At 54.6% G+C, this 112,666-nt stretch carries 113 protein-coding genes and 1 pseudogene; 91 read left to right on the forward strand and 23 right to left on the reverse strand.

The features are described from left to right. Positions 1–47: 47 nt before the first annotated feature. The 3 genes from K1558_RS27325 to K1558_RS27335 form a co-directional block, all read right to left on the reverse strand. Positions 48–803, reverse strand: a complete 756-nt coding sequence (locus K1558_RS27325; protein ID WP_238655136.1) for a hypothetical protein — start codon at positions 801–803, stop codon at positions 48–50. Positions 804–978: 175 nt separating this feature from the next. Next, on the reverse strand, positions 979–1,458 hold the full coding sequence (locus K1558_RS27330; RefSeq protein WP_238655137.1) for a hypothetical protein: 480 nt from the start codon (positions 1,456–1,458) through the stop codon (positions 979–981). A 104-nt stretch (positions 1,459–1,562) separates the two neighbouring features. Next, a complete protein-coding gene (locus K1558_RS27335; protein ID WP_238655138.1) occupies positions 1,563–2,483 on the reverse strand; it encodes a sulfurtransferase in 921 nt (306 codons plus the stop codon). Between the two features lie 164 nt (positions 2,484–2,647). Here K1558_RS27335 and K1558_RS27340 point away from each other — a divergent pair, with 164 nt between their 5' ends. Next, the gene (locus tag K1558_RS27340) at positions 2,648–3,586 is read left to right on the forward strand and encodes a phosphotransferase (RefSeq protein WP_238655139.1); all 939 of its coding nucleotides are present in this window, start codon (positions 2,648–2,650) and stop codon (positions 3,584–3,586) included. Between the two features lie 27 nt (positions 3,587–3,613). Here K1558_RS27340 and K1558_RS27345 read toward each other — a convergent pair whose 3' ends face one another. Together K1558_RS27345 and K1558_RS27350 are read right to left on the reverse strand one after the other, a co-directional pair. Beyond that, positions 3,614–4,552 (reverse strand): aminoglycoside phosphotransferase family protein, encoded by a 939-nt coding sequence (locus K1558_RS27345; protein ID WP_238655140.1) that lies wholly within the window; start codon positions 4,550–4,552, stop codon positions 3,614–3,616. Between the two features lie 356 nt (positions 4,553–4,908). Next, a complete protein-coding gene (locus K1558_RS27350) occupies positions 4,909–5,283 on the reverse strand; it encodes a hypothetical protein (protein WP_238655141.1) in 375 nt (124 codons plus the stop codon). Positions 5,284–5,518: 235 nt separating this feature from the next. On the opposite strand from K1558_RS27350, the gene K1558_RS27355 reads away from it, so the two are divergent. The 5 genes from K1558_RS27355 to K1558_RS27375 are packed head-to-tail and all read left to right on the forward strand — an operon-like array spanning position 5,519 to position 9,050. Continuing rightward, positions 5,519–6,493, forward strand: a complete 975-nt coding sequence (locus K1558_RS27355) for an ABC transporter ATP-binding protein (protein ID WP_238655142.1) — start codon at positions 5,519–5,521, stop codon at positions 6,491–6,493. Then, positions 6,486–7,232 (forward strand): ABC transporter permease, encoded by a 747-nt coding sequence (locus K1558_RS27360; RefSeq protein ID WP_238655143.1) that lies wholly within the window; start codon positions 6,486–6,488, stop codon positions 7,230–7,232. Before K1558_RS27355 ends, K1558_RS27360 begins: the two co-directional genes overlap by 8 nt. Further along, entirely contained in the window at positions 7,232–7,606 is a 375-nt protein-coding gene (locus tag K1558_RS27365) for a GntR family transcriptional regulator (RefSeq protein WP_238655144.1), read from the forward strand. The genes K1558_RS27360 and K1558_RS27365 overlap by 1 nt, the downstream gene beginning before the upstream one ends. Before the next feature lie 14 nt (positions 7,607–7,620). Beyond that, a complete protein-coding gene (locus K1558_RS27370) occupies positions 7,621–8,322 on the forward strand; it encodes an ABC transporter ATP-binding protein (protein ID WP_238655145.1) in 702 nt (233 codons plus the stop codon). After that, a complete protein-coding gene (locus K1558_RS27375; protein ID WP_238655146.1) occupies positions 8,316–9,050 on the forward strand; it encodes a hypothetical protein in 735 nt (244 codons plus the stop codon). The genes K1558_RS27370 and K1558_RS27375 overlap by 7 nt, the downstream gene beginning before the upstream one ends. Positions 9,051–9,119: 69 nt before the next feature. Here K1558_RS27375 and K1558_RS27380 read toward each other — a convergent pair whose 3' ends face one another. Then, positions 9,120–9,503 (reverse strand): PilZ domain-containing protein, encoded by a 384-nt coding sequence (locus tag K1558_RS27380; protein WP_238655147.1) that lies wholly within the window; start codon positions 9,501–9,503, stop codon positions 9,120–9,122. 96 nt (positions 9,504–9,599) lie between these two features. Between K1558_RS27380 and K1558_RS27385 the strand changes: the two genes are divergently transcribed. After that, a complete protein-coding gene (locus tag K1558_RS27385) occupies positions 9,600–10,205 on the forward strand; it encodes a pentapeptide repeat-containing protein (RefSeq protein WP_238655148.1) in 606 nt (201 codons plus the stop codon). Between the two features lie 116 nt (positions 10,206–10,321). Then, positions 10,322–11,953: a sensor domain-containing diguanylate cyclase gene (locus tag K1558_RS27390; protein ID WP_238655149.1), complete on the forward strand. Its 1,632-nt coding sequence runs from the start codon at positions 10,322–10,324 to the stop codon at positions 11,951–11,953. A gap of 115 nt (positions 11,954–12,068) precedes the next feature. Here K1558_RS27390 and K1558_RS32910 read toward each other — a convergent pair whose 3' ends face one another. Further along, positions 12,069–12,194, reverse strand: coding sequence for a hypothetical protein (locus K1558_RS32910; protein WP_274528984.1), 126 nt, complete (start codon positions 12,192–12,194; stop codon positions 12,069–12,071). Between the two features lie 183 nt (positions 12,195–12,377). Between K1558_RS32910 and K1558_RS27395 the strand changes: the two genes are divergently transcribed. The 4 genes from K1558_RS27395 (at position 12,378) to K1558_RS32915 (ending at position 14,294) form a co-directional block, all read left to right on the forward strand. Then, positions 12,378–13,181 (forward strand): glucosaminidase domain-containing protein, encoded by an 804-nt coding sequence (locus K1558_RS27395; protein ID WP_238655150.1) that lies wholly within the window; start codon positions 12,378–12,380, stop codon positions 13,179–13,181. A gap of 20 nt (positions 13,182–13,201) precedes the next feature. Beyond that, entirely contained in the window at positions 13,202–13,468 is a 267-nt protein-coding gene (locus K1558_RS27400) for a holin (protein ID WP_238655239.1), read from the forward strand. A gap of 111 nt (positions 13,469–13,579) precedes the next feature. Then, complete coding sequence (locus K1558_RS27405) at positions 13,580–14,002, forward strand: hypothetical protein (RefSeq protein ID WP_238655151.1); 423 nt, start codon at positions 13,580–13,582, stop codon at positions 14,000–14,002. A 157-nt stretch (positions 14,003–14,159) separates the two neighbouring features. Then, positions 14,160–14,294: a hypothetical protein gene (locus tag K1558_RS32915; protein WP_268748465.1), complete on the forward strand. Its 135-nt coding sequence runs from the start codon at positions 14,160–14,162 to the stop codon at positions 14,292–14,294. Between the two features lie 147 nt (positions 14,295–14,441). On the opposite strand, the gene K1558_RS27410 is transcribed toward K1558_RS32915, so the two are convergent. Then, positions 14,442–15,017: a hypothetical protein gene (locus K1558_RS27410; protein WP_238655152.1), complete on the reverse strand. Its 576-nt coding sequence runs from the start codon at positions 15,015–15,017 to the stop codon at positions 14,442–14,444. A 161-nt stretch (positions 15,018–15,178) separates the two neighbouring features. On the opposite strand from K1558_RS27410, the gene K1558_RS27415 reads away from it, so the two are divergent. The 4 genes from K1558_RS27415 to coaD all read left to right on the forward strand — a co-directional run bounded on the left by K1558_RS27415 (position 15,179) and on the right by coaD (position 17,500). Beyond that, positions 15,179–15,604, forward strand: a complete 426-nt coding sequence (locus K1558_RS27415) for a hypothetical protein (RefSeq protein ID WP_238655153.1) — start codon at positions 15,179–15,181, stop codon at positions 15,602–15,604. Positions 15,605–15,666: 62 nt separating this feature from the next. Then, positions 15,667–16,026 carry a hypothetical protein gene (locus tag K1558_RS27420; protein WP_238655154.1) on the forward strand — a complete coding sequence of 120 codons (360 nt, stop codon included), beginning with the start codon at positions 15,667–15,669 and terminating at the stop codon, positions 16,024–16,026. Between the two features lie 363 nt (positions 16,027–16,389). After that, positions 16,390–16,998, forward strand: a complete 609-nt coding sequence (rsmD, locus tag K1558_RS27425; protein WP_238655155.1) for a 16S rRNA (guanine(966)-N(2))-methyltransferase RsmD — start codon at positions 16,390–16,392, stop codon at positions 16,996–16,998. Next, positions 16,979–17,500, forward strand: coding sequence for a pantetheine-phosphate adenylyltransferase (gene coaD, locus K1558_RS27430; protein WP_420800474.1), 522 nt, complete (start codon positions 16,979–16,981; stop codon positions 17,498–17,500). Before rsmD ends, coaD begins: the two co-directional genes overlap by 20 nt. On the opposite strand, the gene K1558_RS27435 is transcribed toward coaD, so the two are convergent. Continuing rightward, a complete protein-coding gene (locus tag K1558_RS27435; protein ID WP_238655157.1) occupies positions 17,472–18,710 on the reverse strand; it encodes a nucleoside recognition domain-containing protein in 1,239 nt (412 codons plus the stop codon). The two genes, coaD and K1558_RS27435, sit on opposite strands and share 29 nt — an antisense overlap. Before the next feature lie 158 nt (positions 18,711–18,868). Between K1558_RS27435 and K1558_RS27440 the strand changes: the two genes are divergently transcribed. Further along, positions 18,869–19,909: a YlbL family protein gene (locus tag K1558_RS27440; RefSeq protein ID WP_238655158.1), complete on the forward strand. Its 1,041-nt coding sequence runs from the start codon at positions 18,869–18,871 to the stop codon at positions 19,907–19,909. Here the strand turns inward: K1558_RS27440 and K1558_RS27445 are convergent. Continuing rightward, on the reverse strand, positions 19,899–21,137 hold the full coding sequence (locus K1558_RS27445; protein WP_238655159.1) for a tRNA(Met) cytidine acetate ligase: 1,239 nt from the start codon (positions 21,135–21,137) through the stop codon (positions 19,899–19,901). The genes K1558_RS27440 and K1558_RS27445 overlap by 11 nt on opposite strands. A 163-nt stretch (positions 21,138–21,300) precedes the next feature. Between K1558_RS27445 and K1558_RS27450 the strand changes: the two genes are divergently transcribed. The 22 genes from K1558_RS27450 to K1558_RS27555 all read left to right on the forward strand — a co-directional run bounded on the left by K1558_RS27450 (position 21,301) and on the right by K1558_RS27555 (position 45,765). Then, a complete protein-coding gene (locus tag K1558_RS27450) occupies positions 21,301–21,822 on the forward strand; it encodes a YceD family protein (RefSeq protein ID WP_238655160.1) in 522 nt (173 codons plus the stop codon). A gap of 51 nt (positions 21,823–21,873) precedes the next feature. After that, on the forward strand, positions 21,874–22,047 hold the full coding sequence (gene rpmF, locus K1558_RS27455; protein WP_019911234.1) for a 50S ribosomal protein L32: 174 nt from the start codon (positions 21,874–21,876) through the stop codon (positions 22,045–22,047). Positions 22,048–22,360: 313 nt separating this feature from the next. After that, the gene (gene fapR / locus K1558_RS27460; protein WP_238655240.1) at positions 22,361–22,957 is read left to right on the forward strand and encodes a transcription factor FapR; all 597 of its coding nucleotides are present in this window, start codon (positions 22,361–22,363) and stop codon (positions 22,955–22,957) included. Then, entirely contained in the window at positions 22,941–23,930 is a 990-nt protein-coding gene (plsX, locus tag K1558_RS27465) for a phosphate acyltransferase PlsX (protein WP_238655161.1), read from the forward strand. Before fapR ends, plsX begins: the two co-directional genes overlap by 17 nt. An 8-nt stretch (positions 23,931–23,938) precedes the next feature. Beyond that, entirely contained in the window at positions 23,939–24,928 is a 990-nt protein-coding gene (locus tag K1558_RS27470) for a beta-ketoacyl-ACP synthase III (RefSeq protein WP_238655162.1), read from the forward strand. Between the two features lie 25 nt (positions 24,929–24,953). Continuing rightward, complete coding sequence (gene fabD, locus K1558_RS27475) at positions 24,954–25,877, forward strand: ACP S-malonyltransferase (protein WP_238655163.1); 924 nt, start codon at positions 24,954–24,956, stop codon at positions 25,875–25,877. Positions 25,878–25,927: 50 nt separating this feature from the next. Further along, positions 25,928–26,677, forward strand: coding sequence for a 3-oxoacyl-[acyl-carrier-protein] reductase (fabG, locus tag K1558_RS27480; RefSeq protein ID WP_238655164.1), 750 nt, complete (start codon positions 25,928–25,930; stop codon positions 26,675–26,677). A gap of 123 nt (positions 26,678–26,800) precedes the next feature. Further along, a complete protein-coding gene (locus K1558_RS27485; RefSeq protein WP_238655165.1) occupies positions 26,801–27,034 on the forward strand; it encodes an acyl carrier protein in 234 nt (77 codons plus the stop codon). A 219-nt stretch (positions 27,035–27,253) separates the two neighbouring features. Next, positions 27,254–28,492, forward strand: coding sequence for a beta-ketoacyl-ACP synthase II (gene fabF / locus K1558_RS27490; protein ID WP_238655166.1), 1,239 nt, complete (start codon positions 27,254–27,256; stop codon positions 28,490–28,492). A 14-nt stretch (positions 28,493–28,506) separates the two neighbouring features. After that, entirely contained in the window at positions 28,507–29,211 is a 705-nt protein-coding gene (gene rnc / locus K1558_RS27495) for a ribonuclease III (protein WP_238655167.1), read from the forward strand. 170 nt (positions 29,212–29,381) lie between these two features. Next, positions 29,382–32,951, forward strand: a complete 3,570-nt coding sequence (gene smc / locus K1558_RS27500; RefSeq protein WP_238655168.1) for a chromosome segregation protein SMC — start codon at positions 29,382–29,384, stop codon at positions 32,949–32,951. A gap of 44 nt (positions 32,952–32,995) precedes the next feature. After that, complete coding sequence (gene ftsY, locus K1558_RS27505; RefSeq protein ID WP_238655169.1) at positions 32,996–34,000, forward strand: signal recognition particle-docking protein FtsY; 1,005 nt, start codon at positions 32,996–32,998, stop codon at positions 33,998–34,000. 555 nt (positions 34,001–34,555) lie between these two features. After that, entirely contained in the window at positions 34,556–36,019 is a 1,464-nt protein-coding gene (locus K1558_RS27510) for a circularly permuted type 2 ATP-grasp protein (protein WP_238655170.1), read from the forward strand. Positions 36,020–36,058: 39 nt separating this feature from the next. Continuing rightward, the gene (locus K1558_RS27515; RefSeq protein ID WP_338019742.1) at positions 36,059–37,015 is read left to right on the forward strand and encodes an alpha-E domain-containing protein; all 957 of its coding nucleotides are present in this window, start codon (positions 36,059–36,061) and stop codon (positions 37,013–37,015) included. Then, positions 37,012–37,878 (forward strand): transglutaminase family protein, encoded by an 867-nt coding sequence (locus tag K1558_RS27520; RefSeq protein WP_238655171.1) that lies wholly within the window; start codon positions 37,012–37,014, stop codon positions 37,876–37,878. Before K1558_RS27515 ends, K1558_RS27520 begins: the two co-directional genes overlap by 4 nt. A 133-nt stretch (positions 37,879–38,011) precedes the next feature. After that, the gene (locus K1558_RS27525; protein ID WP_238655172.1) at positions 38,012–38,821 is read left to right on the forward strand and encodes an SDR family oxidoreductase; all 810 of its coding nucleotides are present in this window, start codon (positions 38,012–38,014) and stop codon (positions 38,819–38,821) included. 208 nt (positions 38,822–39,029) lie between these two features. Continuing rightward, positions 39,030–39,815 (forward strand): DUF2087 domain-containing protein, encoded by a 786-nt coding sequence (locus tag K1558_RS27530; RefSeq protein ID WP_238655173.1) that lies wholly within the window; start codon positions 39,030–39,032, stop codon positions 39,813–39,815. 33 nt (positions 39,816–39,848) lie between these two features. Beyond that, positions 39,849–40,271, forward strand: coding sequence for a GIY-YIG nuclease family protein (locus K1558_RS27535; protein WP_238655174.1), 423 nt, complete (start codon positions 39,849–39,851; stop codon positions 40,269–40,271). Positions 40,272–40,409: 138 nt separating this feature from the next. Beyond that, complete coding sequence (locus K1558_RS27540; protein WP_238655175.1) at positions 40,410–40,811, forward strand: DnaJ family domain-containing protein; 402 nt, start codon at positions 40,410–40,412, stop codon at positions 40,809–40,811. A 606-nt stretch (positions 40,812–41,417) separates the two neighbouring features. Beyond that, on the forward strand, positions 41,418–43,910 hold the full coding sequence (hrpB, locus tag K1558_RS27545; protein ID WP_238655176.1) for an ATP-dependent helicase HrpB: 2,493 nt from the start codon (positions 41,418–41,420) through the stop codon (positions 43,908–43,910). Between the two features lie 120 nt (positions 43,911–44,030). Further along, the gene (locus K1558_RS27550; RefSeq protein WP_238655177.1) at positions 44,031–44,630 is read left to right on the forward strand and encodes a general stress protein; all 600 of its coding nucleotides are present in this window, start codon (positions 44,031–44,033) and stop codon (positions 44,628–44,630) included. 775 nt (positions 44,631–45,405) lie between these two features. Next, positions 45,406–45,765 carry a replication termination protein gene (locus tag K1558_RS27555; RefSeq protein ID WP_238655178.1) on the forward strand — a complete coding sequence of 120 codons (360 nt, stop codon included), beginning with the start codon at positions 45,406–45,408 and terminating at the stop codon, positions 45,763–45,765. Between the two features lie 38 nt (positions 45,766–45,803). Here the strand turns inward: K1558_RS27555 and K1558_RS27560 are convergent, their stop codons facing one another. Continuing rightward, the gene (locus tag K1558_RS27560; RefSeq protein WP_238655179.1) at positions 45,804–46,337 is read right to left on the reverse strand and encodes a TraR/DksA C4-type zinc finger protein; all 534 of its coding nucleotides are present in this window, start codon (positions 46,335–46,337) and stop codon (positions 45,804–45,806) included. A gap of 188 nt (positions 46,338–46,525) precedes the next feature. Here K1558_RS27560 and K1558_RS27565 point away from each other — a divergent pair, with 188 nt between their 5' ends. The 6 genes from K1558_RS27565 (at position 46,526) to K1558_RS27590 (ending at position 53,250) form a co-directional block, all read left to right on the forward strand. Continuing rightward, positions 46,526–46,915 (forward strand): DivIVA domain-containing protein, encoded by a 390-nt coding sequence (locus K1558_RS27565; RefSeq protein WP_238655180.1) that lies wholly within the window; start codon positions 46,526–46,528, stop codon positions 46,913–46,915. A 76-nt stretch (positions 46,916–46,991) separates the two neighbouring features. Then, positions 46,992–49,724, forward strand: coding sequence for a CHASE3 domain-containing protein (locus tag K1558_RS27570; RefSeq protein ID WP_238655181.1), 2,733 nt, complete (start codon positions 46,992–46,994; stop codon positions 49,722–49,724). Positions 49,725–49,893: 169 nt separating this feature from the next. Continuing rightward, positions 49,894–50,760 carry a PRD domain-containing protein gene (locus K1558_RS27575; RefSeq protein WP_238655182.1) on the forward strand — a complete coding sequence of 289 codons (867 nt, stop codon included), beginning with the start codon at positions 49,894–49,896 and terminating at the stop codon, positions 50,758–50,760. Between the two features lie 20 nt (positions 50,761–50,780). Then, complete coding sequence (locus K1558_RS27580; protein WP_238655183.1) at positions 50,781–51,290, forward strand: PTS sugar transporter subunit IIA; 510 nt, start codon at positions 50,781–50,783, stop codon at positions 51,288–51,290. Between the two features lie 42 nt (positions 51,291–51,332). Then, positions 51,333–52,787 (forward strand): N-acetylglucosamine-specific PTS transporter subunit IIBC, encoded by a 1,455-nt coding sequence (gene nagE / locus K1558_RS27585; protein ID WP_238655184.1) that lies wholly within the window; start codon positions 51,333–51,335, stop codon positions 52,785–52,787. 148 nt (positions 52,788–52,935) lie between these two features. After that, the gene (locus K1558_RS27590) at positions 52,936–53,250 is read left to right on the forward strand and encodes a hypothetical protein (protein ID WP_238655185.1); all 315 of its coding nucleotides are present in this window, start codon (positions 52,936–52,938) and stop codon (positions 53,248–53,250) included. Positions 53,251–53,403: 153 nt separating this feature from the next. Here the strand turns inward: K1558_RS27590 and K1558_RS27595 are convergent, their stop codons facing one another. Further along, positions 53,404–53,616: a hypothetical protein gene (locus K1558_RS27595; RefSeq protein WP_238655186.1), complete on the reverse strand. Its 213-nt coding sequence runs from the start codon at positions 53,614–53,616 to the stop codon at positions 53,404–53,406. Between the two features lie 267 nt (positions 53,617–53,883). Here K1558_RS27595 and K1558_RS27600 point away from each other — a divergent pair, with 267 nt between their 5' ends. Then, positions 53,884–55,164 (forward strand): stalk domain-containing protein, encoded by a 1,281-nt coding sequence (locus K1558_RS27600; protein ID WP_238655187.1) that lies wholly within the window; start codon positions 53,884–53,886, stop codon positions 55,162–55,164. Between the two features lie 90 nt (positions 55,165–55,254). Here K1558_RS27600 and K1558_RS27605 read toward each other — a convergent pair whose 3' ends face one another. Continuing rightward, positions 55,255–55,956 (reverse strand): NAD(P)-dependent oxidoreductase, encoded by a 702-nt coding sequence (locus K1558_RS27605; protein ID WP_238655188.1) that lies wholly within the window; start codon positions 55,954–55,956, stop codon positions 55,255–55,257. A 203-nt stretch (positions 55,957–56,159) separates the two neighbouring features. On the opposite strand from K1558_RS27605, the gene K1558_RS27610 reads away from it, so the two are divergent. The 5 genes from K1558_RS27610 (at position 56,160) to K1558_RS27630 (ending at position 60,300) form a co-directional block, all read left to right on the forward strand. Beyond that, entirely contained in the window at positions 56,160–56,723 is a 564-nt protein-coding gene (locus K1558_RS27610) for a TetR/AcrR family transcriptional regulator (RefSeq protein WP_238655189.1), read from the forward strand. A gap of 61 nt (positions 56,724–56,784) precedes the next feature. Then, on the forward strand, positions 56,785–57,300 hold the full coding sequence (locus tag K1558_RS27615; protein WP_238655190.1) for a sigma-70 family RNA polymerase sigma factor: 516 nt from the start codon (positions 56,785–56,787) through the stop codon (positions 57,298–57,300). Positions 57,301–57,323: 23 nt separating this feature from the next. Further along, positions 57,324–58,442 (forward strand): hypothetical protein, encoded by a 1,119-nt coding sequence (locus K1558_RS27620; protein WP_238655191.1) that lies wholly within the window; start codon positions 57,324–57,326, stop codon positions 58,440–58,442. Next, positions 58,439–59,422 carry an ABC transporter ATP-binding protein gene (locus K1558_RS27625; RefSeq protein WP_238655192.1) on the forward strand — a complete coding sequence of 328 codons (984 nt, stop codon included), beginning with the start codon at positions 58,439–58,441 and terminating at the stop codon, positions 59,420–59,422. Before K1558_RS27620 ends, K1558_RS27625 begins: the two co-directional genes overlap by 4 nt. Then, on the forward strand, positions 59,419–60,300 hold the full coding sequence (locus K1558_RS27630; RefSeq protein ID WP_238655193.1) for an ABC transporter permease: 882 nt from the start codon (positions 59,419–59,421) through the stop codon (positions 60,298–60,300). Before K1558_RS27625 ends, K1558_RS27630 begins: the two co-directional genes overlap by 4 nt. A 92-nt stretch (positions 60,301–60,392) precedes the next feature. Here K1558_RS27630 and K1558_RS27635 read toward each other — a convergent pair whose 3' ends face one another. Further along, positions 60,393–60,719 carry a winged helix-turn-helix transcriptional regulator gene (locus K1558_RS27635; protein ID WP_238655194.1) on the reverse strand — a complete coding sequence of 109 codons (327 nt, stop codon included), beginning with the start codon at positions 60,717–60,719 and terminating at the stop codon, positions 60,393–60,395. 174 nt (positions 60,720–60,893) lie between these two features. Between K1558_RS27635 and K1558_RS27640 the strand changes: the two genes are divergently transcribed. The 7 genes from K1558_RS27640 (at position 60,894) to K1558_RS27670 (ending at position 67,533) form a co-directional block, all read left to right on the forward strand. Beyond that, positions 60,894–61,676, forward strand: a complete 783-nt coding sequence (locus K1558_RS27640; protein ID WP_238655195.1) for a GTP cyclohydrolase II — start codon at positions 60,894–60,896, stop codon at positions 61,674–61,676. 109 nt (positions 61,677–61,785) lie between these two features. Beyond that, positions 61,786–62,841 (forward strand): ABC transporter ATP-binding protein, encoded by a 1,056-nt coding sequence (locus tag K1558_RS27645; RefSeq protein WP_238655196.1) that lies wholly within the window; start codon positions 61,786–61,788, stop codon positions 62,839–62,841. Between the two features lie 70 nt (positions 62,842–62,911). Beyond that, on the forward strand, positions 62,912–63,706 hold the full coding sequence (locus K1558_RS27650; protein ID WP_238655242.1) for an ABC transporter permease: 795 nt from the start codon (positions 62,912–62,914) through the stop codon (positions 63,704–63,706). Between the two features lie 7 nt (positions 63,707–63,713). Then, positions 63,714–64,499, forward strand: coding sequence for an ABC transporter permease (locus K1558_RS27655; RefSeq protein ID WP_238655197.1), 786 nt, complete (start codon positions 63,714–63,716; stop codon positions 64,497–64,499). A 209-nt stretch (positions 64,500–64,708) separates the two neighbouring features. Continuing rightward, the gene (locus K1558_RS27660) at positions 64,709–65,692 is read left to right on the forward strand and encodes an ROK family protein (RefSeq protein ID WP_238655198.1); all 984 of its coding nucleotides are present in this window, start codon (positions 64,709–64,711) and stop codon (positions 65,690–65,692) included. Between the two features lie 185 nt (positions 65,693–65,877). Next, positions 65,878–66,885 carry an NAD-dependent epimerase/dehydratase family protein gene (locus tag K1558_RS27665; RefSeq protein ID WP_238655199.1) on the forward strand — a complete coding sequence of 336 codons (1,008 nt, stop codon included), beginning with the start codon at positions 65,878–65,880 and terminating at the stop codon, positions 66,883–66,885. 102 nt (positions 66,886–66,987) lie between these two features. Next, on the forward strand, positions 66,988–67,533 hold the full coding sequence (locus K1558_RS27670; protein ID WP_238655200.1) for a hypothetical protein: 546 nt from the start codon (positions 66,988–66,990) through the stop codon (positions 67,531–67,533). Positions 67,534–67,571: 38 nt separating this feature from the next. Here K1558_RS27670 and K1558_RS27675 read toward each other — a convergent pair whose 3' ends face one another. After that, positions 67,572–68,015, reverse strand: a complete 444-nt coding sequence (locus tag K1558_RS27675) for a DUF4395 domain-containing protein (protein WP_238655201.1) — start codon at positions 68,013–68,015, stop codon at positions 67,572–67,574. A 193-nt stretch (positions 68,016–68,208) separates the two neighbouring features. On the opposite strand from K1558_RS27675, the gene K1558_RS27680 reads away from it, so the two are divergent. The 8 genes from K1558_RS27680 to K1558_RS27715 all read left to right on the forward strand — a co-directional run bounded on the left by K1558_RS27680 (position 68,209) and on the right by K1558_RS27715 (position 76,173). Then, positions 68,209–68,778 (forward strand): TetR/AcrR family transcriptional regulator, encoded by a 570-nt coding sequence (locus K1558_RS27680; protein WP_238655202.1) that lies wholly within the window; start codon positions 68,209–68,211, stop codon positions 68,776–68,778. Positions 68,779–68,871: 93 nt separating this feature from the next. Beyond that, positions 68,872–70,326, forward strand: coding sequence for a DHA2 family efflux MFS transporter permease subunit (locus tag K1558_RS27685; RefSeq protein WP_238655243.1), 1,455 nt, complete (start codon positions 68,872–68,874; stop codon positions 70,324–70,326). Between the two features lie 146 nt (positions 70,327–70,472). Continuing rightward, positions 70,473–70,805, forward strand: a complete 333-nt coding sequence (locus K1558_RS27690; protein ID WP_238655203.1) for a PadR family transcriptional regulator — start codon at positions 70,473–70,475, stop codon at positions 70,803–70,805. Further along, a complete protein-coding gene (locus K1558_RS27695; protein WP_238655204.1) occupies positions 70,805–72,130 on the forward strand; it encodes an FtsW/RodA/SpoVE family cell cycle protein in 1,326 nt (441 codons plus the stop codon). The genes K1558_RS27690 and K1558_RS27695 overlap by 1 nt, the downstream gene beginning before the upstream one ends. Before the next feature lie 73 nt (positions 72,131–72,203). Then, positions 72,204–72,971 carry a M15 family metallopeptidase gene (locus tag K1558_RS27700; RefSeq protein WP_238655205.1) on the forward strand — a complete coding sequence of 256 codons (768 nt, stop codon included), beginning with the start codon at positions 72,204–72,206 and terminating at the stop codon, positions 72,969–72,971. 98 nt (positions 72,972–73,069) lie between these two features. Further along, positions 73,070–73,843 (forward strand): stalk domain-containing protein, encoded by a 774-nt coding sequence (locus K1558_RS27705; RefSeq protein WP_238655206.1) that lies wholly within the window; start codon positions 73,070–73,072, stop codon positions 73,841–73,843. 179 nt (positions 73,844–74,022) lie between these two features. Next, positions 74,023–74,646: a TetR/AcrR family transcriptional regulator gene (locus K1558_RS27710; protein WP_238655207.1), complete on the forward strand. Its 624-nt coding sequence runs from the start codon at positions 74,023–74,025 to the stop codon at positions 74,644–74,646. A 30-nt stretch (positions 74,647–74,676) separates the two neighbouring features. Continuing rightward, positions 74,677–76,173 carry an MDR family MFS transporter gene (locus K1558_RS27715; RefSeq protein ID WP_238655208.1) on the forward strand — a complete coding sequence of 499 codons (1,497 nt, stop codon included), beginning with the start codon at positions 74,677–74,679 and terminating at the stop codon, positions 76,171–76,173. 303 nt (positions 76,174–76,476) lie between these two features. Here K1558_RS27715 and K1558_RS27720 read toward each other — a convergent pair whose 3' ends face one another. Continuing rightward, positions 76,477–77,373, reverse strand: a complete 897-nt coding sequence (locus K1558_RS27720; RefSeq protein ID WP_238655209.1) for a DMT family transporter — start codon at positions 77,371–77,373, stop codon at positions 76,477–76,479. A gap of 122 nt (positions 77,374–77,495) precedes the next feature. Here K1558_RS27720 and K1558_RS27725 point away from each other — a divergent pair, with 122 nt between their 5' ends. Then, positions 77,496–78,377 (forward strand): LysR family transcriptional regulator, encoded by an 882-nt coding sequence (locus tag K1558_RS27725; RefSeq protein WP_238655210.1) that lies wholly within the window; start codon positions 77,496–77,498, stop codon positions 78,375–78,377. Positions 78,378–78,451: 74 nt separating this feature from the next. On the opposite strand, the gene K1558_RS27730 is transcribed toward K1558_RS27725, so the two are convergent. Then, complete coding sequence (locus K1558_RS27730; RefSeq protein WP_238655211.1) at positions 78,452–79,765, reverse strand: helix-turn-helix domain-containing protein; 1,314 nt, start codon at positions 79,763–79,765, stop codon at positions 78,452–78,454. A gap of 223 nt (positions 79,766–79,988) precedes the next feature. Here K1558_RS27730 and K1558_RS27735 point away from each other — a divergent pair, with 223 nt between their 5' ends. The 5 genes from K1558_RS27735 to K1558_RS27755 all read left to right on the forward strand — a co-directional run bounded on the left by K1558_RS27735 (position 79,989) and on the right by K1558_RS27755 (position 85,491). After that, positions 79,989–81,215 (forward strand): M20 metallopeptidase family protein, encoded by a 1,227-nt coding sequence (locus K1558_RS27735; RefSeq protein ID WP_238655244.1) that lies wholly within the window; start codon positions 79,989–79,991, stop codon positions 81,213–81,215. A 29-nt stretch (positions 81,216–81,244) separates the two neighbouring features. Further along, the gene (locus tag K1558_RS27740) at positions 81,245–82,084 is read left to right on the forward strand and encodes an enoyl-CoA hydratase/isomerase family protein (protein ID WP_238655212.1); all 840 of its coding nucleotides are present in this window, start codon (positions 81,245–81,247) and stop codon (positions 82,082–82,084) included. Beyond that, entirely contained in the window at positions 82,074–82,910 is an 837-nt protein-coding gene (locus tag K1558_RS27745) for an enoyl-CoA hydratase/isomerase family protein (protein WP_238655213.1), read from the forward strand. The genes K1558_RS27740 and K1558_RS27745 overlap by 11 nt, the downstream gene beginning before the upstream one ends. Before the next feature lie 17 nt (positions 82,911–82,927). Continuing rightward, positions 82,928–84,136, forward strand: coding sequence for an L-serine ammonia-lyase, iron-sulfur-dependent, subunit alpha (locus K1558_RS27750; RefSeq protein ID WP_238655214.1), 1,209 nt, complete (start codon positions 82,928–82,930; stop codon positions 84,134–84,136). Between the two features lie 194 nt (positions 84,137–84,330). Further along, positions 84,331–85,491: a Gfo/Idh/MocA family protein gene (locus K1558_RS27755; protein WP_238655215.1), complete on the forward strand. Its 1,161-nt coding sequence runs from the start codon at positions 84,331–84,333 to the stop codon at positions 85,489–85,491. 58 nt (positions 85,492–85,549) lie between these two features. Here K1558_RS27755 and K1558_RS27760 read toward each other — a convergent pair whose 3' ends face one another. Next, the gene (locus K1558_RS27760) at positions 85,550–86,443 is read right to left on the reverse strand and encodes a helix-turn-helix domain-containing protein (RefSeq protein ID WP_238655216.1); all 894 of its coding nucleotides are present in this window, start codon (positions 86,441–86,443) and stop codon (positions 85,550–85,552) included. Between the two features lie 124 nt (positions 86,444–86,567). On the opposite strand from K1558_RS27760, the gene K1558_RS27765 reads away from it, so the two are divergent. The 3 genes from K1558_RS27765 (at position 86,568) to K1558_RS27775 (ending at position 89,443) form a co-directional block, all read left to right on the forward strand. Continuing rightward, positions 86,568–87,455 carry a sugar phosphate isomerase/epimerase family protein gene (locus tag K1558_RS27765; protein ID WP_238655217.1) on the forward strand — a complete coding sequence of 296 codons (888 nt, stop codon included), beginning with the start codon at positions 86,568–86,570 and terminating at the stop codon, positions 87,453–87,455. 17 nt (positions 87,456–87,472) lie between these two features. Continuing rightward, complete coding sequence (locus tag K1558_RS27770; RefSeq protein WP_238655218.1) at positions 87,473–88,525, forward strand: Gfo/Idh/MocA family protein; 1,053 nt, start codon at positions 87,473–87,475, stop codon at positions 88,523–88,525. A 363-nt stretch (positions 88,526–88,888) separates the two neighbouring features. Beyond that, positions 88,889–89,443 (forward strand): class I SAM-dependent methyltransferase, encoded by a 555-nt coding sequence (locus tag K1558_RS27775; protein WP_238655219.1) that lies wholly within the window; start codon positions 88,889–88,891, stop codon positions 89,441–89,443. A 59-nt stretch (positions 89,444–89,502) separates the two neighbouring features. Here K1558_RS27775 and K1558_RS27780 read toward each other — a convergent pair whose 3' ends face one another. Next, entirely contained in the window at positions 89,503–89,709 is a 207-nt protein-coding gene (locus tag K1558_RS27780) for a DUF1657 domain-containing protein (protein ID WP_036728736.1), read from the reverse strand. Between the two features lie 165 nt (positions 89,710–89,874). Here K1558_RS27780 and K1558_RS27785 point away from each other — a divergent pair, with 165 nt between their 5' ends. From K1558_RS27785 to K1558_RS27815, 7 genes are all read left to right on the forward strand, one after another. Then, positions 89,875–90,735 (forward strand): DUF421 domain-containing protein, encoded by an 861-nt coding sequence (locus tag K1558_RS27785; protein WP_238655220.1) that lies wholly within the window; start codon positions 89,875–89,877, stop codon positions 90,733–90,735. Between the two features lie 89 nt (positions 90,736–90,824). Next, positions 90,825–91,802 carry an aldo/keto reductase gene (locus tag K1558_RS27790; protein ID WP_238655221.1) on the forward strand — a complete coding sequence of 326 codons (978 nt, stop codon included), beginning with the start codon at positions 90,825–90,827 and terminating at the stop codon, positions 91,800–91,802. 163 nt (positions 91,803–91,965) lie between these two features. Next, on the forward strand, positions 91,966–92,943 hold the full coding sequence (locus K1558_RS27795; RefSeq protein ID WP_238655222.1) for an AAA family ATPase: 978 nt from the start codon (positions 91,966–91,968) through the stop codon (positions 92,941–92,943). Between the two features lie 3 nt (positions 92,944–92,946). Then, a complete protein-coding gene (locus K1558_RS27800; protein ID WP_238655223.1) occupies positions 92,947–94,035 on the forward strand; it encodes a DUF58 domain-containing protein in 1,089 nt (362 codons plus the stop codon). Then, a complete protein-coding gene (locus K1558_RS27805; RefSeq protein WP_238655224.1) occupies positions 94,032–95,363 on the forward strand; it encodes a hypothetical protein in 1,332 nt (443 codons plus the stop codon). The genes K1558_RS27800 and K1558_RS27805 overlap by 4 nt, the downstream gene beginning before the upstream one ends. A 16-nt stretch (positions 95,364–95,379) precedes the next feature. Then, entirely contained in the window at positions 95,380–95,841 is a 462-nt protein-coding gene (locus K1558_RS27810; RefSeq protein WP_238655225.1) for a MerR family transcriptional regulator, read from the forward strand. 110 nt (positions 95,842–95,951) lie between these two features. Next, positions 95,952–96,932 (forward strand): alpha/beta hydrolase, encoded by a 981-nt coding sequence (locus K1558_RS27815; protein ID WP_238655226.1) that lies wholly within the window; start codon positions 95,952–95,954, stop codon positions 96,930–96,932. A gap of 25 nt (positions 96,933–96,957) precedes the next feature. Here the strand turns inward: K1558_RS27815 and K1558_RS27820 are convergent, their stop codons facing one another. From K1558_RS27820 to K1558_RS27830, 3 genes are all read right to left on the reverse strand, one after another. Beyond that, complete coding sequence (locus K1558_RS27820; protein WP_238655227.1) at positions 96,958–97,284, reverse strand: AzlD domain-containing protein; 327 nt, start codon at positions 97,282–97,284, stop codon at positions 96,958–96,960. Beyond that, on the reverse strand, positions 97,275–98,009 hold the full coding sequence (locus K1558_RS27825; RefSeq protein WP_420800475.1) for an AzlC family ABC transporter permease: 735 nt from the start codon (positions 98,007–98,009) through the stop codon (positions 97,275–97,277). Before K1558_RS27825 ends, K1558_RS27820 begins: the two co-directional genes overlap by 10 nt. Before the next feature lie 505 nt (positions 98,010–98,514). Beyond that, positions 98,515–100,578, reverse strand: coding sequence for a beta-galactosidase (locus K1558_RS27830; RefSeq protein ID WP_238655229.1), 2,064 nt, complete (start codon positions 100,576–100,578; stop codon positions 98,515–98,517). Between the two features lie 153 nt (positions 100,579–100,731). Here K1558_RS27830 and K1558_RS27835 point away from each other — a divergent pair, with 153 nt between their 5' ends. The 5 genes and pseudogenes from K1558_RS27835 to K1558_RS27855 all read left to right on the forward strand — a co-directional run bounded on the left by K1558_RS27835 (position 100,732) and on the right by K1558_RS27855 (position 107,861). Beyond that, positions 100,732–101,565, forward strand: a complete 834-nt coding sequence (locus K1558_RS27835; RefSeq protein WP_238655230.1) for a helix-turn-helix transcriptional regulator — start codon at positions 100,732–100,734, stop codon at positions 101,563–101,565. A gap of 185 nt (positions 101,566–101,750) precedes the next feature. Beyond that, positions 101,751–104,351, forward strand: coding sequence for a hypothetical protein (locus tag K1558_RS27840; RefSeq protein ID WP_238655231.1), 2,601 nt, complete (start codon positions 101,751–101,753; stop codon positions 104,349–104,351). Positions 104,352–104,397: 46 nt separating this feature from the next. After that, positions 104,398–105,099: pseudogene (locus K1558_RS27845) on the forward strand (ABC transporter ATP-binding protein); the annotation flags it as partial. Positions 105,100–105,344: 245 nt separating this feature from the next. Continuing rightward, positions 105,345–106,733 carry an ABC transporter permease gene (locus tag K1558_RS27850; RefSeq protein ID WP_238655232.1) on the forward strand — a complete coding sequence of 463 codons (1,389 nt, stop codon included), beginning with the start codon at positions 105,345–105,347 and terminating at the stop codon, positions 106,731–106,733. 24 nt (positions 106,734–106,757) lie between these two features. Further along, the gene (locus K1558_RS27855; RefSeq protein WP_238655233.1) at positions 106,758–107,861 is read left to right on the forward strand and encodes an efflux RND transporter periplasmic adaptor subunit; all 1,104 of its coding nucleotides are present in this window, start codon (positions 106,758–106,760) and stop codon (positions 107,859–107,861) included. A gap of 67 nt (positions 107,862–107,928) precedes the next feature. Here the strand turns inward: K1558_RS27855 and nagZ are convergent, their stop codons facing one another. Continuing rightward, entirely contained in the window at positions 107,929–109,302 is a 1,374-nt protein-coding gene (gene nagZ, locus K1558_RS27860) for a beta-N-acetylhexosaminidase (protein ID WP_238655234.1), read from the reverse strand. Positions 109,303–109,419: 117 nt separating this feature from the next. Here nagZ and K1558_RS27865 point away from each other — a divergent pair, with 117 nt between their 5' ends. From K1558_RS27865 to K1558_RS27880, 4 genes are all read left to right on the forward strand, one after another. Further along, positions 109,420–109,923, forward strand: coding sequence for a ferritin (locus tag K1558_RS27865; protein WP_238655235.1), 504 nt, complete (start codon positions 109,420–109,422; stop codon positions 109,921–109,923). Between the two features lie 242 nt (positions 109,924–110,165). Next, the gene (locus K1558_RS27870; RefSeq protein ID WP_238655236.1) at positions 110,166–111,029 is read left to right on the forward strand and encodes a cation diffusion facilitator family transporter; all 864 of its coding nucleotides are present in this window, start codon (positions 110,166–110,168) and stop codon (positions 111,027–111,029) included. An 84-nt stretch (positions 111,030–111,113) separates the two neighbouring features. Continuing rightward, a complete protein-coding gene (locus K1558_RS27875; RefSeq protein WP_238655237.1) occupies positions 111,114–112,019 on the forward strand; it encodes an NUDIX hydrolase in 906 nt (301 codons plus the stop codon). 121 nt (positions 112,020–112,140) lie between these two features. After that, positions 112,141–112,554 carry a bacteriohemerythrin gene (locus tag K1558_RS27880; protein WP_238655238.1) on the forward strand — a complete coding sequence of 138 codons (414 nt, stop codon included), beginning with the start codon at positions 112,141–112,143 and terminating at the stop codon, positions 112,552–112,554. The last annotated feature ends 112 nt before the right edge of the window (positions 112,555–112,666 follow it).

Here is a 112,666-nt window from a genome sequence, read left to right on the forward strand (position 1 = left end):
GCTTTTAGGTTATACTCTTTTATTCGACGGTGTGGAAATGAATTCCTTTAGTTCAACTTATATAGTAACATATTCATCTGGCTCATATCTTGATGTGCAAGTACGCGCGGCAGCTGTTGAAGCGAGTCTACTGTTGAATCAATGTTTTCGAGGATCTTTTTATACCAAGTCCATGTACTTTGCTCATTTTCTGTAGATATGCGGCTTGCATATGCCTCAATATTAGGAGCATACATGCGGCTTGCAGTCGTCCATGACTTGAGCCAAGCTCTGCATATCCACTCATGATTCGGAACCGTTCTTATCCCTTTAAGATAGGCTCCATTACAACGGCCTAATTGTTGAGCTATGTAAGAAAATTGCTCGATTGTATTTGCGTATTCTCCTTTTACATATTCCATCCAAATCCAAATGGTACCATCTTGTTGTTCATCAACCAAATAGCTTTCTATAGCGTAAATGGAATCAGGAAGCTCTCTCAAAACCCCAGACTTAAATACAAGCGCCTCACGTCGCCAGTAGTTGTGATGTTCGATGTTATCTTTCTCGGCTGTGTCTGGTTTAATGATTTTTAGAATAACGCACCACGGCTGCAATTTGTTATGTAGCTTTACAAGACCATGCAAACGGAATATACCAGAGGTTGTGAAGTTTGGAGTTTTATAACTGATATCGTCACATGTTATTGATACAAGTTCAACAGCTGCATTCCCATGAATAGATTGAATACAAGTGTTGATCTGATCAATTTTATTCTCTAGAGGTATTTTGGTATTATTTTTCACAATAATTTCTGAGTGCATTTAATATCCCCCTTGTTGAACTAGTAGCCCGCAAGCTTAGTACCTTGTCCGTCTGGCATGAGCATCATAGGGGATACATGAGCTCTATACACACCGCCAAGCTTCAAGTCCTTTCTCACTAATACGCAGGAACAGATCGGCCTGCCTGTGATACAAGTCGGGTTGAACCGGGGGTTCAATAATCTGCGGCTGCATATCCGGCAGGATCCAGCAATATAGGGGCAGGCCGGTTCCAATCCACACCATGAATAAGAACCAATTCCTGTCCGCGTTCCGCAAAAGCAAGCGGATAGGTGGATACGTTGAAATGATAGCTTCCCCGGCTTAATTCCAGCAGCGTATGGCCGGTTGTCAGAGAGACCACGGTGGCATGACGCCCGAACCGGTTGCTTACAGCGGCCGTTTGTCCGCAGGGGCTAATGACTAGCTGAACCGGATGCTCCGGATGAAAGTCGGGCAGATGAAGTTCTGCTATAGCGGTGGTGCCGCCGGATAGGAGATCAATCTGCCATAGCTGCAGGTGCTCGTTCAGAGCGATTAATTGAGGCTGTGCGTTCGCCCGGATGCTTGACGGCTGCGGCAGTTCACGGATCACAAGCAGTTTGCCGGGATCGGGTTGGAGGGGAGGAAAGTTACAGCGCTGAATCTCCATCATCTAGCTCCTTTACATACTAAAAATATACTGTATGGCAGAGACTGCCGCCCAGGTCCAGCATTTCGTGCTGCACCGGGCAGGCAGGCGGTCACCGAGCCTTAGATTTATTGCTCCGTCGCCACCGCATTCTCCTCATAACTAATCCAGTCACTCCAGCTCCCCGCATACAACCGCACATTCTTGAAGCCCGCCTTCTCCAGCGCCAGAATATTCGGGCAGGCGGTTACGCCGGAGCCGCAGTAGACAATGATCTCGCGGTCTTTGTCCAGTCCGGCAAAATGTGCCTGAAGCTCCTCAGCGCTCTTCCAGCTGCCCTCTGCGTTCTGCGTGTCCTTCCAGAAATAGTTCACCGCGCCGGGGATATGTCCCGCCTTAGGGTACATGGTCTCATTCATGCCCCGGAAGCGATCATTGGAGCGGGAATCAATCAGGACCGGTAGGGTAGGGGAGGCTGCATTCGTGCTCAACACCGCTCCAGCTCCGGCCTCGGCACTATCGCCAGTGCGCTCACCAGCCCGCGCCTGAACCAGCTTCGCCGATATCTGGCGTACTTCGTCTATATCAGCCAGCATCTGCGGCTGAACATTGGCCGTAAACGAACTCGGCACACGAACCGGCTGGTGATCCGTCACCGGGTACTTCTCTGCCTTCCACTGGCTGAAGCCGCCTTCCAGAATGAACACCTGCTCATGCCCCAGGTAGCGCAGCATCCACCACAGCCGGGCAGCATTCATGCCGTCCTCATCATCGTAGGCGACGATCCGGGTATCATTACTAATGCCGAGCTTCGACAGGCGTGCCGCGAATACCTGCGGATCAGGCAGCGGATGGCGTCCGCCGTGTTCGGCTTCCGGTGCGGACAGATCTAGTTTCAGATCGAGATAGACCGCGCCCGGGATGTGCCCGGCTTCATACAGCGCTCTGCCCTCACCGGGGTCATTCAGGTTGAAGCGGCAGTCTACGATCGTCTGCTCCGGTTCATAGAGTCTGGCAAGCAGCCAGCGTTTGGTTACGGTAGAGTCCATGGATACCATCCTTTGCTAGTGAGATATGGAGTCTATTATAGCGGATAATGTTATCCCCGTATAACCGTGTTTCAGTGAGAGCATTTGACACTGGCCTGAACTGATTCTACAATGGCTGGATACATACCTATTTTGGAAAGGGGCATACGCCTACGGAAGCTTTGGTGAGTCAGGCCTGGCCTGCATGGAGAGGAACGCTGCGCAAACGGAGCGGAGGCTGGAATAATACAACCTATTTCGTAGAGAGCGGGGAACGCCGCGCGGTGCTGCGAATCTATGATACCCATAAGGACAGGAACAAAATAGAGTTCGAGCACGTGGTGCTGCAAAAGCTACAAGCACTTAACCTGCCCTTCAGCACACCGGTTCCAATTCTGACCGCAGCGGGAGAGACGATCGCGCAGCTTGGGGACGGCAGCGGGAAATTCGCCTGCTTGTTTGCCTATATCGAAGGGGAATCCCCGTCTGTGGATAATTCCGGTTATTATGAATCCTTCGGGGAAGCGGCAGGGACGTTGTCTGCTGCGCTGGCTGAGGTAGAGCCGGGAATACCTGCGGTGTACCGTCCCTACTATGAGTTGCGGACCTCATATCCGCTGTGCACACCGGAAGCGGTCCATGGCCTTGTACGGGACACCCCCGAGCCTTTGCAAGAGCTGCTGCCGCAGCTGCAAATACTGGTTCAAGCCTATGATAATGTGGCTGATTCGCTGGGAGACCTGGAGCGTCTGCCGCATCAGCTGGTGCACGGTGATCTGAACGCCTCTAATCTGCTGGTGGATGGAGCGGATGCCACCCGGGTGACGGCGCTGCTGGATTTTGAATTCTGTACCCGGGATGTTCGGGTGATGGACGCTGCTGTGATTCTCTCGGCCTTACAAGGGCTAGAGGACTCGGAGCGGATTATCCGTGACTTCTGGCGGGGGTACAACCGCAAGGTTACGCTGACTCCCGGGGAGCTGGCGGCGATTCCGGTGCTGATGCTGCTGCGCAAAATCGACGTATTCCTGCATTTTGTCACCCGCTACTGGGAAGGGACCGATGAAGTGAATGTGCTGCAGCACCAGGTCCTTGAGCTGGCGGCCGAGGTCGCTGCAATGTAGAAGAGGAGACCGCCGTCTCCTCCAGGCTCAATCCGTAATCAGCTGATGATCATATATTTTCTGCAAAAGCTCTCTGCCGTACCGGACGACTTCAGGTGCATTATGCTGGTTCCCCCAACAGATATCGCCGACGGCCATTTTGATGCAGCAGATTTGAATCTCCATAGATCTGTGCTGAAGCACCTCCGGTCCATAGCCTTGGAAGAAGGCCCTTCCGGCAGAGGGGTTCCCACTGAAGTACCTGGAGAACAGGATAGAGAAGTTGTCCACATCGATGCCCCACAGCATATTCTCGAAATCAATCATCCCTGTCAGAACACCCTGCACATCCACGAGCCAATTCCCCGGCGTCGAATCCCAGCTGACCGGCACAGGCTTAGCCCCTGCGAAGACTTGCACATTCTGTAATGCCCAATGTACCAGCTCCTGCTCTGAAGCCTCCAGCAATCTATTCTCAGTACACAGCACATTCATCCCCCGGATGGAATCCGTAACATATTGCACCGGGTCCACATATGGGGTTAGCTCGATCGGGTTGCCGTGGATGTCAGGCCGGCCGAACCACCTGCCGGTCTGCGAGCGGTGTAAGAGATTTGTTAATTCACCTGCTCTACAGTAAGCAGCCTCAACTGCCCCGGAGTCCAGCACGGTCTCTCTCATAATAGTTCCTTCGATAGAAGTAATTAGAATGGCCTGACAATCGCTGCTCTCGTAAGTGGCGGTACACTCAGGAACATAAGGCTTCAAGACAGGTACCCAGTGCTGGTAAGCGTAGACTTCGGGATGCCATCTTTCTTTTCGGCTATAGGTTTTTATGTAAAAGAATTTCGCGTCACGATAAGCCCGCAGCTTCCAGACTCCGGTCCTCATACTGTTCGGCCTGTAATTGGCGAGCACTTCAAACGGGCCAATCCGGGACTCAGCCCAGCTGTACAATTCAAACGGATGCATCTCCGGTTGGTTCATAGACTGCTGCTCCTCCTTTGCTGCTACCCTCCACGGGAATTTTACAGATATATCCTATCACAGAGCATTCTCTATTCCATTGACAAACTTAACAGAGCACCTTCGGCAATGCCGGAAGGTGCTCTGTTGCTGCTATTTCCGCTATACAAATTGAACTTAAAAAAGACAGACAGGGAAAGGGACGGAGGGGAATTTTGGAGCTGTAGGAGCGTTAGCGTCCGCCTTTGCCACCGGATTTCTACCGCGAACAGCGGTTTAAAGAGAGAAATCTGGGGGCAACAGCGGCCGAAAGCCCAAACATTCTCTGGAGTCACGGTTATCCCATACTGAAACCTTGCAGGTTCAATTTATATAGATTACCCGATAATCCGGTAGCCGGGAGGAAGATCTCCGCTGCTGCGGATTCTGCGGATCTGGGCCAGCGTCAGGCGCTGGTTGGAAGAGATAATCGATTCGACATCGTTCCCGGAGATGTAGTCGTCCAGATCACGGATGCTGTGATTGCCGCGCAGTACGCGGAAGCTGCCTCTGAAGCGGGTTCTGCTGAACAGAACAAGTGTAGCATCGCTGCTGGTGGAGAAGAAGCGGAGACTCTCGATGCCATCCAGAATGTTGTCGGTATCGCGGATACCAAGGTTGCCCCTGTAAATTCTGCTGCGTCCCCGGAAGTTTTCATCGCTGTACACCGTGAGCCGCGGATACGTCTGAGAGATATGCACCTCTTTGTTCATGTGTAGTCCTCCTCATAAGCAAGATTAGCAATGCAGTGAGAGACTGCTGGTTGCACTACTATTCTATGTCTGCGGTGAGAGAGTGGTTTGGTTGAACCCCCTGAAGCGATCGCCTGTTTACAGGCAGTCCTCGGGATTTTTTTCACAAGCAGGCTTTACAAAGGGATTTCCCTAGTGTACTATTTAACTAACACACCAGTACAATGTTGGCAATAAGGTGCACAAGGAGGCTGTCATGAATTCAAACACACCCCATTCACAAGGGCTGTCCGGCCCGGAGCATGAACCCGCAGTACTTGAGATGCAGTCGGTCAGCAAAGTCATCAAGGGCAAGGCGATTGTAGATAAACTGAGCTTCGATATCCGCAAAGGAGAAATCGTGGGGCTGCTAGGTCCGAACGGTGCCGGCAAAACGACCACCATCCGCATGATGACCGGACTCATCCGTATGAGCGGAGGGAAAATCTTGGTCCAAGGACACAGCATCCAGAGTAATTTCAAGCAGGCCATCGCTCACATCGGGGCGATCATCGAGAATCCGGAGTTCTACCCCCATATGACCGGTTATGACAATCTGCTGCAGTACCTGCGGATGAGTGATGGGGCTGCGGCCTCACGGATTGATGAGGTAGTGGAGCTGGTCGGGCTGCAGGAGGCGATGAACAAGAAGGTTAAGGCTTATTCGCTGGGGATGCGCCAGCGGCTGGGGATTGCCCAGGCTCTGCTGCATTCGCCGAAGCTGCTCATTCTGGATGAGCCAACCAACGGACTCGACCCTGCCGGTATCCGTGAGATGCGCGATTACATGCGGAAGATTGCCGAGGTGGAGGGGATTGCTATTCTGATCTCCAGTCACATGCTGGCCGAGATTGAACAGATCTGCCACCGGGCGGTGGTCATTCAGAACGGCAGGCTTGTCACCGTTACGCAGATCGCTGAAGCTCCGGAAGCACGTAGTGAAGTGTCGCTTGCGATCCGCGTAGATCAGATTGAGGCTGCGCAGATGGTCGCTGAGAGGCATCAGCAGGTGAAGGTGACCGGTACGGATGAGGCTCATTCCGAGCTGCATGTCCATCTGCCGGATGAAGCCGTCCCCGGACTGGTGGCTGCACTGAGCGATGCCAAGATCGGAGTCTACCGCATTATCGAGAACAGACAGAGTCTGGAAGAAGATTTCCTGAAATGGACAGGGGGCAACCGCATTGCGTAAATTTAATCTGCTTGTTCTGAATGAGTGGCTCAAAATTGTGAAGAAACGCAGCTGCATCATTTCTTATCTGATGGTGCTGGTGCTAGCGTTGGCCGTTGGCTATATTACGCATACCTTTGCTGCAGATATGTTTGCTTCAGCGGCAGACTTCACTGCCGTGATGCTGCTTCCAACCGGCATCGGGCAGGTTCTGGCTATTCTGGTCATCATCGGGACCGCGGGTATTGTGCCGAAGGAATATAGCCAGGGAACCATTAAGTTTCTGCTGATCCGTGCCCGCAGCCGTACAGCCATTCTGGCCTCCAAGTATGTAACCGTCCTGCTCTACACCTTGAGCATGGTTCTGGCAGCTCTGGTAGCTGTGTATCTGTCGGGCAGCATGTTCTTCGGCGTAAACGGAGGGACAGCAGGAACCAGCGAAATTCTGACCTCGCTGCTGTATTGCACTGTCTACTGTACGGTCTACGCTACGATTGGCTTCATGCTAGGAATTCTGACCAAATCCACAGGTATTACGATCGGGGCAACGATTTTTGCTACAACTATAGATAAAATGATCATCTCCCGCGAGTTCTACAAATATGTGCTCTTCCCGAACCTTAACCTTGCCGCCTACCGGGATGGCGGTGCGCCGATGCAGGGAATGACCCTGAGCTTCTCCGTTATGGTGTTATGCGTATACATGGCGGTGTTCCTCTTCGCAGGGTTTGCCGTCTTCAGACGCCGGGATGTGGCTTGATGGTTATCGAATTCGATAACAACCAGCCGATCTATCTCCAGATCATGAACTACATCAAGGGGGAGATTGTTACCGGCAAGCTGAAGCCCGGCGACAAAATCCCCTCTGTCCGGGAACTGGCTGCTGAATTGCAGATTAATCCGAACACCGTACAACGAACCTTTCAGGAACTGGAGCGTGAGACCATTGTGGAGACACGGCGCGGTATGGGGAGATATGTAACCGGAAGCGAGGAGACGATTATGACGATCAAGAGAGAGATGGCCCGTGAGGTGCTGGAGCGCTTCATCCGCGGGATGGAGGAGCTGGGTTTCCAGGGGGAAGATATAGTAGCGGCAGTGGCGGAGAACCTTCAGCGGCGGGAACAAGAATAGGGGGACGGACAAGAGTGGATGATTTACTGGAACTACAGAATGTTAGCAAGCGGTTCGGCCACAAGCAGGCACTGAATCAGATCTCCTTCAAGCTGGGGGAGGGCTCCATCACCGGTCTGCTTGGCAGCAACGGCAGCGGCAAAAGCACCCTGATGAAGCTTATCGCCGGACTCGCCTGGCCGGATTCAGGGCGGATATCGGTCCTTGGGGTTCCCGTTGGCCTGAAGAGCAAAGAGCTGGTGTCCTTCATGCCGGACCGGCCGCTGACGGAATCGTGGATGAGTGTAGGAGATGCGCTGAGGTTCCAGCAGGATTTCTTCCCGGGATTCGATCAGGCCAAAGCGCTGCGGATGCTGGATTTCATGAAGCTGAGAACAGAGGATAAGGTTCAGACCTTGTCCAAGGGCATGAGTGAACGTCTGCAGCTTACCCTTGCACTGTCCCGCAGGGCCAGATTATACATGCTGGATGAGCCGATTGGAGGCGTCGATCCTGTGGCCCGGACCAAGATCCTGAATGCGCTGATGGAATTCTATGAGGAAGACAGCAGTATCCTGGTTTCAACCCATCTGGTGACGGATATTGAACGGATCTTCGATGCGGTGATCTTCCTGAAGGAAGGGGAGATTGTACTGCACCGGCCGGTGGATGAGCTTAGAGCAGAGCGCGGTAAAAGTATGGATGAACTGTTCAGAGAGGTGTTTGCCGAATGTTGAAGCTGCTGAAATATGATCTTAGGCGCAGAAGGGAACGGATTCTCGTCTTCAGCGCTATTGCCATCCTGATTCAGCCGGCCTTGTGGATATCCAATCCCAGGGTGGATATGAAGCTCCTGACGCTGAATCTTACGGTCTATATGGTGCTCGCTGTGGCCTTCCTGCTGGTAGCAGCATTCAGTTATATACGCAATCTGAGGTCATACCAGCGCAGGCTGCTGCCGGTCAGTGCACTGCAGACGGTTTTGTCGCCGCTGCTCCTGGCATTGTTCCTGCTGGTGATTGTAGTTGCTCTTATTGTGATTCATTTGGGGATTTACCGGCTGTTCGATCCGCTGGAGTTCCTGCCGGATGATCTATGGTCTGCGGGTGTAAGCATGGCCGTGCAGTTTACCTGGTCTGCGGGGATCATGATGATTATGAGCATGTTCTCTATTACCGCCGCACTCAGCTTGCACTCCAAGTGGAGGATATGGATCGGGGTGGCCATCCTTTTTATCCTGCAGAATGGGGTGGCCTTTGTGGAGAATACGATGTTTGACATCTATTTTGTGGGTGTGGACCGGACCTTCAATTTCGAGATGTATAACTACCAGATGCGGCCGGACAGCGGACTCACCATCCGGTATATGTCGGATAATCCGGGACCGCTGCTGTTTGAGACCGCCATAGCTTGTCTTCTAGTCTATGGTATGGTTCAGATGGTGAAGCAAAGAATAGAATTGTAAAAGATATATCACGCAAGCAAGGCCTGGCAGCCTTGCTTGCGTTTGTGTGTATAATGGGGCAGATGCTCACTACAATCCTTGGGCGCTTTTGCCGCTTGTCCAGAGCTCCAGCTCCCGCAGAAGCTGTGCTTCCTCGTCCTCCTGCAGATCCAGTCTTACTCCATACTGGTATTGTCCTAAGCCGTACATCCAGCCCCAACGCACACTGCCTTCATACTGAAGCTTCTCTTCCGCCAGCTGGAAGTGGATAATCAGCTTGGTGTCTCCTGCGGTGAAGCGGAGGTTCAGCGGGGTGCGGACCTTGCAGCCGGAGCGGCTAAGGTCAAGCAGGACGCCTTCAGTTAATTTTCCGGCGCCCGGCCCGGAATTACCTGCAGGGACTTCAAGCCAGCAATCGATGGGCTGGTTCATCACATAACGGAACGGTTCTTTTCTGCTGGAATCATCCATCATTTACCTCCGCGATTTTATTTGCTATTATATCGGAACGGTTATGCTTGGACAATCTCCAAAAGTAGTATTTTTCAAAAAATAAAAGGGGTGCAGACCATGTACCAATATGACAATGAAACGTTCTTACAGCACAATTTCGATTATGCGTCGCTGCAGGACGGTGAAATTAACGGCTGTGTCTTTGAGAAATGCTCGTTCCGGGGGGCTTCAATGGAAGAGATGACCTCCAGCGGCTGCCGCTTCGTGGACTGCGATTTCAGCGGCGCGCTGCTCAATGCCTCCATACATAGTAACGGGGCCTTCACCAACTGCCGGTTCACTGGAGCCAATCTGTTCGTAGCCAAATTTGAGCACTGCAAAATGGTCGGCTCGGATTTCGCCAATGCCTACATGGACGGCATTACCTTAACTGGAGGTGACTGGGCGTATACGAATCTGCGTCATCTGAATCTCAGCCGGCAGGATCTGCGGGGCATCCGGTTCGCAGAAGCGGACATGCTGGGCTGCAATCTGCAGAAGGCGGATCTTCGCGGGGCGGATCTGAGCCGGGTCCAGCTCAGCCAGTGCAAGCTGGCGGGAGCCGATCTGCGCGATGCGAAGCTGGAAGGCGTAGACCTGAAGAGCCTGGATCTCGCCGGGGTCCGCCTGGATGTAGAGCAGGCTGTACTGCTGGCCCGGTCGATGGGAGCGAAGATAGGTTAACGGCTGGCAGCTCCGTTCAAGGAGGATGGAGGAAAAGGCGGATTCTGCCGGAGTTTATATTATAATTCCGCCGTTCTCTTCCGATAAATAGGTATCGACCCTTGAGGAGAATGTATATGTCATTAAGTCTTCGCACTCTGCTATCTACTGCATTCGCAGTGATTATCATTCTATTAACGGCGCTGCTAAGCTATGTCATCGGCAACCGCACGATTACGACCACCCAGGTCAGTATCGGAAGCTCCCTGGCGGCAGAAGCCAGCCAGATGTCTGAGAAGCTCGATCATTTCATGTGGTCGCGATCCGGGGAGATTGAGGTATTAAGCAAGCTGAATGCATTTCAGGAGCCGGTTGCCCCGCAAGAAGCCGGAAGGCTGCTGGATCAGTTGAAGACGAGCCTGCCGGTGTTCACCTGGGTAGGCTTCCTTGATAGCCAGGGGAATGTTCTGGCAGCCACGGATCGTATCCTGCAAGGGAAGAACATCAGCCAGCGCCCGGTATTTCAGGAAGGTCTGAAGGGGACCTTCATCGGCGACGTGCATGATGCCGTACTGCTCTCCAAGCTGCTGCCGAATCCTACCGGGGAAGCGCTGCAGTTCGTGGATGTGAGCGTGCCGGTTAAGAACGAGCAAGGCAAGACCACCGGTGTACTCGCCGCTCATCTTAGCTGGGAATGGTCGCGCGAGGTGGAAGCCTCCATCGTCAATCCGCTGAAGGAACGCCTCAATGGTGTAGAGGTATTTGTGGTCAGCAAGCAGGATAACACCATCCTGCTTGGTCCCCCGGCTCTGCTCGGCAGAACGATGACGGGTGAATCCTTGTCGAAGGCCCGCAGCGGTACAAGCTCATGGATAATCGAGCAGGAGCCCAGCAAGGATGCCTATTTGACAGGCTATGCTTACGGAGACGGTTATCAGAATTATCCGGGGCTGGGCTGGACCGTTATCATCCGCCAGCCTGCGGCCATAGCGTTCGCCTCGGTGTATCAGCTGGAACGGTTCATTCTTGTCAGCGGGCTGCTGACAGCCCTGGTCTTCGCCGTCATCGGCTGGCTGCTGGCCGGATGGATTACCCGGCCGCTGCGGAATATTACCCGCACTGCCGATCTGCTCTGCTCAGGGGCAGATGTGGAGATTCCGTCCTCCGCCCGGTTCAGAGATGTAGCGATTCTGTCCGCTTCCCTGCGCAATCTGGTCAGCAATCTGACCAAGACAGAGACGAAGCTAAGCTATATGTCTGATATGGCGCTGCATGACAAGCTTACGGGCTTGCCCAACCGTGCGGCACTGGACGACTTCCTGGCTCATGCGGTCAGCAAGGCGAAGCAGAAGCGGACAACACTCAGCTTCTTGTATATGGATCTCGACGGCTTCAAAAAAGTCAATGACACCTACGGTCATGCGGTCGGGGATGCCCTGCTGCAGGAGGTAGCCTTCCGGCTGATGGAGTGCACGCGGGACAACGAGATCGTGGCCCGGCTGGGCGGGGATGAATTCGTTATTATCCTCAATACCTCAGCGGGCAAGCCGATGAAGGAAGCGGAGGTTGTGGCATCGCGGATTATCAGCCGGATTAATCAGCCGGTGATGATTAAGGGGGAGGAGCTTCGTGTGGGCTGCAGTGTCGGGGCGGCAGTCTGGACTCCTGAGGGGGGCGATACAGTGGAGACCCTGCGGCTGGCGGATGAGGCGCTATACATCTCTAAGCGGAGCGGAAAGAACCGGATTACATTCGAGGCGGCATCTTAAAGGCAATTAAATGTATTAATCCATAAATGCTTAACACAAACAACCTTTAGTCTGTGCAAGCGGGGTCTCCCTGCTTCCGGGCTAAAGGTTGTTTGTCTATATTTATTTCTGGTCCTCAGCGTAACCGCTTGCGCGGCTTGGACCACCATTTGACCCATAGATAACCTTCGTCATCCCGAAAGAACTTAATGCCGATCAGCTTCAGTGGTGTCCAGAATTCCTTGAAATAATATGAAGGCATAGTTCGTAAGACCCTCCGTTATAGTTAATTATTACTAGTTTACGCCACTGTGGAAGATTTTACAATACGTATACAAGGATTCATGTACTGGATTCTGCAGGTTTCCATATACATCATAGCAGGGATAAGCACAGGCCATTTGACTGGAGGCGCATTTAATATAGTAGGAAAGGAAGTGATGACATGACGGAAGCCGAGTTTATTGCAAGAATAGTCCCTTACGCTGTAGCGGACATGCAGCAGAGCCATATCGCCGCTTCGCTGACCATAGCCCAGGCGGCTCTGGAATCCGGCTGGGGCAACAGCGGGTTGACAGCCAAGGCTAACAATTTGTTCGGAATCAAAGGTAAAGGTCCTGCCGGCAGCTTGCCCTTCCGCACAACGGAGTACAGAAACGGGCAGCCCGTGCAGGTCTTGGCGGAGTTTCGTGCTTATCATAACTGGGGCGAATCCGTGGAGGATCACTCCGAGCTGATTACCGGGGGAGTCTCCTGGAACAAGGAGCTGTACAACAAGGCGATTGGAGTGGACGGCAAGACGGCTGCCCGCGAGATTGCCGCTGCGGGATACGCTACTGACCCGGGTTATGCAGCCAAGCTGATTCAGATTATGGATGCCTATCGTTTATATCAATATGATGAGGTGAAGGAGGATGAGGAGATGTCTGCTGAGGATAAACAAAAGCTTGCCGAGCTGGAGAAGGAGCTGCAGGCGCTGCGGACTTTGCTGGCAGAACTGAAGGCCAGCAGAGATACGCTGAAGACCGGTGTGCAGGAACAGGGGCAGACGATTAAAGGCGTAGCGGAGCGGCTGGCTGTCATTGAAAGCCGTACAGTGATGAACGTGCCAGCTTGGGCAGAGCCTGCTGTGCGGGCTGCTGAAGCTGCCGGGCTGCTGGATACACCCTCCGGCGGAAGTTATGATTTCTACCGCATGTTGACAGTGCTTAACCGTGCGGGCTTGCTGGTTACCGGCAAGGGGGTATAACCTTGACGGATTATGATGCCTTGAACAATGTACTTGCGTTTGCTTCCGTTCTGGCTGTGTTCGTCATGGCACTGGTCCAGCTGGTGAAGAACAGCGTGAACCTCCCGCGCAATATTGTGCCTGCAGTCGGGCTTGTGATCGGGCTGCTGGTTGGTGCAGTAGCGTATCCTTTTACAGATATGAATCTCATTCTCCGCCTGTGGGCGGGAGGGCTGGCCGGGCTGTCGGCGACAGGGCTGTTCGAGCTGGCCTTCAATAAGCGGAGCGGCTCGACCAGAGATGATTGACAAAAGGTAATTCAAAAAAATTACAAATATAGTGAATATGCATTGGGGATATCATCCAATCATGAATGGAATGCTATTAATATACTATTAACAAGAAAGGAGATGATTGATATGGGAACTTATGTAGATGGAAGAACCTCGCAGAATGCCAGTTTTGCTAACTCTATTGCAATACCGATCCTGGTAATTGATACTCCGCAGCTCTTCGGGCAGATTGGGCTGATCACTGCAGGGGTTGGCGCGAACCCTCGCGTAATCCTGAAAGGAACCATTTCGCTGCAGCTTCCGCTTGCGCTGGTGGGAATCACTGTAACGATTGTCAGAGGAACATTAGCTACAGATCCATTAGTCTATTCCGCAACTTCTACTTTTAATTTAAGTGTTCTGGCGCCGCAGGTAATCACATTTTCTGCAGATGATTTCACTCCGCCGATTACGGATCAGCTGACGTACACTGCGTTTGTCTCGTCGAACCTTCTCGGAACGATCCGTGTCGGTCCGGAGAGCTTTGACGGCATCCTGGTCTCCGACTAATCTCTTGTTTGCGGGGACATTCTGTTCTGTTCTGTGACAACAGGCGGGCAGGATGCCCTTGTACATACGTCATGAATTTTTGTCCGTTTCGCCCAATCGGTGAAGGCACCCGGCTCATATTCTGTGGTGTAGTCAACATTATGAAGGAGGTAATCTCATGGGTGCAGATTGCGGATACGGTGGCAATGTAGGCGGCGTGAATACTTGTGGAGTAGGTCCTTGGACATCGACAGGCGCGATTCTGGTTCTCTATATCCTGCTCGTTATTATTCTGAGTGCCTGCTTCTATTAATCAGCGAATTCGGCCTGTGCAGTCCCGGCGAGAGCCGGGCTGCGCTTATTTGACAGACGAAACCTCCCGTTCATGCTTGTCTAAGGACAGGCGTACTGCGGGAGGTTCTTCGTGATGCTGAGGATGAAGGCAGGCTCCAGGAACAGCTTATTTGCCTCTTAGCTGCTCAAGGGTCTGGTCCATCCGTGTATGATTCGATTGTACGGCCGCACTGTCTGCGGTATCCTCACCGCTGAAGACCAGCCTGGAATTCTTGCTGAAGTCCGCGGCAAATGTTCTGATTGCCTCATTCTCCGGGTGTTTCTGAATGATGACAGCGGCTTTAAACAGATTCACCAGCATATATTCGGCATCCTCAGGATGGGCCAGGTAATTCCCTGCTGTATATTCCTCCACGATCTGGGATTCGAAATCCTTCAGCTCCTCGGCAGACGGATTGTACGACTTCGCCATGACTTCGATCGCATCCGCCTTCTGAGCTGGCGGTGTATCGGTCCCGGCAATCTGCTTGATGGCAGATTCCCAAGTGGCGGATGCCGGATCAGGGCTGGCTTCAGACGGCGGCACGGAAGTTGGGGCAAGCGCAGTCGGCTCAGCTCCTGCTGTAGCAGTTGGAACGGCCTGTTCACCCGGATCACTGCAGCCTGCGGAGAGTCCGATCATACCTATGGCGGCCAGAACGATGGCCAGAGATTTCCATTTTGTATACATGGGCTTGTTCATAAGAGTTCCTCCTGAATCGATTGAAAAAGACTGTATTATACATTAACCCTGCGGGAGCCGATTGAACATACATATGAACAATCTGTGAGACTATAGAACTATGCCGTTTGAGCTGATATAATTGGTAAAAAATAGAACGAGGACGAGGTGCATTAGCGTTTATGATGCGGAGACTGGTTAAGCTCGTGTTGGTGATGATGTTTGCCCTGCTCATTAGCTCACAGCCATTATCGGCGGCAGGCAAGATTCAGAAGGTGAAGGTTACTTTTGTAAGTGCAGAGCTGGTAGAGAACAATCATGTCGGCAATGAATGGTGGTGGGGCGGATTCGTCAACGGTGAGGAGCTTGAAGAAGGGGATTCAGTAACCATTGATGCCAGTACCTCTGGAACCATCAAGCTCCGCGCGGAAGCCCAGGAGCAGGACAAGATCCCGGAGGAGGGCTCAGCCAGCGCCTCATTGAAAGTATCTTCCTTAAAAGCCTCCCAGACCAAATCGCTGACCGTCAAGGTTATCGAAAACCGCGGACGTTACTCCGGCAACTCCGCCACCTGGAAGTTTGTGTTCAAGATCGAGAAGGTGAAATGATCTAGAATAATAAATTTGATTCTGATACAATCCAATGTACCACGTTTGAAGGAGCGGAGCGGATGGGTAACGAACTAGTAGAAGTATTGCGGACGGTCTTTCGGGAAGAAATGGGACCGGTTAATGAACGGCTTGAAGGTATGGAAGGGCGCCTCGAAGGTATGGAAGAGCAACTCGGGGGTATGGAAGACCGGCTGGATGGTATAGAAACGGAGCAGCGGGAAATCAAGCAGAATCTGAGCCAAGTTGCAGATAATCAGCAAAAGCTATCCGTAGATATGGAAATGGTTAAACGCGTAGTACTCGAAACGAATGAACGTGTGATCAACATCGAATCCTTATTAGAGAATCAGCATACAATTATTGAACTGCTGTCGGCCCGCTCCATTGAGCAGGAGGCCAAGCTTAAGCGGATCAAATAAAGCATATTGCGTCTGGTGCCTTGAGGCATCGGATTTTTTGTCTGCTCGAGCTTTCTTACATATAAAAAATCGGAGCCCTATTTCTAGGGCTCCTTTCATGGGAGAGGAGAAACCGGACGAAGAGCTTATGGGGAAACGTAAGCTTGCTCCGCGGTTGTCTACGACATTTTGCGATGTCGATAATTACAGGATGAGCCGATTGAAGGAATTTTATACATCAGGACTGTAAAAATTTGCGGATTGCGCATTGTGACAAAGTCGGACAATCTTTTTATTTCATGGAATAATTGTGGTACTATAGGCTTGGACTTATGCCGGATTCGGCATATTGTATAGAGACATTTAGAAGCAGGTGGATGATGGGTGAGAGTCGTATCGGGAAGTGCAAAAGGCAGGCCGCTCAAAAGTGTTCCAGGCAATGGCACACGGCCTACTACCGATAAAGTGAAGGAAGCTTTATTCAGTATGATCGGTCCCTATTTCGATGGAGGGACGGCACTGGATTTATTTGCAGGCACCGGCGGCCTCGGGATTGAGGCACTGAGCAGAGGGATGGAAGCGGCCGTATTCGTTGATATGGAACAGAAGGCTATCGATACGGTCCGTGCAAATCTGAAGGCGGCAAGACTGGAGGCCCAGGCTGAGGTCTACCGCAACGATGCCGGAAGAGCGCTGGGGGCGCTGGAGAAGCGGGGAAGAGCATTCGATCTGGTGTTCCTGGACCCGCCTTACCGCATGAAACATGGACATGAGCTAATGGCGGCATTAGCGGCCAGGCAATTGCTGAAGCCTGAAGCCATAGTGGTGATGGAGCATGAATCCGGGTATGCCTATCCGGAGGACATTCCGGGGTTCAGCCGGATGAAGCAGTCCGTGTATGGTGAGGTAACGATCTCTATCTATCAGTATGAAGCTGCTCTTCCGGAAGTTGATGCGGGCGGCCAGGAGGTTAATGATGAGTCAGCAAATTAGAAAAGAGCGTGTCGCCATCTACCCGGGGACCTTTGATCCGGTGACGCTGGGGCATATGGATATTATCCAACGGGCAGCCAAGCAGTTCGACCGGCTGATTGTGACTGTGCTGAATAACTTAAGCAAGAATCCGCTGTTCTCGGTGGAGGAGCGCACAGAGCTGCTGCGCCAGGCCACAGCGGACATTCCGAATGTTGAGGTGGACAGCTTCCGCGACCTGCTGGTGAATTATGTCCGGCAGAAGGACGCCCAGGTGATTGTCCGGGGGATCCGGACGGTTACGGATTTCGAATATGAGCTGCAGAATGCATCGATTAATCATAATCTGGACCCGGAAGCGGAAACGATATTTATGATGACCAATCCGAAGTACTCCTATCTTAGCTCCAGTGTGGTGAAGGAGATTGCCCATTTCGGCGGGAAGGTCTCGGATTTCGTAACAGCTGAAGTGGAGCAGGCGATGAAGCTTAAGTTCAGCCGGCTGGACGGTCTTTCGAAGTAAGAAGTCTTAGCGCAGCCGATAGAGCCAGCAGCAGCAGAATGAGCAGGCATTGCAGTGCCAGCAGCTGCGGGATGAAGCTCCATAGGCCATGCACCGGGCTTGAGCCAAGCGCTGCAATGCCGGGAGTGAGATTTGCGTTAACCGGCAGGACCGCAGTGCGGAGGTTCAGCAGCGGTGTCCAGAGCAGCAGGGTCAGCCCGCAAGCAATACCGCTATGCAGCAGCCGGACGGCGGCGAACGGAAGGAACCGGACTTTCGCTGCTTTCAGGACGGTGAGCGCCTGAAGCTGGGCACAGATGCCGCTCCAGGCGGCTGCGGCAGACAGCAGTGCCGGACCCAGCGGGTTGCTTAAGAGGGAGGCCTCAGCTCCCGCTGCTGAGGTTATGGCGCGGGCGCCGAGATGAATCTCCAGCAGGCCTGCCGTCAGAAGCGGTGTAAGCTGCGGGAACAGTCTGCCTGCTATATTAATGACCACGGCGAACATAATGATGTAACCGCCTACGATCATCAGATTCTGTACGGCGGAGGATACCGATTCGCCCAGTACCTTGCCGAAGCCCCGTCCGTCCCTCTCGCGGGCTTCGGCTGTGGCCTGCCGGATCCGGCCGGGCAAGGACGTCTTGGTGCCTTGCGGAGAAGCGTCAACAGGGACTGAGCCGGACTTCCGTATCCCGGAGCGGTCCAGGCGGGAGGCGATGCAGCCCGCTGCCAGGCCCGAGATCCAGTGCAGGGCAAGCAGGGCGTACCCGGCGGCCGGACTGTGCAGGAAGGCGGTTCCGATCACAATCAGGAGGGTGACCGGACTGGCGTAATGGACCAGAGAAGCCAGCCTTCCTGCCTCCTTGTCCGTAAGATCCCCTTGCCGGTGCAGCTGCATGACACCCTCCGCCCCGGCCGGGAAGCCGGCGGTAAGGCCAAGGACCAGAGTCCAGCCGCCTGCACCGGGAAGCCGGAACAGCCGCTTCATCAGCGGCTCCATCAGCACGCCGATGCCATGTACGAAGCCTGACGCGGTCAGCATCTCCGACAGGATCAGGAAGGGCAGCAGCGCCGGGAAGACGATGGTCCACCAGAGCTTGAGCCCGGCGAGGGAGGCCTTGAACGAGGACTCGGGGGCAAAGACAATGGCGGCGGCAAGCAGAATGGCTGCTGCGCCTGCCGCAAAGGGAGCCGTTCCCCGAAGCAAACGGCGTATGCTGAAGTTTATCATTAGAAGCGTCACCTCTTCATAGCTTAGGACATAGGCATAGCTTGTTAACAATCTATGCGGAGGAGACAACCATCATGCCACGGCCGGAGAGAAGCCCCCGGCCGTGGCATCATATTCCATTGCCGGGGCCGCGGGCCGCGGGAAAGAAGGGGAACAGCTTGAGGCAGCAGAAACGCCGGGTGGGCATCCGTGCTACAGCCTATTTATTTTCATTCGTGGTCATTCTCTATGTTGTTGTCTTCATGAATACGCCTTATATCGTCTATCAGCCGGGAAGCGCCTCAGAGGTCGCACCAATGATCAAGGTGGAGAATGCGGATCCGCAGGAGCAGGGGACCTTCATGATGACCACTGTCTCGGCAAGTTACGCCAATGTGGCCCTTCTGATCTCCTCCTTGTTCAACTCCAATTCAGAGGTTGTGCTCAAAGAGACCCGTCTGCAGGATAAGACGGAGCAGGAGTACGCGGCTGAACAGGTCTTCTATATGAACAGCTCCCAGTCTTATGCCGTTCAGGCCGCTTATCATGCCGCCGGTATTCCGTATGAGGATGTTGTGGATTATCTGTATGTGTTCTCTGTGCCGGAGGCGGCCAGCCAGGGCCAGTTCAAGCCGGGGGACAAAATCATCAGTGTGGAAGGCCAGCAGGCCGCTGACCCTGAAGGCCTGTCCAAGTTACTGTCCGTCCACGCGATCGGCGACACCGTAAATGTAGTGCTGGAGCGCGGCGGCAAGGAAATGAAGGAGCAGGTCAAGCTGGTAGGGGTCAAGAACCCGGAGACCTCGGCGCTGCGGCCCGGCTTCGGTGTTGTTATCGGTGCGGTGCAGAAGGTGGAGCCTAAGGAAGCAGGCAAAGGCGTCAGCTTCGTGGATACGAAGGTGGGCGGCCCGTCTGCGGGACTGATGTTCACCATGGAAATTTATAACCGGCTCACGCCGGGCGACCTGACCCGGGGCCACCGGGTTGCGGGAACAGGGACAATCGATGCAGAGGGCAAGGTGGGGCCCATCGGCGGGGTGAAGCACAAGATTGTGGCAGCTGACCGCAAGGGTGCTGAAATCTTCTTCGTGCCGAAGGACAATTATGCGGAAGCCAAGGCGAAGGCGGACCAGATCGGTACTAAGATGAAGCTGGTCTCTGTGTCCACCCTGTCGGATGCCTTGAAATACATGGAGGAGCTGCCGGAGGTCAAATCCTGACCGGCGGCTCCAGATAGTCGCTGTACAGATCGCTGCGCAGCGGATTCTTATAGGCACCTGCGAATACGGCAGCAGCCTGAAGGTCGCGCTCCAGCATGGGATGATCGAAGCGGGCGGGGCTTGTTACCACAGGGAGCGAGGCCCGTTGCTTCATGGCCTTAAGCAGCTCCCGGCCGCTCTCACGGAAGCCCAGGACGCGGATATAGCCCGGCCCCCGGGAGAGGGCGGACGGAGACTGCTCTGCCTTGCTGTGGTTCAGCAGGGTGTGAAGCAGCAGGCGCTGCAGCCGGGTATGGGTGTACCGCTTGCTCTTCAGCTCCTGGAGCAGTCCGCCGACCGTGAACTGTTCGAGCCGGGGCAGAATGCGCAGCAGCCGGTGCTCCAGACCCTCGTTCATGTCCTGCACCACATGCAGCTCCGCGGCGGTGCAGGTGGTTAGCACGTGGCGCAGCGGGATGCGGAAGTCCTCCAGGCCGACCGGGCCGCGGCCTGCAGCGATCTCCCGCTCCAGGATGAAGCGGCTGTACTCCGGCATGTACGCCGCTGGAGAACCGCCCTCGTGCAGCAGCCTGCGGATGGCTGTTGCACTGGCAATGGCCGACCCGCCGGTTAGCGGGTCGTGGAAGCCCGCACCGGTGCGCGGCACGGTCAAGGGCGTGATCGCGCTGCCCAGCCGGCGCAGCGCAATCAGGTAGTGCAGGCCGAGGCTGTTGTTGGGCTGCCGCAATATATGTTCGACATCGGCCGGTTTCTCCTCTCCCATGAAAGAGGCCTCCCAGGCCGCCGCCGCCGCTGCGCTGAACGCGGCGGGGAATCCCGCGCCCTGCGCCAGGCGGGCGCGGATCTCCTCCTTAAGCGAGCTGCTCTCCTCGGCCAGGAATCCGGCCAGGGGCATCAGCGCGCTTAAGGTGCCGGCTTCGGAGCCGAAGCACAGCAGGTCCGCGACGCCGGTCGCTTCCAGCAGGGAGACCGCTCCGAAGGCGAACCACTCTGCCGGCTGGACCGCATACGCCACCGGCAGCTCAATCACCAGATCGGCGCCCATATGCAGCGCCATCTCGGTGCGGGCGCGCTTGCTCACCGCCGCCGGCTCGCCGCGCTGCGTGAACGGGCCGCTCATGATAACGATGGCACGGTCCGCGCCCGATATTCTTTTGGCCTCATTGAAATGATGGACATGCCCGTTATGTAAAGGGTTATATTCGGCTATAATACCTACAGTTCTCACAGTTGCTTCACACCCTATTCTGGAATCTCTGAGCCGTTAATTAGCGCATCAATATATGTATATCATAATTTGTTAAGCCCCCTGAAACAATATCAAGGGAAAATGGTTGACAAACTCAGGGAATAATAGGTATAATAAATTTTGTTTGTTTGGAGTGATAGAGATGAACATTCACTTTCGCAAATTAGCGAATGCCGACGAACCTGCCGTGCTCCATGAAGTTGTGGATGTACGCGAGTTTGTCAAAGGACGCAAGGATATTCTTGCGGTAGCCCCACTCTCAGTTGACCTTAAAGCGCTGCCCGCGGGAACCGATAGTGTGAACGTGGTGGGAACACTGAAGGGCGAGGTGGATATGTTATGTTCACGTTGTCTGAGCGAGGTCACCAGCAGGCTGAACATTCCTTTCGCTGAGACTTTCAAGTGGCTGAAACAGCCCATTCTTCCCGAAGACGAAGATGAGGAAATCATCTACATCCAGGATGAGATGGTGGATCTGATCCCGTTCGTGGAAGAAACTTTCGTACTGCACTTGCCGGATTCGGTATTGTGCAAGGCAGACTGTCTTGGTCTTTGTCAGAAATGCGGACAGAACTTGAACGAAGGCACCTGCAGTTGCGACAACACAGTGATCGATCCAAGACTCGCTGGGTTGAAAGGATTCTTTACCAAGCAAGATAACTAAGAACAAATCCCAAGTTCATTGGGTCACAACACATTCGGGGGGTGTAACACAATGGCAGTACCTCAACGCAGAACGTCCAAGACTCGCCGTGACAAGCGTCGTACTCACTTCAAACTGGTAGTTCCAGGTATGGTGAAATGCGAACAATGCGGCGAATTGAAGCTGGCTCACCATGTATGCAAAGTTTGCGGAACATACAAGGCTAGAGAAATCATCAAACAATAGTTTGCACAGAAGAGTGGCACTTCATCTGCGGGTGAAGTGCTATTTTTATGCAAATATAAGAACTTAGATGTTTCACACGACAACTTATCCTTCTATTTCCCGCTGAAACGGTACGCAGAAAGGCCTTGCGGGATACGGGTTTGCAGTGCTTTTCAAGCCAAAGCTTTATTTTTGCAGCTTCATGCTTTATACTACATATTAGTACCTGGTTCTAATTGTTAATGAATGACAGAGCTTATGGCTCTGGCGGCCACTCTTGCGGGCCGATGCTACACATCAGGCCTGTGACGGGAGGTGAGCCGCTATGGAGCGGATGTCCAAGAAAGAACGCCAGCAGAAGCTGCTGTCTATAATTGAAGGGAACCCTTTTGTAACCGACCGGGAGTTAACCCGCCAGCTGAAGGTGAGTATCCAGACCATCCGGCTGGACCGGATGGAGCTTGGGATACCGGAGCTGCGCGAGCGCATGAAGCAGATGGCAGAGCATTCCTACGATCAGGTGCGTTCCCTGCCGGCGGATGAGGTGGTCGGTGACATTGTCGATCTGCAGCTGGACCGGAGCGGGATCTCGATCTTCGAGATCCGCGGAGAGCATGTCTTCTCCAGGAACGGGATTGCCCGGGGCCATTACGTCTTCGGCCAGGCGAATTCGCTCGCCGTTGCTGTCATTAATGATGAGATTGCCTTAACGGCTTCGGCAGAGGTGCGGTTTGTACGCATGGTCCGGCTGGGGGAGAAATGCATTGCCAAGGCGCAGGTGCGCTCCCAGGCGGGCCGGGCCGGCAAAGCTGAAGTGGACGTGTTTACATATGTCGGGGAAGAACTGGTATTTCAAGGCCATTTTATAGTGTATCGTTCAGCGGTTGAAGAGTACAGCGAAGGGGGAAACCGGAGTGCGGATCGCCATTGATGCCATGGGCGGGGACAATGCTCCAGAATGTAATGTAGAGGGGGCGCTGGCAGCGGCTGCGGAATGGAGTGATCTCCAGATTGTGCTGGTTGGTGATGAAGCCAGACTTGCACCGCTGCTGAAGAACAGGCCTTCCAATGTGACAGTGCGCCATGCAGGTGATGTAATCGGAGCGGAGGATGAGCCGGTGAAGGCTGTCCGCCGCAAGAAGGACTCATCTATGGTTGTTGCCGGCCGGATGGTCCGAGAGGGTGAAGCGGATGCCATGATCTCCTCGGGCAATACGGGAGCGCTGATGACAACCGGGCTGCTCGTGGTCGGACGGATGGAGGGGATTGAGCGGCCAGCGCTGGCTCCTATGATTCCTACCCTGGATGAGGTCGGTGTCCTCGCTCTGGACCTGGGGGCCAATATGGACGCCAAGCCGCAGCATCTGGCCCAATACGCCCTGATCGGCAGCGTCTACCGGAAGAAAGTTCACGGCATTGCGAAGCCCCGGGTGGGCTTGCTGAATGTAGGGACTGAGCCGGGTAAGGGAAATGAGCTGACGAAGGAAGCTTATCCTCTGCTGGAGAGTCTTCAGGGCATTCATTTTGTCGGTAATGTGGAAGCGCGCGATGTGCTCACCGGAGCATGTGATGTGCTGGTCTGCGACGGCTTTGCCGGCAATATTCTGCTGAAATCGCTGGAGGGAACAGCCGGTGCCATGTTCTCGCTGCTGAAGGAGCAGTTCAGTAAGTCGCTTAAGACGAAGCTTGGAGCAGCGATTCTGATGCCGGAGCTGAGAAGCCTGAAGGGCAAGATGGATTATAAAGAGCACGGCGGAGCACCGCTGCTGGGGCTGAGCGGCCTGGTGGTGAAGGGGCATGGCTCTTCAGATGGCAATGCGGTGAAGAATGCAGTAAGACAGGCCCGGCTTGCACTGCAGGCCGATCTGGTGTCCAGTATATCTAAGGAAATTAGCGGGAAGTGAGTGACAACATGAGACAATTACGTCCGGTAGGCATCATCGGGACAGGGAAATATGTACCTGAGCGAATATTGACCAACAGCGATCTTGAGAAGATGGTTGAGACCAACGATGAATGGATCGTCAGCCGAACAGGCATCAAGGAACGGCATATTGCCGCTCCAGGCCAGGCAACTTCGGATCTGGCTTACGAAGCGGCGCTGAAGGCGCTGGAATCTGCAGGGATGAAGGCGGAAGAGCTGGATCTCATTATTGTGGCGACGGTAACACCGGACAGCGCATTTCCGTCTACAGCCTGTATTCTGCAGGATAAGCTGGGAGCCAAGGGCGCAGCCGCATTCGACCTGTCGGCAGCCTGCTCCGGCTTCGTCTACAGTCTGGCGACAGCCACCGGCTTTATCCAGAACGGCATGTACAACAATGCGCTTGTTATCGGAGCAGACACCTTGTCAAGCATCACGGATTATACAGACCGCAATACCTGCGTGCTGTTCGGCGACGGTGCCGGCGCAGTAATTGTCGGTGAGGTTCCGGAAGGCCGCGGCTTCCAGTCCTTCGACCTGGGGGCTGAGGGCTCGGGCGGCAGTCTGCTTAATCTGGAAGCAGGCGGCTCTCGTCTGCCGGCTTCCCATCAGACGGTTGATGACAAGAAACACTTCATCTATATGAACGGCCGTGAGGTCTTCAAGTTCGCGGTGCGTGTGATGGGATCGGCAACGGAGCGTGTGCTGACCAAGGCGGGGCTGACCAAGGAGAACATTGACCTGTTCGTTCCGCATCAGGCGAACATCCGGATTATCCAGTCGGCGATGCAGCGCCTGGAGCTGCCGCCGGAGAAAGTTGTCGTCAATGTTGATAAATATGCGAATACCTCCGCAGCCTCGATTCCGCTTGCGCTTGTGGAAGCGGCGGAGGAAGGCCGCATGAAGGAAGGCGACGCTGTACTGATGGTCGGCTTCGGCGGCGGATTAACCTGGGGCGCTTCGGTGCTGATCTGGTAATACACGGGAGGGAGCAGAATACCTAATGACTAAAATCGCATTTGTCTTTCCCGGTCAGGGTGCACAGGCTGTTGGTATGGGTAAGGATGTATATGAAGCGTTACCTCAGAGCCGTGCGGTCTTTGAGAAGGGTGACGAAGTGCTCGGCTTTGCGCTGAGCAGACTTGTATTTGAAGGGCCCGAGAGCGAGCTTAAGCAGACGGTGAACACCCAGCCGGCACTGGTTACAGCAAGTATTGCCTATCTGGAGGCGCTGCGCGGCAGCGGGATTACACCGGATTATGTGGCAGGCCATAGCCTGGGGGAATACAGTGCACTGGTAGCCGCCGGCGTCCTTGCTTATGAAGACGCGGTCAGACTGGTTCGCCTGCGCGGCCAGTTCATGGAAGAGGCTGTGCCCGGCGGGCAGGGCGCTATGGCTGCTATGCTTGGCGCTGACCGCGCCGCACTGTCGGAACTGTGCCGCAGTATCTCAGCAGCGGGGCATGCCGTGGAGCTGGCGAACGTGAACTGTCCGGGCCAGATTGTGGTCTCCGGAACAGCTGCAGGTGTCGCTGAAGCTTCAGAGCGTGTGAAGGAGGCCGGGGGCAAGCGGGCCATTCCGCTGGAGGTCAGCGGCCCGTTCCACTCCTCTCTAATGAAGGGTGCCGCTGAGCGGCTGGCTGCTGAGCTGCAGAAGGTGCAGTTAAATACGCCTCTGGTCCCGGTGATCGCCAATGTTACGGCTGCGCCGGTGACGGACCCTGAAGTGATCCGCAGTCTGCTGGTTGAGCAGGTATATTCGCCTGTACTCTGGCAGGACAGCGTGGAGTGGCTAATTGCTGAAGGCGTGGATACTTTTGTCGAGATCGGCTCCGGGAGCGTGTTGTCAGGGCTGATCCGCAAAATTGACCGGAATGTCAAAGTTGTTACGGTCAACAGCCTGGAGAGCGCCGGCTCGGGCTTGTAAGCAGCTTCTCAAGGCCTGGCGGATTGATTATTGAAGGAGGACAACTGAACATGTTTGCAGCACTTAAAGGTCAGACCGCCCTGGTGACCGGAGGTTCCCGGGGGATCGGCCGCAGCATTGCCCTGGCACTCGCTGCCCAGGGAGTCAAGGTGGCGGTTAACTATTCAGGCAGCGTTCAGGCGGCTGAAGAGACCGTAGCACGGATTCACGAACTGGGCTCCGAAGGCATTGCCCTGCAGGGCAATGTCGGCAGCAGCGCAGATGCCGAGAGCCTCGTGAAGTCGGTAATCGACACCTGGGGCAAAATCGATATTCTGGTCAATAATGCCGGTATTACCCGGGACAACCTGATTATGCGCATGAAAGAGGAAGAATTCGACCAGGTAATTGAGACGAACCTGAAGGGCGTCTTCAACTGCCTCAAGGCAGCGACCCGTCCGATGATGAAACAGCGCTACGGCCGGATCATCAACATCTCCTCTGTGGTAGGCGTGACCGGAAATCCCGGCCAGGTGAATTATACTGCAGCTAAGGCGGGTGTCATCGGGATGACGAAGTCGGCGGCCCGTGAGCTGTCGGCGCGCGGGATTACAGTGAACTGTATCGCTCCGGGCTTTATTGATACCGATATGACCCGTGAGCTGTCCGATGAGGTCCGTAGCGAGCTGGTCAAGGGGATTCCCCTGGCGAAGCTCGGACGGGCGGAGGACATTGCGAATGCGGCGGTATTCCTGGCCTCGGAAGGGGCAGCCTACATGACAGGCCAGACGCTTCATGTGGACGGCGGCATGTACATGTAAGGGTCCGCCAGCTTCAGATTCGTACGGGGGAATGAGCAAAAAGGCTGCCGGAAAGCGTTTTTAGTGCTCTATGGTATTTTGACTTCATATCTCGTATAATACCAAAAGAGGAGGTGAACCGGAATGTCCGATGTATTGGAGCGTGTAAAACGCATTGTCATCGACCGCTTAGGTGCCGATGAAGCTGAGGTAACATTAGAAGCGTCTTTCAAAGATGATTTAGGTGCTGATTCTCTAGATGTTGTAGAATTGGTTATGGAATTGGAAGATGAATTCGATATGGAAATCTCTGATGAAGATGCAGAGAGAATTACGACCGTGGGTGAAGTTGTGAAGTACATACAATCTCATACCTAGAGTCATATGATTGAGGGTCCCGTTCCTGCCAGGGCGGGACTTCTCCTCATTTTGAGGCGATTCTCAAGAGCAGATCGATCGGTGCGTCCAGCATCATCATAAAGATAATTAGGGAACCGCAGGAATGATTCTGCGGCCATTGCAGTATATAGACTTCGGGCGTGGATACCTTTACAAGCAGTCGTAGAAGTACACAGCCTACAGATGGGGTGATTGTGTTTGAAGCATAGAGTAGTTGTGACAGGCATGGGAGTAATAACATCACTGGGAAATGATCTTGAGACGTTCTGGGACAGCCTGATGAGCGGTAAGTCGGGGGTCTCCCTGGTCGATAGTTTTGATGTCAGCGAGTATCCGACCCGGATTGCTTCTTCGGTTAAGGATTTCGACCCGGAAGCCCGGTTCGGACGCAAGGAAGCGCGCAAGATGGACCGGTTCGTCCAATTTGCGGTGGCTGCCGGTGAAGATGCGCTGAAGGACAGCGGACTGACCATAGGTGAGGATATCGATGCAGAGCGGATCGGCGTGTCGGTCGGCTCAGGTATCGGCGGCTTGGGAACCTGGGAAGACAATCACAATCTCCTCCTGGAGAAGGGTCCGAAGCGTGTCAGCCCGTTCTTCATTCCGATGATGATCGCCAACATGGGCTCCGGCCAGCTGTCGATCAATCTCGGTGCCAAAGGACCGAATACGACGACTGTAACCGCTTGTGCCACAGGCAGCCACTCCATCGGGGAATCCTTCCGGCTGATTCAGCGCGGCGATGCCGATGCAATGATCTGCGGCGGAGCCGAGGCAACGATCCGTCCTACAGGGATGGCTGGCTTCTGTGCCATGAGAGCGATGTCTACCCGCAATGACGAACCGCAGAAGGCCAGCCGGCCGTTCGACATTGACCGCGACGGCTTCGTGATGGGGGAAGGTGCCGGGATTCTTATTCTTGAATCACTGGAGCACGCCGAGAAGCGCGGCGCCAAGATCTATGCTGAAGTGATCGGATACGGCCTGAGCGCTGATGCCCACCATATGACGGAGCCTGATCCGGATGGTGCGGCACGCTGTATGAAGATGGCGATCCGCGATGCCGGTATTGATCCTGAGGCGATCGACTACATTAATGCGCACGGCACCTCCACTCCGGTTGGGGATAAGTCGGAGACGGCAGCGGTGAAGAAGGCGCTGGGCGAGCATGCCTACAAGGTAGCCGTCAGCTCCACCAAATCGATGACCGGCCACCTGCTTGGTGCTGCCGGCGGTGTGGAAGCGATCATCTGCGGACTTTCGCTGCAGAAGGGCATGATTGCGCCTACGATCAATCTGGACAACCCTGACCCGGAATGCGATCTGGACTATGTTCCGAACGTACCCCGCAAGGCGGAGCTGAATATTGCCATGTCCAATTCCTTCGGCTTCGGAGGACATAACGCAACCGTAATTCTCCAAAAATATAATAAGTAAGGGGAGACAGTGCAGTGAAAGGAGACCTGAAGCAGTTACAAAGCCAACTTCAAATCCAATTTCACGATCCTGTACTTCTGAAGCAGGCTTTTACCCATGCCTCTTATGTGAATGAACACCGCTTCAGTCAGCATCAGGACAATGAGCGCCTGGAATTCCTGGGTGATGCGGTGCTGGAGCTTACGGTGTCCGAGTATTTGTACAATCTGCTCCCGGACAGGCCGGAAGGGGAATTGACCAAGCTGCGGGCAGCGATTGTGTGCGAGCCGTCGCTGGTCCGTTTTGCCGAGACGCTTGGCTTCGGCCGGTTCGTGCTGCTGGGCAAAGGGGAAGAGCTGACGGGCGGGCGCACCCGCCCGGCGCTCCTCGCCGATGTGTTCGAAGCCTTCGTGGGGGCGCTTTATCTGGATCAGGGGTTGGAGACAGCCCGCAGATTTCTGGATAATCACGTATTCCCGCTGGTGGAGACCGAAGGGAAGCTGCAAATGCAGATGAGCGATTTCAAGACAGAGCTGCAGGAGCTGATCCAGCATCACGGCATGGGTACACTGGAATACCGGATTATTGAAGAACGCGGACCCGCGCATGAGCGTGAATTCGTCTCGGAAGTATACATGGGCAGCCGTTCCCTCGGCCGCGGCAGCGGCCGCTCCAAGAAGGAAGCGGAGCAGCAGGCCGCAGCGGCCGCGCTGATGCTTCTGAAGGAAGACGGTGCCTGAAGATCCACAGGATGGGATAAGCGGAGTAGAGCAGCAATGGTCTGAATACCGGCGTGCAGGCGGAGGTCAGACCTTTGCTGCTCTTTTTCGGAAGTCAGGTGCATCACATTGTGAAGTTGTTTTGGCAAGGAAACACTATGGTATAATGGGTCAGAGGTGATTGGCGAGTTATGTTTCTGAAACGGATTGAATTAGCGGGCTTCAAATCTTTTGCCGACAAGACGGAAATGGAGTTTGTACGCGGTATTACAGCCGTAGTCGGACCGAACGGAAGCGGCAAAAGCAATATCTCCGACGGCATCCGCTGGGTGCTGGGGGAGCAGAGTGCCAAATCACTGCGCGGCGGCAAGATGGAGGATATCATTTTTGCCGGAAGCGATGCCCGCAAGGCGGTCAATTACGGTGAAGTCTCGCTGACGCTGGACAATGAGGATCATACGCTGCCGCTGGATTTCAGCGAGGTGACGGTGACCCGGCGCGTCCACCGCAGCGGAGACAGTGAATATCTGATTAACAAGCAGGCCTGCCGGCTGAAGGACATCACCGAGCTGTTCATGGATACCGGTATCGGCCGTGAAGCTTATTCGATTATCGGACAAGGCCGGATTGAAGAGATTCTGAGTACCCGTTCTGAAGACCGGCGGGGGATCTTTGAAGAGGCTTCAGGCATCGTTAAATATAAGTCACGCAAAAAGGACGCCGGCCGCAAGCTCGACGAAACCGAGCAGAATCTGTTGCGGATTCACGATCTGATCAGCGAGCTTGAGGACCAGGTGGGGCCGCTGAAGGACCAGTCTGAGAAGGCGATACGCTATAAAGAGCTGCGCGAGCAGCTGAAGCATCTGGAGATTTCGGTCTATGTGCATCAGATTGAAGGCATACATACAGCCTGGCAGGAGGGCAATGACCGGCTGGAGGTGCTGAAGAAGGAACAGCTGGAGCTGTCCACTATCGTCTCTGCCCATGATGCCAAGCTGGAGAGCGGCCGGGCCGAGCTGCGCCGTCTGGAGCAGGAAGTCGAGCAGCTGCAAGAGCAGCTGCTGCGCTTCAGTGAGGCTAATGAGAAGAGCGAAGGCTATGGTGAGCTGCTGAAGGAACGCCGCAGGAACCTGGAGAAGAACCGGGAGCAGCTGCTGCAGACGCTCGGTTCTGTGGGCGAACGCTCTGAAGGAAGACAGCGTGAGCTGGCGGAGCTGGAGCATAAGCTGCTGCAGTCCAGGCAGGCGCTTGAGGAGCTGCGCGCGCAGATTGAAGAAGAGGAGTCCAGGCTTCAGGGGGTAGCCGGGGGCATCAGCCAGAGCAGGGAAGAGCAGCTCAAGAGCTCGCTGCTGGAGCTGATGAACCTGATGGCCCAGGCGCGCAACGAGATCCGTTATGCGGACCAGCAGAAGGAGAGCCTGGAGCGGCGGATGAGCCGCAGCCAGGAAGAGAGCGGTAAATGGACTGCCCGGCTGGCAGAGCTGACCTCTGCACAGAGCGGTCTTAAGAATAAGATTGCTGAACTCGGCAAGGAAATCAGTCTTTTGCGCGGCGCTTATATTACGGAGAGCGAGCAGACCAGCAAGCGCCAGAAGCTCCTGGAGGAGACGCAGGCCGGGCTGCGCAAATGGGAGCAGAAGCGCGAAGCGCAGGTCTCCCGGCATGAGACGATGAAGGAAATGCAGGACGATTTCGACGGCTTCATGCTCGGGGTCAAAGAGGTGCTGAAGGGTGCGCGCAAAGGACAGCTAAGCGGTGTGCACGGTGCAGTGGCCGAGCTGATCTCCGTTCCCGAGAAGCTGGAAATGGCGGTTGAGACCGCGATGGGTGCTTCCTTGCAGCATGTGGTTATGGAGAATGAGGCGGTATCCCGTCAGGCGATTGCCTTCCTGAAGCAGCGTCAGCTGGGCCGGGCCACCTTCCTCCCGCTGGATGTTATCCGTCCCCGCCAGATTACCGGCAGTGACCGCAGGCTGGTAGAGGACGCGGAGGGCTTTGTCGGAATCGGGTCTGAACTGGTTGGCTATGATGATAAATACGCCAGCATCATCGGCAGCCTGCTGGGTAACGTCGTCATTGCGGAGCGTCTGGAGCAGGCGAACAAGATTGCGGCCAGATGCCAGTACCGCTACAGAGTCGTTACGCTTGAAGGAGACGTCGTAAATGCCGGCGGTTCCATGACAGGCGGCAGCCAGCACAAGAAGAACAATAGTCTGCTCAGCCGCAAGCGGCAGCTGGACCAGCTGTCCGGCGAGATCACGGAGAGCGATGAGCAGATTGCCAAGCTGAAGCAGGGGATCAGCCGCCTGCGGGCGGAACAGGACAAGGCGGCACAGAAGCTGGAAGAGCTGCGGCATGACGGGGACGAGAAGCGCCTCGAAGAGCAGCGGGTGTCCGGTGATCTGAAGCAGCTGGAGCAGGAGCTGCGCCATGTGCAGGAGCAGGTGGAGGGCGCAGGCGCCGAGCGCAGCGGCTTCGAGAGTGAGCTGCGTGCGCAAGAAGAGAGCCGTAAGCAGGCGGAGGCTGAGCTTGCCCGGCTCGAGAAGGAAGAGGCGGAGGCCCATGCGGCCATCCGCAGCGCCGAATCGGACCGCAAGGCCAGCGAGACGGCCAAGGAAGAACTTCAGGGCAAGCTCACCGGGATGAAGGTCACGGAGGGCAAGCTTGACCAGGAGATTTTCTCCCTGGAAGAGCAGCTGAAGCGTATGCGGCAGGATGCCGGCTCCCAGGAGAAGGAGCTGCGCCAGAGCCGCAGCCTGCTGATGACCATTGAGCAGGATCTGGAAGAGAACGGGCGCGAGGCGGTCAAGCAGAGGGAAGAGCTTAACAGCCTGCGGCTGAATAAGGAAGAGACCTCTGCCAAGCTTGACCTGGCCCGCGCGGACCGCGCAGCGGTCTCGCGCAAGCTGGAGCTGGCCGAAGGGGAGACGAAGGACCAGCGGCAGGCGCTCCGGGCGGTGGAGGACAAGCTCCGGTCCACCGAAGTCGCCGTCGGGCGGCTGGATGTGGAGCTGGACAACATCCTGCGCAAGCTGAGCGATGATTACGAGCTGAGCTATGAGCTGGCGAAGCAGCGGTATCCGGTGCCGGAGGATGTGCCGGCGGCGCAGCTTGAGGTGCAGCGCCTGAAGCGCAGCATCTCCGGGCTGGGCGAGGTCAATCTGGGTGCGATTGAGGAGTATCAGCGGGTACACGAACGCTATACCTTCCTCAGTGGACAAAAGGATGATCTGGTCGAAGCCAAAACCACTCTCTATCATGTCATCCGCGAGATGGAGGAGGAGATGTCGAAGCGCTTCAAGATGACCTTCGATGCGATCCGCCGGGAGTTCGGCACAGTGTTCACCAAGCTGTTCGGCGGCGGCAGGGCAGATCTTCAGCTCCTGGACCCTGATCATATGCTTGATACAGGGATTGATATCGTGGCCCAGCCGCCGGGCAAAAAGCTGCAGAACCTGCAGCTGCTCTCCGGCGGCGAACGCGCGCTGACCGCAATGGCGCTGCTGTTCGCCATTCTGCAGGTGAAGCCGGTGCCGTTCTGCGTGCTGGATGAGGTCGAAGCGGCGCTTGATGAAGCCAACGTGGTGCGCTTCGCCCAATATCTGCGCGAGTTCTCGGAGCAGACCCAGTTCATTGTAGTCACGCACCGCAAGGGAACAATGGAGGAGGCCGACGTACTCTATGGTGTAACCATGGAGGAAGGCGGCGTGTCTAAGCTCGTCTCGGTGCGGCTGGAGGATGAAGAGGCGGAGATTGCCTGAACCTGAACCATGAAGTAACCTTTATCTCATTTAGGAGGAACCATATGAGCTTTTTCAAGAAACTGAAGGACAGCATCTCCGGCAAAACGGAAAGCGTAACGAAGCAATTCCGCGACGGCCTGGAGAAGACGCGCAAAGGCTTCGTTGAGAAGGTTGCTGACCTGATCATCCGCCGCAAAAAAATAGACGAAGAATTCTATGAAGAGCTGGAAGAGATTCTGATCGGCGCCGATGTCGGCGTGAACACGGTCATGACTCTGGTGGAGGAGCTGCGCGCCGAGGTAAGGCAGCAGCGGATTGAGGATGCGGCGGAGCTGCAGCCGATTCTGTCCCGCAAGCTGATGGAGCTGCTGCGGGGCGATGACGACAACAGCCTGCGGGAGAATCCGGACGGCATCACCGTCATTCTGTTCGTAGGCGTTAACGGAGTAGGCAAGACGACGACCATCGGCAAGCTGGCACACCGCTACAAGCAGGAGGGCAAAAAGGTCCTGCTGGCGGCAGGGGATACGTTCCGTGCCGGGGCCATTGAGCAGCTTGAGGTCTGGGGCCAGCGCGCCGGTGTGGAGGTGATCAAGCAGCAGGCGGGCTCTGACCCGGCTGCGGTGATGTTCGATGCGGTGCAAGCCGCCAAGCAGCGGAATGTCGATGTGCTGATCTGCGATACTGCGGGCCGGCTGCAGAACAAGACCAATCTGATGGAAGAGCTGAATAAGATCTTCCGGGTGATCCAGCGCGAGATTCCGAGCGCCCCGCATGAGGTGCTGATGGTGCTGGATGCAACCACCGGGCAGAATGCGCTCAGTCAGGCCAAGCTGTTCGGCGAGAAGAGCGGGGTCACTGGCCTCGTGCTGACCAAGCTGGACGGCACGGCGAAGGGCGGAATTGTCGTCGCGCTCCGCCAGGAGATGAACCTGCCGGTGAAGCTGGTCGGGCTGGGTGAGAAGATCGGCGACCTTCAGCCGTTTGACTCCGACCAGTTCGTCCATGCCTTGTTCGCAGGCATGATCTCGGAAGAGGAAGAGGAAGATGAAGACACTGGGAACTAACAATTCTATATTAGTTTGATGCAACCTCCCCTGGAGCCGGGCTCCAGGGGAGGTTTTTTTCGGTTCAGGTAACCGAACATGTGATAGTGCGGGAGAGCGCGGACGTAATGTAATCGGAAAACCGACTACATTATACTGATAGTGGCCGATCATTACACTAAAAATTCAATATATGAAAAATTCGAAATAGAAGCAACAGAAAATTTGTAAGCACGCCTTGGACAAGTTAATTGCTCCGGTAATGCTTGTCAGCACACCGGCATACAATTGGAGTGGAATCTCAGCCGGTGCGGCGGAAATACACATGATAGAGAATCTCTTCGCTCCATAGAACCGGTCTCCATCGTTATAGATAAAGGAAGCGAATTCAATGTGACAGATTGGTTCGCAAACTCCTTTTTGTTGTTATATATATTGACATGATTAATGGGATTTACGTATTATGAAAGTAGTTATTCATATTTTCGTGATATTTTCTCAAAATTACAGCTTGTTATGTTAGTTTAATTATCATTAAGTTTCCCACATTATACTGATCCGAGAGGAGTCGGGCTCATGTCCAAACTAGATCCTTTGCCTGGACTCGCTCCCTATCCCCTGCAGCATTTCTATGATGAGATGTATGCGGATGAGCGGAGTGTCCGGCCTCACTACAAGCATGTGAACCGCATGTTTACCGGGATGAGCACCGAAGAGCTGCAGAGCAAGCAGAAGCTGATGCAGCGCCGGATGATGGAGGAGGGAATCACCTTCACGCTGTACAATCCGGCACAGGATCAGCCGATGGAGCGGACCATTCCCTTCGATATGATTCCGCGCATTATCCCGAAGGGGGAATGGGAACGGCTGGAGGCGGGAATTGTCCAGCGCATTACCGCACTGAACCTGTTCATCCATGATATCTACCATGAGCAGTATATTGTGAAGGACGGGATCGTGCCGCGGCGGATGATTCTCTCCAACTGTTATTTCCGGCCGGAGATGAGCGGTCTGCGTGTTCCCGGCGGGGCGTACATCACCACTTCAGGCATTGACCTGATCCGGCATCACGACGGGGAATATTATGTGCTGGAGGACAATCTGCGCACACCCTCAGGCTTCTCTTATCTGTTCAAGGGCAGATCGCTGATGAACCAGCTGTTTCCTGAAATGTCGTTTGCCCGTTCGATCCGCGATGTGGATCATAGCCTCAACCGTTTCCTGTCTGTCCTGCGCAGCCTGTCTCCGTCCCGGGTGAAGGACCCGGTCATCGCACTGCTGACTCCGGGTGAATACAACTCGGCTTATTATGAACATGCTTTTCTGGCACAGCAGATGGGCATTCATCTCGTGGAGGGACGCGATCTGGTGGCCCAGGACCACAAAATCTACCTGAAGGAGATGCACGGACTGCGCCGGGTCGATGTGCTGTACCGCAGGCTGGATGATGACTTTATTGATCCGCTGGCTTTTCAGCCCAGCTCGCTGCTTGGCGTGGCCGGCCTGATGAATGCCTACCGGGCAGGCAATATCGCTATTGCTAACGCGCCCGGAACCGGGGTAGCCGATGACAAAGCGATGTATGTGTATGTTCCTGATATGATCCGCTATTATCTGAATGAAGAGCCGATTCTCGGCAATGTGCCGACCTACCTGCTCTCCCGTCCTCAGGAGCGCCAGTATGTGCTGGATCATCTTAGTGAGATGGTGGTGAAGGAGACCTCGCTCTCCGGAGGGTACGGGATGCTGATCGGCTGTGAGGCTACGAAGGAGGAGTTAGCCGATTTCCGGCTCAAAATCCTGACGGAACCGGAGCGCTATATCGCTCAGCCGATTATGTCGCTGTCCCGTGCCCCGGTGCTGTCGGGAGAGCAGATGGTTCCCCGGCATATTGATCTCCGGGCGTTCGTGCTGATGGGAGCCGACCGTAAGCCGCATGTCATTCCCGGCGGGCTGACCCGGGTGGCTATGCAGGAGGGGTCATTGGTTGTGAACTCCTCCCAGGGAGGCGGAGTGAAGGACACCTGGGTAATGGCCTGATAACTGATGAGCAGTAGACTAACCGAAGAGAGGGTGGGGATGATGCTGAACCGCAATGCAGAGGCTTTGTTCTGGATCGGCCGTTATATGGAGCGGGCTGAGAATCACGCCCGGCTGATTGATGTACATTATCATATCCAGCAGGAGGAGGACTATCAGGCAGAGGGGCACAAGTGGTCGCGGCTGATCGATGCGCTGGGTGTCCGTGAGGTGTATCTGCGGCAATTCGAGAGCTTCAGCGAAGAGGATGTTCTGGCCTTCATCACGCTGGATCTTGGCAATGCAAATTCATTGTTCTCCTGCGTGCACCACGCGAGGAATAATCTGCGCACCCTGCGGCAGCATCTGCCCAGCGAGCTGTGGGATATTGTGAATGCCTTCAACCTGTGGCTCGGAGCGCAGTCGGTTGCCGATATCATGAGCGGGCCCCATCAGTTCTATCAGCAGATCAAGGAGCGGACGGCCATGTTCCTCGGCGCTGAACAATCGGTCATGCTGCGCGGCAACGAATGGCGGTTCATCGAGAGCGGGCGCTTCCTGGAACGGGCGGAGAATACGACACGGATTCTGCAGGCAGTTACCGTATCCTCCAGGCTGAAGGATATCTCTTCTATCTATACACAGCTTCAGGCCGTACTGAAGTCGGTGAGCGGCTACCAGGCCTTCCGCCGGTATTATGCTGATGATATGTCGCCGGAATGCATACTGGAATTTCTGATTGCGAATCCTTACTTTCCCCGTTCGATCCGGTTCTCGTTCCATAAGCTGGAGGAGCATCTGGCAAGGCTTGAGCTGGACAATACCGAGAAGGGCTCCGGGCATGAGAAGGTCATCCGTCAGGCAGGCAAGCTGAAGGCTGAGCTTGATTACATGGAGAAGGAAGAGATGTCCGGCGAGCGGGTGGAGGATGTGCTGGAGGCCCTGATGGTATCGTGCCAGCGGCTGGGGCAGACGATGGACGGTGCTTTTTTTCGCCGCGAGGGAGTGTCCGTATGAAAATACAGATCAACCACACCACCACCTACAGCTACGCAGAGCCGGTGACGGACAGTGTCAATGAGATTCGGCTGACGCCGCGCACCAATTACCGGCAGTCCTGCTACCATCATGAAGTCGAAGTGCATCCGCCGGCCAATCTGCTGACCTATGAGGATTTCTTCGGCAACCGGGTCCATGCCTTCTCTGTGAACAAGCCGCATACGGAGATGACGATCCACACTAAGGCTACCGTAGTGACGCTGGACAAAGCGCAGGGCTCCGGCCTGCCGCATCTTCCCCTGGCGGAGCAGGTCAAGCTGCTGAATGACGAGCAGTTCCAGAACCGGTATATCGAATTTCTGCTTGCGACAAGGTATACCGAGGTTACGCCGGAGCTGGTGGAGTTTGCGTCGCAGCATCCTTTTGAGGAAGCGGAGGATATGTATGAATGGACCCGAAGGCTGTCTTCCACTATCTATGAGCAGTTCACGTATGATCCCGAAGCGACCAGCGTCAACACCACTGTCAAAAAAGCACTGAAGCTCAAACGCGGAGTCTGCCAGGATTATGCGCACCTGATGATCGCCGTCTGCCGCAGTGTCGGCCTGCCGTCACGGTATGTGAGCGGGTATCATTTTGTCGGCGATCTGCAAGGAGGGAACGCAGACTTTGAACAGGCCTCCCATGCCTGGGTAGAGACCCATGTTCCGGGAACGGGCTGGCTGGGCTTCGACCCCACCAACAATGCGGAAGTAAACTGGCGTTATATCAAGCTGGGCCATGGGCGGGATTACAAGGATATCGTACCGGTCAAAGGCGTCTACCGTGGAGGAGCAAGTACACTAACGGTTAAAGTAGATGTGCGGCAGCTGGAGAACTAGACGGGCCCTGTGCAACTTGCACAGGGCTTGTGCAATTTTTTGCATGGGATGATTATAAAGCGCCATCAATTGGGTAATCTTGAAACAGAGCCATTACCAGCGGAAATGGTATTCATGGAAGGAGAGTGTACGGATGAGCCCAAATATAGCAAAACAACAGCGTTTTCAAGGGAAAACAGCCATTATTACAGGTGCGGGCTCGGGAATCGGCAGAGCGGCAGCGATTCAGTTCGCGCGTGAAGGAGCCAATGTTGCCTTATTTGATCTGGTGAATGAACGTACCTCGATCCTGGAGCAGAAGCTGAACAAGCTGCGCAAGGACTGCGCACTCGCGATTGATGTGGATACTTCGGATGCCGGCCGGATGGAGGAAGCGGTGCGGAGGACGGTGGAGCATTTCGGGGGCCTCGACATTGTGTTCGCCAATGCGGGCATTAACGGCGTAGTCGGGCCCATTGAGGAGCTGAGTGTGGACGATTGGGAGAAGACACTGTCAGTCAATCTGACCGGAACCTTCCTGACGCTGAAATACAGCATTCCCCACCTGAAGGAGAAGGGGCGGGGCAGTATTATTATCACCAGCTCGATCAACGGCAACAGCAGATTCACCAGCTTCGGCTGGTCGCCATACAGCACCACTAAGGCCGGACAGGTAGCCTTCGCGAAGATGGCTGCGCTGGAGCTGGCCAAGTTCAAAATCCGCGTCAACGTCATTTGTCCGGGTGCCATCGCAACGAACATTGATGAGAGCACCGAGTTTAATGATGAAGTGGAATCCATTGTCATCCCGATTGAATTCCCGCAGGGGGCGCAGCCGCTGGCAGACGGACCGGGTAAACCGGAGAATGTCGCCGATCTGGTAGCTTTCCTGGCCTCGGAGGAATCCAGCCACATTACGGGAGCGCAGATTGTCATTGACGGTGCGGAGTCGCTGCTGTCCTGATCAATTTCGTAGTGAAATCTATATTCTGATATCGCTGTGTACACAGGCAGTCTTGTTTCGGAAACCGTAGGGTTTCTGGACAAGGCTGTTTTTTGGTGGGATTGAGTGGTGAAGGATTTCTACTGATAATCTAATTAGATACTTGTAAAATAACAAACGGAATGATATTATGTCTATGTATTAATAAACGTTGAGTGTGGTGATCTAGATGGAAGCGAAAGGGGCCATAAGCATCTCGGAGAAATTCTGGAATGCTTCGCTGGAGGAATTGAAGCAGGGTTATAGTTGTGAAGCAGAGGGTACGCTGGCCGTGTTCCATTGTCTTGTCTGCGGGGAGCAGTTCGAGAAGGGCATGATCTATAAGGATGGAGACCGGTTCTATGAGGCGGAGAGATTCGCCGCTATGCATGTTGACCGCAGCCACGGGGGAATGTTCAACTGGCTGCTTACGCTGGATAAGAAGCTGACCGGACTGACTGATCTGCAAAAAGGGCTGCTCCGGGCGTTCCGCGATAACCTGACCGACGCTGAAGCTGCCAAGGAGCTGGGCATCGGCAGTACCTCCACGGTACGTAATCACCGGTTCACGCTGCGCGAGAAGGTGAAGCAGGCGAAGCTGTTCCTGTCTATCATGGAGCTGGCGGAGGAGAAGCCGGGAGCTTCCTCGCCGCTGGTCAGTATACCGCGCACCGCCGTGATGGTGGATGAACGGTTTGCTATTACCGAGGAAGAGAATGACGACATTCTGCGCGCTTATTTCAAGCAGGGGCTTGACGGTCCGCTGGCGGAATTCCCCAAGAAGCAGAAGCGTAAGGCGGCGATTCTCCGCCATCTGATTCAGCGGTTTGAGCCGGGGCGCACCTACAGCGAGAAAGAGATTAATGCGGTGCTGGAAGCAGCTTATCCCGATTACGTGACGCTCCGGCGTTATCTGATCGATTACGGGCTGCTGGACCGCAAGGAAGACGGGAGCAGTTACTGGGTGAGATTATAACGGGGGCGGGTTTGGCTGGAGTGAGGAGACCCCGTGACGAAGCAAGAGAGACAAGTGATGAAGGAGAGAGCAGAAATGATGGATAAAGCCAAACGCAAAGAGCTGGGCTACAATTATGCGCACACGCACAGGCCGATGGGGGTCTACCGGATTTTGAATACAGGAAATGATAAATCGTATGTCGGCAGCAGCCTGAACCTGGACGGGGTCTGGAACAAGCACAAATTCATGCTCGGCATTAAGAGCCATGATAACAAGGAGCTGCAGGCGGACTGGAATGAATACGGCGAAGCCAGCTTTACGTTTGAGATTCTGGAGAGTATCAAGCCGGAAGAGGATTTTGTCGCCGATGTGCAGGACCTGAAGAAATACCGCGATAGGCTGCCGGAGCTGGAAGAGAAGTGGATGGAGAAGCTGGCTCCTTACGGGGAGCGGGGATACCATAAGCAGAAATAGGAGAGAAAGCCCGTAACCGCTGACTAAGCAAGGAATGTATTATGCCGTATCCTGTGCTAGAATAAGGGCATCACTTTAATGGCTGTGTATTACAATTAGAGTCAAGGGCACCAGCTGTTGAGAAAAGGGGCGGAGAGAATGGCTGTACTATCCTGGCTTGCAGAACAGCGGATTCAGGAGGCGATGCGCAGTGGGGAGTTCGAGAATCTGCCGGGCCACGGCAAGCCGCTGGAGCTGGAGGATCTCTCCGGCGTTCCCGAAGAGCTGCGGATGTCCTACAAGATCATGAAGAATGCGGGCTTGCTGCCGGAGGAAGTTACGCTGCGCGCGGAGTGTGTGACGCTCGAAGAAATGCTGCTGGCGTGCCACAACAGTGGCATCGGAAACAACGGTGAACGGCGCAAAGAGCTGGAAGGACAGCTGTCGCTGAAGCGTCTCCGCCTGCAGATGCTGCTTCAGGAGCGAGGTCTGGAGAGCAGCGCGGCCTATCCGGATTATAGCGATAAGTTGCGGGCACGGCTGACAGGTGCGGAGGAGTAGGGGGTCCGGCAAGTGTAGTAGGGCAGAAGTATATTGAAGTACATTAGGGTAGAAGTTTATTAGAATAGAAATTTACGAGCATAGTGAAGCAGTAAAGTATATTAGAGACCTCCCGTCTGCGGACTGGGGGTTTTCGTGTGGGGACGGTCGGAGTAAGGGATAAATCCCTCTGGTACGGCAGCCAGCAGGGCGGGTGCGTTAATCTGAGGGATAAATCCCATAGAAATGGACAGAGATAGGCGGATTGCCGATATCAAGGGGATTTATCCTTCAGAATTGGCCAGAAATGTGTGAAGCGCAGAGACGGGAGGGATAATTCCCTTTGGGGGGCCGCTGGCTCCGGTTCAAAGAAGTGCCGGATAGTACTTGAAATATGCTGACGCAGCAAAGGGATCGTATAAAGTGCTCCAGAAGGGATAGCAGCAGTGCTCCTGATTTCTGCAGAAGGAAGAACGGCGTACGGGAATACGGGGAAGGGTCACAGAAGATCCCACATGTAATGAAAGAAACTGTTTAACTTATCGAAGGAGCCATTCGGCTTGATATCCCGCACACTTTCGCCCATGATAATGTAATAGAACTACTACTTGATGATGGAGAGATCAAATGAATCAGCTTCCAATTACACAGGTCCTCCCGGATCTGAAAAAAGTGATGAACGAGCATACAGCGGCCATTCTCATTGCCGAGCCGGGGGCGGGAAAGACGACTGCGGTTCCGCTCGCGCTGCTGGAGGAGCCGTGGCTGGCCGGCCAAACTATTCTGATGCTGGAGCCCCGGCGTCTGGCCGCCCGCTCTGCCGCAGGATATATGGCTTCCACTCTTGGAGAGAGTGCTGGCGGGACTGTCGGCTACCGGATGCGGATGGATACGCGGGTTGGAAAAAATACACGCATAGTAGTCGTCACAGAAGGTGTGCTGACCCGGATGCTGCAAAGCGACCCTTCGCTCGGCGATGTGGGTCTAATCATCTTCGATGAATTCCATGAAAGAAGCCTGCACGCCGATCTGGGACTGGCGCTGGCGCTCGAAGCCCAAAGCGTGCTGCGCGAGGATCTGCGCATCCTCATCATGTCGGCAACAATTGACGGCGGCCGCGTCTCGGCCTTGCTGGGCGGAGCGCCGGTCATCTCTTGCCCGGGGCGCACCTTCCCGGTGGAGACGGTCTATGCGCCGGATGCCGGCACTGACGCTCCTGAGCAGGCGGCCGCCGCGGCGGTCCGCCGCGCGCTGGCCGAGCAGCCGGGCGATGTGCTCGTCTTCCTGCCCGGTGAGCGGGAGATCCGCCGGACGGAGCAGGCGCTGGCGGCGGGAAGCCTTCCGCCGGATATCCGGCTCCGGCCGCTCTACGGGCAGCTCCCGCAGGAAGAGCAGGACGCTGCGGTAGCACCAGCGGTGGCGGGTGAACGCAAGGTGGTGCTGGCGACCTCGATTGCTGAGACGAGCTTGACGATTGAAGGCGTCCGGACAGTCATTGATACAGGGCTCAGACGGACGCAGGTGTTCTCGCCGCGCACGGGAATGCCGCGGCTGACAACGGTGCCGGTCTCGAAGGCTTCGGCGGATCAGCGCCGGGGCCGGGCGGGCCGCACCGCGCCGGGTGTCTGCTACCGGCTGTGGAGCCGGGAAGCGCACGGGCGCCTTCCGGACGGTAACGCGCCGGAGATCATGGAGACCGACCTGGCGCAGCTTGCTCTGGAGCTGGCGCTGTGGGGCGTGCGCGAGCCCGGAGCGCTCGCGTGGCTGGACCCGCCGCCTGCTGCGCCCTATGCGCAGGCTACGGCGCTGCTGCGCCAGCTCGGCGCGCTGGACGCCGGCGGCGCCATCACGCCGCACGGCCGCCGCATGGCCGCGCTGGGCGCGCACCCGCGCATCGCGCACATGCTGCTGCGCGCGGAGGCCCTGGCAGCGGCGCCGCTCGCGGCAAGGCTCGCGGCGCTGCTGCAGGAGCGGGACCTCCTGCGGGGTCCCGCGGCCCAGGACAGCGACCTCACGCTTCGCGTGGAGTCGCTGCTCTTGTTCGAGCGCTCCGGCGCAAGCTTCGGAGCGGACCCGGCGGCTCTGCGCGCGGTGCAGCGCGAGAGCCGGGCGTTCCTGGCGCAGCTTGCTGCGGCGCCAGGGGAAGTGCCCTTGGACAGCAGCGCGAGCGGGCTGCTGCTGTCCTTCGCCTACCCCGACCGCATCGGGCAGAAACGCGGCGACGGCGCGTTTCTGCTCTCGGGTGGCCGGGGGGCGGCGATGCGCGGGGGGCAGCCGCTGGCGCGCTCGCCCTATATCGTGGCGGCGGGCGTGGATGACCGCGCCGGACAGAGCCGGATTATGCTTGCCGCAGCGCTCTCCGAGCCGGACCTGCTGAAGCATCATGCGGACAGCCTGCTGGAAGAACGCGAAGTCTACTGGGACGCAGAGAGCGGGAGCGTAAGAGCACGCAGGGTAACCCGGCTAGGCGCGCTGGTCCTCAAGGAGACCACTCATGAACGGGCTTCGGCCGAAGAGACGGAGAGCGTGCTGCTGAACGTTATTGCAGAGCAAGGTCTCGGCCTGCTTCCTTGGGACAAGGGGACGGAGCAGCTGCGGCAGCGGATGGCATTCATGCATAGCCTGCGGGCAGATTGGCCGGATATGTCAGATACGGCGTTAACGGACACACTCGGGGAGTGGCTGGCGCCCTATCTGCAAGGGATGCGGAATCTCCGCGATCTGCAGCGGGTGAAGCTTGCACAGGCGCTGGAGAACATGCTGGACTGGAACAGCCGCCAGATGCTCAGCAACGAGGCACCGACGCACATTACCGTGCCTAGCGGCTCGCGGATTCCGCTGGACTACAGCAGCCCGGGAGCACCGGTCCTGGCGGTAAGGCTGCAGGAGATGTTCGGCAGGGCGGATACCCCGCGGATTGGCGGCGGGAAGGTACCGGTGCTGCTGCATCTGCTGTCTCCGGCCAGAAGGCCGATGCAGATTACTGCGGATCTGGCCAGCTTTTGGAAGACTACCTATTTCGAGGTCAAAAAAGATCTCAAAGGCCGTTACCCCAAGCACTACTGGCCGGACGACCCGCTGCAGGCGGCTCCGACCAGCCGCACCCGTCCTCTGAAATAGGAACACCTGAATTCTCTACGAACCGGCTAGGGGATGTTCAGGCGGCGCGGCTCTCCCTGTTTGGACAATCTCCCAACGGGTAATACTATAGCGAACAACAATTACGAAGGAGGGCTTCAAGTGACTGACAAAATTATTGGTGTATTTGATACGGAACAAGAAGCGACCAGAGCAATTGAAAGTTTGCAGGCCCAAGGAATCAAAAGTGATGAGATATCGGTAATTACAAGGGACAAGGATGAGCAGAAGAGCATCTCTGAAGATACAGGAACGATGGCGCCGGAAGGCGTGGCAACTGGTGCAGCTACAGGCGGGGTTGTCGGTGGAGTCACCGGACTGCTGGCCGGCATAGGCGCACTGGCAATTCCGGGGATCGGTCCGATTCTGGCAGCGGGGCCGATTGCGGCCACACTGACAGGGGCGGCGATTGGAGTAGGCGCAGGCGGTCTGGTCGGCGGCTTGATCGGCCTGGGTATCCCTGAGGATGAGGCCCGCGAGTACGAAGGCTACATCGACAAAGGCAAAATCCTCGTCCTGGTTGACGACAACGGGCGCGGAAGGGACATTCATACGATCTTCAGCGGTAACCGCTCACTCAATGCCGGGCGGTACAACAGCCTTTATCCGATCGATGGAACGTTTACTCCCGGAGGGACTGTTCAGGGTAACAGAAACCGGACAAGCAACAATACGGATGCCGACCTCTACAATCCGCGATAAGCATATCATTTCATTGGAAGCAGGCCGTTAAGCGCACTGCGATAAGGCCAGCTAATCCGATAACCGCCTCCAGAGCTTAAGCTCTGGAGGTTTTTTGCCGTAACATATGGCTTTATTAATTGAGAGAATTAAGCCTGCTCCAGCCCCGCCAATTACCCCAGGCAATTCGGGAAGCTCGACAGCCAGCACAGACGCATAATTGCATTTCGTAGAGCTCAATGGGCGGATACATGACCTAATTTGACTTTAACAGCAGTTTGTACAACTATAATTGGGCATATCGGCCCAGAAGTTCAATTCTGCAGTTTCTAATTGTACGTAATGCAACTAATATTAATATTTCAACATATGAAAAATTCATAATAGTAAACCACAAACACGCACTCACCCTATCTACTACCGCCTGCGCAAACCAAACGATGACGCACCCTACCCGCATACCTGCGGAAAAAGTATCCCAAAATCGATCCACCCCAGTCCAGTCCTAACATTCCATCACAAACCAGCTTAGCAGGGCAATCAGTGTTGGGGGGATCGAGACGTGAAAGGTGAGCAGGTTGGAATGATACCGGACATGCGGGGAGATATCATATGATTTACGGCGGGGGGCCGGGCCAATTAATAGGAGGAAGGTTATCGGGAGGAGCTCCGCCGTTTCAATCCGCCCGTTCCTGTGTATAGCATCATAGTGCCCAGAAAACGCTGTAAGCTGCATCAATAACTTGTTGTGAATGCTGGGAAACAGCGCTTATACTAGGGTAATGGGAGGTGTCTTATGGCGTTTATGATTGCCCAGCGGGCGTTTATCAAGGTGTACCTGATTACAATGGTGGAGCAGCATAAGGGGTACGGGTACCAGATGCTTGAGGATTTGCGGAGAGAGTTCAAGGCCCACGGCTATTCTCCTCCCCAAAGCGAAATCTACCGCGCCCTGCATGAGCTGGTGCAGCAAGGGATACTCTACCGCACCAAGCAGCTCAAGGGGAACGATCCCAAGGTCGATTTCCAGGAAATCGTCTTATATCATTTCACTTCCGACGGGGAGGAGAAAGCCAGGCTCTACAAAAAGCAGGTGAAGACCGACCTGGACCGCTGTCTGGGCATTCTTAACAAGGCGGTAGCGGACAACTACTGACGGAAAGGGAGCAGAATACCGGCGCTCAGCTGCCGTAGTCAGGCCAAGCGGCTTAAGCATCCTCTTCTTCCGCGTCCTGGCCCGGCGGGGTGACCGGCGAGCTTGCGCTGCCATAGTCCTCTACGGCGTCCCTGTCCTGCACCGGAAGGGGGCGGTGTCATGACATCCTCTTCTACAGGACGTCCGCCGGAATCCCGGCTGGAAGGGGCATGCTCCACGGTATACCGTGTGTAGGGAATGGCTTCAAGCCTTTCAAAAGGAATCGGTTCACCGCTGGCTTCGCAGATGCCGTATGTCCCGTCTTCCATCCGCTTCAGCGCGTCCTCTATCTCCGTCAATTCTTCGGATAATGAGGTGTTGATCGACAGGTCGCGGCTGCGCTCGAAGGTCTCGGTGCCTGTATCGGCGGGGTGATTATCCACGGAAGAGAGCTCGCCCGTTGAGAGCGTCAGCGACTCGCCCAGCAGGCTGTCCTCTGCTCCATCGGCGGAGAAATGCTGCTCCAGCCCGGCCTTGCGCTCCTCCAGGGACTGCTTCAATTGCTTAAGCTCAGCTTCGGTTAAATGGCTCATCGGGTCATCTTCCTTTCTGCGGGTTAGTGGTTATACTGTCGTCATCTTTCCTTACCCTAATGTCCCCGGATGCAATCAGCACGCGCTGCTGTGCGGAATTGGAACTTTAGTGATATTTTCAGGCTGCTTTCACCCTGTTATAATAAGTACTGCCGGACGAAAGCAGCACACACATGGAGGTTACTGATATGGACGAACATATGAAACGCCGGCTGGATAAGCAGAGGAAGCTGTTCAGCCAGCTGGGTATTACACTTGATGCGCTTACGATTCACGAGAAGGAATTCAGTATGAAGCTGCGCGGGTATGATGCCGAAGAGGTAGATACATTCCTTGACAGCGTAATTAAGGATTATGAGCGCTTCTATGCCACTATTGCGGATCTGATGGATAAGTGGCAGGAGCAGCAGATTGAGATGAAGGAATTGAAGGCGGCGGCCAAAGCGGCAACCGTGCCTGCTCCTGTTCCGGTTATTAAGGGGATTGACCCGATGGACCTGGAGGATGTCATTATGAAGCTGGAGGCCAATGTCCGTCAGCTCAAGGACCGTCTGCCCCGGACTGAAAGCTATTTATAAGCTCCGTACACCTGGATGTCTGATGAAGAGAATTGCAACCATATTAATAGCCTAACTCTGGATGGGGGTTGTACCGTTGCCGGAGAAGCAACCGTGGAGCTTGAAGATCCGTGGCAAGATCGCATTAGGATACATGATTATATTATTGATGCTGGGGCTGTTTCTGGTGATTGTCTCCAGCAGAATTACCAGTCTTGAGCGGGAAACGGTGTTCCTGAGTGACCACGATATCGAAGTTCATGAACTGACCTACCGGATCGAGAAAAATGTACTCGACATGGAGACCGGGCAGCGGGGGTACGTCCTCACCGGCGATGAAGCGTACCTGGAGCCTTTTAATGACGGGATGGTGGAATGGCGGATCAACGCTGCGAAGCTGAACAGCCTGATTACCGATAATCCGGATCAGGTCCGGAACCTGAACACCATTACCAGCAATATTGAGAAGTGGGTGGATGTGGCCGGGCAGCATGTTGTAGAGCTGAAGAAGAATGGCCATAGCGCAGCAGTAAGTGCTTTTTTTCGCAATGACACCGGCAAAAGTCTGATCGATACGATCCGCTCCCAGTCCGACTACTTCCGGGATATTGAACGCACGCTCACCAATGAGCGGATTAGCAACCTGAAGGACAGCAATCATAAACTGCTGATTACGATGTATATTCTGTGGGGCCTGGTGGTCGTGCTGGCACTGCTGATTACCTATCTGATATCGGCCAGCATTGTGGGTCCGCTGCACAGTGTTATACAGGCGATCAATAGCATCGCTTCGGGCGGCAACCGCGGAGACCGTATCCGGGTGAGAACCCGGGATGAGGTCTACGATCTGGGAACGGCGACGAATGGCTTGCTTGACAGCGTACAAAGAGAACAATGGATGAGTGAACAGCAGACCACCATGTCGATTGCCCTTCAGGAGACCACTGATTTGCCTTCGCTGTGCAAGGTGTTTGTTAACCGTCTCTCCGTTATGCTGGAAATGCAGTATGCCTCCATCTTCGTAGTCAATAAGGAGGAAGCGTTCGAGCGGATCTACAGCTACGCCGGAACCGGAGATACCGGTGAGAGCGGCGGCCCTGAGGTCATTGAACCGGGGGAAGGACTGGTCGGCCAGTGTGCACTGGATCAACGGATGAACATTGTGAAGGATTTGCCGGAAGATTACATATTGATTCAGTCGGGCCTGGGCAGAACGGCGCCGAAGTTTGCGGTGATTGCTCCGATAGTGTTTGAGAATAAGACGGTGGCTGTACTGGAGCTGGCAGCGCTGACGCAATGGGCACCCTATCATTTCAAGCTGCTGAAGGAGCTGCTGACGATGATGGGCGTTACGGTGAATTCCGTCAGGACACGGATGGAGATTCAGCGGCTGCTGCAGGATTCACAGATCATTAATGAAGAGCTGCAGGTGCAGTCTGAGGAGCTGCAGACACAGTCCGAAGAGATGCAGATGCAGACAGAGGAGCTGCAGAGCCAGACCCGTGAGCTGATCGCCGTGAACAAGGAGCTGGAGAACCAGAAGGCCGTGGCCGAGAACGCGGCTATTGAGCTGGAGCGTTACAATGAGCAGCTGGAACAGAGCAGCCGTTACAAAAGTGAGTTCCTGGCCAACATGTCCCATGAACTGCGGACCCCGCTCAACAGTATGCTGATTCTCTCCCAGCTGCTGACAGAGAACCGGAATCATACCTTAACGGAAGAAGAACAGGGCTATGCCTCTGTCATCTACAATTCAGGCAGCGACCTGCTGAGCATGATTAATGACATCCTGGACCTCTCCAAGGTGGAAGCCGGCAAAATGCATGTGGAAATGGATGCAGTGAATCTGACCGAGCTGCCTGCGCTGCTGAAAGGCTATTTCGGCCAGGTGGCTGAAGCGCAGAATGTTGCCTTCAGCGTCAGCCTGGGCAGAGAGGTCCCGGATCTGTTCTTCACCGATGAGATGCGGCTGCATCAGATTCTGCGGAATCTGCTGTCCAATGCCTTCAAATTCACGGAGCAGGGCTTAGTGTCCGTGGAGATCAAGAAGCTGGATTCCTATTCCGACCACAGTGTCCATATGTCCGGGCCTGTTCTGGCTTTCGCGGTCCGGGATACCGGCATCGGCATTTCACCCGAGAACCGGGAGCTGATCTTCGAGGCCTTCCGCCAGGCCGACGGGACGACAGCCCGCAAATACGGGGGGACGGGGCTCGGTTTATCCATCTCCCTGCAATTGGCCCGGCTGCTGGGCGGACAAATTGCTCTGGAGAGCGAGGAGGGAAGGGGCAGCACGTTCACGCTGTATCTTCCCTGCCGCGAAGGGGAGCTAGAGGAAGAGGAACCAGCCCCGCAGCGATTACCGGAAGGGGAGCCGGCAGATTCTGAGCCTGAAGAGGAGCAGTCGTGCAGCCGTGATACTCTGTTCACGAAGGAGTATGAGAAGCTTCATGGCCGGACGGTGCTGATTGTAGATGATGATACACGGAACATCTATGCGCTTCAGCAAGGGCTTGCCCCTTACGGAATGAACATTCTGACCGCCCAGACCGGTTATGAATGCCTGCAGATGGTCCGGGAGCAGCCGGAGCTGGATATCGTCCTGCTGGATATCATGATGCCGAATCTGGATGGCTATGACACCTTGTCTATCATCAGGGAAGAACTGGAGCTTAGGGATCTGCCGATCATAGCGGTCTCTGCCAAGACGATGAAGGAAGACCGGGAACGGTGCCTGTCCGCCGGAGCAACTGATTTCATCAGTAAGCCGGTACTGCTTCAGGATGTGATTACCCGGATGTGCCGCTGGATGCCCGGGCGCAGAAATTGATTGACGGAATATCCGGTATGCCTTATTATGAGAGCATAAATGATCATTTATATGCAGTTGGCGTGTTACCTTAACAGGGCATGAGCCAAGATTTGTACTCACTTCACTGAGACAATCTTGGCTCTTTTTTGTGCAAAAAATCAGGATTTAGGCCGAAAGGAGGGGCAACTTGGCGAGGGAGAATGAAACGTATCAGGTGCTGCGGGTGATCGGAAATAATGTCGTCATGGTCGAGGGCGGCAAGAAAAGCAAGGAATATGTAATTATCGGCAAGGGCATCGGATTTGCGCTCAAGGATACAGGAGTCATTGATGCGGACGATCCCCGGATTGAGAAGCTGTTCCGGCTGGAGGACCGGGAGGAATGGAGCCAGTACCAGATTCTGCTGGAGGACATTGATCCTAAGGTGATGGCGATAACGGATGAGATTATTTCCGATATCAGCGGGGCGTTTCCCGGTACGCTTAACGACAAGGTTTATTTGGCGCTCCCCAGCCATATCCAGTTTACGATTTTTCGTCTGCGGAGCGGGATGGATATTGTCAACCCGTTCCTGGAGGAGACTCGGATGACCTTTCCTAAGGAATATGAGATCGCTTACACGGCGGCCGAGAAGATCAGCGCAGCCTTCGGGGTGGAGATTCCGGAGGATGAGGTCGGCTTCCTGACCTATCACGTCTATTCTGCAGTCAGCAATGTGCCGGTCGGACAGCTCGTGAAGGCTTCGAATCTGGTCAGTGAGCTGATGGAGCTGGTGCGTCAGGAGCGCAAGATTACTTTTGAACACGGAAGCATGAATCATGTCCGGCTGGTCGTCCATTTGCGCTTCTCGATTGAGCGGATTCTGCAGGGTTCGCTCATCGACAATCCGTTTGTGAAGCATATCAAGAAGGAATACAAGGATGAATACAAGCTCGCCCAGCGGATGGGCAAGATCATGCAAGGCAAGCTCAGTGTAGACGTACCTGAAGAAGAAATCTGCTTCCTCGCCATGCATCTGCACCGGTTAATCCAGACGATAGAGAAAAATAAATAGCAGGGCAAGGAGTGATCTTGATGTTCTCAAGATGGAAATCCAAAAAAGAAGAGAAACATGCTGACACGTTCTTATCAGTAAGTGCTCCGGTCAGCGGGCAAGCGGTTCCATTATCGGAAGTGCCGGATGAGACGTTTGCCGGAGGTCATATGGGCAAGGGTGTTGCCATAGAACCTGTAGAGGGGAGATTAATCGCCCCGTTTGACGGAAGTGTTGCCCACGTGGTCCGGACGAATCATGCGCTGATCCTGGAGCATGCAACAGGTCTGCAGCTGTTGATGCATATCGGTATTGATACCGTAGGGCTGAAAGGGAATGGCTTCACCAGCCATATTGCCAGCGGGGATACCGTGAAGGCAGGCCAGACGCTGATCACCTTCGATCTGGAAGTGATCCGCAGCGCAGGTTACCGGACTATCATTCCGGTGATCGTGACCGGCAGCGGGGAGGACACCCCGGGGGTAGAGTGCCATTACGGTGCGGTATCCGCAGGAGAGAGCCGGATTCTTACAGTGGCTTCAAGGCAATAAAACATACGTATTTTACTATGAAACCAGGGGGATGATTTCATTATGTTAGCTTTTCTGCAAAAGCTCGGTAAATCACTGATGCTTCCCGTTGCCACCTTACCGGCGGCAGCCATTCTGCAAGGATTCGGACTGATTAATTACGAGAAGGACTTCCATTTGGGCAGCACCGTAGGGGGATTCCTGAACCAGTATGTGGCTCCTTTTCTGAATGCGGGCGCAGGGGCCATCTTTGGCAACCTGGCGTTAATCTTTGCGATTGGGGTCGCGATCGGGTTCGCCGGTGATGCTGTGGCAGCGCTGTCTGCGCTGATTGCTTATCAGGTGCTGGACGGTATTCTCAAGGTCATTCCAGCGCAAATGCCGTTTATCGGGGATGACGTCAAGCTGAATATGGGCGTGCTGGGCGGGATTTTTGCCGGTGCCTGGGCTGCGTTCTTATACAAGAAGTATCATAATGTCAAAATGCCTGACTGGCTGGGCTTCTTCGCAGGCAAACGCTTCGTACCCATCATTACAGCAGTAACTACCATGATTCTGGCTGTTCTCCTCGGTATGATCTGGAGCCCGATTCAGGATGTGATCAGCGACTTCGGTACCTGGGTGGTCGGTCTCGGAGGGGCAGGCGCATTTGTATTCGGTACAGCGAACCGCCTGCTGCTTCCGTTCGGCCTGCATCATGTCATCAATGCCATCGCCTGGTTCCAGCTCGGTGATTTCACGAACGCTGCAGGAGATATTGTTCACGGAGATCTGACGCGCTTCTTCGCCGGGGATAAGACCGCAGGAATGTTCATGACCGGATTCTTCCCGATTATGATGTTCGCTTTGCCTGGTGCGGCGTTTGCTTTCATTCATACTGCAAAGCCCGAGAAACGCAAAATGGTCGCTTCCATCTTCATCGGCTCGGCAATTGCTTCCTTCCTGACGGGGATTACAGAACCCCTGGAGTTCACCTTCATGTTCCTTGCGCCGGTATTGTATCTGGTACACGCTTTACTTACCGGCTTCGCGGGCTTCCTGATGTATGTGCTGGATGTCAAACTCGGATTCGGCTTCTCTGCCGGTTTGATTGACTACCTGCTGAACATGAAGCTGTCCACCAATGCGTGGATGCTGATACCGGTTGGACTTGGCTTCTTTGTTCTCTACTATGTGCTGTTCCGGTTCATTATCGTTAAGTTCAACCTGCAAACTCCTGGACGCGAGGATGAAACCAATGATGAAATGATTGATATGTCCAAGAGTGGTACATCTGTATCCTCCTCCTCCAGAGCCGCCAAAATTCTGGAGAACATCGGCGGACCGGACAATATCCGCAGCATCGATGCCTGCATCACCCGTCTGCGCCTGAACGTGGCCGATGAGAAGGCGGTGAAGGACGCCGCTCTTAAGCAACTCGGTGCCTCCGGTGTCATGCGGCTAGGGCAGGGTGCGGTACAGATTGTCTTCGGACCCCAGTCCGAGCAGATTAAGGATGAGATTAAGAGGCTGATGTAGCTCGGCGTCCGCATTTATAGAAGCAGGCATCTTAGGATGTCTGCTGTTTTTATTTGGGAGGGATTTTGCATAAAAGCTATTGCAATATCCATAATACCGAGTATAATACTTGGTATAAGCACTAACGGAGTTAAAGGAGTCGGTACACTTGCTAATTGATGATTATCTGGATTTGCTAAATTACGCTAAGTCAATTAATGATGAACAGTGGCAGGCGGATCTCCTGGAGTGCTTGAAGAATTATGCAGATCATTCAGAAGAGCAGAGCCAGGCAGATAGCGTAAGAGCGCTGTGGTCGCGGTTCGATGATATTAATGTATTGCTGATGGAATTGTTCAATAAGCTAAGAGCAGAGGAAGATTCACCGGAGAGCGGTCCATGGAAAGAGCAGATATGGGAGCTGAAGATGGAGCGGATTTACGTGGCCAAGCAGCTTCAGGAGCGGTATATAAGAATTAGATAAATAGAGAACGAACTACCGGAGATATATAAGGTTTTATGTATAGAAGCACCAATAGACATAAAAAAATGGCATGCAGTTGACTGCTCTGCCATGACATGCAAATACACAGATAAAGTGAATTTCGCAGATTCACTTTGAAGAGCTAGCCGTCAATTACTTGCTCATTTCCATCCCTTTGCGGATCATGGTCATACACATGGTCATCATTTCGTCGCATTGCTGCATTTGAGTCATGATCTTGTCCATATCCATGTCCATCATGCCCATTTCAGTCATGGTTTCCATGCACATCTTCATGTTCTTCATCTTGCTCATCATGTCCTCCATACACATGCTCATCATCATTTCCATACACTTCTGTTCCATTAATAGCTCCACCTTTCAAATTATAATAGCCTACACCTAATAAACTACTATATTTTATTGGCGAGATCAACCTTTTTATGGATATTGATACGCAATTAGTCCTCCCGTATGCGGCAGGGCTTTTCTGTATGTTTGGATATTTCTCATAAGAAGAATTTTATTTTTCCATTTATTTGTTTGAACGGCTGCTCTCCGGGTTAAAAACCTAAAAATGCGTTTGTTTACCTTCTAAATTATTACAGGTTTGAGAAAGGATGAGGGCACAGGATGAGAAACAGGCAAATAGCCGGACCCAGAATCCGGCGTATTTGGATGGTTGTACTATGGCTGGGGGTAGCGATAGCACTAAGTTTTTCAGCGGGCAAGGCGGAGGCTTCGCCTGCGGCAGGTAAAACGATCGAGGTTAATCTGGATGATAAAACGTTGTCTTTTGAAAAAGCTCCGCTATTGGATAACGGTACAACGCTGGTGCCTTTCCGCCCTCTGTTCGAGGCCATGGGCCTTAAGGTAGGCTGGGAGCCTGCACAGCAGAAGGTCACCGGCACCAAGGAAGGCCTGACGATCGTCATGACCATAGGCAGCAAGACCGCTTCTGTTAACGGCAAGAATGTGCAACTGATGCAGGCGCCTAAGATTGTTGACAGTTATACCATGGTGCCGCTCCGGTTCGTCGGGGAGTCCACTCAGGCGCTGGTAGCGTGGAATCCGTATAAGCCGCAAGTTCTCGTCTACACGGACCCGTTTCTGACCAGTAAAGGCCTGACCAAAGCAACGGCAAAGGCAGAGATTGACAAGAAAATCGCTGAATTCAAAAAAATCTACGACGAGCAGGTGGCCAGCCAGCCTCAGCAGCCCAAGCCGCCAGCGCCAGGCACGGTGCCGGGTGCGCCTGCCGGAGACGGCTCCTATAAACCGGCCGCTTCAGACCAGGTAAATCTCAGCCAACTACAGGGGATGTACTATGGCTTCAGCCCGGATTATGACGGGTATGAGTGCGGGGGGATGTGCTGGAATATCATTACCTTCCTGCCCGGGAGTAAGGTGCTGGTAGATGCTCCGCCGCAAGGCGGGCCGGAGACGATCAACTGCACGCGTGACGGCTGCCAGACCTACACCATTCAGAACGGCAAGCTGAAGCTAAGCGGCGGCGAGTCCTATGATATTGCGGTTAAATCCGGCAAGCTGTATATCGACGATGTTGAACTAAGCAGGGTGAAGACGGTGAAGAGCGGACTGACGCTAAGCGGCACTTATGTCCACCGCGGCTTCCAGGGCCTGGCTGGCATCTCTGCCGGATCGACTTCCTGGGAACGGACGCTGGTCTTCAATACCAACGGTACCTTCACCGGTGACAATCTGATGCTGGGCACTGTGCAGGGAGGTGCACCCACCACTGGCGGGGCTGGCGGTTCAGACAGCGGCTCGTACAAGATCAGCGGGAATACGATCACATTCGCTTTTGGCAACGGTAAGGTATCCAGTTCCCTATTCTTCCAGCATGATGACGGCAGCATTCAGGTCGGCGACGAGAATTATGATAAGGAATAGAATAAGGTAATAGAAAACAACGTATAGAAACGGTCCCCGGGGTTTATCCGGCGGGCCGTTTTTTCTGCAAATATAAGAATTTATATGTGCTTATCGTCCAACATTAATAATCTTTCGGCTCCAGGCCGGTTCGCTTATCCCTGCGCGCAACAAGCAGTCGGCACAATTGGCAAAAGGCAGCGCCTGCAGCGGATGGATACGGGCTAACGGACCTGCCGTATACTTGGACGTACCCTCTGCATATTGAAGCACGGATGCCCTCAAAATGACCCAGTCCAGTCCGCTGCGCATTAGCGCATCTTCAGCAGCCGCTTTATCCGTAATCGCCTTCCTGAAGATGCGGCGCATCAGGCGGACCGCCCAACGGTCGGGGACGGACAGCTCGCTGCCATCGCTCAGATTAATACCGCTCTGCATCACCAGCCGCTGAACACCGTTATGCTTGCAGGCTGCAATGATATTCGGGATTCCTTCCGACATAACGGTTCCCGGAGAGAAGTTGGCGGCCATCACTTTTTGGGCAGCCTTGAGGTTGGCCAGGCCTCCGGCACCGTCGCCGACAGTGAAGTTACTGGACGGACCGATGCAGCTGATCACCACATCACTTCCAGCGAGAGCTTTCACCATACTGGATTTGTCGAATACATTTCCTTGCCGGACAGTGAGTCCTTGGGCGGGAGAGACCGCCTCCGGTCTGCGGACGACAGCAGTCACCCTATGCCCGGAGGCCAGTGCCTGCGCTAAGACTCTGCTGCCAGTACCTCCTGTAGCTCCAATAATGGCAATATTCATATGCTTTTCTCCTTGTTCTATAGATATTCAACTGTCATTTGCTCTTGCAGCCAATAATACACAGTAGTGAATTATTAAGCAGGTATGTATAATATGAGGCAGACCCATAACGGATACAAGTCTTAAAATGATGTGTTTCGTGCATTAAATCACATATTCAGAAGAATTGTGCAGTAATTTACAGGAAAGCTGGTGACAGGCACATGCCCAAGACCGACCGGAGAATCCGCAAATCGCAAGAAGCGATTAAGAAGGCATTAATTGAGCTGATGGCCGAGCGGGAATTCGATCAGATAACGCTACAGGACATTTCCGACCAGGCGGATGTCAGCAGAAGAACCATCTATCTTCATTATATGGACAAATTCGATCTGCTCGACAAGCTTATCGAAGAACATATCAGCAATATCCGGGAAATCTGCGAGCGTACAGAAGATGATACCGGGTACGCCGAGATGGGTCTTAAGTGGTTTGAATATTTCAGAGAGCATACCTTATTCTTCTCGGCTCTGCTGGGGAGTAAGGGCAGCCCGTTCTTCCGCCAGCGCTTCCTGGAATTTTTTCTTGGAGAACTGGAGAAGGATAACAGTATATCCGGCAAAGGGAAAGCGGAGCAGCCCAAAGGGTTGAACGTCGAGATCCAGTTTCTGGGCTCCGCTATAGTAGGGGTGGTAGAATGGTGGTTCAGAAACGGCCGGCCGCTTCCTCCTGAGGTCATGGCACAGCGGGTTGGGGCCTTGCTGGAGAGAAATCTCGGTACATTGTGATACAAAACGGCGAGAACCTTCGTCTTTCTTATAGCTGCAGCGGATAAGGAGGATTTACCTGATGACTATTCCGGAATCAGACCAATTTAAATTGATATTTTATGAGCATTACCCAAGTGTACGCCGCAAGCTGGCGGCACTGGTGAGAGATGAGAGTGCGGCCGATGATCTGGCGCAGGAGGTCTTTCTCAGACTGTACCGCAATCCGCCGGATGATCCTGCGGCCCTTGGCGCCTGGCTGCACCGGGTGCTTACGCGGATTGGGTACGATTATTTGAACAAAAGAGTGAGAGAGCAGCGCCTGATCAATAAGCAGGAGCTGATGTATGATCCGAAGGCGGCTGCTCCTACCGGGGAAGAAGTTGTGCTGAGCAAGCTCGATCAGGAGGATGTGCGGAGCTGGCTGGAGGATCTGCCTGAACGGGACCGGCAGGCGCTCTTATTGAAGTACTCGGGCTACAGCTACGCTGAGATCGCAGGCGAGCTGGGCGTGAAGCCGCCGGTGGTCGGAACACTCTTAAGCCGGGCAACAGCCAAACTGAAACACCATGCGGTGAAATCGATTCCGCAAGAATAAAGAGATCCGGGAGGAAAGATACCATGAATAGAGACAACGGAAGTTCCCGGCCCTTGGGCACGGACGAAGCCTGGGCTAAATTACAGGAGAAGCTTGGAGCAGAGCCGGTCAATCCGGTATGGGCATCATGGGGCAAGCAGGAGACGGCTTCGGCAGCATCTACGGATGGTAATCAACTGACGGGAACAGTGGCAGGAAGCGAAGCGCTCACGCCATCTGCAGCTGAATACCAGGCGGCAGAACCGGTTCAGCCGCCAAGCACTGGCCGCAAGCCGCGCAGACCTCTGATGAGCCGCAGCCGCAAATGGGTTGCAGCAGCAGCAGGTGTAGCCGTCTTCGCCGCCATTCTGGCGACTCCGGTGGGGAATACAGCGATGGCAGCTCTGCTGAACCAGTTCAAGATGCAGGAGGCTGCAGTTGTGTATGAGAACGACCTGCGCAGTATGTTCTATCAGATCGCAGAGGATGGCAATATTACGAAGTCGCTTGAAACCTTCGGCGATATCTCGATTACAAACGGCGAGATAAAGGGCGGTGTGCCCGTGAAGGATATTCAAAGAATAATGGGGTATGAGCCGTTGAAGGGTACGGTGGTGGGAGATCTGAAGTACGCCCAGGTTACCGGAACCCATGATATTACACTCAAGCTGAAGGTAGACGAGGTGAACCGGGCGCTCAAGCGTATGGGCTCTGACAAGCTGCTGCCGGAATCTGTGGATGGCAAGCCGATCACGCTCCACATCCCCGAGACAGTTAGTTATGACCTGTCCAGCGGTCAGCACTGGGCCAGCCTCTCACAGATGAATACCCCTGTGGTTACAGTAGATCCTTCTGTGAATCTTGACGAGGCGGTTGATGCGGTTGTCAACTTCCCGCTGATTCCTGATGAGCTGAGAAGCAGCCTGCAGAAGAGCCGGATCTTGTCGGGCGACCTGCCGATGCCGCTCATTAAGGGCAATCTTGATGAACAGATTACGGTTGCCGGTACGCCGGTTATTCTGAGCGAAGTAAGATTCGCCAGCGGCAGCAACTACACAGCAGTCTGGGTGAAGAACGGGCAGGTTATGCAGCTGAGCGGCGGGGATGTCTACCCTGACCGGGAGCAATTCCTGCAGAAGGTACAGGAGTTGATTGCACCATGAGCAGCATCCCTGCGATTGATGCGAACGGACTGACCAAGATATATTCTAATGGCCGCGGCTGCCGGGACGTTACGCTCACTGTGGGGAAAGGGGAAGCCTTCGGCTTCCTCGGCCCCAATGGCGCCGGCAAGAGCACCTTCGTCAAGATGCTGGTTGGACTCCTCTCGCCGACGGACGGCCAAGCTTCCATTCTGGGGCATCCGCTGGGCTCGCTTGAGGCCAAAATGAAGATCGGCTATCTGCCGGAGCTGTACCGCTATCAGGAATGGCTGACCGGTGAAGAGGTGGTCAGGCTGCATGCCAAGCTATGCCGGATTCCGAAGGCGGACGCGGACCGGAGAATTCCGCAGCTGCTTACTGAAGTGGGCATCGGACAACGCGGGAAGGACCGCGTTAAGCATTATTCCAAAGGAATGCAGCAGCGGCTGGGTCTGGCCTGTGCGCTGGTCAACGAGCCGGAGGTTCTTTTCCTGGATGAGCCGTCCTCAGCACTTGATCCGATCGGGAGAATGGAAGTGCGGAGAATTCTGCAGCGGCTTAAGGAGAGAGGAATCACCATTTTTCTCAACTCTCATCTGCTTGAGGATGTTGAAGTGCTGTGCGACCGGATGGCCCTTCTGAATGGCGGGGCGGTCCTGCGGCACGGCAGCGTAGCGGAGATGCTCAGCAAGCAGACAACCTGGAGGTTCAAAGTGGGCGGATACACGCCTTTTTTGCTGTCCTGGTTAAATGAGCATACAGGGTTATCCGTCCGCCAATCGGCGGCCGCAGGCAACCGGGCAGGTGGAGAGCCTGCGCCGGATGACAGTATCGTGTGGCTGGAGGCAGAGCTGGACCACGAAGAACAGGCAGGCTGGCTGAATGGGCTGATCGTCGAACAGGGAATGACACTGTATGAGGTGATCCGCCAGACACAGCGGCTGGAGGGCTGGTTCATGGATGCAGTATCCGGGCTGAATCACAGGGGGGAGAAGGAATGACAACTATACTAGCAATGACCTGGAAGGAAATGCTGCGCAAAAAAGTAATGCTGCTGACCTTGCTGCTGACTATAGTGTTCCTGATTGCCTTCTGGTTCGTAGCGGACACCATCGCAATGAACGACCCTGGGCCGGGTACGCTGGCTAACGACAATGGGTTGTTTATTCAGTACATGAACGGAGCGTTCATCTTAAGTCTGGGCTTCTTCTTCGGTGCTTTCGTCATCGCCTTCCTGGCAATCTTCAGCTCCTTCTCGGTCATTGCCGGAGAAGCGGAGCAAGGAGTCATGCAGGCACTCCTGCCCCGGCCGCTGCCGCGCTGGAAGTGGTATCTCGGACGCTGGCTGGGCTTCGTTACGCTTGGGATCTTCTATGCCTTTATCCTGTTTACAGCCATTCTGCTGATTACAAGCGCGCATGCAAATGTTCCAAGAGATGTCTGGGTGCTGGCAAGGTCATTTCTGCTGTTTGGTTCCGTGGTCCCGTTGCTGATTTCTGTGTCTATGCTGGGCTCAGGTATATTCTCCGCTCTCGGAAACGGTGTGTTCATGACGATGCTTTATGGTGCCGGGTTTCTGGGGGGGATGATCGATAAGATCGCCGGGTCATTGCGGCTGGAGGCTGATGCTCTTAAGGTACTGCAGAATCTGACCGGAATGATATCCATGCTGATGCCGGCGGATACACTCCAGCGCAGAATGACCGTTGAGCTGTTCAGCCTGAAGGATCTGAATGGGTTCGTATCGCTGAACAACGGGCCGCTCAGTCTGCTGAATATCAGTTCTTTTCCGTCCAATGCCTTTATTCTGTATGCAGCGGGCTACACCGTGCTTGTATTCGCCCTTGGACTTCTGCTATTCCAGCGTAAAGATCTGTAGAATGCATTCAATTGCCGTAAAATCAAAGCAGCGCCCCCAAAATCTCCTTGCTAAGGAGCTTCAAGGGCGCTGCTTCGTGTGCAGAGCGGCACTCATTTGGTCGCGCCGATCTCGATCCATTCCGTGGACCAGTTGCTGATCTCGCCTAGAATGGGGGCTAGTGCTGTACCTTTCTTAGTCAGCGAGTACTCAATCCGTACAGGAATCTCAGGATATACTGTGCGCTGTATAATGCCTTCGTTCTCCATTTCCTTGAGCCGGTCGGATAATACCTTGCCGCTTAAATTGGACAAGCAATGCTCAATTTCCCCGAACCGCCGGGGCCCATCCATCAGGACGAAAACTATAAGCGCGACCCACCGTTTGCTGAGCACATCCACTGCCTTCTCAAAGCGGGGACACATCTCGAATTCATTCATTAGGATCACCTCGACATTCATTATATCATAAACTTACAATAAGTAATTATAAATATTTAAATATATGTTATAACTTGACGAAGTTATATTACAATGATAAACTAACTTACAAATAGTTACTGAAGTCAAACGATAATTAAACGATGTGATCAAAACTTTTAGGACGGTGCTATCATGACAAAACCAGATATCCTTACTATATTGCAGAACAAAATCCAGCACATCTCCATGGACAACTCCACGAACATCCTGGTCGGACCGATTAAGCTGCCTGTTAATCTGGACGGAGAGACGGTTACCTTCCAGTGGTACAGCTGGTTCAAGGTGACGGATGATGAACTCCGTCAGGCTGAGGGCACGGCAGCGACAGAGCTGCTCATTTCGCGCCTGTCATCGATGAGCCTTGCAGATGGACAACAGTCGAGTGTGCTCGTATACGGTGATTTCGAGCATTCCGAGGATGCGCTGATCCGGATGCACAGCATCTGCCATACCGGAGATATCTTCGGCAGCAAGCGCTGCGATTGCGGCTTCCAGCTGCACCAGTCGATGAAGATGATTGCACAGCATGGCGCCGGGGCACTCTTCTATCTCGCCAATCATGAAGGCAGAGGCATTGGCCTGTTCAGCAAGGCGATGGCTTACCTGCTTCAGGAAGAGGGATATGATACGGTGGAGGCCAATCTGGAGCTGGGCTTTGCCGATGATTCCAGAGATTACAGCGACGCGATCAGCGTGCTGCAGCGCCTGCGCAGCAAGCCGGTTACCCTGATTACCAATAATCCGAAGAAGCTGGAGGCGCTCAGAGCTGCCGGAATGAACACGGTCAAGCGGGTGCCGCTGTGGGGCGATGTCTCGGTCTTCAATGAGAAGTACCTGCGGACGAAGGTTCTCCGTTCCGGGCATCTGGAGGCCGTGCCGGATGCAGACTATCTGGAAGGCCGGGTGGCCAAATAAGCTTGACGCATTACGGTGCTCCTGAACATGCAGGAAATAGGTAGTACTTTTGCATCCGTTCTATTATAATGGGGTACTGAACCTAATTCTTAGCTTAGTGAGGTAACCTATGAATGCTATTCAAGTGCAGGACTTGCGCAAGACCTTCAAAGTCCAAAAAAACCGCGAGGGCCTCAAAGGGGCCTTCGCTGATTTGTTTAAACGGCAATATTCCGAGGTGACCGCAGTGAAGGATATTTCCTTCACGATCCCGGAGGGCGAAATCTGCGGGTACATTGGCGAGAATGGAGCCGGTAAATCGACCACGATCAAGATGCTTACCGGAATTCTGGTGCCTACCGCCGGCAGCCTGTCGGTTGGCGGTTTCGTGCCGTATGAGGAGCGGGAGAAGTTCGTCCAGAACATCGGCGTCGTCTTCGGCCAGCGCAGCCAGCTCTGGTGGGATATTGGGGTCATTGAATCATTCCAGCTCCTGCGCAAGGTGTACCGTGTGCCTGAGCAGGAGTTCAAGAAGCGTCTGGATGAGCTGGTAGAACGTCTGGAGCTTCAGGAGCTGCTGAACCGCCCCGTGCGGAAGCTGAGCCTGGGCCAGCGGATGCGCTGTGAGCTGGTCGCTGCACTGCTGCATAATCCGTCCATTCTGTTCCTGGATGAGCCTACGATCGGTCTCGATATTGTCGTGAAATCGGAGATCCGCGAATTCCTGAAGGATATGAACCGGGAGCATGGCACCACCATTCTCTTGACCACCCATGACCTGCAGGACATTGAAGCGTTATGCTCCCGGGTCATTATGCTGGATGACGGACGGATTATCTATGACGGGGGTCTGGAGGATCTGAAGCAGCGCTGGGGTACCGGACGCGAGGTGCAGTTCCAGTTCGGAACAGCTACGAAGCTCCAGCAGCTGATCGCCTGGACGGAAGGGATGCCGGTGACCTGGACCGCCGAGAACGAGCTGGGGGCCAAGGTCTGGATTCCGCTGGAGCTGAACGTATCGGATGTGCTGGGCCGCGTTGTAGGACAGGCCGATATTACCGATATCAAAATCATCGAGACCAACACGGACGACATCGTCCGCAGCATCTACCAGTCGGGCTCGGCGGAGAAGCCGGAAGAGCGGATCGCTGCTCTGAGCGATGAGAAAGAGGAGCTCCATGTCTAAACGGCTGGCAACGGCAGTACCTTCCTCCGGCGGAGGCTCCAGCGATGCCCCGAACAGCGGGTGGAGGCTGCTGCTGGGTGCTTACTTCGACTTCATCCGCATCCGGTTCCTGACGATGCTCGCGTACCGCGTGAATTATTATTCGGGTATCCTGATCTATACGCTCAACATCGGAGTCAATTATTTCACCTGGCGGGCGATCTACGGGGACGGCCAGTCGCTGGGCGGCTTCACCGGAGCGCAAATGACGACATATGTTGCGGTCTCATGGATGGCGAGGGCCTTCTATTTCAATAACCTGGACCGGGAGATTTCTACGGATATCCGGGACGGCAGCATCGCGATCCAGTTCATCCGGCCTTATAATTATGTGCTGGTCAAAATGATGCAGGGTCTCGGCGAAGGCGTGTTCCGCTTCATGATGCTCATGATCCCGGGCATGGTGATTGCCATCCTGCTGTTTCCGGTGCAGCTGCCTGCCGAGCCTTCGGCCTGGGCGGGCTTCCTGGTCATGCTGTTCTTCAGCTTCCTGATCAGCTCGCAGATCAACATCATCACCGGCTTGTCCGCCTTCTTCGTGGAGAACAATGAGGGGATGATGCGCATGAAGCGTGTGGTCGTGGACCTGTTCTCCGGCCTGATCGTGCCGATCACCCTGTTCCCGGACTGGCTGGCCACGGTGCTGAAGGTACTTCCCTTTCAAGCCATTACGTATCTGCCGGGCTCTGTATTTACAGGCCGGGTGCAGGGCGTAGGCATCTGGAATGTGCTGGGAATCCAGGTCATCTGGTTCCTGATCCTGCTGATTCCGATTGTCTGGCTATATCACGCGTCGCGCCAGCGGCTGTTCGTGCAGGGGGGTTAAGCGAAGCATGTATTACCTGGGCTTGTTAATAGAATATCTGAAGAATTATATGAAAACACGGCTGACCTACCGCGCGGATTTCTGGGTTGAAGTTATCTCTGATCTGCTGTTCCAGGCCACGAACTTTATTTTCATTCTGGTCATCTTCATGCACACGGACAGCCTGGGCGGCTGGAATCAGAACGAAGTCGTCTTCGTCTACGGCTTCTTCATGGTGCCGTTCGGTGTGTTCAGCTGCTTCGTTAATATGTGGGGCTTCAGCGAGCGCTATATCGTCAAAGGCGAGATGGACCGCATCCTGACCCGGCCGGCGCATAATCTGTTCCAGATCTTCCTGGAGAATGTGGACCCGCCTTCACTGTTCGGCTCTGTCATTGGGCTGATTGTCATGGCGATCAGCGGCAGCAATCTGGGCCTGCCGTTTGAATGGTGGACCGTGCCGATGCTGATTCTGCTGACGCTCAGTGCGGTGGCCATCTACACAGGCATCTATACGACACTAACCTCGTTGTCGTTCTATTCGGATGCGCCGACCGGCATTCTGCCGCTCATGTACAACATTCAGACGTATGGGCGTTATCCGGTGACCATCTACAACCGGGCGATTCAGGTGCTGCTGACCTGGATCATTCCGTTTGCTTTTGTCGGCATCTATCCGGCCGCCTTGTTCCTGCACCGCGATGAGATGAGAACCATGGCGCTGCTGACCCCGGTAGTGGGCGCGGTCTTCCTCAGCATCGGCCTGATGGCCTGGAGCTATGGCGTGAAGCGGTATAAGGGTGCCGGTTCATAAGGCGTATTGTGGTATAGAGGAGAGAAGCAAGAAATAATAGGGTTGTCCCGCAGCTTGGTAACAGGGCTGCAGGGCAGCCCTGTTTGTATTGCATCATTTCAAGTGAAATGTGCTATTAGGAAGCTCGGAAATTACTATCTGCCTGTATTTTGAAAGCGCATAATGAAGATAGAAGATTCAGTGAACTATAAGGGAAAGAAGGGCGAGGCATGGAGGATACATATATTATCGGGATCGATTTGGGCGGAACCAATATCAAGGCTGGTCTGTTCAATGAGCAGTTTGCAGCAGTTGAGGAGCTGACGATTCTTACAGAAGCACAGGAGGGTCCGGCCCATGTGCTGGAGCGGATCAGGCTTGCGGTAGCACAGCTATGTGAGCGGGGCGGGATCGGGGAGCGGCAGATCACTTGTATGGGGATGGGCATACCGGGCCTGCTGGACCCGGAGGAAGGGCTGTCGGTGTTCTCGCCAAATTTTCCCGGCTGGGAAGAGGTTCATGTGGTGAATGAGCTGAAGCCGTATTATGACTTCGATATCTATATCGATAATGATGTACGGGTCAATCTCTACGGGGAGTGGCAGCAGGGCGCAGGGCGGGGGTACCGCAATTTGCTCTTGCTTACACTGGGCACCGGCCTTGGCTCAGGTATTGTCCATGATGGCAAGGTGCTGTACGGTACCACCTTCAGTGCAGGTGAAATCGGACATATGAACATGTTCCGTCAGGGGCGTCCCTGTCGCTGCGGCAGCTCCGGGTGCCTCGGCCGCTATGTGTCAGCGGTGGGGATGGTTAATACCTTCAAGGAGAAGCTTCAGGAAGGGAGAACCAGCGTGATTGGGAACTGGACGGAGCATGATCCTGAACGAATCACAGCGAAGATGATATCTGAGGCTTATGATCTTGGGGACCTGCTCGCTGTCGAGGTGATGCATGAGACCGGGGAGCTGCTGGGGTTCGGACTGGCGAATGTGATTAATCTGCTGAACCCGGAGCTGATTATCATCGGAGGCGGCATGTCCGCAGCGGGAGACCGCCTTCTTCGCCGGGTTCGAGAAACGGCAGATGCCCATGCACTGAAGCTCTCAAGCAGCCATTGCCGGATTGTCCAGGCCGAGTTAGGCAGCCGTGCGGGTACTCTGGGTGCAGCAGTCTATGCGCATCAACGCAAACACAGAGGAAGAGACAGTTAAAGGAAGGCAGAAAGAGCTGCACGGACTAATCCATGGACTTATGCGAAACTATTGAACTTCAATAATTCACCATATGTCCATATAAAAGCATAAATCCGACATCAATCGTCAAATAATCCCAATGAATACAGGATATAGAAGAAGGTATACTTAGGGCAGTTTGAAAGAGAAAGAGGAGAAGGAAAGTGAAAACCATCATTCATCAACCTGGATCAGCTCCTGAAGATCCTCACCTGCCGGCGGAGAAGCCGGGCGGTGTCAGAAGTCTCGTCATCGGCGGAAATGGAGGGCTGGGCTATTCGATTACACAGGAGCTGCTCTCCCGGGGAAGGCTGGTTACTTCGACCTATCACCGTTCCAATCAGGCGCTTAGCACACTGAGAGGACCACTGCTGACAATGTCTGCACTGGATGTGCAGGACGAGCAGGGACTTGAGGCTGTCCTGCGCGGAGTAACGAACGTCTATTTCTGCCTTAATGTGCCTTATGCAGATTGGTATTCCGTTATGCCGGAGGCGCTGGAACGGCTGACGAGCCGGCTTGGACCCGGCCAGACGCTGGTCTTCCCGGGCAACGTCTACGGATACGGCAAGCTTCAATATCTGCCGGCGGATGAACGTCACCCTAAGGCGGCGCTGACCCGCAAGGGCCGGCTGCGCAACCGGATGGAAGAGCAATTGGTGAATCAGTCTGCCCAGCGCGGGTTCAGGTTCATCATCCCCAGGTACCCGGATTATTATGGACCTAATGTAACGAACCGGTTGTTTGGAGCGATTTTTAGCAGGGCCCTGGAGGCGAGAACCCTTCTGTGGCCGGTGAAGCTAGATGTCCCCCGTGATCTGGTCTATGTGGGTGATGCGGCCAGGGCCGCAGTGCTGCTTGCGGAGAGCGGAGAGACGGGGGAGTGGCATATCTCGGGCTCCGGCGCGATTGAGGGCCAGCTATTTCTGCATCAGATTCAGGATGCCGCAGGCAGTCCAAGGAAATGCCGGGCACTGCCGGGCTGGGCGGTCAGGCTGGCAGGCCTTTTGGATAGCGAGGCGAGAGAGCTTCATGAGCTGTTATACGGGTTCGAGTATCCGCTGCTGCTATGCGACAGCAAATTCATGAAGAGATTCCATGATTATTCACCGACTCCATATAAGAAGGCCATCAAAGAGACCATTCAGTGGTTCCGCGAGCAGCAGGGTTGAACATACAGGCATCCGCCAATTTTGATTATCCCGCTTCAGGAATTGTACGGCCTCCAGGGTAGCATGATATGCTGTAGACACCAATGACAGAGGAGTGTACTGATGAAACGGGATATTCAGCATGTGCCATATGGCTATGAAGCGCCGCCTGCCGGGCGTAAAGGAACATTGATCTTCTATGATTCATTCGAGCACATCACCGGTGAAGAGCTGATGAAGGCAGCAGCGGCAGCGGCAGAACGGAAGTTCAGCAAGCTGGTGCTGTACCCGCTGCACGAGGAAACGGTACGGCGGATGACGAAGGAGCCGGTGAAGCCTTTGTACAAGCGGGAGGACCGGCTGCATGAGTGGAAACGGGAGCAGGGGCAGTCCTTCATTACGGTCGAGGGTCTGGAGGGAAAAAGAAAGAAGTATACCCCGCTGGATACCGCGCTGCGTCATATCGCTGGGGTCTATGCCGCACCGTATTTTCTCTACCTGACGCCGGATATGGCCAATCTGTTCGCTTCCTTCTCCTCCTTCGAGGAGTGGATCGTTAAGCTCCGCCTGCTGCTGTCTGAGGCACCGGCTCAAGTCCATCCGCGCCTGGAGAAGTTCCGCCACCGTTGGGATGTGGCAGGCGGGGATGGGATGCCGCATACACCGTAGGTTCGCAGCAGGCTCCGCGGCATGAATGAGCGCTCTGTTTATTTATGAAGCTGTGTCTGCTTACGTCTGTAGGTGTACATTCTCCATTGATAATGGATGAAGCAGCCGATGCAGAACCCCAGGATGGCGACTGTTGCCGCGATTCCGACCATGATTGTGAAGAGATAACCGGCAACCGTCCAGCCGGCAGCAAAGCTAACCAGTCCCGCAGCCAGACAGAAGACGGCGATCTTCTGATTGAATTGCTGCTGCTCCGGGTCTTCAAGCACATAAGCAGAGCGCGGCTTAGTCAGCAGCCTGCTACTCAGCTTCATAATAGGGTTATAGCCGAAGAGAAGGCCGGATAGTCCGGCAGCAAGCGGAAGCGCAAGAATCCAGCGGTATCCGGTGAATAAGGCAAACAATACTGAGATAACAATAAAAGCCTGATTGATCTTCACAAGCGGCCGGGGAATTCCCTGAACGGAAGGTGCTTGATCCATTGAAATCATACCTTTCATATTGGAATAATGAATTTATTTTAAATTATATAGATACAACGGATACATGGCAATCCATAAGTTTTAAGATTCAAATTTGAAACAAAAATCTATTGACATTAAGAGATTTTTTGTGGTTTCATTATGTAGACCAATTGTTATAATGGCAGATTGTCGTGATAAGGAAGTGTCCAGCTTGTCGAACAAGCATAATGCACGCGAAGCTATTGTGGATACGGCTTCCAGATTGTTTTTTACGCAAGGCTATCATGCTACCGGGCTGAATCAGATCATCAGAGACAGCGAATCGCCTAAGGGATCATTGTATTATTACTTCCCAGACGGCAAAGAGGAGCTGGCGCTGACCTGCATTAACCGGACTAGTGAAGAAGTGGCGGGTTCTCTGAGGCATTACATGGAGAGCGAGGACACGGCGGCGCTTGCTGTCCAGCAATTCATACTGTCTATTGCAGAGACCGCCGAGACAACCTCTTTTGAGGGACTGGTTCCGTTCAGCTTCTGGGTGGCGGCCGAAACATCCTGTGTCAGCGATCAGCTGCGCAGTGCCTGTCAGTGTGTGTTCAAGGATTGGCAGGATGTGATCGCGCGGCGTCTGATTGGGGACGGGATGGAGGAGGAGGCCGCAGAACGCAAGGCCATTGTTGTAGTATCTTTATTCGAGGGCGCGCTGCTGCTGGCCTTGACAAGCAAGAGTACGCACCCGCTGGTTGTGGCAGCAGAGAGCATCCCGGCCATACTGGCGTAACCGTAATGGGATGTAATGGATGCAAGCAAGAAGCAACACCTACAGAGAGAGTATATAGAAGAACATCAGGAGGATACGAGAGTGAACGCAACTATGACTGACAAGGGGCAGACATCGCCCCGGCAATTCAAGACTTTACCTATTCTGATCTCTCTGCTGATTGCCGGATTCATCGGCATGTTCAGTGAGACCGCATTAAATGTAGCCTTAAGTGATCTGATGAAGGTCCTGGAGATTACACCGTCAACCGCACAGTGGCTGACCACAGCTTACCTGCTTACCTTGGGGATTCTGGTCCCCATCTCCGGGCTGCTGCTGCAATGGTTTACGACCCGCCAACTATTTATCGCCGCCTTATCGTTCTCGATTGCAGGAACATTCCTGGCGGCGATGGCTCCCAATTTCGAGTTCCTGCTTACAGCGCGGGTCGTTCAGGCGATGGGAACCGCATTACTGCTGCCGCTGATGTTCAATACAATACTGGTGATCATTCCGCCTGAGCGGAGAGGGGCAGCCATGGGACTGATCGGTCTGGTCATCATGGTCGCTCCGGCGATTGGACCTACCATTGCCGGACTGCTGATTGAGAGTCTGAGCTGGCACTGGATCTTCTGGCTGGCTCTGCCGTTCCTGTTCATTGCGCTGGTGAGCGGCATCCTCTTCATGCAAAATGTTACAGAGGTGACGAAGCCGAAGATTGACGTTCTGTCGATACTGCTCTCTTCCTTCGGATTCGGAGGTATTGTGTACGGGTTCAGCAGCGCCGGTGAATCGGAGGGCTGGGGAAGCCTGAAGGTGATTGTAGCCATTGCGATCGGGGCCATTGCCCTTATTCTGTTCTGTATCCGCCAGTTGACAATGAAGCAGCCGATGATCGATCTGCGTGCCTTCAAGTTCCCAATGTTCGTGGTAGGCTTGCTAATGGTATTCATCTGCATGATGGTCATTCTCTCCTCCATGCTAATTCTTCCACTGTATCTGCAGCAAGGACAAGGCTACTCGGCCTTCAAGGCGGGTCTGCTGCTGCTGCCGGGCGGTATTATCAACGGTCTGATGTCTCCTCTTATGGGACGCCTGTTCGATAAATACGGTCCGAAATGGCTGGTGATCCCCGGACTGGTGCTGGTCGCCGTCTCCTTGTGGTTCTTCTCGGGCATTACTGCTACTTCCACCGTGATCTTCGTGATCGTGCTGCACAGTGTGCTGATGATCGGGATCTCCATGATTATGATGCCTGCCCAGACCAACGGGATCAATCAGCTCCCGCTGGAATACTATCCGCATGGTACAGCGATCATGAATACCCTTCAGCAGGTGGCAGGCGCAATTGGTACAGCGCTTGCGGTCAGCATTATGACCTCCGGCTCCAAAAGCTATATGCTGAGCGTCAAGAATCCGGCTGATCCGCTGAACATCGGCGCTGCCTTCACCCACGGGGTGCAGAATGCCTTCATCTTCGGGATGGTTATGGCCATCATCGGTCTGGTGATTGCTTTCTTCCTCAAGCGTGTCATTGTTTCGCACAAGACGCAGGCTTCTATGCATTAATTAATCTTTTATTGAATAAGAACCTCTCCTTGGTAAAATGAGCAACCATTTCTAAGGAGGGGTTCTTTGGCGTTTACATACTGGACTTCATCTGGAGAATACTGTATATTGAGCATAGATATCCGATGTATAGGGGGGTAATGCCGATGAAGGTCAGCAAGGAGATGCTGAAGGGCAGCACAGGTACCTTGATTCTTACCCTGTTGCTGGATAGACCACTGTATGGATACGAGCTGATTAAAGAGCTGGAGCAGCGCTCGCAGGGTGTTTTTGCGCTCAAGGAAGGAACGCTCTACCCGATTCTCCATGCGATGGAGAGTGAACGCTGGGTGGAAGCCTACTGGACAGTGGTTGACGGGCGCAAGCGCAAGTACTACCGGGTGCTGGAGGAAGGCAGGCGTAAGCTGGAGGAGAAGCGGGAGGAATGGAAGCTGTTCAAGGGGGCAGTGGATTCCGTATTAGGGGAGGGCAGTGCATAATGGAACCGAATGAGAAGGTCTTACACCGCTATCTGAATAAGGTGTGCGCCGAGGTGAAGGCCAAAGGGATGCACGATGAGATCCGGGAGGAGCTGAGCGGACATTTCGCCGACCTGATGGCGGAGAGGCAGGAACAGGGGGCATCCGAAGAAGAGGCACAGCAGTATGCCATTGCACAAATGGGTGATCCGCAGGCCATTGGCCGGGATCTGCATCAGATTCACAAACCCCGGACTCCGTGGTCGCTGTTCATCGGCTTGACCCTGCTGTCGGCCGTGAGTCTGCTGGGAATGGGGGCTGTGGAGGTCGGGTTTAACGATCACAGAATCCCGGATGCACTAATGCTGCGCCAGTTGGTGTTTATCGTGCTTGGGCTTATAGCCATGACCGGAATGTACTTCATCAATTTCAAACGATTGCAGCGGGCATCGGGTTGGATCTATGGCTTAGCACTGCTGATGATTGCAGCCGGTTTGTTACTTAACCTGAATACGATGAACGGCACGGCGCGTTATGCTATCATTCTGGGCTTTCCGTTCGATCTCATTGGATATAGTCCTTATCTCTTTATAGTCGGACTCGCAGGGCTTATCAAAAGACCCGGGGTGCAGAATGCCTTAGGCGGCCGGATTAGAATGTGGACGGAAGCGGGCTTGCTGCTGCTGCCTGCAGCCATCTATCTTCTCATACCTTCTTTTGCCGAATTGGTTGTATATCTGGCGGTTGCTTTACCTTTATATATATGGATTACCCGGCACTGGGGAAGAGCGGTGATTGTTGCCGCAGGCTGTGTATCTGGCCTTACCCTCTATGTTTGGAGTCAAGCGTATTTACGCGACCGGGTCAACAGATACTTCTTTATCAATGATGTGGAGAATGGCGTAGGTTTTCTTAACCGGATGATACACAGCACCCTGACCACTGCAGGCTGGAGAGGTCAGGGGATAGCCGAGTTGGCAGTGGATGAGCGTTTACCCTATCCCTATACAGATTTTTTCCCTGTGTATCTGGTTCAGAGCTTCGGCTGGGCTGTTGGTCTGCTGCTGCTTGTGCTGGTCTGCTGGTTTGCACTCCGCATGTTCGCCTATGTCCGCTCAGTCGGTGATACCTATGGACGGGCGCTGATCCTGGCCCTGGCCTTGATGCTCTCCATCCGTCTAATCTATGGCCTGACTATTCTCACCGGCAGAATGCCGCTGATCTCCATACCGTTCCCGTTCCTGAGCTACGGACAGCATGTGTTCATTGAATTCGCAGCCCTCGGGCTGCTGATGGGGGTCTACCGGCGGAAGGATATGCTGCCTGCGGCACAAGTTTCCTCTTGATGCTGGACGCTTGACTGGTGAGCACGTATACTGGAGCTGAAACAGAGGACAAGACAGGAGAGGGGGCGGGAAATTGGACAAGCCGGGAGGTATAGTCACAAGACTGGTATCCTTCGCGTGTGCACTGCTGGTAAGCGGCGCGGCGCTGCTATCGGGAGCGGGAACGGCTGCTGCTGAAGCAGGAGCTGCCAAGGCACAGGAGACACCGGCTGCGGCAGTGAAGCAGAACAAGCTTCCCGGCGGATTCGTCTATCTGGATGAGGTGATTCCGTCAGCACAATATGAGATCCGGTATTACAGTACGAATAATTTCACGGGAACCCGGGTGGACGGGTATAAGGCACCAGTGGCTATTTTCTCACGGACCGCTGCAAATGCGCTGAAGAAGGTTAGTGATGATCTGGAACGTAAAGGCTATATCCTGCGCATCTATGATGCTTACCGCCCGCAACAAGCAGTGAACCACTTCGTGCGCTGGTCACAGGACGCCGGTGACCTGAAGATGAAGGCGCAGTATTATCCGAAGCTGGACAAGCGGAATCTGTTCAAGCTGGGCTTCATCGCCAAGAAATCCGGGCATTCCCGGGGCAGCACCATCGATCTGACCTTGGCCTACAAGGACACAGGGGAGCTGGTGGATATGGGCAGCCCGTATGACTTTTTCGGGGAGATTTCTTACTATAATACGACGCTCATCAGCAGTACCCAACATGCGAACCGCAAGCTGCTGAAGGATGCGATGGTGAAGCAGGGCTTCAAGCCCTACGCCAAGGAATGGTGGCATTTCACACTGATTAAGGAGCCTTACCCGAAGCAATATTTCAACTTCGCAGTGGAGTAAGGCTGTTCCAAAGCTGAACAGAACGGTTAATGGATAATGTAGGTTAATCTCTGAGACATGCGTGCATAATATTCTAATACAGGAAAGGTGGGATCGATTTGTTCAAAAAAATCGCAGCCGTATTCCTAAGTGTAATGTTATTAGCAGCAGGAGCAGGTGTATTGACCGGCAATCAGGTGAGTGCCGCCAGCAGTATGAGAGTGATCGTGAATGGCCAGGAATTGCAACCGTCAGCGGGATTGCCCTACTCTAACGGTTCGAATGTGATGCTGCCGCTGCGGGAGACTGCCGAGGCATTGAAGTACAGACTTACCTACACGGGCGCTACGGGAACCTTTCTGCTTGAACGCTTCCAGGAGAGTATCCAATTCCGGCTGTCCGGACAGGAATTATTGCTTAATGGAAAAGAGAAGGTCCCGTACACAGGCGGTTTTGAGCTGAAGCAGAAACGGGCGTACGCACCGCTGTCTTTTTTCTCGGCGGTTGGACTTGTAACGTCCTATGATGCGGCTACAGGCCAAGTGGAGCTGTATACACCAGAGGTCACAGCCAGCGCAGTCGCAGGTTTGCTTGCAACGGGCAACTATCAGGCACTCCGTGACCGCTATTATGCGAAGGAGACTGAAGCATTATCGCAGCCTGTTCTCCAGCAGAGCTGGGAGGGCATAGGCGCGCCGGCAGGCAATTTCTTAGGCGTGATGTCCACAGAGAGTAAGCAGCAAGGCAGCATTACTACGATTGTCAGTATATTAGGCTTCACCAAAGGCGAAGCTGTACTGACACTTACGCTAAATGATTCGGGCAAGCTGACGAATCTGACGCTGACGCAGGCTCCGGCGAAGGAAGCCTTAACCAGTCCGGTCCATCCGTAAATAAATAGTAACGAAGTACGCTTCGAAATCGAGGGTTTCACAGTCTGACAGGGCTGCTGGAATCCTTTTTATTTTGTTGTTGACAGACTGGGCGAAAAGGAGTAACTTAAAATTCGGATTAAACATTGTTTAAATCGGTGATTAGAAATCTGTGGCAGAGGAGGGCGGCAAGCTTCATTATGGCTAAATCGGACAATAAGACGGAAGTGGCGGATAAAGATACGAAGCAGATTATTCTGGATGCCACCGTGGATTTAATCCGTGAAGAGGGATTCCGCTGCATCACTCTGCGCAGTATCGCTGCCAGGGCAGAGACCAATCTGGCACTGGTGAATTACTACTACGGCTCTAAGGATAAGCTGTTCAGCGATGCGGTGAAGCAGCTTATGGCGACGTTTGATGATGCCTTCAAGGTCCTGGAGGATACAGCCTTGCCGCCCAAAGAGCGCCTGAGACTCTTTTTCACGCGGTACATTGTCAATCTCAGCCGCTACCCCGGCATGGCCCGGCAGATGCTTGACCAGCGGCATCATATTATGGGCTCGCAGGATGAATATGCGAAATATTCCAAGCTGATGCGGATTGAGCGGATTCTGGATGCTCTTGCGGAGATTACCGGAGAACAGGACCGCGATAAGCTCATGATGATGAACATGCAGATCTACGGGGCGATTGTCTTCCCGGTCATTATGGTGAGCAGTCTGCCGAAGGAGCGGGAGGATCTCCAGCAAATCTTCAGGCTGGCTCCACTGGAGGAACAGATTGACGGATTGTTTGAGCTTTATTTTCACAAATATCATTAATTTCAAACAGAGAGAAGAGTGGACAAGAGAATGTCAAACCCGACTATTCAAGGAGACAGCGCCGCAGAGGCACCGTTCTCGCTGAGAGCAATACTGCCGCCGCTGCTGGCAATTATCGTGGGCATGATTATGGTTATTCTGGACAGCACAGCGGTGAATGTTGCCGTTCCGAATCTGGTGCAATATTTCGAAACGGACCTCAAGACGGTCCAATGGGCCATTACCGGCTATACGCTGGCGCTTGCCGCTGTCATTCCGCTGGCCGGCTACATGACCGACCGGTTCGGGTCCAAGCAGGTATTCCTGACGACGGTAGCTATGTTCGTGCTCGGCTCCGTGCTGTGTTCGGTGGCCCAGACCTCGGCTCAGCTCGTGCTCTTCCGCGTCATCCAGGGGCTTGGCGGCGGTATGGTCGCTCCCATTGGTATGGCGATGGTCTTCAGACTGGCTCCGGCTGAGCGCCGGGGGTCGATTATGGGGATGCTCGGAATTCCGATGCTGCTGGCTCCGGCGCTGGGACCGATCCTCTCGGGCTGGCTGGTGGAGTATGTGAGCTGGCACTGGATTTTCCTGATTAACCTGCCGATCGGAATCGTTGGGATTATCCTTGGCCTGAAGTATCTGCCGGTGACCGAGAAGAAGGGCAGAGCCCATCTGGATATCTTCGGCATCATTCTGGCGCCGCTGGCTTTCTCCATGCTGGCTTATGGTGTCAACCAAGGCGGCAGCGAGAGCTGGTCTTCCACTGGAGCCATTGTAGGCTTGGCTGTGGGCGGGGCAGCGCTGGTCGTGTTCGTGATTATTGAACTGCTTCAGAAGTTTCCGCTGCTGGAGCTGCGCGTCTTCCGTTCCTCTGACTTCACACGCGGGATCATTATCTCCTGGGTCACTCAGGCGGCATTGTTCGGCTCCATGCTGTTCGTTCCGCTGTACCTTCAGCAGATCCGCGCCTTCACTCCGCTGGAGACCGGGCTGATCCTGCTGCCGCAGGCTTTGGCTTCCGGTGTGGGGATGCCGCTGGGCGGCCGCCTGTTCGACCGGATTGGAGCACGCCCGCTGGTGTTCGTAGGTCTCAGCATTATTTCAACCGCTCTGTTCCTGCTGTCCGGAGTAACGGTAGACACTGGCCTTCCGATGATCATGGCTTGCCTGGCGATGATGGGTCTTGGTATGGGCTTGTCGATGATGCCGGTCAACACCCATGTACTCAATTCCGCGCCGCGTGAGTGGGTAACACGGGTAACCCCGCTTACCGCTGCGGCTCAGCAGGTCGTTGTCTCGTTCGCGGTAGCTGGGATGACCGGATATCTGACCAGCCAGATCACCACCCATACGGAAGAGATGGCTCCCGGCGGCAATCCGCTGGTGGCGGCGGTACAGGGCTTCAATGATGTATTCTTCCTTTCGGCCTGCATCGCAGTGGCCGGGGTGGTCCTCAGTCTGATTCTCCGCCGGCCGAAGACTGCCGGAGCAGTGCCTTCGCCGGAAGAGCAGCAGACCGATGCCGCTATGATGATGGGGCATTAATCGGACTTAACTGTTATAGACACTAGGTAAAAACTCATAAAAAACGTCCCCCTGCCAACCGGCAGTCAGGGACGTTTTTGGTGTTCTCATTGAATGCTGCCGGGGAGGGAGTGTGTTAGAAGAGGGGCGTTGGGTGCGGGGCGGATGTATGCGAAAAAGCGAGTAACATAGGTTGGTGCGCAGGTGCGCGTGCCGAATGTAATCGAAAAACCGATTACAATTGGACCGGGAGCGGCGCGTGGGGAGAATGAAATCGAAAAACCGATTACATTGCGGGGAGCGAGGGTACGTGGAGCGGGAGCACTAGTGCGCCCGCCGCTTCTTCGGCATCCTCGCTGGCGGCACAAGATGCAGCTTGCCCAGCAGCTCCGAAGCAATGATGCCCAGCAGCACCAGCGCTGCACCGGTGTAGCCCTGGAGGGAGAGCTGCTCATGCACGAACCAGTAGCCGAAGAAGGCGGCGAAGACTGGCTCCAGCGCGAAGATCAGGCCGGTACGTGTCGGCGAGGTGTACTTCTGGGCCACGGGCTGCAGAATGAAGCCGCAGGCGCTGCAGAAGATGCCTAGAGCCAGAATGGCGATCCAGCCCGGAAGGGTGGACGGCAGCGATGGCGTCTCGAAGATGGCCGACAGAATCAGGGCATAGCCTCCGGCGAAGCCAAGCTGCAGAATGCCGATATTCAGCGAGTCGCTGGTCTTAACCGCCCGGCCCGTCACCAGGATCTGCACCGCATAGAAGACGGCGGACAAAATACAAAGAAGATCGCCGGGCCGGACCTGTAGCGAGCCGTTCAGCGTAAGCAGTCCGATGCCGCTGATGGCGAGTATGGCGCCGAAGATCTGCGGCGGCGCGACTTTTGTGCGGAAGACCAGCACCTCCAGCATGGGAACGAACACTACGGTCAGCGCTACCAGGAAGCCGGCATTCGAGGTCGTAGTGGTCTTCAGCCCGAAGGTGATGCAGGTGAATACGCCAAGCAGCAGGAAGCCGAGCAACGCTCCATATTTCAAGGTTCTGGCATCCACACTGCGCAGCCGTCTGCGGAACAGCAGTCCCGCCAGCACAAAAGCCAGCCCGAACCGCAGGGCAATCAAATTGAATTCTCCCAGTGTCCCCAGCCCCATCTTCATGAACAGGTAAGAGGAGCCCCAGAACAGGGTTACAGCCATGAGCAGCAGCTCAGCCTTCAGCGGCTTCATTCCGTCATCATCATCCTTCTATATTCCAAGTGAGTATAGTATAATACGCTCGAATACATAAGGTAACTGAATGTTTATCATAGGATACATGAGAGAATCTCATGGATGAGCGGAGGCTGCACATGAGTCTAATTAAGTATGAAGTATTCCTCAGCGTTGTAGAACTGGGCAGTCTGACGAAGGCGGCGGAGGCGCTGGGCTTCACCCAATCCGGCATCAGCCATACGATCAGCAGCCTGGAACAGGAATTCGGCTTCCCGCTGCTCGTGCGCAGCCGTTCAGGTGTGAAGCTGACGGTGAACGGGGAGCAGGTGCTTCAGCCGGTCCGGGAGATACTGAAATGGAACGAGCAGCTTAAGCAGCAGGTAGCGGATATTCACGGCCTGGAGACAGGGACGATTACGATCGGTACTTTTACCAGTGTCTCTGTCCATTGGCTGCCGGACATCATCAAGCAGTTCCGTGAGGAATATCCGTACATTGATTTCAAGCTGATGGAGGGCGGTTATCTGGAGATTGAGCAGTGGATTGAAGCAGGAGTGGTCGATTGCGGCTTCCTATCATTGCCGACCCGCGATAAATTCGAGGTGTTCCCGCTGAAGCAGGACCGGATGCTGGCCATTCTCCCGCTGGACCATCCGCTGAGCAAAGCTCCTTACATGCCGCTGGCCCAGATCGCTTACGAGGACTTCATCATTCCGAAGCCGGGCTCCGATTATGATGTGCAGCGTGTGCTGGCGAAGGCCGGCATTAAGCCGAACATCAAGTTCTCGGCAGGGGACGATTATGCGATTATAGCAATGGTGGAAAAAGGCCTGGGCATCAGCATCCTCCCGGAGCTGGTCACCCGGTTCCAGCACGAGCATGTAGCCATGCTTGAGCTGGAAGAGCGGAGCTTCCGTTCCCTTGGCCTCGCGGTCCACTCGATGAAATATGCTTCACCGGCAACGCGGCGGTTCCTGCAGCATGTGCAGAGCTGGTCTTCCGGCCAGGGAGTGATCTGACCCGGTAAATAAGCGTAAAAAAGGCATGTTTTCAATACTGAAAACATGCCTTTTTGCCAATGCGCCTCCGCACATCATCGGCTTAGTTTGCGACCTTCGTTGTCGAGAAACAACAGCTCGTAGTATTTTTTCGGCCGCCCCTTACCGTTGTCCCGTTTCTCAAATACCGTCTGTACATATTGACTTTCTTCGATTTTGTTAAGGATGCGGTTCGCGCCTCTGACAGTCATGGACAGGCACTCCGCGACGTCCTCAGAGGATAATTTATTGGTCCTCATGATTTCCGCATAGGACATGATTTTCTGCAAATTAATGTTGTTAATTCCGATGGTTTTGGCGAGTGCAATGATTTCCGGGTCCCCCTGCTCAGAGAACTGGATGACATTCATGCTCCGCATGGGGCCGATCACCTTCTGCTCCTCGTTAATGAAGAAGCTGCAGTTGCCCGTATAGGCTTCAGCCTGCCGGTGGGCTTTGGTGGCATTTACGTTAGCCTGAAAATACTCGTGACCCGATCCCCAACCGATTTTCACCTTGCCCTGTATGCGTTCTTCCAGATACTCCAGCAGGGTGCAGTTATTCGCATTAGAGGTGATCCTCATGAAATGGCCGTAGGTGGTGTACAGTCTGACATAACCATCCGATATTTGGGCCGTGTCTGCCAGGTTCATATCGTGCAGAAACCTGCCGACAAGGATTTTCAGGTCATGAAGCTGCTCTGCAGGTGGCGGCTGCTCCGTCTGGGCCGATAAGCATGCGACCACTGCCCTCTGGTTCTTAAGCTTGAGGATAGTGATCTCGTTGATGATCTCGCTGATCGTCTCTTTGACGTTCTCCAAGGTGGGGCGGATTAAGATGTATCTGACCCCATGCTTCTGAAGCTCCGGGACAAAATGCCCGAACGCCGTGATGGACAGATCGATCTTCTTCTCTTCCCACAGCGTGATATGGTTCTCCAGCATGGTCTCCACCCGCTCCAGCAGATCTCCGCTGCCGACGGGCTTACCTTCGTGAGTCAGATACTGCAGGAATTCGCTGAACGAATCGATAACATACGCATAATCCACATAAATCCTCGATATATCAAGGCCTGGTTCTGTAACCAGCAGCCGGAAAAGCTCCCTGTACAGCAGGTTCTCATCGTCGTGCAAAATGTGAACAGGCACCTTGTCATCCAGGCATTCCTTATCGATCGACTCGTAAAGCATCCTGCCGCTGATCACAAAGCCATCCACCGAATCCAGGTTGTTGAGATAGATGTCCGTTGTTTCCCGGAAGTTGCTGATCGTAAAGAAGCGGAACTGGCATAAGGGCCGCATGTCTTCTTCAATGGCGCGGAAATAATCCATATGGGTCTCTGGCGTGATAATACCCAGCTTGATGGTCATAATAGATTCCTTTCATGAACAGTCCAATCAAAAGAGTTATATCACAATAAATGTGATATTACAATGATCCGGCAGGCTTCAAAAAAATGTTCTTAAAATGTCTAAAAATATATTGACAGCCAATGATTTTAAAAGTACGATGAATGTGTTCTTAAAAAGTCCTAAAATGAAAAGGGGGAGTGTTCACTCTGTTCTTACGTTCATTCAATTCATGCTGCGGGAGATGTTCATTGTGAGTGTAGAAGCTGAAGACTTAATGAGTATGGCTCATCAGCTGCAGGACAAAATGGTCATGTACAGGCATCATCTTCATGCGGTTCCGGAGCTTGATCTAAGTCTGCCCAAGACAACCGCATACGTACAAGAGGTGTTGGAGTCGATGGGGTTGAAGCCCATCCCTATAGGGGAATCAGGGCTGACAGTTACCATTGGCGGACAGCATGACGGGAAGGTGGTTCTGCTCCGTGCGGATATGGACGGGCTGCCTATTCAGGAAGAAACGGAGTTGTCTTACGCATCGTTGAACGGAAACATGCACGCCTGCGGTCATGACATGCATACTTCCATGCTGCTGGGAGCTGCGGAGATTCTGAAGGCTAACGAACAGCAGCTTCGCGGGACAGTTAAGCTAATGTTCCAGCCGGGTGAAGAGACGCTGCACGGGGCGAAAATGATGCTTGAAAGCGGGATTCTCGATAATCCCAAGGTGGATGCTGCCATGATGCTTCATGTATTAACCGGAATGCCGCTGCCTCTTGGACAATTTGTAGTCCCTGAGGAGGGTGGAGCGATCTCTGCTTCGTCGGATTGGTTCGAAATCATTATCCGCGGACGGGGCTCACATGGCGCAATGCCTGAGGCCGCAGTGGACCCCTTAAATGTAGCGGCTCATCTTCATCTGGCGCTTCAGGGTATTCTTAGCCGGGAAATCTCTCCGATTGACAATGCAGTGCTTACCATTGGCGTGATGGAAGGCGGAACGACGAACAACGTGATTCCCGATACGGCCAGATTGAAGGGCAGTGTACGCACCTTTGACGCCGCTTTGCGGGATAAAGTGGAAGCCCGTATCCGCGCAATTGCCGCAGGGATCGGAGAAACTTTTCAGGCCAAGGTGGAAGTCATCTATACTAGAGGCTGTCCTGAGGTGAAAACGGATGGCAGACTCAACGAGCAAATGAGAGCTTCGATTGCAAATACCTTTGGGGACGGCTCCTATATCGGTATAACTGAGCTGGTACCCGGCGGTAAATTAATGGGCTCGGAAGATTTCGCCTTTGTCTCACAAGCGGTGCCAAGTACCACAGTGTTTCTTAACGCAGGCAATATCGAAGATGGTTATAGTTACCCTGTACACCATCCAAAGACGATGTTCTCGGATGAGGTGCTTCATAGAGGGGCTGCGGCTTACGCAGCTTTTGCCAGAGACTGGCTTGAAAGTAACCGTTAAGCTCTATACCAAACTTAGGAGGAATTACAATGACAGAGAGACGCATGATTGGACCCACCAAATTCGAAGAGTACTCGGAGAAATACAAGGAGTTCCTGTTAATGACCCGCCGTGACGGAATCCTTGAAGTACGTCTGCACACTGATGGAGGTTCGTACACGCACAATTGGGAAGCTCACACCGCCTGGTCTCATGCCTGGTCAGATATTGGCCGTGACCCTGAGAACGAAGTTATGATTATTACGGGAACCGGGGATAAATGGCTGATTGGCGACCCTGAGGTCTGGAATACCAAATTCATGGACTGGCCGAAGCAAAAGAAGCTCGAACAGTATCATGAATCGCTGAGACTGCTGGAGAATCTGATCTTCTGCATTGACATTCCGACGATCGGGGCAGTTAACGGGCCGGGAACGCACTGTGAGCTTGCAACGCTCTGCGATATAACTATTTGTACGGAAGACGCCGACTTCTTCGATCCGCATTATCTGGGAGGCACGCCTCCGGGAGATGGAATGCTGCTCACACTGCAGAGCATGATCGGGTTCAAAAAAGCAGCCTACTACGCCTACACCGGCAAGAATATCAATGGTCAGACCGCCTTGGATCTGGGTATTGTCAGTGAAGTGCTGCCCCGCGAAAAGCTTCTTTCGCGCGCATGGGAGCTGGCGGAGATGATCATGCAGGCACCGCGTTCAACGAGACATCTGTCTCACTCTATCATCTCCCGCCCATGGAAGCAGGCGCTGGTCGCCGATCAGGGATTCCAGCTTGCCCACCAGATGTACGACATGGCCATTGATGAAGAAGGAGCGCTGGAGCGGCTGAAGAAAATGCAGGGACGCCTGATGGGCAACGATGTTCAATAGAAAGATGACGGGACCTACCCGGCTCGAAGAATACTCTGAGAAGTACAAGGACTTATTCCTCATGACCCGCCGCGGCGGGATACTCGAAGTACGTATGCACACTGACGGGGGACCGTTACAATTCGACTGGCCGGTTCAAGCGGCATATGGTCATGTTTGGTCCGATATTGGCCGTGATCCTGAGAATGAGGTCATGATTCTTACAGGGACAGGAGAGTTATGGCAGACCGGCAATCCTTCAGTCTGGACCACCAAGTTCATGGATTGGCCGAATCGGCGCAAACTGGAGATGTATCATGAATCGCTCCGGATGATTGAAAATATGGTTCATTGCCTGGACATCCCCACGATCGGGGCGGTCAATGGCCCAGGCGCACACTGGCAGCTGGGAACGCTAAGTGATATTACCATTTGTGCGGAGGACACCGCGTTCTTCGATGCCCATTATCTGGGCGGTGTTCCGCCCGGAGACGGAATCGTCCTGGCTCTTCAACGGATACTGGGAACCAAGAAAGCGGCATACTATGCATACACGGGGATGAACATTACTGCAGAGGAGGCACTGGACCTCGGTCTGGTCAGTGAGGTATTGCCTCGTGAACAGCTTCTTCCACGGGCCTGGGAGCTGGCAGAGAGGATCATGCAGGCCCCCCGCTCTACAAGACATCTTACACATTCGATTGTGTCGCACCCGTGGAAACAAGCTTTGGCAGAGAATCAGGGTCTTCAGCTTACTCACCAATTGGTTGATATGGCGATTGATGAAGAGGGGATTCATGAGCGGCTGATGAAGCTCAAGGAACGTTTTCAGAGGAATGACAACTGAGAAGGGATAAGGGTGCTATGAGATCGTTGACTGAGCTATTTAAGATTGGCAGCGGACCATCCAGCTCTCATACCATGGGGCCGGAAAAGGCGGCCGGAATCTTCAAAGCAGAAAATGAAGACGCAGACCAGTTCAAGGCACTGATCTATGGCTCTCTTGCCAAAACCGGCAAAGGCCATATGACGGACAAGGCAATTCTTCGGGCATTGTCACCCGCTTCAGCGGAGGTTGAATTTGTTCCACAGCCTGACTTTGTTCTGCCCCATCCCAATACGATGGACTTCTTCGCTTACAGAGGCGGTCAGCAAATGAGTTCCATGCGTGTTGTCAGTATCGGCGGCGGGGAAATCGTGATAGATGGGCGGGAGGAGGTGCGGGGACCTGATGTCTACCCGGAGAAAAGCTTTGCCGAGATCAGCGCCTTCTGTAAAGCGAATCAGATCCGCCTAAGCGATTACGTTGAGCAGCGTGAAGGCCTACAGCTCTGGGATTTCCTCCAAGGCATCTGGGAAGCGATGAAGCGGTCGATCGACGAAGGGCTGTCTGTCACGGGTATTCTGGAGGGCGGCCTGAATGTCGAACGCAAGGCGAAATATCTGTATCATCAGGGGACGGTGGATGAGAGCCCGGAGACGCGGGAGAACCGGATCGTCAGCGCGTACGCTTTTGCCGTCAACGAACAGAATGCCGCTGCCGGTACAGTCGTAACGGCTCCAACCTGCGGGGCTTGCGGTGTTGTACCCGCCTCGCTCCGCTATATGCAGGAGAAGCTGCAGGTACCGGACGAACGGATTCTCCGGGCGCTGGCTGTCGGCGGTCTCATCGGCAATCTGGTCAAGCATAACGCCTCCATCAGCGGTGCCCAGTGCGGCTGCCAGGCGGAGGTGGGCACGGCTTGCTCTATGGCAGCGGCTGCACTGGCTGAACTGTCCGGTATGGAAATCGACCAGATTGAGTATGCGGCGGAGGTGGCCATGGAGCATCACCTGGGGTTAACCTGTGATCCGATTAACGGCCTGGTGCAGATCCCTTGCATTGAGCGCAACGCTGTCGGCGCAATGCGGGCGATCAATGCGCTGAGTCTGGCTAAGTTCTTGTCGGGTACCCGTAAAATATCCTTTGATCTGGTTGTACAGACGATGTACGAGACTGGCCTGGATATGAACAGCCGTTACCGCGAAACTTCGGAGGGCGGGCTTGCTAAGTTCTACAACATGGGCAGTTAACTGATAATGGTATCGCTATAGACGAGGAACGTCCCTTGCTGCCGGCTGGCGGAAGGGGCGTTTTTTTCGTGTTATGGGAGGATATATAGGGTGGTGCAGGCTCTGTGGCAAGAAGGGATTTGACTTAAGCGCAGCCGGAATGAGAAAATGTATGCGTGTACATGCAGCAGTGAATTAAGAAGAGGAGGCTACGAATGAAACAGCTACGCATTGGAATGATAGGTTATAAATTCATGGGCAAGGCCCACAGCAACGCATACCGCAGTCTGCCGATGTTCTTCCCGAAGGCCGTTAAGCCGCAAATGTCGGTGATCTGCGGACGCAATGAGGAAGCGGTTACAGCGGCGGCAGATCAGCTCGGCTGGTCGGAGAGTTTAACCGACTGGAAAGAGCTGATCGCACGCGATGATATTGATCTGGTCGATATTAATGCGCCAAGCGATGCCCATAAGGAGATTGCCCTGGCGGCCGCAGCAGCAGGCAAGCATATTTTCTGTGAGAAGCCGCTGGCGCTGAACCTGGCGGATTCCCGCGAGATGCTGGAGGCTGCCGAAAAGGCGGGAATTGCGCATATGATCGGCTTCAACTACCGTTTCTCCCCGGCGGTCCGGCTGGCGAAGCGGCTGATTGAGAGCGGCCGGCTGGGCACAATCTATCATTTCCGCGCGTGGTTCCTGCAGGACTGGATTCTCGACCCGGAATTCCCGCTGGTCTGGCGGTTGCAGAAGGAGATTGCCGGCTCAGGCTCGCATGGTGATCTGGGGGCGCATCTGATTGACCTGGCCCACTTCCTCGTAGGGGATGTGGAGGAGGTTATCGGCATGAGCGAGACGTTCATTAAGGAGCGTCCGCTGGCCACGGAGATGACTGGTCTCAGCGCCAAGGCGGGCAAGGATGCGCCGCGCGGTCCAGTCACCGTGGACGATGCCACGCTGTTCCTGGCCCGCTTCGCGAATGGCGCGCTGGGCAGCTTCGAGGCGACACGCTTCGCTGCAGGACACCGTTCGACCAATTCCTTCGAGATCAACGGCAGCCTGGGCAGTGTGAAGTTCGACTTCGAGCGGATGAACGAGCTGGAGGTCTACCTGACCTCGGACGAGGAGGATGTTCAGGGCTTCCGCCGCGTGTTAGCCACCGACCCGTCGCATGATTATGCAGAAGCGTGGTGGCCGCCGGGCCACACGATCGGGTTCGAGCATACCTTCATTCATGAGATGCTGGAGCTGTCGAATGCCATTGAGGAGGGACGTCAGCCGGAGCCGAACTTCCGTGACGGCGTGAAGTGTCAGGCCGTACTGGAGGCTGTGGACCGTTCCATTGAGCAGCGGCGCTGGGTGCAGATATCGGAGATGTAAACGGAAGACAGGGAAACACCGCCGGGGATTAGTGGCCGGCGGTGTTTTTTTGGCGGGATTATCCCTGCTTGCGGTCCTGTGATGGGGTTAGGCCCTTGTACTGCTTGTAGAGCTTGGTGAAGTAATTCGGATTGTCACAGCCGACCCGGCCAGAAATCTCGGTAATGCTCAGGTCGGTCTCCAGCAGCAGCCGCTGTGCTTCATCCATCCTGGTGAAATTCACGTAGTCGATGAAGGTTCGGCCGGTCAGCTTCTTGAAGGTTTTGCAGAAGTGAAAAGGATTCAGGTTGACGAATCTAGCCGCCTGCTCGATCGACATCTTCTGATCCGTATGGGTCTCCAGGTACTCCAGCAGCGGCTTGAAGCGCTCGCGGTGCACGCCGCCCCGTTCTCCTGGTTCGCGTTCGTTCCTCTGCCGCGCCGGGAAGGCCCGGGACAGCAGAGTGAAGAACAGATGCAGCTGATTCTTCACGACCAGCTGGAAGGCAGGCTCCTTGCCCTCCACCTCGCGGATGATCCGGTCCAGCAGAGGATAGTACATAGCGCACTCAGGATTCTGCGACGCCGGCATGACCGGGAACTGATTCAGGTTGTTGAGATAAGGGGCGACAAATTGCTCATGCTGCGAATCCTGGTTCCGGTCCTTGAACAAGGAGGCATGGAACACAATGGAGACATAGGACAGGTCACCGCTGCACAGGCTATAGCCGACATGCAGTCCGCCGGACGGCACGATGATAACATCGCCGGGACCGGCCTCATAGGGCTTGCTGTCTACATGAAAGACGGCCTGCCCCTCACGCATCACTATAATCTCGAAATGCTCATGCCAGTGCAGGAACAGAATATTGTCCTCCGGCTTCACATTGCGCATCGTATTGAAGAATAAACGGAACGGATAAGTCTTTTCCTCCAGGCGGGGGTATTCCTTAAGTTCCTTCGGATAGGTCATGACGGCTTCAACTCCCACAAGATTCAGCTAGATTAGCACAAGATAAGAAGAGATTTTACGTGAAATGACAGATATACTTGGGTTGTTGAACTAACTATAAACCAATATTGGAGTGGTATACAAGATGCAAGACACCATGAGAATCGGAACACTGGTTGGCGGTGGGGATGCCGTAAGAGTTATTCCGCAGATTGTAGTGCACGGGTTCGAATCGTTCAGCCTGACCTTCTGGCAGACTACCGGCACTACGGATCTGGCCGAGACAGCAGCCCGGGTGCGGGAATTGGCCCAGGAGCATGATTTCGTCATCTCCTCGATCGGGATCTTCGGGAATCCGTTGACCGGTACAGGCGACAATGCCGATACGGTAGCAAGCTGGGAGCGGCTGATTGATCATGCCCATCTGTTCGGAACGGATCTGGTCTCCGGCTTCACCGGACGTCTGACCGGATTATCTATAGATGAGTCATTGCCGAAGTTCACCGAGGTGTTCGGTGAGCTGTCCAGAAGAGCGGCTGACCGCGGTGTGAAAATTGCTTTTGAGAATTGCTCGATGGACGGCAGCTGGCGGACGGGCGACTGGAATATTGCGCATAATCCTTCGGCCTGGGATAAGATGTTCAACGCCGTGCCTGCCGACAATCTTGGGCTGGAGTGGGAGCCTTGCCATCAGATGGTTCAGCTCATTGATCCGATTCCGCAGCTCCGTAAATGGACGGACAAGATCTTCCATGTTCATGGCAAGGACGCCACCATTGCCTGGGACATTGTCAAGGAATACGGCATCCACGGGCCGAAGCCGTATGTATGGCACCGCACGCCGGGCTTCGGGGATACGAACTGGACCGATGTCATCTCAATCCTCCGCCAAGCCGGATACAAGGGCACCATCGATATTGAAGGCTGGCATGATCCGGTCTACCGTGACGAGCTGGAGATGACGGGGCAGGTGCATGCGCTGAATTATCTCAAAACCTGCCGGGGCGGCAGCTTCGTCCCGAACCCGGTCTGATGCTGGGAGGGGAAGCTATGACTGCTGAGTATCGTGTTGTTGTTGCAGGCTGCGGGGCGATGGCGAATGAATGGAACAGCTATGCACTGAACCATGACGGCATTGAGATTGTTGCTCTTGTAGACATCCGGCGGGAATCCGCCGTGGCGATGGCTGCGAAGCACGGGCTAACCTGCCCGGTGTATACAGAGGTATCCCAGGCAATTGCCGATACGTCAGCCAACGTTGTATTTGATGTAACCGTTCCCGCAAGCCATTACAGCGTGGCCCGCACGGCGCTTGAAGCGGGGTGCCATGTCTTTGCCGAGAAGCCGCTGGCGGAGACAATGGCAGAATGTAATGCGATCGTGGACCTGGCCGGGCGGACCGGGCTGAGCCATGCAGTGATGCAGAACCGCCGGTATGATCCGCGCATCCGCTCACTGCGCCAGCTTATTGCGTCAGGTACGATTGGACGCGCAGGCTATGTGGGCGCGAGCTTTTTCCTGGCGCCGCATTTCGGCGGCTTCCGGGATCAGATGAACAGCCCGCTGCTGCTGGATATGGCCATTCATACCTTCGATCAGGCCCGCTTCATCAGCGGCGCTGATCCTGTAAGCGTATATTGCCAGGAATTCAATCCGCCCGGCTCGTGGTATGCGGGGAATGCGGCGGCGGTCTGTATTTACGAGATGTCGGACGGTTCGGTGTTCTGTTATCAGGGCTCGTGGTGCGCGGAAGGCGCGCCTACCTCCTGGGAGGCTTCCTGGCGGGTGCAGGGGGAACGGGGGGCAGCCATCTGGGACGGCCGCGATATGCCGTATGCCGAAGTACTGCCAGCCGAACTGCCTGCGGGACAATTCCTTCAAGATTACGTACGGGTCGACGGGCCGGAGGTACAGATGGAGAAGACCTTCCATCACGGCTGTCTCGATGAGATGTTCCGCTCGCTGGCCGAGGGACGGCCAGCCGAGACGAATGGCCGGGATAACCGCTACAGCATGGCGATGGTGCTTGGAGCACTGGAGAGCGCGCGCACCGGCCGCAAGCTGAGTATTGCGGAGTTCATGCAGAGCGCTACATTAGTGTAGAAGGGAAGCAGCCGGAGGGCTGCTTTTTTTCTGGTGAGGAATCCTGCACAAAATGCAACAATACTACCTAATAAAAGTGGTTTATGCTGAAATCCTGCACAGAATGCAACAAAACCAACGATAACTTGCTCTCATCACCGAAAATCCTGCAAATCATGCAACATTGTACCGCAGCCAGTAACCCTTAGAGAGAAAATCCTGCAAGATGTGCAACAAGCGAACTTTGTTCTGGATGTAGAAGCAACTAGGGGAGATTGGATGGTTACATAAGTCCATAAGTGTCTGACATCTATACATTCCAAATTCTAGAAATTAAGATTAGACTGTGTACCAGATCGTGATTCTACATAAGGAGTGGTCTGGATGGAAGAAGCAATAAAAGTTGTCATTGGCAGCGGCGGAAGCCCGCATAACCGGGGATGGCTGCATACAGAGGAGGCGGAGCTTAATCTTTTGCAGGAGGAGCAGTGGGCCGTCAGATTCAAGAAAAGCTCTATAAAAGCGATCCTTGCGGAGCATGTCTGGGAGCATCTGACGTATGAGCAAGGGGTGCAGGCAGCTGCAATTTGTTATTCTTATCTGGCACCGGGCGGATATATCCGCTGTGCTGTACCGGACGGTTTTTTCCCCGATGAAGCTTATCAGAAGATTGTACAGGTCGGAGGGCCGGGCCCCCTGGATCATCCGGCGGCGTCCCACCGCATCGTACATAATTACAATACACTTCGCAGTATGTTCGAGGCTGGCGGTTTCGATGTCAATCTGCTGGAATATTGCGATGAGACCGGCCGGTTTCATTTCAACCCATGGGATGAGAAGGAAGGGTTCATCTACCGTTCGAAGCGCTTTGATCACCGCAATACAGCAGAAAGGCTCGGCTTTGTCTCGCTGATTGCAGATGCTGTCAAAAAAAGCTGATCCCCGCAGCACATCCGCTGCATGAGATCAGCCTTCTAACCATTTCCGGCCGCTCCGGGCTAGAAGCCCCGGTATTGCGGTTCTTCCTTTTCCAACTCGGTTACACGGCCTTCTACCTGCTGAACGATCTGCTGGGTCTGCTCGGCGGCGTTGGTGAACAGGGTCTTGGCTTCTTCATTCTGCGTTTCCATGGCGAATTGCTCCAGGCTGGCCTGGGCGCTTTTGAGTGAAGCCACGCAGGTCTTGACTTGAGATGCAACAGTCATCTTGATTATTCCTCCTCTGTACTGAATAAGGTGTTGAATTCATAGGGGCTAGTGTGCACATTCTAAATCCTCATATTCTGGTAATTTTTCGCATCCGGCAGCGTGGTTAACAGCACCTCTGCTGACAAATACTATGATGAATAATTAATCTTGGGGGGATGCACAATGCCGGAGGCATTAGAGGTGATCCTGCGGACGCTGTTCGCTGTGGTCGTCTTGTTCTTTCTCACTAAACTTCTGGGGAAGCGGCAGGTTTCGCAGCTGTCGTTCTTTGAGTACATTACAGGGATCACAATAGGCAGCATTGCCGCGTATATCTCGCTGGATACGGACAAAACCTGGCATCTGGGCCTAATCGCTCTGGGCGTCTGGGTCGGCTGCTCCCTGCTGATTGAGTTCCTGCAGATCAAGAGCAAGAAGGCCCGCGACTTCATTGACTTCAAATCCACCGTGCTGATCAAGGACGGCAAGATTCTGGAGGACAATATGAAAAAGGAACGGATCAGCACGGACGAGCTGCTGGAGGAGCTGCGGAAGAAGGATGTCTTCAAATTGGCCGATGTCGAGTTTGCCATTATGGAGTCGGACGGAGCTATTAACGTACTTCAGAAGAAGGAGAATCTGCCCCTGACCGCCAAGGATCTCGGCGTTAAGGTAGCTCCGGAGAAAGAGACGCTGGCTGTCATCATGGACGGTGAGATTATGGACGAACCGCTGGACAGCATGAATCTCTCCAGGGCATGGCTTAAGGATGAGCTGGACAAAATGAACCTGACCGTAAAGGACGTCTTCCTCGGCCAGGTAGATTCGTACGGTGAGCTGACCGTGGATCTGTATGCGGATAATGTGAAGGTGCAGCAGGCGCAGGATAAGCCCCAGCTCTATGCGCTCTTGAAGAAATGCGAGGCCGATCTGGAGCTGTTCAGCCTGTCCACGAAGAATAAGGCGGCGAAGCAAATGTACGGCAAGTGCTCGGAACAGATGCAGGAGCTGCTGCAGCAATTGAAGCCGTTTATCCAGAACTGAGGAGCGGATTGTCCATTCCGAACTCATAGCGGTATACTATAATCGATTTCATAGGATCTACTTCTAATACAGGGAGGATGCTGTCGATTATGGAATACGTGAAGCTGGGAAAAACAGGACTGGATGTATCTAGAATCTGCCTGGGGTGTATGAGCTACGGAGTGCCGGAGCGCGGAACCCACCCCTGGTCACTGAATGAGCAGGAGAGCCGTCCGTTCATCCGCAGGGCTCTGGAGCTGGGCATTAATTTTTTTGATACGGCCAATATCTATTCTGACGGTACCAGTGAAGAGATTGTCGGACGGGCGCTCAAGGACTTCACTTTACGCGACGAGGTGGTTATCGCTACTAAGGTTCATGGGACGATGCGTCCCGGCCCCAATGGCGGAGGCTTGTCACGCAAGGCGATCATGAGTGAAATCGATCATAGCCTGAAACGGCTGGGTACGGATTACGTTGATCTGTATCAGATTCACCGCTGGGACCCTGCTACACCGATTGAAGAAACAATGGAAGCCCTTCACGATGTCGTTAAGGCTGGCAAACCGCGGTATATTGGCGCGTCCTCCATGGCAGCCTGGCAGTTTCTGAAGGCGCTGCAAGTGGCGGAGCGGCACGGCTGGACCCGGTTCGTATCCATGCAGAACTTCGTGAACCTGCTCTACCGGGAAGAAGAGCGGGAGATGCTGCCGCTGTGCGAAGCGGAAGGGATTGGCGTGATTCCATGGAGCCCGCTGGCCCGCGGCCGGCTGACCCGGGACTGGCAGGAGAGCACTCCCCGCTCGGAGAGTGATCAGTTCGGCAAGCTGCTGTTCTCACGGACCGAGGAAGCGGACCGGCTGGTGGCACTGCGGGTGAAGGAGATTGCCGAGGAACGCAGGCTGCCGCGCGCTCAGGTGGCCCTGGCCTGGGTGCTCCAGAAGAAGCCGGTTACCGCGCCGATTGTCGGAGCCACCAAGATGAACCACCTGGAGGATGCCGCGGCCGCAGTAGCCGTTACGTTGAGCCCGGAGGAAATCCGCCGCCTGGAGGAGCCTTACATTCCTCATCAGGTAATGGGCTTCTAGTATATTAACAGTGTATTGGGGAGCCGAGAACCGGCTCCTTATTTGCTTATCCGTCCCGATATAGTGAAGAGTGTAACAATCATTATTATATTATGAACGCGCTTTCTGGTATGATGAAGAGAGTGTACATACCTTTTTCTGGAACAGGATGGTGTTATTATTCATGAATCTTCAAGAGGCATCTGCTCTAATTGAGTCAATCCGAACGAATCTCGGGAAGGTCATAGTCGGCAAAGAAAGCGGTGTGAATCTGCTGCTGACCGCTCTGCTGGCGAATGGCCATGTGCTGCTGGAGGATGTGCCCGGCACCGGGAAGACGCTGCTGGCCAAGACACTGGCGCGTTCGCTGGACTGCAGCTTCAAGCGCATCCAGTTCACCCCCGACCTGCTGCCCTCCGACTTAAGCGGCATTAACTACTACAATCAGAAGACCGGCGAATTTCAGTTCCGCCCCGGTCCCGTCTTCGCCAGCATTCTGCTGGCCGATGAGATTAACCGGGCCACTCCGCGTACCCAGTCGAGCCTGCTCGAATGTATGGAGGAAAGGCAGATTACCATCGACGGTGTAACGCATGAGCTGCAGCGGCCGTTCCTCGTTATTGCGACCCAGAATCCGGTGGACAGCCAGGGCACCTTTCCGCTGCCGGAAGCGCAGCTTGACCGGTTCCTGATGCGGATCACCACCGGATATCCGACCTTCGATGAGGGCGTTCATATCCTGCAGAGATTCCGGGAAAATAACCCGCTTGAGGAGACCGCTGCGGTGGCGACGTCCGAGCAGATTCAGGATATTCAGCGGCTCGCTGCCGGAACACAGGTCAGTGACGACCTGCTCGCTTATATGATCCGCATCGTGGAGGCCACCCGGACCAGCGCGGCTGTCCGCCTGGGAGCCAGTCCGCGGGCAGCCTTCGCTCTGCTGCGCGCCTCCCAGGGCTACGCTCTGATTCAGGGCAGAGGCTACTGCATCCCGGATGACATTAAGGCCGTGGCTGTGCCTGTGCTGGCACACCGGCTGATTCTGCAGCGCGGCCCCGGTGTCCGTGAAGGCCAGTCCGCTGAGGTGGTGCTTCAGGCGCTCCGTGAGGTGGAGGTTCCGGCCGAGCCTGCTCTGTCGTTCAGAGGCGGAAGGGTGGAGTGAACCATGTCACTGCCGTGGTTCATTGCCTGCACTTTTCTTCTGCTGGTTCTCGTGTCCGTGATCTATGACCGGAATGCGCTGAAGAAGGTCAGCTATACCCGCTATTTCTCGGCTAAGGCGGTATATGCCGGGGAACAGGTAGAGATGGTTGAAGAGATTGCGAACAAGAAGCTGCTGCCCTTACCCTGGCTGCGGCTGGAATCCAGCATTGCCAAGGGGCTTGAATTCGGTGACCAGGACAACCTTGGTATCAGCAGCGGAGAGATCTCGCAGAATCATGTCAGCCTGTTCTTCCTCCGGTCCTTCCGCCATATCCGGCGGCGCCATCAGGTGACCTGCCGTGAGCGGGGCTTCTTCGTGCTGGAGACAGCGACCATGACCACCGGTGATCTGTTCGGACTCAGCCGCTCCACCAAGACCTACCCGCTGCACCTGGAGCTGCTGGTCTATCCCGGTCTGTTACGGTTCGAAGACCTGCCCTTGCCGGTTCACAGCTGGCTGGGGGAGCTGCCGGTCAAGCGCTGGATCGTGGAAGATCCGTTTCTGACCGCCGGAACAAGAGAGTACAGTGCCGGAGATTCGCTGGCGTCTATTAACTGGAAAGCAACCGCGCGTACAGGAAGTATGCAGGTGCATCAGCGGGATTATACGGCTGACACCAGGCTGGTGATCTGCCTGAATGTGGAGATCAGTGACGCCATGTGGCGGACGGTGACTGATGTGGAGCGGATCGAGCTCGGCATCCGTTATGCGGCAACCGTCGCCGATTATGCGATCAGCCAGGGGGTGGAGACCCGGCTGCTCAGCAATGGACGGCTGGACGGCTTCGGAGCGAGAGATCCTGTGGACACCTGGCCCATAGCTGACACGGAGGAATTCATGGGCGTGCTGGCCCGGTTCAATCTGGACCGTACGGTGCCGATGAGCCGGCTGCTGGAGATGGAAGCCGAGAAGGGCGAAGGCGATACGGATTATCTGATTATTACCTGCCACCGGGGAGCTGAGCTGCAGACGGCTGTTTCGAATCTGAGCTTTCTTGGGAATGGCGTGGAATGGCTGGACATCCCGGCTGAAGGAGGTGGCGGGTTATGAAATCGGGCTTACCGGAGAAAATTAAACCCTTCGCTATACTATGGCTGTCAGCGCTCATAGAATGCCTGCTCCTGCTTCCCGTATGGCTGGTGCTTCAGACATATTTCCAGCCGGATGGCGCTGCGCTGCGCTGGATCGTTCTGCTGCCGGTGCTTGCCGCAGCAGGTGTGCTGCTGCGTGCCGGATGTAACCGCCGGTGGAAGCAGCTGCTGGCTGCGCTTGGACTGGGCGTTCTGGCCGGAGCGCTGGCCGGCGCACTGGCGCTTAAGGGCTTGCCGTTGGTAGCCGGGTCAGCAGTCTGTGCCTTCCTGGGATTAACTACGGCTTCGCGGAAGAACCGGATCTGGTTATACATCAGCGGTATTATTATGTATTGGATTGCTACCATTGTATTTGCACGTTTTCCTGCTCTTCAAGCGGAGGTGCCGGTGCTGACCTGGAGCGGCAGCTTATGCCTGGTGCTGGCCCTGCTGTTCTCCAACAGCAGCCATCTGCGGTACAGCTCGCTTAATGGAGGCGCAGGCCGTCTCCCTCTGGGATTACAGCGGCATAACCGGCTGTTCGTGGCCGGCTTCGTTATTCTGGCCGCAGCTCTTGCCGCTGGAGGAGGCCGGGCGCTTGGCCAATTGCTGATGGGTACTGCGCGCGCCTTCTTCGCCTGGATCAGCCGGTTATCGTCCGGCCCGGAGGAAGCTCCTCCGGAGCAGGCACCGCCAGCCGAAATGCAGGGCTTCCCGATGGAGGAGCCCGCTGAACCTGGGCTGCTGTCGGCTATTCTGAATGCAGGCTTTTATATTCTGGGAGCGGCAGCGCTGCTGGCCTTACTGTTCTTCGCGCTGCGCTGGCTGTACCGGAATACAGGCGGGCTGCTGCGCAGAGTGGTGGATAAGCTGCTCTCGCTGCTGCGTAGAGAGACACCTGCTGCTTCCGGCTACCAGGATGAGGAGACCAGCTTGTTCAACTGGGAGCAGACCGTCTCGGATCTGCGTCAGTTCTTACGCTCTAAGCTGGTGCCGGCCAGCCGCAGGGACCGCTGGGAGGGGGCAGTGGACAACCGCGGGCGCGTCCGCTGGCTCTACCGCCACTGGCTCCAGGCCCGTCGGGCGGAAGGATATGACGTGAAGACCTTCCTGACGCCGCAGGAGACCGCAGCAGATGTGGCGGCTTGGGCTTCAGTGCAGAAGCGCCACCGTAAGCTAGCCGCCGGTGAAGAGAAGAGTCATGAGCAGCTGCTCGCGCTGTACAACAAGGCCCGCTACACCGACGATGACTTGCCTGAGCTTACCGAGGCGGAGACCGCCGGGATTAAGGAGAGGCTGAAGCTGTAACTGGAGGAGCCGTTTCATGAAGGTGATGGATGAAGCGGCTGTTATCTCTATAAGGGAGAGGAGCAACCGCATGGCACCCTATCTGCGCGGCGAGCTGGCCAAAGAGGCTGAGATGAATATCGAGACCCTCAGATTTTACGAGAAAAACGGGCTGCTCCCGCAGCCGGAGCGGTCAGCAGGGGGATACCGGCTATATCCGGAGGAGACGCTCGGCCGGCTCGCTTTTATCCGCAATGCCAAAAGCTGCGGGTTCACACTCCGCGAGATCAGGAAGGCACTGGTGAAATCCGCTGACGGCAGCATTGGACTGACGGACTTCGTGGCTGTCGTTGAGCGCAAACTAGCCGCTGTTGACCAGGAAATAGCCAGGCAGAACGACACACGCGGTAAGCTCGAAGCGTTAAGAAGCGGTCTGCTGGACCAGAACAGACATCCTGGTGTGCAGGATACGCTGGATATTTTGAAGATGAAAGGTTGAAGGCGGATGGTTGTCTCCTGTCCTTATCCGAAGAAATGCCGCTTGACTCTGTATCCTTCTACAGGGTCTATACTGTGGACATCTCAGGATAACAGGAGGCTGATGAATCTATGTTACAGCGAAGCACAACGCCATTAGAACGATTGCAGGCAATGAAGAATTATCTGAAGGTCAATAATCAATTCTCGGGAAAAACGGTGCAGGAGATCCGCTTGGCCGCTGCGCAGGCAGCCGCACAGATCCCACTGTTGGATGGGGTCTTGGTTGAGGAGATTACAGCAGCCCCTTTTGCTGGGGAGTGGGTCAGGGCTGGAGGTGTGCACAAGCAGCTGTCTGCAGGGCAGGAAGTCATGGCCGAGCAGACGGTAATCCTGTATTTCCATGGAGGAGGCTTTGTATCGGGCAGTTGCACCATCTACCGTGATCTGGCCGCGCGTCTCTCCGCAGCCAGCGGAGCAGCCGTCTTGACGGCAGGTTACCGGCTCGCTCCAGAGCATCCTTATCCGGCAGCGAACGAAGATTGCCTCTTGGCTTACCGCTGGCTGCTGGATCGGGGCATACCTGCCGGAAATATAATGCTGTGCGGGGATTCTGTTGGGGCTACGCTGGCCCTGATGACTCTAATTACACTGCGGGATCATGGAGAGCCCCTGCCTGCGGGAGCTTGTCTGCTCTCCCCCCATGCGGATCTTGTCCATCTGGACGGTGACTCCTATGACAGCTGTGCAGAGCTTGATCCGACTGGTAGCCGGGAAGCCAATCAGCAGCTGCTTCAGGCCTATATGGGGGATTTCGCCAGTGATTATCCGGCGCTGCTGTCTCCGCTAAGGATGGATCTTCATGGCTTGCCCCCTATGCTGATACAGGCAGGGCAGCATGAGGTGCTGCGCAGTGACGCGGAGCGTCTGGCTGAACAGGCTATGGCGGCGGGGAACAGTGTGGAGCTGGAGATCTGGGAGAACATGTGGTGTGCATTTCAGCTGCTGGCAGCGATGCTACCCGAATCGGCGCGGGCTATTGAGCATATCGGCAGCTTCATCAGGAAGACCCTGCAGCTGAATGCTCCACAAGGTCAGCTTGACAGAATCTAAGCTTGCCCGGCTCTGCCGTGTAGACTCAGAACAGCATCCGCAGCAGCATCAGGGCTACGATGCCGACTACTACAGTGCCGAGCAGGCTGCGGGTTCTAATAGCCACCCAGAAGGCAGGCAGGGCTGCAATCAGTTCGACATTCGTAGACAATGCGGCGAATTTGCCGCCGTCCAGGAACAGCTCCTGGGCAACCAGGGCCGCCATGACCGCAATCGGCACGTAGCTCAGCCACCGCATTCCCCAGTCCGGGATGGAGATCCGGCTTAACAGCATCAGCGGCAGCACCCGGGGGAGGAAGGTCACGAGCGCGGCGCCGAAGATAATCAGGAAGATATCCGGTCTTATTTCCATCGTTCGATCACCAGTCCAATCGTTGAAGCAATAATAGCAGCAGCAATAACACCCATGCTCGGCGACCACAAGACAGAGACCAGCACGGCTACTGTCATAGCGATCAATCCGACAGTGATGTCGAGCAGGTATTTGCGCCGGCCCATAATCGTCAGTACGAGCAGCCCGATGAACATGGCCGGCAGGGCGAAGTCCAGACCCCACTGTTCAGGACTTGCAATCCATTGGCCGAAAAAAGCGCCGGCGAGATTGGCCAGGAACCAGTTCAGGTAGGCCGTCACATTCAGCCCATGCATCCATCGTTCGCTTATCTGCTTCCTGGCGGCACTCTTCTGGATGGCTACGCCGAAGGTCTCATCGGTGAGCAGCGAACCGATCAGCAGATTGCGCAGCGGGGTCAGATGGCGGAAATATGGCGATAGGGCTGCACTTAAGAGCAGATGCCGCAGATTAACCAGCAGAATGGTGACGACAATGGCGGAAGCGCTGCTCCCGGCAGCAATCATCCCGGCGGCGATAAACTGGGCAGAGCCCGCATACAAAATGATGGAGATCAAGGCAATCTCAGCAAGAGTGAGTCCGGCGGTCTTCTCAACCACCCCCGCGGCGAAGCCGATGCTCAAGTATCCGAGCAGAGTAGGGAGGCAATCCTTGACCCCTTGCAGGAAGGTATCACTGCTCTCCGGCACTGCGGTAGAGTCTGAGCTCTGGCTGCTGCCGGACAGCGGCGGTTCTGAAATCGATTCTGGCTTCATGTCAGGCAAATGCTCCTTCTATAATTCACTAACAGCGTCCGTTGCTGGGGCAGACGGTTGCCATTATAGTAACGTAAATTATAGATTCGGGGAAGAACCAACCGGCCGGAACCAATATTTTTAGCACAAAATCACCCAATGTTGTGTCTTGTAAAACATGGAGAGCATTGTTGCACATTATGCAGGATTTCTCTATAAGGGTTACTGGATGCGGTAGTATGTTGCATTATTTGCAGGAATTCCGGTGCAGAGAGCAAATTAGCGCTGAAGTTGTTGCATTTCGTGCAGCATTTCAGCATAGAACGCCCCCATTAGATGGTAATGCTGCATTTTGTGCAAGATTTCTTTCAAAATGTTACTGGCTGTAGAGCTAGAGCTATCCCTCGCGCTCCACTTCGGCACTTTCCTGAACAAGCACAAAAGGACCGCTCACGCAGGCCAACTGCGGGAACGGTCCTTTTCATTCATATAAGTATTACTTCAGGACCAGCACGCCGTACCCGTCCATCGTGTAGCTTCCCGACAGCGTCTGTCCGCTGATCAGGTCCGTCTTAGCTTGCTTCAGCACAATCTGCGCCGGTTCTTCGCTATAGTTGAGCAGGAAGGCAACTCCGCCAGCGGCATCGCTGTCAGTTGCACGAATCTGAAGCTCGACTCCCGCCGGTAATTCCGCCCAGTCAGCGGCAGGGGAGGACAGGCCAAGATGGCCGATCATCTGCTGCACCGACGCTTCGTTGAACACGGCCCCGTAATACCAGACCTCACCAGCGCCGCGGCTGTTGCGGGTCACGGCCGGTTTGCCGGCGTAGTAATCGGTAGCATAGGTTCCTATGACCTCCACACTGTCATCCTCCACCTTCAGGATGTCATTGAAGGCATCGGCACCAGTCAGTGCCTCAGGGTCATTCGACCAGCGGATGGAGGTCGGCTTGCGTGTTCCTTTGACCAGCGTGAATTCTTCGACGGTTACCCCGCACAGCGCCTGAGCCGCCCCCGGAAAAGGCCGCATGTAGCATTGTCCGGTCGTATCCTTATAGCCCGTGCGGCAGCCGAAGACCAGCTTCCCGCCCTGCTGCACGTATTGATCCAGCAGCGCCGCTGTAGCATCGCTCATAATCGCGGGATGCGGATAGACCAGCACCTCATAGCGGGCAAGCTCGGCAAGGGTGGTGTGGCTGCGCAGATAGAGCACATCATTCGGAATATGTCTCCGCTGCAGCGCCTTGAACCATTCCTTGTTGCTCTGCCACATGAACGGTCCGTGCCATACGTCATATTCGCCGTCCCATTCATTGTCATAATCACGTACAATCGCGATGCTAGCCTGCGTCCGGCTGCCGATGAACGAAGGACCGATCTGCGCCAGCTCGCGGCCGATCTGCTCCGCTTCCTTCACCCGCCGGTTCGGCTGGTTATGGTAGTCGTTCAGGCCGTGCCAGTAGATCTCATTGCCCATCGTGGCCGTCCGCCAGCGGAAATAGAGCAGCATGTCAGCGCCGTGGGCAACCGACTGGTATGTCCACAGCCGCATCTGGCCGGGCTTCGGAGATGGCATATCCAACCGGTTGACCCAGCCCCCCGGGCCGGACTGCTGCTCCATCACGCAGAAGTTACTGCTGATTGAACGCACGGTCGACAGGGACAGACTCCAACCCCGGTCAAGCATCGGGTTCACTTCTGCCGGATCGAAGCCGATCGTAGAGAACTGCGGGTACGAATCATAGCTGAAGAAGTCCAGCAGCTCGTCATTAAGTTCATGGCTGTCCAGATGCCCGAACAGGCCGTTGGTGGTTACCCACTGGCCGGGTGCCAGCTTCCGCAGAATATCCGCCTGAATCCGGGCGAACTCAATCGTATTCGCGGAGATGAACCGCTTCTCATCCAGAGCCTGATGCGGGTTGGGCTGGCGGGGCGACGGGGTAGGACGGGTGAGGCCGACCTGCGACCAGCGGGTATAGGTCTGGTTCCAGAATACAGTGCCCCATGCCTCATTCAGCTTGTCCAGCGTAACATACTTCTCTTGCAGCCAGGCGCGGAAGGCAATGTGATCGCTCTCCGAATAGAATTCATTGATTTCACAGTTCAGCTCGTTGTCGATCTGCCAGCCAACCACACCGGGATGGCTGCCGTAATGCTCAGCCAGCTTCGTGACGATTCTGGCGCAGAGCTCGCGGTATTTGGGACTGCTGTAGTTGTAATGGCGGCGCATCCCGTGATGGAGCGTCACACCCTCATACGTAACATTCAAGACCTCCGGATATTGCTCGGTCAGCCAGGCGGGCGGGGTTGCGGTAGGCGTTCCGAGAATAACCTTCAGCCCATGCTGGTGCGCCAGATCTATGGCCCGGTCAAACAGGCCGTACTGGAACTGCCCTTCCTCCGGTTCAAAGATAGACCAGGCAAACTCCGCCAGACGCACTACTGTGAAGCCTGTCTCCACCATACGCCGGTAATCGTCAGCCCACATCGATTCGGGCCAGTGCTCAGGATAATAACAGACGCCAAGTTCAAACCGTTCTGCTGCAAAAGGTATCTTCATTGTAACCTCCAGATGTAAAAATGTGCTTTCATTACTCTGCAAATCTATTGTATTATCAACAGTGTTACCGCTGATATAACATAATATTGCTTTTATATCATTATATTGCGTGTTGATTGTGCCTTGATACGTCTAACAGAAGAGAGGACTCTTATGAGACAACACTGGGTCTTGCCGCAGCCGGCCTATGCCCATTATGTATGCTACCCGGAGATGCTGGGAAGATACAGCGAATTCCCCGAGCATGCGGAACGCAGAAGTGAAGGGTTTCTGAATAGTTACAATCTGCACATGGTATTTAGCGGAGAAGGCTATGTGTTCCATGAAGGGACACGGATTCCGATGACTGGAGGCAGCGGATTTCTTTTTCCGCGGGGCGCATACCAGCAATACGGGTCTGACCCTGCGCAGCCGTGGGATGTCCGCTGGATGCATTTCGCCACCGGACTGTCCCTGCCGATGCTGGAGGAGGCGGATCAGTCACGTGGTTACTTCTTCACGTTCGATCCCGGCAGCGGCTATGAAGAGCGCTTTGAGGAGATGTACCGGCTAAGCTCAGCCTATGAGACACGGAGCGAACCCCGCCTGTCTGCACTGCTCTATGAGATTCTGGTCACGCTGATGCAGAATTCCGAGCCGCTCCAGGGCTCCGTTCCGCTGGAGATCAGGCATTCCATCCGGCTGACAGCCGATAGAATCTACAGGGAATGTGAGCAACCCTGGACGCTTGAAGCTATGGCCCGGCTGGCCGGATACAGCAGCTATCATTTCCTGCGGCTGTTCCGCAGCATCATGGGAAAGACGCCAAACCGTTATTTAAGCGATTGCCGGATAGCGCGGGCCAAGCTGCTGCTGGCCTCCACCGAGCTGTCCGTTGCGCAGATTGCCGGGCAGAGCGGCTTCCAGCAGTCCAGTTATTTCATTAAAGTATTCAGACAGCAGGAAGGGATGCCGCCGAACCAGTACAGACGCTCCTTCCGCTCATAGCTCGGGGGTTAATTTAGGACCTAGTATTAACAAAGTTTGTTACATTTCCCGCTGAAAATGTGCGGCTGCTGCCCTATTTAGGGTAGAGAAGGTTACAATTGGAAGCGAAGGGTTACAAAGTGGATACAAATTCCACGCGCCCAGCCACTATACTGTTTCTAGTAAATACATCTGGAGGGAAATTAATGAGAAAGTATAAAGTTACATATGCTGCCCTGCTGGCGGGTACGCTGATCGCCGGACAACTGGCCGGAAGCATCACTGCCCCTGCTGCGGACGCTGCGGCGGCCAAGTCCCCGGCGGTATCCGCTCCGGCTGCCTTCAAGTTCAACCCTGTTCCTCTGGGAGCGGGAGTGAGCGCAGTGCTGGAGAATATCAACATCTGGAATCAGAACGGCGGAAGCATTGTGTCGTATACATTGAAATATACCAATTCCGGCAATGCCAGCGTGAGTCTGCTGCGGGTTTTCTCGCGTGTGGTCACGCCGGGCGGTTCTGTGCTGCCCGGGAACCCGGTAGGCGCTGATGCGCTGAAGAAGAAGATTGGAGCCAAGGAGAGTCTCAGCGTTACCTATTATGTCAATGTGGGACAAGCAACCTCCCTGCAGGGGATGAAGGTATCCATGTATGTCTGGGATGCCAAGGCGAAGGGATATCTGAAGCAGACGGGCTCTTTTGCCGTGCCGGCGAATTATTCCACAGCGGCTGCGGCGGGCACCGGCCAGAATACCCTGATGAACGATATTCCGGTCACAGCCGCCGCGGATTCCCTTCAACTCTATAAGTACAATGGCAAGGTCTACGCCAGAGTGGGTGTAAGCCTGACCAACAAAGGCAATAAAGTGCTGGGAGATCCGGGCTATTCTGCGTACCTGGTCTCCGCAAGCGGAACATCCTTCGAGCTGGCGCTGAGCGGCACACAGACCGATTATAAGATTCAACCGCAGGAGAAGCGGAACATCTACTATCTGACCGAAATCCCTGCTTATCTCAAAACCGATAACATGCGGCTGCAATTCACGAAGAAGGACGAGACCGCGAAGATTGAGCTGCCTCAGGCTTCATACAAGCTTCCGGCTGCAACGACGCCTAACCTTGTAGTTGGCAACGGTGTGGTCAAGAAGATTACCGTGAACAGCAATACGGTCGAAACGCTGCTCCGCAACGCCAATGTCTATTCACAGGATGCCGATGCGGTATGGACCTTCCAGATGCAGCTTAAGAATACCGGCAATAAGGCAGTAACGCTGCCAAGCTATGAGCTGGCCGTCAAATCTGTGAATGGCAAGATGTATCAGGTGAACGCCAAGGGAGTCAGCGGTATTACCCTGAAGCCGCTAGAGACCAAAATTGTTCCGCTGACCGTCCGTATACCGCTTGAAGTCGAACAGTCGGGCCTGCAGCTGATGATGATTGAATCGGTCGGCAGCGAGCCTGCCGCGAGCGCGCCGGAGCCTAGTGGAACAGGCGAATCTGCGGGCAATACAGGTGGAACGGGTGCAGCGGCCCCGGCGATCTCGACATCCAGGATGATTTTCCCGGTAGCCTATTTCGTCATTCCTTACGCCCTGCGCACAGAAGTGCAGACTGGCCAGGAATATCTGGTCACGAATTCTTACGGCTCTTTCTCTTACAGCATTCTGTCCATGCAGCGTTATCCGTGGAGAGATGATGATATTGTTGCGCTGCGGCTGAGAATCATCAACACGCAATCTGTATCACTGACGCTGCCTGAGCTGAAGGGTTCGATTAAGCTCGACAATGAGGGACAGCCAGTGACAACGGAGCTGTACATGGATAACAAGGAAGCTTCAGTACTGGCACCCGGCAAGTCGGCGGAGCTGTATGTACTCGGCAAAATCCCCTATACCTCAGAGTTCCGGGATATGCGGGTTGCCCTGAGCGGCACCCAGAATTCAGAAACAGTTCCATTCCTGGATGTTAGTGTGAGCAACTCCATCAACAGTATTCCGACCATCGAGCAGGGCAAGAGCTACACTATCAGCGGCAAAGGCAGAACAGCGAGTGTTCAGGAGAACCGGACAACGGTGTATCAAGGAGAGAGCCAGAATCTGGTATACACCGAGCTTCTGCTGAGCAGCGAAGAGAAGAGACAGAGCAAGATGGCCCGTCTGCAGGCGTATTATAAGACGAAGGACGGTCAATATTTCGAAGCTAATGTCAGCCAGTCCGAGAACAGCGCTTCTCCTGGCGCGAAGCAGCTCGTGGTTATGTGGGCCAAGCTGCCCAAGGCTACGGACACTGCGGATGTCTCACTCTATCTTGGTGCCGGGGTCAAAGAGGGCAAGCTGACCGACAGTAAGGAGGAAGCGACCGGGTTCGTGAATGTGGCGGCGCTCCAGCTTAACCCGCAGGCGAATGTGCCGAAGAATACATTGGAAGCAACGGTAGTATACCCTTATACGATTTCGGTGCTGACCTCGGAAGGCAAGCGGATGAAGAATTCGGACACCTTGGATATAACAATGAACTACAGCCTGCGGAAGGATAACCAATATGATGCAGGCCCCCTTGAGCATAAGCTGATCCTGCAGATTACCGATCCGTTCGGCATCGCTACCGAGAGAGTCCTTACCCTGGGCACCGATCTGATCGAAGGGACGAATAACCAGTATTCCTTCTCGCTCAGCAGACCGCTCTACAAGACGATGGGCGGAGGAGCCTACAAGTTAGCCTTCTACGATGAATTCCAGGGCGAGCGGCTGCTGCTGGGCAGCCAGGCTTATTCGGTTACCAATGTGGTTCCTCAGAAGACAGAGGAATGACCGTCATCCGCTCAAAAATCTTTGCTTATAAAAAGGAGCAGCTTCCATGTTGCGTGTTGAAGATATTACGCATTCGTACAAAAGCGGGAATGAATGGACGTCCGTTCTCCACAAAATCAACTTTACCGTCAAGGCCGGAGAGATGGTTGCCCTGCTGGGGAGCTCGGGCTCCGGCAAGTCCACCCTGCTCAACCTGATGGCAGGACTGATGAAGCCTACAGAGGGACATATCTACATTGCCGACAAGGATATCGTCAAGATGGGCGAGAACAAGCTTGCCGAGTTCCGGCGCAAGAATATCGGATTTATCTTTCAGGCGTATGAGCTGATTACCAGCCTGACCGTGCGTGAGAACGTGGAGCTTCCGCTGGTGTTCCAGTCGGTCTCTCCCCGGGTCCGCAAGGCGAAGGCGCTGGCGCTGCTGGAGCAGGTCGGGATTCCCGACAAGGCGGATCTGTTCCCCTCCCAGCTCTCGGGGGGCCAGCAGCAGCGGGTCAGTATTGCCCGCTCACTCATCACAGAACCGTCGGTCATCTTCGCCGATGAACCGACGGGGAACCTAGATTCCAAGACTGAGGAAGAGATCATCGGCATTCTGCTGAATCTGAACCGGACGATGAAGACCACCTTCATTGTCGTTACCCACGAATACAGTGTGGCGGAGCAGATGCAGCGGATCTTCACACTGAAGGACGGCTTCCTGGTGACTGAACCTCCGGCACCAGCCGAGGCTGTACATAAGGAACCGGCTGAAGAGATCAACCTGCACAAAGCTCCGGAAGCGGAGCCTGCGCCAGAAGCTGAGGCAGATACAGGTATTAATACAGAGACAAATACAGATATAGAGACAGGTGCTGAGCAGACCGCTGCAGCGGAAGAACAGACTGCTGCCGGGGCAGAAGAACATGAGGCTGCTGCGGACGAGAAGCAGCCTGCCAAGGAATCCGGGGTGCCGGAGGCGGCGGATGCTGAGCCTGAAGAGGGAGGGAAGCCGTGAAGATCAGAGACATTTCACGGATGGCCTGGGATCAGGTCAAAAGACGTAAGGTGGTAACAGGTCTGTGTATGACCGGCATATCCATCGGCTGCGCCGCGATCATTGTGGCCTTGAGTGTAGGCCAATCTGCCCAGGTCTATGTTACGGATCAAGTCAATGCCAATTTCAAGATGGATGAAATTATGGTCTCGCCGGGCGGAGGAATTCCGTCGAACGGCGGCCAGAGCGCAGGCGGCGGATCGGGGGGTGGGGACGATAACCTCAATCAGGGCATGTTGACCGACCAGAAGCTGGAGATTATTCGCGGACTGAACCATGTGAAGGCGGCCTCGCCTTTTCAGGAGGCCGGATATCTCCAGATGGTAACGGTAGACAACAAGATCTCGGATGTGAAGATTGTGGTGACTGATCTCCAGAAGCTGACCGCCTACGATCACAAATTCAAACAGGGCGGGGCGAATGACCAGGTAGGAACGATAGTGCTTAATCACGGGGCTACCCTGGGCCTGATTGACCTGGAGACCCGGGAGAAGCTGTTCGAGCAGATGAGCAGCGGGCCGTATAACCCCGAGCTGTATCAGCAGTATGAAAAATTGTCCACTGTGCCGTCCGAGTTGTACCGTAAGCAGGTTCAGATTCAGGCTCAGGATTACAGTTCTACTTCACAGACAATCAAGCTTAGCTCACCGCTCCAGATCGGCGGCATTCTGGCGCTTCCCAAGGGAATGGATGAGCAGCGGGCCTCGTATGACAAGATTATGTATATGTCGCCGGAGACCGCCCAGCAGCTCTCCAAGGAGCTGACCTTCGATAATTCCACTTCCAGTTCACTCAGTCTCCCGCCGGAAGGAAGCTACAACTCGGTTACGGTCAAAGTAGACGATGTGGCGAACATCAAGTCGGTGGAGCAGATGATTCAGAAGCTCACGCTGAACGCTCAAGATAATCTGTACCAGCAGGAGATGCTGAAGGAACAATTTGATATGATCAAAATGGCAGCTCTCGGCATCGGGGTATTCATCCTCATTATCGCTTCGATCTCTATTATTGTGGCGATGACGATGTCCACCCATCAGCGGCGCCGCCAGATCGGGATTATGAAGGTGCTTGGTGCCAACATGGGCCAGATCCGCAATATGTTCATTACGGAAGCTGCGCTGCTGGGGCTGCTGGGCGGCCTGCTGGGTGTTGCCTTCTCCTATTTGATCGTAATGGGACTCAACAAGCTGGTGGGCAGCGCAGGGGAAGGGATGAATTTCTTCATTCCGACGATGAACCTGCCGGTCGGCATGTCCTTTGCGATCATGACCGGTGTGCTGTCCGGGATCTATCCGGCGATCAGCGCCTCCAGAACCGATGCGCTGACTGCAATTAAACGTGACTAACCCTAAGCTAGAAAGGAAGCCGAAATGATGAAGAGGACTCTAAAGAAGAGCCTGAAGTGGATCATAATCTTAGGTATTATCGGAACAGCAGGTTATTTCGGATATACCAAATTCTTCAAGGGCGATGAGACAGCCGAGCTCCCGCCGGAGCCGATGCAGGTCATCAGCTTCCCGGTTACAGAAGAGACGTTGACCAGCTCGGTACAGGTCAAGGGCAGATCCCAATACCAGCAGGAGACCCTGGTCTACGCGCCATTCGCTTCCAAGGTGACCGCCTGGAAGGTGGAGAACGGGGCCCAAGTGAAGAAGGGCGATGTACTGTTCACGCTGGACCAGAGCACGCTTCGCAATGAGATTGATACCGCAGAAGCGACTAACCGCAAGGCGAAGCTGGAGGCGGAGCTGAATGCCTTTGTCAGCCAACAGGAGGATGAGTCGGCCACACCGGTCGGATCAGAAGCGGATCGGCTGAAGGCCCTGGCCGCCCAAGAGACGGCACGTCTGAACGACGAGCTGAACCAGGTCAATGCCGAGATTCAGGCCAAGGAGCTTGCGGAGAAGAAGAAAAAGCTGAGTACTGCCGTATTCCATGCACCCGAGACAGGGATCTTCCTCTTCGACAGCAGTACAGAACGGCCGCAGACGGTCACTGACAACCAGTATATCGGCAAGATTGTCGATCTGAACAAGCTGGAATTCATTGCCCAGGTCGGCGAGCAGGATATCTTCCGCATCAAAAAAGGCATGAAGGTAAAGGTAAAGATGACGGCAATGAAGGATCTGACCCTGAGCGGTGAGGTTAAAGAAGTGGCTAAGTTTGCCACTACTACCACCGGCCAGAACACGGCCGGGCAGATTCCGCAGTTCGAGGTGGTCATCTCTCTCCAGCCGGATGAGCGTCTGATCGGCGGCCTCAGCCTGAGCGGGGACATCGAAACGACCCGCAAGGAGAAGGCGGTGGTGGTCTCCAATATCGCGGTTATCCGCGAAGGGGACAAGGCCTTTGTCATGCTGGATAAAGGCAACGGCCAATATGAGCGGACCGAGATCAAGACCGGTATGGAAACGACAGACAAAACGGAAGTGCTGTCCGGGCTGAAGCCGGGAGACACCGTTGTTCTGCAATAGTTGATAGGAATGCAAGAGAGCCCCAGGCCGGGATCGGATGATCACCAGGCTTGGGGCTCTCTTTGCGTTACTTCTGCATAAACGGCTTCCGCCAGGCGATGATGTCCTGGTTCAATCCGGTAAGGTCCGGCACAGGGACAGCATCGTCCGACAATTGGTATTTGGCCTTCAGCGCCAGAATCCGGTACACGCTCTCATCAATCCGTGATTCAGGGATCGTGCCGTCCTTGACACTCTTGAGCAAGGCAGCCCGCACGGCCTGCTCGTTCTTGTATTCATGCGCGACAAGCAGGATATCGCTTCCTGCCAGCACGGTATCTACAGCCGCCGCCGGGAGGCTGTAGTTCTTGACAATGGCGCCCATGGTCAGATCATCGGTGACGACCACTCCTTCATATCCCATTTGTCCGCGTAGCTGCTGGCCGATGATCACCTTGGATAAGGAAGCAGGACGGTCCGGATCCAGCTTCGGGAACAGGATGTGGGCGACCATGACTGCATCCGCCTTCTCCTGAATGGCTGCCTGGAACGGCAGCCATTCCAGCTTGGCCAGCTCCGCCGCGCTCTTGCCGATGACCGGAAGCTCCAGATGGGAATCTACCGAGGTATCCCCGTGGCCCGGATAATGCTTGACGACGGGAATCACGCCTTCCTCCTCCAGTCCTTTCATTTCGGCTATACCCAGCCGTGATATCAGCTCTGCATTATTGCCGAAGGAACGGCTGCCGATGACCGGATTCTTAGGATTGCTGTTGATATCAAGCACCGGGGCGAAGTCCATATTGAAGCCGGAGGATTTCACCGCCTTGGCCAGCAGTCCGCCCATCGTTCCTGCAGCGGCAGCATTGCCCCCTTGTCCGACTGCCGCATTAGACGGAAATGCGGCATACTCGTCAGGAAGGCGGCTAACTTTGCCGCCTTCCTGGTCGATGCTCATGAACAGCGGTGCGGGATTGCCGTTGTTACTCTTTTTCAGGTCATTGGTGAGCGTGACAAGTTCTTTAAGGCTGCCGACATTGCTGGAGTAGAGAATAATGCCGCCCACCTTGTCCTCTGCAATCATCTTCTGCGCCTCGGCACCGGCTGTCTTGCCTGAGATGCCGACCAGCAGCATCTGGCCTATCTTCTCCTCCAGCGTCATTCCGGCCAGGGTGCCGGCAATGGCATCGTCCTGCTGTGAGCTGCCATCAGCGGCAGCAGGAGCCGGGGTTGCCGCCGGTTCAGGCGTTGCCTGAATTGCTTCCGCAGTGGCAGCAGGCGTAGCAGGGGCTGTAGTTGCTGGGGCTGAAGCGGCTGACGGAGTTGCACCGGTGACGGGCTGGGCTGAATTCACTTTCCCGCCGCAGCCGCTGGCCAGAAGCAGGAAAGAGACGGTTGTAAGTACGAAGAGCGGCCGCTTGTGGGGAATTAGCCTGGTTTGCGGCAATCTGAAGCGTTTCATGGTGCATCATTCTCCTTTTCGTTTGCTGAGGAACCCGGAAGGGTGATAGAATAAACAGGAACTTACATAGAGCTGCTTGAATGTATACCCAATTCTAGAAGATGAGGTGACCTGTCAATGAAAGAGCAATTGATGAACACGCTGAATGAACAGATGAATTTCGAGTTCTACTCCGCTCACGTATACCTGGCGATGGCGGCGTATTGTTCCGGTGAGAGTCTGGACGGCTTCGCTAACTTTTTCCTGGTGCAGGCTGAAGAAGAGCGGTTCCATGCCATGAAGATCTACAAATTCCTGAACGACCGCGACTACCGGGCGACTCTGGCAGCTCTGCCTGAGCCGAAGAATGAGTACAGCTCCATGCTGGATGCGTTCGAACACGCTTATGCCCACGAGCAGACGAATACGAAGAAATTCTACCATCTGGCAGACCTTGCCCTGGATGCGCGTGAACATGCGACGATCTACTTCCTGAAGTGGTTCATTGATGAGCAGGTGGAAGAGGAGGCGCTCTTCAGCAACATTATCGCCAAGCTCAAACGGATCGAAACGGACAGCAACGCCTTCTATATGCTCGACGCCGAATTCGCAGCACGTTCCTTCACACCACCGGCAGAATAACAATTCATACGCCCGCGGCATTCTCCTTACTCAGGAGGGTGCCGCTTCTTTGTGCGCTTCTCTATTATAAGGGTCAAAGTTGAACGAGGGCAAAGAATGTTAGGTTTCGCAACATCCTTCCGGCTGCCCAACTCTATTTGGCGGGGTTAACTCTTGCGCCGCGCGGCAACACTGTTTCTCTAGACCCACCCGATCCTCAGCGTGTAGTATGGAACAATACTAATCTTTGGAGGTCCTTTTTCTTGGAAAATTACAGTGATATCAAGCAAAGTGAAAAAGGAGCATGGCTAAGCCTCGTAGCCTACATACTATTGTCTGCCGTCAAATTATTTATCGGCTCCGCCTCCGGTTCCCAGGCGCTGCTTGCTGACGGTCTCAATAACAGTACCGACATCATTGCTTCCGTAGCCATTCTCATCGGGCTTAAGATTTCCCGCAGGCCCCCGGATTCGAATCACGGCTATGGTCATTTCAGAGCAGAGACAGTTGCCGCACTCATCGCTTCTTTTATCATGATTGCAGTCGGCTTCCAGGTGCTCTATCAGGGAGTGAACAAATTCATTCAGCCTGTACTGGAGACCCCGGATATGGTAGCTGCTTGGACGGCTGCTGCCTGTGCTGTGGTGATGATCGCAGTGTATATGTACAATATCAGACTCGCCCGCAATCTGAATAGCAATGCCATGTATGCCGTTGCGCAGGACAACCGTTCGGACGCCCTTGTCAGCGTGGGGGCATTCACCGGCATTATCGGCTCGCAGTTTGGCCTGCCCTGGCTGGACCCGCTGACCGCAACGATTGTCGGACTGATGATCTGCAAGACGGCTTGGGATATTTTTCGCAAGGCCTCTCATGATCTGACCGATGGCTTCGATGCTATCCGGCTGGAGGAGATGAAGCAGACCGTAGCGGAAATTGAAGGCGTGGAGTCGATCAAGGATATCAAAGCGCGTATTCACGGGAACAATGTGCTGGTGGATACCACTGTGCTGGTGGACTCCCGGCTGAATGTTGTGCAGAGCCATGATATTACCGAAGAGATTGAGGATCAGCTCAAGGACCGCCATAAGGTATCGACAGTGTTGGTCCATATCGAACCCATGTGACAGCAGGATGCTGGCGTCTGCTTGACTGGCTAAGGTGTAATGGGTATATAATAACATTATGTTATTAACAAAAGGAGTGTATCCATGCCTAACCAACCGTTAACTGATGCGAGCGGCTTGACCGAGGAGCAATTCCTGCAGAATTATCAGGCGGGCAGCTATGAGCGGCCCTCTGTCACCGTTGATATGCTGATCTTCACTGTGATGGAGCAGGAGCAGGACAATTACCGCAAGCTGGCGGAGAAGTCCTTGCAGCTCTTGCTGATTCAGCGCGGGGAGCATCCTTTTCTGGGACAATGGGCCTTGCCTGGAGGCTTCGTAGGGATCAACGAGAGCGTAGAGGAAGCCGCCCGCCGGGAGCTGTACAGTGAGACGAATATCGATAATATCTATATGGAGCAATTATATACTTGGGGCGATGTGAAGCGTGATCCGCGGATGCGGGTCATCAGCTGTTCTTATATGGCACTGGTGGACCGCAAGTCGCTGACCGTGCAGGCCGGGGATGATGCCGCCGATGCTGCCTGGTTCGAGGTCTCGTATCGTGTTATGGAGACGCGCCGCGAGGTCGTGGAGCAGGATATCCGGCAGGAGACGCTGGTCGAGATTGTCCTTGAGAATGAGCAGAACAAGCTCAGCGGTGTGGTGAAGCTGACGGAGACCGTTCAGGGACATGTCCGCCGGATGGAGCGGGAGATTGTGCGCAGCTCGGGATTTTCTTTTGACCATCTGCTTATGGTTCAGTATGCGATTGAACGCTTGCGCGGCAAAGCCGAATATACGGATATCATCTTCAATCTCATGCCGCCGCGGTTCACCTTGTCCGAGCTGCAGCGTGTATATGAGATCATTCTCGGCAAAGAGCTGCTCGCCGCCGCCTTCCGCCGCAAAATTGCCGAGCGTGTCATCGAGACCGATGAGAGTACCCGGGATGCCGGACACCGCCCGTCGAAGCTGTACCGTTACAATCCCGAGTGGAATTTATTTTGAGAATAGCAAGCTCTTCCGGCCCAGCTGCCCTGTGATGTTGTTAATAGAACTTTCATGGGGAAAAGCGGACAATAAATTATGTTTTGAATATGTGATTTATGGCAAAGGACAGGGTGAGCCCATGATCAGCTGGAAAGATTCGTATGATATCGGTGTAGAGAAGATTGACTGCCAGCATAGGCAGCTGCTTGTGAAGCTGAATGATTTCTTCGATGCATGCAGCAACCAGCAAGGCAAGGAGAAGATCGAAGAGACGTTGAGATTCCTTAAGGACTACACCGTAGAGCACTTTGGCAGTGAAGAGCAGCTGATGAAGGATATCGACTTTCCTGAGCTGACGGAGCACCAGAGGACACACGCTGAGTTCGTACAGACGGTGCTGGATCTGGAGGAGACGATTAAGACCAAGGGAGTGTCCGTCTTGTCCACGATCAAGCTGAACCGGACGCTGACAGATTGGCTGATTAACCATATCCACAAATGTGACAAGCTCATCGGCGCCTGCATCGCGGCCAAGGGCAACCAGGCGGTATAATTGAATCTACAGAAGAAGGAGATGCCGGGAGGCATTTTCTTTTTATATGCGCGCCCAGAGGCACGCATTATCTAGTTGGTGAAAATCCAACCAAAGGAGGGACCAAGCCACC

The sequence above is a fragment of the Paenibacillus piscarius genome, assembly GCF_022234545.1.
Classification (GTDB): Bacteria; Bacillota; Bacilli; order Paenibacillales; family Paenibacillaceae; genus Paenibacillus_AQ; species Paenibacillus_AQ piscarius.

Bases quoted from the DNA above. Each gene is read 5' to 3' on its own strand.
- K1558_RS27740 (WP_238655212.1), top strand. From the start codon at position 81,245: ATGACAGAGAGACGCATGATTGGACCCACCAAATTCGAAGAGTACTCG.
- K1558_RS27615 (WP_238655190.1), top strand. From the start codon at position 56,785: ATGACTATTCCGGAATCAGACCAATTTAAATTGATATTTTATGAGCAT.
- K1558_RS27745 (WP_238655213.1), top strand. From the start codon at position 82,074: ATGTTCAATAGAAAGATGACGGGACCTACCCGGCTCGAAGAATACTCT.
- rpmF (WP_019911234.1), top strand. From the start codon at position 21,874: ATGGCAGTACCTCAACGCAGAACGTCCAAGACTCGCCGTGACAAGCGT.
- fabD (WP_238655163.1), top strand. From the start codon at position 24,954: ATGACTAAAATCGCATTTGTCTTTCCCGGTCAGGGTGCACAGGCTGTT.
- K1558_RS27380 (WP_238655147.1), bottom strand. From the start codon at position 9,503: ATGATGGATGATTCCAGCAGAAAAGAACCGTTCCGTTATGTGATGAAC.
- K1558_RS27395 (WP_238655150.1), top strand. From the start codon at position 12,378: ATGACGGAAGCCGAGTTTATTGCAAGAATAGTCCCTTACGCTGTAGCG.
- K1558_RS27525 (WP_238655172.1), top strand. From the start codon at position 38,012: ATGAGCCCAAATATAGCAAAACAACAGCGTTTTCAAGGGAAAACAGCC.
- K1558_RS27415 (WP_238655153.1), top strand. From the start codon at position 15,179: ATGATGCGGAGACTGGTTAAGCTCGTGTTGGTGATGATGTTTGCCCTG.
- K1558_RS27635 (WP_238655194.1), bottom strand. From the start codon at position 60,719: ATGAATGAATTCGAGATGTGTCCCCGCTTTGAGAAGGCAGTGGATGTG.
- K1558_RS27605 (WP_238655188.1), bottom strand. From the start codon at position 55,956: ATGAATATTGCCATTATTGGAGCTACAGGAGGTACTGGCAGCAGAGTC.
- fapR (WP_238655240.1), top strand. From the start codon at position 22,361: ATGTCCAAGAAAGAACGCCAGCAGAAGCTGCTGTCTATAATTGAAGGG.
- K1558_RS27730 (WP_238655211.1), bottom strand. From the start codon at position 79,765: ATGACCATCAAGCTGGGTATTATCACGCCAGAGACCCATATGGATTAT.
- K1558_RS27335 (WP_238655138.1), bottom strand. From the start codon at position 2,483: ATGGACTCTACCGTAACCAAACGCTGGCTGCTTGCCAGACTCTATGAA.
- K1558_RS27695 (WP_238655204.1), top strand. From the start codon at position 70,805: ATGGAACCGAATGAGAAGGTCTTACACCGCTATCTGAATAAGGTGTGC.
- K1558_RS27350 (WP_238655141.1), bottom strand. From the start codon at position 5,283: ATGAACAAAGAGGTGCATATCTCTCAGACGTATCCGCGGCTCACGGTG.
- K1558_RS27780 (WP_036728736.1), bottom strand. From the start codon at position 89,709: ATGACTGTTGCATCTCAAGTCAAGACCTGCGTGGCTTCACTCAAAAGC.
- K1558_RS27565 (WP_238655180.1), top strand. From the start codon at position 46,526: ATGGACGAACATATGAAACGCCGGCTGGATAAGCAGAGGAAGCTGTTC.
- K1558_RS27385 (WP_238655148.1), top strand. From the start codon at position 9,600: ATGTACCAATATGACAATGAAACGTTCTTACAGCACAATTTCGATTAT.
- K1558_RS27735 (WP_238655244.1), top strand. From the start codon at position 79,989: ATGTTCATTGTGAGTGTAGAAGCTGAAGACTTAATGAGTATGGCTCAT.
- K1558_RS27625 (WP_238655192.1), top strand. From the start codon at position 58,439: ATGAGCAGCATCCCTGCGATTGATGCGAACGGACTGACCAAGATATAT.
- K1558_RS27830 (WP_238655229.1), bottom strand. From the start codon at position 100,578: ATGAAGATACCTTTTGCAGCAGAACGGTTTGAACTTGGCGTCTGTTAT.
- K1558_RS27805 (WP_238655224.1), top strand. From the start codon at position 94,032: ATGAAATCGGGCTTACCGGAGAAAATTAAACCCTTCGCTATACTATGG.
- K1558_RS27420 (WP_238655154.1), top strand. From the start codon at position 15,667: ATGGGTAACGAACTAGTAGAAGTATTGCGGACGGTCTTTCGGGAAGAA.
- K1558_RS27520 (WP_238655171.1), top strand. From the start codon at position 37,012: ATGAAAATACAGATCAACCACACCACCACCTACAGCTACGCAGAGCCG.
- K1558_RS27765 (WP_238655217.1), top strand. From the start codon at position 86,568: ATGCAAGACACCATGAGAATCGGAACACTGGTTGGCGGTGGGGATGCC.
- K1558_RS27670 (WP_238655200.1), top strand. From the start codon at position 66,988: ATGAAACGGGATATTCAGCATGTGCCATATGGCTATGAAGCGCCGCCT.
- K1558_RS27355 (WP_238655142.1), top strand. From the start codon at position 5,519: ATGAATTCAAACACACCCCATTCACAAGGGCTGTCCGGCCCGGAGCAT.
- K1558_RS32915 (WP_268748465.1), top strand. From the start codon at position 14,160: ATGGGTGCAGATTGCGGATACGGTGGCAATGTAGGCGGCGTGAATACT.
- K1558_RS32910 (WP_274528984.1), bottom strand. From the start codon at position 12,194: ATGCCTTCATATTATTTCAAGGAATTCTGGACACCACTGAAGCTGATC.
- K1558_RS27855 (WP_238655233.1), top strand. From the start codon at position 106,758: ATGATGAAGAGGACTCTAAAGAAGAGCCTGAAGTGGATCATAATCTTA.
- K1558_RS27530 (WP_238655173.1), top strand. From the start codon at position 39,030: ATGGAAGCGAAAGGGGCCATAAGCATCTCGGAGAAATTCTGGAATGCT.
- K1558_RS27865 (WP_238655235.1), top strand. From the start codon at position 109,420: ATGAAAGAGCAATTGATGAACACGCTGAATGAACAGATGAATTTCGAG.
- K1558_RS27795 (WP_238655222.1), top strand. From the start codon at position 91,966: ATGAATCTTCAAGAGGCATCTGCTCTAATTGAGTCAATCCGAACGAAT.
- K1558_RS27690 (WP_238655203.1), top strand. From the start codon at position 70,473: ATGAAGGTCAGCAAGGAGATGCTGAAGGGCAGCACAGGTACCTTGATT.
- K1558_RS27750 (WP_238655214.1), top strand. From the start codon at position 82,928: ATGAGATCGTTGACTGAGCTATTTAAGATTGGCAGCGGACCATCCAGC.
- K1558_RS27485 (WP_238655165.1), top strand. From the start codon at position 26,801: ATGTCCGATGTATTGGAGCGTGTAAAACGCATTGTCATCGACCGCTTA.
- ftsY (WP_238655169.1), top strand. From the start codon at position 32,996: ATGAGCTTTTTCAAGAAACTGAAGGACAGCATCTCCGGCAAAACGGAA.
- K1558_RS27685 (WP_238655243.1), top strand. From the start codon at position 68,872: ATGACTGACAAGGGGCAGACATCGCCCCGGCAATTCAAGACTTTACCT.
- K1558_RS27435 (WP_238655157.1), bottom strand. From the start codon at position 18,710: ATGATAAACTTCAGCATACGCCGTTTGCTTCGGGGAACGGCTCCCTTT.
- K1558_RS27410 (WP_238655152.1), bottom strand. From the start codon at position 15,017: ATGAACAAGCCCATGTATACAAAATGGAAATCTCTGGCCATCGTTCTG.
- K1558_RS27595 (WP_238655186.1), bottom strand. From the start codon at position 53,616: ATGGAACAGAAGTGTATGGAAATGATGATGAGCATGTGTATGGAGGAC.
- K1558_RS27800 (WP_238655223.1), top strand. From the start codon at position 92,947: ATGTCACTGCCGTGGTTCATTGCCTGCACTTTTCTTCTGCTGGTTCTC.
- fabG (WP_238655164.1), top strand. From the start codon at position 25,928: ATGTTTGCAGCACTTAAAGGTCAGACCGCCCTGGTGACCGGAGGTTCC.
- K1558_RS27470 (WP_238655162.1), top strand. From the start codon at position 23,939: ATGAGACAATTACGTCCGGTAGGCATCATCGGGACAGGGAAATATGTA.
- smc (WP_238655168.1), top strand. From the start codon at position 29,382: ATGTTTCTGAAACGGATTGAATTAGCGGGCTTCAAATCTTTTGCCGAC.
- hrpB (WP_238655176.1), top strand. From the start codon at position 41,418: ATGAATCAGCTTCCAATTACACAGGTCCTCCCGGATCTGAAAAAAGTG.
- K1558_RS27620 (WP_238655191.1), top strand. From the start codon at position 57,324: ATGAATAGAGACAACGGAAGTTCCCGGCCCTTGGGCACGGACGAAGCC.
- K1558_RS27790 (WP_238655221.1), top strand. From the start codon at position 90,825: ATGGAATACGTGAAGCTGGGAAAAACAGGACTGGATGTATCTAGAATC.
- K1558_RS27710 (WP_238655207.1), top strand. From the start codon at position 74,023: ATGGCTAAATCGGACAATAAGACGGAAGTGGCGGATAAAGATACGAAG.
- K1558_RS27775 (WP_238655219.1), top strand. From the start codon at position 88,889: ATGGAAGAAGCAATAAAAGTTGTCATTGGCAGCGGCGGAAGCCCGCAT.
- K1558_RS27560 (WP_238655179.1), bottom strand. From the start codon at position 46,337: ATGAGCCATTTAACCGAAGCTGAGCTTAAGCAATTGAAGCAGTCCCTG.
- K1558_RS27715 (WP_238655208.1), top strand. From the start codon at position 74,677: ATGTCAAACCCGACTATTCAAGGAGACAGCGCCGCAGAGGCACCGTTC.
- K1558_RS27365 (WP_238655144.1), top strand. From the start codon at position 7,232: ATGGTTATCGAATTCGATAACAACCAGCCGATCTATCTCCAGATCATG.
- K1558_RS27770 (WP_238655218.1), top strand. From the start codon at position 87,473: ATGACTGCTGAGTATCGTGTTGTTGTTGCAGGCTGCGGGGCGATGGCG.
- K1558_RS27815 (WP_238655226.1), top strand. From the start codon at position 95,952: ATGTTACAGCGAAGCACAACGCCATTAGAACGATTGCAGGCAATGAAG.
- K1558_RS27880 (WP_238655238.1), top strand. From the start codon at position 112,141: ATGATCAGCTGGAAAGATTCGTATGATATCGGTGTAGAGAAGATTGAC.
- nagE (WP_238655184.1), top strand. From the start codon at position 51,333: ATGTTAGCTTTTCTGCAAAAGCTCGGTAAATCACTGATGCTTCCCGTT.
- K1558_RS27345 (WP_238655140.1), bottom strand. From the start codon at position 4,552: ATGAACCAACCGGAGATGCATCCGTTTGAATTGTACAGCTGGGCTGAG.
- K1558_RS27600 (WP_238655187.1), top strand. From the start codon at position 53,884: ATGAGAAACAGGCAAATAGCCGGACCCAGAATCCGGCGTATTTGGATG.
- K1558_RS27515 (WP_338019742.1), top strand. From the start codon at position 36,059: ATGATGCTGAACCGCAATGCAGAGGCTTTGTTCTGGATCGGCCGTTAT.
- K1558_RS27835 (WP_238655230.1), top strand. From the start codon at position 100,732: ATGAGACAACACTGGGTCTTGCCGCAGCCGGCCTATGCCCATTATGTA.
- K1558_RS27875 (WP_238655237.1), top strand. From the start codon at position 111,114: ATGCCTAACCAACCGTTAACTGATGCGAGCGGCTTGACCGAGGAGCAA.
- K1558_RS27675 (WP_238655201.1), bottom strand. From the start codon at position 68,015: ATGGATCAAGCACCTTCCGTTCAGGGAATTCCCCGGCCGCTTGTGAAG.
- nagZ (WP_238655234.1), bottom strand. From the start codon at position 109,302: ATGAAACGCTTCAGATTGCCGCAAACCAGGCTAATTCCCCACAAGCGG.
- K1558_RS27405 (WP_238655151.1), top strand. From the start codon at position 13,580: ATGGGAACTTATGTAGATGGAAGAACCTCGCAGAATGCCAGTTTTGCT.
- K1558_RS27785 (WP_238655220.1), top strand. From the start codon at position 89,875: ATGCCGGAGGCATTAGAGGTGATCCTGCGGACGCTGTTCGCTGTGGTC.
- K1558_RS27390 (WP_238655149.1), top strand. From the start codon at position 10,322: ATGTCATTAAGTCTTCGCACTCTGCTATCTACTGCATTCGCAGTGATT.
- K1558_RS27810 (WP_238655225.1), top strand. From the start codon at position 95,380: ATGAAGGTGATGGATGAAGCGGCTGTTATCTCTATAAGGGAGAGGAGC.
- K1558_RS27510 (WP_238655170.1), top strand. From the start codon at position 34,556: ATGTCCAAACTAGATCCTTTGCCTGGACTCGCTCCCTATCCCCTGCAG.
- K1558_RS27330 (WP_238655137.1), bottom strand. From the start codon at position 1,458: ATGATGGAGATTCAGCGCTGTAACTTTCCTCCCCTCCAACCCGATCCC.
- K1558_RS27655 (WP_238655197.1), top strand. From the start codon at position 63,714: ATGTATTACCTGGGCTTGTTAATAGAATATCTGAAGAATTATATGAAA.
- K1558_RS27660 (WP_238655198.1), top strand. From the start codon at position 64,709: ATGGAGGATACATATATTATCGGGATCGATTTGGGCGGAACCAATATC.
- K1558_RS27640 (WP_238655195.1), top strand. From the start codon at position 60,894: ATGACAAAACCAGATATCCTTACTATATTGCAGAACAAAATCCAGCAC.
- K1558_RS27325 (WP_238655136.1), bottom strand. From the start codon at position 803: ATGCACTCAGAAATTATTGTGAAAAATAATACCAAAATACCTCTAGAG.
- K1558_RS27375 (WP_238655146.1), top strand. From the start codon at position 8,316: ATGTTGAAGCTGCTGAAATATGATCTTAGGCGCAGAAGGGAACGGATT.
- coaD (WP_420800474.1), top strand. From the start codon at position 16,979: ATGATGAGTCAGCAAATTAGAAAAGAGCGTGTCGCCATCTACCCGGGG.
- K1558_RS27760 (WP_238655216.1), bottom strand. From the start codon at position 86,443: ATGACCTATCCGAAGGAACTTAAGGAATACCCCCGCCTGGAGGAAAAG.
- K1558_RS27725 (WP_238655210.1), top strand. From the start codon at position 77,496: ATGAGTCTAATTAAGTATGAAGTATTCCTCAGCGTTGTAGAACTGGGC.
- K1558_RS27555 (WP_238655178.1), top strand. From the start codon at position 45,406: ATGGCGTTTATGATTGCCCAGCGGGCGTTTATCAAGGTGTACCTGATT.
- K1558_RS27630 (WP_238655193.1), top strand. From the start codon at position 59,419: ATGACAACTATACTAGCAATGACCTGGAAGGAAATGCTGCGCAAAAAA.
- K1558_RS27610 (WP_238655189.1), top strand. From the start codon at position 56,160: ATGCCCAAGACCGACCGGAGAATCCGCAAATCGCAAGAAGCGATTAAG.
- K1558_RS27450 (WP_238655160.1), top strand. From the start codon at position 21,301: ATGAACATTCACTTTCGCAAATTAGCGAATGCCGACGAACCTGCCGTG.
- K1558_RS27820 (WP_238655227.1), bottom strand. From the start codon at position 97,284: ATGGAAATAAGACCGGATATCTTCCTGATTATCTTCGGCGCCGCGCTC.
- K1558_RS27755 (WP_238655215.1), top strand. From the start codon at position 84,331: ATGAAACAGCTACGCATTGGAATGATAGGTTATAAATTCATGGGCAAG.
- K1558_RS27580 (WP_238655183.1), top strand. From the start codon at position 50,781: ATGTTCTCAAGATGGAAATCCAAAAAAGAAGAGAAACATGCTGACACG.
- K1558_RS27540 (WP_238655175.1), top strand. From the start codon at position 40,410: ATGGCTGTACTATCCTGGCTTGCAGAACAGCGGATTCAGGAGGCGATG.
- K1558_RS27645 (WP_238655196.1), top strand. From the start codon at position 61,786: ATGAATGCTATTCAAGTGCAGGACTTGCGCAAGACCTTCAAAGTCCAA.
- K1558_RS27840 (WP_238655231.1), top strand. From the start codon at position 101,751: ATGAGAAAGTATAAAGTTACATATGCTGCCCTGCTGGCGGGTACGCTG.
- K1558_RS27720 (WP_238655209.1), bottom strand. From the start codon at position 77,373: ATGAAGCCGCTGAAGGCTGAGCTGCTGCTCATGGCTGTAACCCTGTTC.